Raw genomic sequence first — 91,765 nt, 5'->3', positions numbered from 1 at the left:
TACCGCTCGGTCACCGGAACCGCGCGCCGCCAAGGCCAGTCCGCCTGGACCGCCATCCGCAACCTCATCGACGGCACCTTCGTCGTCGCTTAACGGCTCAGCTGCCGCCAGCCGGGTGAGTAATCACGTCAAAGGGATAATTCCGCACAACGTCCGGAATGACCGGTGCGCAACCACGTGGCCTCGCGGATGCGTGTTCCAGGTAAGCACGGTCCTGGGTCACAAGGATCGCGCCGACTGAAGAATTCCGTCGCGCATGCAAGGCGACAGCCCACGCTCCGTCACCACATCAACGGCAGCGCCGGTCCGTTCCTCCTAAGCGTGCTTCAATTCGATCAAGTTGAACAAACCCCGCCCTGGTTCTAACGCCACGAGAAGGTCCAGGTCGCTGTCGGGCCGCGCCCTCCCCGGGGCACGGGAGCCGAAGACGCGCAGGTTGCCGGCTCCGTACCGGGAAGCCAGAGTCTTGAGGTCCTCGGCTGATACGCCAGCCGACAATTGGAGCGCCGTCGCCATCCTTCCAATATAGCGCCGAAGCGGGGCGCCGTCAGCGCCCCACCGCCCGCCAGCCGATGTCGCGGCGGCAGAAGCCGTCCGGCCAGTCCAGCGCGTCCACGCCCTGGTAGGCGCGCTTCTGCGCCTCGGCCACGGTCGGGGCCTTGGCGGTCACGCCCAGCACGCGCCCGCCGGTGGACAGCACCCGTCCACCGTCCGCCAGCTTCGTGCCGGCGTGGAAGACGGTCACGCCCTCCACCGCGTTGGCGGCGTCGAAGCCCTTGATCTCGGTGTTCTTCACGTAGTCGCCGGGATAGCCGTTCGCCGCCATGACGACGCACAGCGCCGTCTCGTCGTGCCAGCGCAGGTCGATGTTCTTCAGTTGGCCGTCCGCCGCCGCGATCAACGCGGCCAGCGCGTCGGACTTCAGGCGCATCATCAGCGTCTGGCATTCCGGGTCGCCGAAGCGGACGTTGAACTCCAGCGTCTTCGGCACCGGGTTGCCGTCGGCGTCCTTGCCGATCATCAGGCCGGCGAACAGCACGCCCTTGAAGGGACGTCCCTCCGCCGCCATGCCCTTGACCGTCGGCTCGACGATCTCGCGCATCACGCGGGCCTGGAGGTCCGGGGTCAGCGCCGGGGCCGGGGAATAGGCGCCCATGCCGCCGGTGTTCGGGCCGGTGTCGCCGTCGCCCACCGCCTTGTGGTCCTGGGCCGAGGCCAGCGGCAGCGCCGACTCGCCGTCGCACAGCGCGAAGAAGCTGACCTCCTCGCCGTCCAGGAACTCCTCGACCACCACCTCGGCCCCGGCGGCGCCGAAGCGGCCCTCGACCAGGGCCTCGTCGATGGCGGCAAAGGCTTCTTCCTGGGTGCGGGCGACGGTCACGCCCTTGCCGGCGGCCAGCCCGTCGGCCTTGACCACGATGGGGGCGCCGTTCTTGCGGACGAAATCCTTGGCGGCCTCGACGTCCTTGAAGCGGCCATAGGCGGCGGTCGGCACGCCGTACTTGGCCAGGATGTCCTTCATGAAGCCCTTGGAGCCCTCAAGCTCCGCCGCCGCGGCGCTGGGGCCGAAGGCCTTGATGCCGAGGGCGGTCAGCTTGTCGACGAGGCCGAGCACCAGCGGCCCTTCCGGCCCGACGACCACGAAGTCGATGGCCTTGTCCTGGGCGAAGCGGACCAGGGCGTCCACATCCTCCGCGCCGATAGCGACGCATTCGGCCACATCCGCGATGCCGGCGTTGCCCGGTGCGCAGTAGAGCGTGTCGCACAGCGGCGAGTTCTGAATGGCCCAGCACAGCGCATGCTCGCGCCCACCCGACCCGACCACCAGGACTTTCATGGCACCTCGTCCTTCCACGCTTGTTGCCGACACCGCGCCTTGTATCATGGTGCCGCCATGACTCAAGACCTTGATATGACCTCTCCGCTGATCGCCCCCGAGCCGCGCCCCGGCTCGAACCTTCCGGAATTCTCGGTGGGCGACCTCGCCCGGCGCCTGAAGCGCAGCATCGAGGAGGAGTTCGGCTTCGTCCGCGTGCGCGGCGAGATCTCCCAGCCCAAGCGTCACAGCTCCGGCCACTGCTACCTCCGCCTGAAGGACGACACGGCGGTGATCGAGGCGGTGTGCTGGCGCGGCACCGCGTCGAAGCTGGCCGTCCAGCCGGCGGAGGGGCTGGAGGTCATCGTCACCGGGCGCATGACGACCTACCCCGGACGCTCGCAATACCAGCTCATCATCGAGTCGATGGAGCTGGCCGGCGAGGGCGCCCTTCTGAAGATGCTGGAGGAGCGCAAGAAGCGCCTCGCGGCGGAGGGGTTGTTCGACGCGGAGCGCAAGAAGCCCATACCCTTCCTCCCCGACGTGATCGGCGTCGTCACCTCCCCCACCGGGGCGGTCATCCGCGACATCCTGCACCGGCTGCACGACCGTTTCCCGCGCCGGGTCCTGCTCTGGCCGGTCGCCGTGCAGGGGGAGCGGGCGGCGGCGGAGGTCTCCGCGGCGATCGAGGGCTTCAACCGCATCGCCCCCGGCGGCCCGGTGCCGCGCCCGGACCTGCTGATCGTGGCGCGCGGCGGCGGCTCGCTGGAGGACCTGATGGCCTTCAACGAGGAGAACGTCGTCCGCGCGGCGGCGGCCAGCCGCATCCCGCTGATCTCGGCGGTCGGTCACGAGACGGACACCACCCTGATCGACTTCGCGTCCGACCGCCGCGCCCCCACCCCCACGGCGGCAGCGGAGATGGCCGTTCCGGTGCGGGCGGAGCTGCTGGCCCAGGTGTTGGACGACAAGCGGCGCATGGTGGGCGCCGCCACCCGCCTGCTGGCCGAGCGGCGGACGCGGGTGGAGGGGCTGGCCCGTGGCCTTGGCGACCCGCGCGCCCTGCTGGAAAGCCACGCCCAGCGGCTGGACGACCGGGCGGAGCGGCTGGCCCTGGCCGCCGCCGCCCTCCTCGACCGCCGCCGCACCCGCCTGAACGAGCTGGGCGCGGCGCTGCGCCACCCGCGGGAGAAGCTGGCCGAGGCCGGGCAGCGGCTGGTGTCGGAGTCCCGCGCGCTCGACGGCGCGCTGCGCCACGCCGTCGTCGCAGCGCGCGGCCAGTATGAGCGGGTGGCCGGGCGGCTGACGCTCGGCCCGATCCGGGTGAAGTTTGGCGACGGCAGCCGACGGCTGTCCGACCTGACGCCGCGCCTGGACCGCAGCTACGGCAAGGCGGTGGAGGAGCGCGCGGCGAAGCTGGCGGCGGTGGGGCAGCTTCTGGAAAGCTACTCCTACAAGGGCGTGCTGGAGCGCGGCTTCGCCCTGGTGCAGTCCGACGACGGCAAGCCGCTGACCAGCGCCGCCCAGGCCACGCCGGGTCTGGCGGTGTCGCTGGTCTTCGCCGACGGCCGGGCCGCCGCGACGGTGGACGGCGGGCCGCGGGTGGAGGTGCCGCCCACCGCGGCGGAGCCGAAGCCGAAGGCCGTCAAGGCCAAGCCCGAACCGAAGAAGCCGCAGCGCCCGCCGACACAGGGAAGTTTGTTCTGAGTGGGAACCTTGCCCCCACCCCAACCCTCCCCCGCTTTCGCGGGAGAGGGTGCCTTCTGCGGAGCGGCGGCAATCCCCTCCACCTCGAAGAGGGGGAGGGTTAGGGAGGGGGCAGCGCCGGCCTCTCAAGCCGCGCCGGCGAAGGTCCAGCGGGTGGTCTCGCCGCTGCGGAAGGGCAGCACGCCCTCGCCCTCGGCGGTCAGCACGATGTCCGGCGCGGTGGAGGGGGTGCGCTCCAGCACCACCTTGTCCTCGTTGGCCGGCAGGCCGTAGAAGCGCGGGCCGTTCAGGCTGGCGAAGGCCTCCAGCTTGTCCAGGGCGCCCGCCTCCTCGAAGGCCTCGGCGTAGAGTTCCAGGGCGTTGGCGGCGGTGAAGCAGCCGGCGCAGCCGCAGGCGCTCTCCTTGGCGGTCACCGTGTGCGGGGCGGTGTCGGTGCCCAGGAAGAACGGCCCCTCGCCCGAGGTCGCCGCCTCGACCAGGGCCACGCGGTGCGTCTCGCGCTTGGCGATGGGCAGGCAGTAGAGGTGCGGGCGGATGCCGCCGGCGAACAGGTGGCTGCGGTTGATCAGAAGGTGATGCGCCGTGATGGTCGCCCCCACCCGGCCCGAGGCGGCGTGCTCGCGCACGAAGGCCACGGCCTCCGCGGTGGTCGCGTGCTCCAGCACCACGCGCAGCGCCGCGTAGCGCTCCAGCAGCGGGCCGAGGACGCGCTCCAGGAACACCGCCTCGCGGTCGAAGATGTCGACATGGGAGTCGGTCACCTCGCCGTGGATCAGCAGCGGCATGCCGATCTCCGCCATGCGCTCCAGCACCGGGGCGAGCTTGCCGAGGTCGGTCACCCCGTGGGCGCTGTTGGTGGTGGCGTTGGCCGGGTAGAGCTTGGCGGCGGCGAACACGCCGTCCTCGAAGCCCTGGGCCAGATCGTCGGCGTCGGTGCCGTCGGTCAGATAGGCCGTCATCAGCGGAGTGAAGGCATGGCCCTCCGGCAGGGCGGCCAGGATGCGCTCCCGGTAGGCCACGGCGTCGGCCGTGCGGGTCACCGGCGGCTTCAGGTTCGGCATGATGATGGCGCGGCCGAACTGGTGGGCGGTGAAGGGCAGCACCGCCTTCAGCATGGCGCCGTCGCGCAGGTGCACATGCCAGTCGTCGGGACGGCGGAGGACGAGACGGTCGGTGGGCATGGCGGCTCCGGCACGGATGCATGGGGTTTGCCGGAGTTCTAGCCCCTTACGGTCCCCCACTCAACGGTATCCGGCCACTGCAGTGGTGACGGGACCGGCGAAAGCCGCTAGAACCCTAGCCGAATCCCTAGGGACATTCGAAGCCGGACCCGCGCCGATGAGCCTGATCACCCCCCGCACCCCGCCCGGAACGATGGAGCTGCTGCCGCGCCAGCAGGTGGCCTTCCAGCGTCTGCTCGATACCATCCGCCGCGGCTACGAGCGGTTCGGCTTCGTGCCGGTGGAAACACCGGTGTTCGAGACGGTGGACACCCTGCTGACCAAGTCCGGCGGCGAGACCGAGAAGCAGGTCTATTTCGTGCAGTCCACCGGCGCCCTCCAGCAGGGAAACAAGCCGGACATCGCGCTGCGCTTCGACCTGACGGTGCCGCTCGCCCGCTACGTGGCGGAGCATGAGCGCGACCTCGCCTTCCCCTTCCGCCGCTACCAGATCCAGCGGGTCTACCGCGGGGAGCGGGCGCAGCGCGGCCGCTTCCGCGAATTCTACCAGTGCGACATCGACGTGATCGGCAAGGACAGTCTGTCCGCCCATTACGACGCGGAGATCCCGGCGGTCATCTACCACGTCTTCCGTGAACTGGACTTCGGCGGCTTCACCATCAACGTGAACAACCGCAAGGTTCTGCTCGGCCTGCTCGACGGGCTGGGCGTGGACGACGCGGAAAAGCGCGTCCTGGTCCTGCGCGAGATCGACAAGCTGGACAAGATCGGCCGCGACAAGGTGCAGGCCAGCCTGACCGGCCTCGGCATGGCCGCCGACGCCGCGGAAAAGATCCTGTCCCTGATCGACGCCAAGGGCACGAACGAGGAGACGCTCGCCGCCCTCACCGCGCTGGGCATCGAGAACGAGACCTTCCGCCAGGGTGTCTCGGAGCTGACCACGGTCATCGAGGGGCTGAAGGCCCTCCAGGTGCCGGACGGCGTGGTGCGCATCAACCTCGCCATCGCGCGCGGCCTCGACTACTACACCGGCACGGTCTACGAGACCTTCCTGAACGACCATCCCGGCATCGGCAGCGTGTGCTCCGGCGGGCGCTACGACAACCTCGCCAGCCACTACACCAAGTCGAAGCTGCCGGGCGTGGGCATCTCGATCGGCGCGACGCGGCTGTTCTACCAGCTGATGGAAGCCGGCATCATCAAGGACGGCGGTGCCACCGCCCAGGTCCTGGTGACGCAGATGGACCCAGCCCTGTCCGCCGACTACTACGGTCTGGCGACGGCGCTGCGGACGGCGGGCCTCAACACGGAAATCCAGCTCGACGGCGGCAAGCTCGCCAAGCAGATGAAATACGCCGACAAGGCGGGCATCCCGCTGGTCGTCCTGATGGGCTCCGACGAGAAGGCGCGCGGCACGGCGACGCTGAAGCATCTGGTGAAGGGCGAGCAGGTCGAAGTCCCGCTGGCCGACCTCGCCGCCAAGGCGAAGGAACTGCTGGGGGCATAGCTCCCCACCACAGAAGGCCCCGCCCATGGCCAGCGTCGCCGAAGCCCTGAACCTCGCGCTCGACCATCACCTGTCCGGGCGGCTGGATGAGGCGCGGCAGCTCTACGGCCGCATTCTGGACGTGGACCCGGACAACCCCCACGCCCTGCATTTCGGCGGGCTGCTGGCGGCCCAGACCGGCCGCGTGGTGGACGGGGTGGCGATGATCGGCAAGGCGGCGGCCCTCCTGCCGCTCGCCCCCGACATCCACGGCAATCTCGGCAAGGCGCTGATGGCGCTGGGCACGCCGGACGGGGCGGCGCAGGCCGCCGCCGCCTTCCGCCGCGTCCTTGCCCTGCAACCCGACGGCGCCGGTGACTGGTTCGCCCTGGGCGACGCCCTGACCGAGGCCGGCGACGGTCCCGCCGCCCACCGCGCGCTGAGCCGCGCCCTGACGGCCAGCGCCGCCACCGACAGCGAACCGCTGGCCGAGGCCTTCGAGCGGGCCGGCCTGCGGCTCTACGCCGCCGCCGACTGGGCGGGGGCCACCGACGCCTTCCGCAAGGCGCGCACCCTCGCCCCGCAGCGCGCCGAGGCGCACCGCATGCTCGGCGCCGCGCTGGCCCAGACGGGCGACCCGGAGGGCGCCGTGGAAGCGCTGGGCGAGGCGCTGCGGCTCGACCCAACGCTGGCCGACGCGCAGACCAACCTCGTCCATCTCCTGGTCACGCTTGGGCGCTTCGACGAGGCGGAACGGGCCGGGCGCCGGGCGGTGGTTCTGGACCCCGGCAACCCCGACGCCTACGGCAACCGGGTGCCGCTGCTGGAGCAGACCGTCCGCGTCGCGGAGGCGCTGCGCCAGTGCGGGCGGGCGGCGCGTCTCGCCCCGGAGCGGGCCGCCTTCCACCGCAACCGCCTGTCCCTCCTGCTGCACGAGGGCCGCCGCGACGAGGCCGTCGCCGCTGGGCGGGAGGCCATCCGCCTCGCCCCCGCCGACGCCGACGCCCATCTGGCGCTCGCCGTCGCCCTGCTCGCCTCCGGCCAGTTCCGTGAGGGGTGGGAGGAGTTCGAGTGGCGCTGGGAGACCCGGCAGCTCGACCCCGTGCACCGCGGCTTCCCCCAGCCGCAATGGACCGGCGCGGAGGATGTGGCGGGCCGGACCATCCTGCTCTACGCCGAACAGGGGCTTGGCGACACCTTGCAATTCGTCCGCTACGCGCCGCTGCTGGCCGAACGGGGCGCACGGGTGATCGTCGGCTGCTCCCCCGCCCTGGTGCGGCTGATGGAGCGGGTGGACGGCGTGTCCGCCGCCGTCGCCTGGGGTGACGCGCTTCCGGCCTTCGACCGGCACATCCCGATGATGAGCCTGCCCCGCGCCTTCGGGACGGATCTGGACAGCATCCCGGCCACGATGCCCTATCTGCGGGCCGATCCCGCCGACGTTGCGGCGTGGCGCGCGCGGGTGCCGGCGGACGGGCGGACGCGGGTCGGGCTGGTCTGGGCGGGGTCGCCGCGCACAGTGCGCGGGGTGGCGAGCCCGATCGACCGGCGGCGCAGCCTGCCGCTGGCCGCCCTGGCCCCCCTGGCCGAGGTGCCGGGGGTGCGCTTCGTCAGCCTTCAGATGGGGCCGGGCGCGGCGCAACTGGCCGAGGCCCCGGTGGGGATGGACATCGAGCACCCCATGGGCGACGTCCGCGACTTCGCCGACACGGCGGCGCTGGCCCAGACGCTGGACCTCGTCATCACGGTGGACACCTCCGTCTGCCACCTCGCGGGCGGGCTGGGGCGGCCCACCTGGACGCTGTCGCGCGCCGACGCCTGCTGGCGCTGGCTGGGCAACCGAGAGGCGAATCCCTGGTACCCGACCATGCGGGTGTTCGGCCAGGACCGCTCCGGCGACTGGTCCGGCGTGGTCGCCCGCTTGCGCGCGGCGTTAACGGATTTCGTGGCGACGCGCGGTCACGCTTCTTAACCACACAACCGCTGGGCGCATTCGTGGCACCGACGCAACGGTCCGCTACGATTTTGAGTTAAACCAATTTCGGGGCGGACTCGCACACCCGAAGGACAAAGGATTACACCGGTTGTTAACCAAGGCGCCCCTACATTCCGGCCATATCGTTCGGCCAGTTTGCCGAGCATTTTAACCAATTCGCGGGCGTCCCCCGCGGTCATGGCTGGAGCCGGACATGACACGGTTGTGGGTGCGACGCGCGATCTGGGGTGTGACGCTGGCGGCGACGCTGGGCGGCGGCGCCCTTCTGGCGCAGGAAGAGATGCGCACGTCGCGGCTGCAGGCCCGCCTGCTCGCCGGCTATGCCAAGGACATGACCTACACGCTGGGCGAGGGGCCGAACCCCGTCGCGCGTCACCCCACCCAGGGGCCCTACAACGAGCGGATGGGCTATGTCGGGCTGCCCGGCTATCTGCGCTCGCTGACCTCGGACATGTACGCGGTGGAGATGCAGGCGCATCTCTCGCCGACGCTCGACCAGTTCATGGCCGCCGGCGGCTTTCCGATCTACCATGAGAAGACGCGCGCCGGGCTGACCCTGCTGGACCGCAACGGCACCGCGCTGTTCTCCGCCCGCTACCCGGAGCGGGTCTTCGCCAAGTTCGAGGACGTGCCGCCGCTGGTCGCCGCCACACTGCTGTTCATCGAGAACCGTGAGCTGCTGAACACCGACGAACCGCGCCGCAACCCCGCCGTGGAGTGGGACCGTTTCGCCGGCGCCGTGGCGATGCTGCCGGTGCAATGGGTCAAGCCTGGCCAGCGCTCCCCCGGCGGCTCGACCCTGGCGACCCAGATCGAGAAGTACCGCCATTCCCCCGACGGCCAGACCAGCGGCGCCACGGAGAAGCTGCGCCAGATGATCTCGGCCAGCACCCGCGCCTATCTGGACGGCGAGGACACCGGCGCCCACCGCCGCCGCATCCTGATCGACTACCTGAACTCCACCCCGCTGACCGGGCGCCCCGGCTTCGGCGAGGTGAACGGGCTGGGCGACGGGCTGTGGGCCTGGTTCGGCACCGACCTCGCCATGGCCGAGAAGGTGCTGTCGGAGGAGCCCGCCGACGCCCGCGCCCTGCAGCTGAAGGCGCTGGCCTACAAGCAGGTGCTGAGCCTTCTGCTCGCCCAGCGCCGCCCCTCCCATTACCTGATCCAGGACCGGCAAGCGCTGGAGCGGCTGGCCGACAGCCATCTGCGCGTTCTGCACGGCGCGGGCGTGATCGACACCGCGCTGCGAGACGCGGCGCTCGGCCTGACGCTGAAGTTCCGCGAGGACCCGCCGCAGGCCCAGACCGCCAATTTCGTGGAGCAGAAGGCCCCCAACGCCATCCGTGCCCGGCTTCTCTCCATGCTCGGCGTGTCCAGCCTCTACCAGCTCGACCGCATCGACCTGACCGCCGAATCGACGCTCGACGCCCCGGCGCAGCAGCGGGTGGTCGAGGTGCTGGCGAAGCTGGGCGACCCGGCCTTCGCCGCGCAGATGGGGCTGACCGGTGAACGGCTGCTCGACACCAAGGGCAGCGACCTGTCGAAGATCATCTACTCGGTCACGCTGTACGAGCGTGGGCCGGACGCCAACTACCTGCGCGTCCAGGCCGACAACCTCGACCAGCCGCTGGACATCAACGAGGGCGCCAAGCTCGACCTCGGCTCCACGGCGAAGCTGCGCACGCTGGCGACCTATCTGGAGATCGTGGCGGAGCTGCACACCCGCTACGCCCACCTGCCCAAGGACTTCCTCGCCGACGTGGAGGAGGAGGCGTCCGACAACCTGACGCGCTGGGCCGCCAACTGGCTGTCGACCTCCGGCAACCGCGGATTGAGCGCCATGCTCGACGCCGCCATGGAGCGCCGCTATTCGGCCAACCCCGGCGAGGCCTTCTTCACCGGCGGCGGGCTGCACAGCTTCGTGAACTTCAACGCCAGGGACAACGGCAGCATCCTGACCGTGACCGAGTCGCTGCGCAATTCGGTCAACCTGCCCTTCATCCGCATGATGCGCGACGTCGTGCAGTTCTATCTGTCCGAGGGCGGCGACGACAGCACCGACATCCTGCACAACCCCGACCACCCCGCCCGCCAAGCCTACCTCGCCCGCTTCGCCGACAAGGAAGGCAGCGACTTCCTGAACCGCTTCTACAACAGCTACCGGAAGCACACGCCGGACGCGATGCTGAACATGCTGGCCGCCCGGTCGCGCCCGATGCCGCACCGCCTGTCGGTCATCTTCCGCACCGTGCGCCCGCAGGCCGGGGTGAAGGAGTTCGGCGCCTTCCTGCGCGCCCGCCTGCCCGACGCCAAGCTGGACGACGGCGACATCGCGTCGCTCTACGGCAAGTACGGGCCGGACAAGTTCCCGCTCAACGACCTCGGCTATCTGGCGCGCGTCCACCCGCTGGAGCTGTGGCTGGTTTCCTACCTGCAGAAGCGCCCCGACGCCAAGCGGCAGGAGGTGCTGGAGGCCAGCGTGCAGGAGCGCCAGGAGAGCTACCGCTGGCTGTTCAAGAAGGGCCAGTCGGCCCAGAACACCCGCATCCGCATCGGGCTGGAGGAGGAAGCCTTCCAGCGCATCACCGAGCAGTGGCGCAAGCTGGGCTACCCCTTCGAAACGCTCGTCCCGTCCTTCGCCACCGCCATCGGCAGCTCCGCCGACCGCCCGGCGGCCCTGGCCGAGCTGGTCGGCATCATCCAGAACGACGGCGTGCGCCAGCCGACCGTGCGCGTGCGCAAGCTGCACTTCGCCGCCGGCACGCCCTACGAGGCCGTCGTCGGCCTGGGCGAGCTGCGCGGCCAGCGCGTGATGAAGGCGGAGGTCGCGGCCACCCTGCGCAAGGCGCTGATGGACGTGGCGCAGAACGGCACGGCCAAGCGCGTCTGGGGCTCCTTCAAGGACTCGGCGGGAGCGGTCATCCCGATCGGCGGCAAGACCGGCACGGGCGACCACCGGCTGGACCGTTACGGCCCCGGCGGGCACCTGATCGAGTCGCGGGCGGTGAACCGGACGGCGACCTTCGCCTTCTACATCGGCGACCGCTTCTTCGGGACCATGACCGCCTTCGTCCATGGGCCGGAGGCCGACAACTACCGCTTCACCAGCGCCCTGCCCGCCCAGCTGCTGAAGAGCATCGCCCCGGCGCTGCAGCCCCTCATCGATCCCGGCGTGACCAAGACGGCCGACACCGGCAAGCCGCAAACGGGGCTGTGACCGGCGGGCCAGCGGCCGGCACCCGGAATCGAAAAGGCCCGCCCCGGGAAATCGGAGCGGGCCTTTTTCGTGAACCGAACAGAAGACGGCCGGGCGCGCCTTACGCCAGGGCGGGCTCCTGCGCGGTGGAGACGGCGGCCGGCAGGCAGGCCAGCAGCAATTCCAGCTCCGCCGCGGCGACGTTCAGCGGCAGGCCGGGACGGTAACCGCGCAGCGTCTCCAGTGCCCGGTCGAAGGCGCTTTCATGATCGCCCTGATCCAGATCGCTCTCATCCAGCGCCGCCAGATAGGCGTGCGCGACGGTGGCGGTCTCCTCCGGCGTCAGGTCGTCAACCTGCAAGGACGTGATGGGGAGCATGATGGCGGTTCCCGTACAGACTGAAGCGGAAACCCGCAAGCTACGGCCACATGGTTAACAAGGCGTTGCCGATCCCGTCTCACCGACCCGCGCAAAAGGGGGAGGCGTCGGTGGGCGCGGCCCGAAGCCACGCCCCTCCGATCAGTCCCGAGCGGATCAGCTCTCGCCGTAGATCTGCTCCTGCTGGTAGGCGACGATGCCCACGCGCTGGATCAGGTCGAGCTGCGTCTCGATCCAGTCGATGTGCTCTTCGGTGTCGTCCAGCAGCTCGGTGAGCTGCGCGCGGGTCTCGTAGTCGCGGACCTGCTCGCACAGGGTGATGGCGTCGATCAGGTCGGTGCGGGCCTTGTGCTCCACCTTCAGATCGTTGCCGAGCATTTCCGGCACGTCCTCACCGATCATCAGCTTGCCCAGGTCCTGAAGGTTGGGAAGACCTTCCAGGAACAGGATGCGCTCGATCATCTTGTCGGCGTGCTTCATTTCGTCGATGGATTCTTCGTAGATCTTGTGCGCAATGCGCTTCAGGCCCCAGTTCTTCAGCATGCGGGCATGCAGGAAGTACTGGTTGATCGCCGTCAGCTCATTGGTCAGGATCTTGTTCAAATGGGTGATGACCTGCGGATCGCCCTTCACGTCCTGCCTCCATGCGGTTTGTTTGTCGAATCGCGACGTTTCTGGAATGACCATGCCCCATTTGTGGAGCCTTGGCAACCGATTGGAAAGCAACAGCCAGAACAATCACATCAGCTTTTCCTAAACCCTTCAATGACATTGAGAGTGAATCTCACATCGGTTTGTCATTCATGTGGTCATCATGCTTTTCGAGGAGGATTCACGCCGTCAATTCTTGAAGATTTTCTTCTTTGACAAAACCAGCGACGTCACACCCGCAGATCGCCGCCGTTGTGAACAGGCCGCCGACCCGAGCGGGGAAAGGAACATCAGGCTCCTTTCCCCTTCTCCAACCGCAAAGGCTTGACCGGTGCGTTCTCCGCACGGGAAACATCGTAGGTGAAAGACGTCAGCAGCCGTTCCACCAGTTCCCGATCCAACCGGTTGGCACAGGCGTATCCGAACGCTCTGCTCCGATGGCCGGCGAAATAAGCCGCCAAAGGGCCGGCCAACAGGAACGCCGTGCAGGACTTGCCACGCAAGGCAAAGTCCTGCATCTGATAGTCATTCCCGGCGATATTTTCGGTTCTCGGTTCTCCCCAGCCCGAAGCGCCCTTGAACATCTCTCCATGCTGGCGGACAACGTCCTGCACGGTCTGTTGGACGATGTACGTGTTGTGCCCCGTGTCCTGATAAAGGACGTTGGCATAGCCGCCTGGAATTTCGAAGGACCGGGCATGAACGACACTGATGAGGTCTGCGCTTTCCGACGTGGCGCGAAAGCACTTTGTCCGGGTCGGCGTGTAGACGTTGCTCCAACTGGACTGGATCGGCGAACGCTCGCAATCGAGCTGCACCCGCTCCCCCGTGTTGTAACCCGTCGTCTGGCACGACGCCGCAAGCGTCGCCAAGCCGGACACCATCACGCCACGAAGCAAACCCCAACGCACCATCGCCTCCTTCCAAGACAGGGCGCACCCGCGCCACCCCGCACCACCCATGCGAGTATAAGAGCCGGAAGTGGCTGGGCGAATGGGAAATTCAATCTGAGACGGTTTGCCTCACGGCTCTTGCATCGAAGCCGCCGTCGGCGCATGCGCCGCCAAGGCGTGCCATCACTGGGCGTGCCATCACCGGGGTTATGGTGCGGGCGGCGGGACTCGAACCCGCATGCCGTTGGCGAAGGATTTTAAGTCCTTTGCGTCTACCGATTCCGCCACGCCCGCGCACCGTCGCGGATCGGCTCGGAGAACGGGTTGCCCCCGCCCGCCGGAGTTGCATATCATTGTATGCAGCCCACCGTTCCGCTGGATTGACTTAGACAATCAGCGGGCGTTTGGTCAAGGATTGAGCGCGTTTAAAGCGCCCGACACGCAAAAATCCCCGCAACCCTGGCGTTCAAGGGAGATGAGTTTGGAATCGATCAACTGGCTTGGTGTCGTGAGCGTGCTGATGGTCGCCGTGCTGATCGTCCCGGCGGCTTTGCGGCGCAACCGCACCACTTGGCTGCCCTACGCGGCGGTCTGGGTCGCCGCCATCGTGGCGCTGGTCTGGGCGTATGATAGCTTCGGGCCGTTCTGAGCCGCCCTGGCCCGGCCGGCTTTCATCCGGACGGGTGTTCGTCCAGCGCCGGTCAGGGCCGCGTGTCCTCGTTCAGGGTCATGATGCCGATGCCCATCGCCACGCTGCCAAAGGTGAGGATGAGGCTGGCATACAGCATGATCGCGGCAATAATGCCGTGATCGCTGTTTCCCATCAGAGTCGCCAGATTGGCGACGTCAAGAACCAACAGCCCCGTCGCCAGAACAACAGCCCCGGCCACGCCGGATGCCAGATGTTTCAGCAAGAACAGGATCGCCGCTTTTTCGAAGGGTTTCATGGCACGACTTTTCATGAGCGTCACTTCATAACCCTCAACATAGAATTACCCACCGCAGCGACAATATGACCAAGGATGGCTTGGCGTCGTAGGGACCGCTCTAACCTTTCGTCCCCACCGTGACGTTCGGAGTACCGCCCAAGCGCAGGACGATGCCCGCCAGTTCCTCCGTCGCCGTCACCACACGGGCTTCGTCGGTGCCACGCAGCACGAGGCTGACGCCGAAGAAGCCGTTGCGGAAATAGGGATAACTGCCGATCTCCAAGTCCGCGTAGCGATCCTGCAGGGCGCCGAGATCCGCGGCGATCTGCCCCTCGGCCAGTTCGCAGGCGACGGTGCGGGCGTGGAGGTCCGGCCCGCCCTCCAACTGCGGCAGGACGCCGTCGAGCATCGCCTGCATGATGTTGGGCACGCCCGCCATGACGAAGACGTTGCCGATGCGGAAGCCCGGGGCGGCGCTGATCGGGTTGTCGATCAACGACGCCCCCGCCGGGATGTTGGCCATGCGCAGCCGCGCCTCGTTCAGCTTCGACGGGTCGCCGTAATGGCGCTCCAGCCGGGCCACCGCCTCGGCGTTGCGCTCCAGCGGCACGCCGAAGGCCTTGGCAACGCAGGCCGAGGTGATGTCGTCGTGGGTCGGCCCGATGCCGCCCGTGGTGAAGACGTAGCCGTAGCGGCCGCGCAGGGCGTCCACCGCCGCGATGATCTCCTCCTCCACGTCCGGAACGACGCGGGCCTCGCGCAGGCGGACGCCGATGCCGGCCAGCTTCTCCGCGATGTGCGGCAGGTTGGCGTCCTTGGTGCGGCCCGACAGGATCTCGTTGCCGATGACGAGGACGGCGGCGGTCGGGTTCGGCGAGGCAGGGGACGTGGACATGCGGAGTCGGCTCCGTTCTCGGTTGAGGCGGGGATGGCGGGACCGGCGGGCTTGCCGGATGGCGGGGGCGCGCTTTAACCTGGGGCCCAAGATGCGCTTCCCCACCCCCCTCCTGCAAGGCCGCCTCGTCCGCCGCTACAAGCGGTTCCTCGCCGACGTGGACCTCGACGGCGCCCTGGTCACCGCCCATGTGCCGAATTCGGGCAGCATGATCGGGGTGGACGCCCCCGGCTCCGCCGTCTGGCTGTCGCGATCGGACAACCCCAAGCGCAAGCTCGCCCACACGCTGGAGTTGGTCGAGGCGCTGGACGATCCGGACGCGCCCTGCCTCGTCGGCGTCAACACGTCGCATCCCAATGGGCTGGTCGCCGCCGCCATCGCCACCGGCACCATCCCGGAGCTGGCCGGCTACGCCCGGCTGCGCCGCGAGGTGAAGTACGGGCGCAATTCCCGCATCGACATCCTGCTGGAGGACGAGGCCCGGCCGCCCGCCTATGTCGAGGTGAAGAATGTCCATCTGCGCCGCCCCGCGCGGGGCGACGGGCGGGCCGCCGAGTTCCCCGACTGCGTGACCGCCCGCGGCGCCAAGCATCTGGTGGAGATGGCCGAGATGGTCCGCCAGGGCGCGCGGGCGGTCATGGTCTATCTTGTGCAGCGCGCCGACTGCACCCACTTCCGAGTCGCCGCCGACATCGACCCCGCCTACGCCGCAGGATTGCGCCTCGCGCTCGAATCGGGGGTGGAAGCTGTGTGCTGGTCCTGTAGGATCACCCCGCAGGCGATCGAGTTGGAACGGCCTTTGCCGATCCTGCATGGGCCGATCCGCACGGATTGACCGCACTCTCTGTTCGCCGCCGGGCCTGCCGGCGCGTTTTCCTGGGACCTGATCTGTAAGGGACGACTCTCTTGGACCACGACGACCTCGATTCCCATCGCATCCGGATTCATGGGCCGGAGGATTTCGAGGGCATGCGCAAGGCCGGACGGCTGGCCGCGGCCACGCTCGATTTCATCACGCCCTACGTCCAGCCGGGCGTCACCACGGGCGAGCTGGATCGGCTGCTGGAGCAGCACATCCGCGACCATGGCGGCGTCCCGGCCCCGCTCGGCTACCGCGGCTTCCCGAAGGCCAACTGCATTTCCGTCAACCATGTGGTCTGCCACGGCATCCCCGGCGACAAGCGGCTGCAGAACGGCGACATCCTGAACATCGACGTCACCCCGATCCTGGACGGCTGGTACGGCGACAGCAGCCGCATGTATCTGTGCGGCGACGTCGGCGTGAAGGCGAAGAAGCTGGTGGACGTCACCTACGACGCGCTGATGATCGGCATCGCCCAGGTGAAGCCGGGCGCCACGCTGGGCGACATCGGCCACGCCATCCAGACCTTCGCCGAAGGCCACCGCTATTCGGTCGTCCGCGACTTTTGCGGCCACGGGCTGGGCCGCGTCTTCCACGAGCCGCCGTCGGTCCTGCATTTCGGCAACCCCGGCACCGGCGCCGTCCTGCGCGAGGGCATGATCTTCACCATCGAGCCGATGATCAACGCCGGCCGCTACGACGTGAAGATCCTCGGCGACGGCTGGACCGCGGTGACCAAGGACAAGTCGCTGTCCGCCCAGTTCGAGCATTCGATCGGCGTGACCAAGGACGGCTGCGAGATCTTCACCCTGTCCCCCGCCGGCTTCCACAAGCCCCCCTACGCCGTCCCGGCCGAGGAGGCGACCGCGGCCGTATGATGTTCCTGCGGCTGTGATTTTCGCGCGAAAGAGGTATAGTCCCGACGCACACATTCGTATGGTGGCGTCGGGATGGCGGGACGGAAGAGCGCGAAGCGGCCGGGGGATGCGGAGGAGGCTCAGGGGCTTCCCGGGCTGGAGCCGCCCCCTGACGTCTCCGTGGAGGAGGCCCATCACGAGGCCCATCACAAGGGCCACCGCCAGCGTCTCTACACCCGCTTCCTCGACGGTGGGCCGGACGCGCTCCAGGATTACGAACTGCTGGAGATGATCCTCTTCGCGGTAAACCCGCGCCGCGACGTGAAGCCGCTGGCCAAGGCGCTGATCCGTGATTTCGGCGACATCTGGAGCGTCGTCAACGCCCCGCCGCCCCGCCTGCGCGGCTATTGCGTGGGGGAGGTCTCGCTGGCCTCCGACAAGGCCGTCGCGACGCTGCGGGCGGTCGGGGCGGCGGCGCTGCGCGGGATACGGCAGCGGGTGATGGACCGCCCCGTGCTGGCCAACTGGCAATCGCTGCTCGACTACTGCACCGCCGCCATGGCGCACCAGCCGATGGAGCAGTTCCGCCTGCTGTTCCTCGACCGCAAGAACAAGCTGATCGCCGATGAGGTGCAGCAGACCGGCACCGTCGACCACACCCCGGTCTACCCGCGCGAGGTGGTGCGGCGGGCGTTGGAGCTGTCGGCCAGCGCCATCATCCTGGTGCACAACCACCCCTCCGGCGACCCCACCCCCAGCCGCGCCGACATCGAGATGACCAAGGAGATCCTGCGCGCCGCCCACAGCCTGGGCATCGCGGTCCACGACCACGTCATCGTCGGCAAGGGCAAGCATGTCAGCTTCAAAGCCCAAGGGTTGATGTAGCCGCAACCCTGTCCCGCAGTCCCATCTTGTGGACCGGACCGGCGCCCCCATATGTGCGGCGTTCGTGACCACAGAGGTAACACCATGGGCCTTTTCGACATGTTCAAGGGATCGGCGCCGCTGGATCTCACCCCCCGCCGGACGCTCGTCGTCTCGCTGATCTACTGCATGGGCTCGGACGGGGAGCTGGACCCGGAAGAGGTCGGCCACCTGCTGTCGGTGATGGGCCGCAGCGCCACGCGGGAGGAGCTGGACCGCTGCTTCAAATACGCGCGCAGCACCCCGCCCGACGCCTTCCTGGCGGCCGCCACGCCGAACCTGAACGAGCAGCAGCGGCTGTGCATCCTGCTGAACATGCTCGACAGCGCCATGGCCGACGGCGAGGCCGAACAGGGCGAGCGTGACCTGATCGCGCGCTTCCAGCAGGCCTTCGGCCTCGACGACGCCAAGCTCGGCCCCTATTTCCAGGCGCTGGTCGCCAAGAACGACCGCAGCGTGCTGGGCGCGTAAGCCCGACCTCGCGGCGCATCGCCCGTCAGCCGACCACCCCGACCGCTTCCGGGGCGGCGTGACGGGCGATGAAGGCCACGAAATCGTCGTAGGGCATGGGGCGGCCCAGCAGATAGCCCTGGATCTGGTCGCAGCCCAGCCGGGCAAGCCCACCGAACTGCTCCTCCGTCTCCACCCCCTCGGCCAGGGTCTGCATGCGCAGCGAGCGCGCCATGCCGATGATCGCCTCGGCGATGGCCCCGCCGTCGGACCCGTCGGTCAGGCTGGTCACGAAGGAACGGTCGATCTTCAGCTTGTCGACGCGGAAGCGCTTCAGATAGCTGAGGCTGGAATAGCCGGTGCCGAAATCGTCGATGGCCAGCGCCACCCCCATCTCGCGCAGCCGGGCGAAGGTGTTGGTCACCATGTCGGACTCGTCCATCAGGACGCTTTCCGTCACCTCCAGTTCCAGGCAGCGGGCCGGCACCTTGTAGGCGTCCAGCCAGAAGGCCACGCGGTCGGCCAGACCGGGGCGGCGCAGTTGCACCGCCGACAGGTTGATGGCGATGAGAAGCGGATGGCCGCGGGCGAGCAGGTCGGCGGCGCGGCGGCAGGCCTCGCCCAGCACCCAGTCGCCGATCGGCTGGATCAGGCCGGTGTCCTCGGCCACCGGGATGAACTGGCCGGGCGGAATCATCGTGCCGTCGCGGCGCCGCCAGCGCAGCAGGCCCTCCGCCCCCACCAGACGGCGGCCGTCCACCGCGAACTGCGGCTGGAAATGCAGTTCCAGCTCGTTGTCGGCCAGGGCGTGGCGCAGGTTGCTCTCCAGCCACATCCGCTCCGACGCCCGCTTGTTCAGCGCCGGCGTGAAAAACTGGTGGTTGGCGCGCCCCGCCTCCTTGGCGGCGTACATCGCCATGTCCGCGCATTTCAGAAGCGCGTCGATGGTCGTCGCGTCGTCGGGATAGAGCGCGATGCCGATGGACGGGGAAATTTGCAGCTCGTGCCCGTCCACCGGGAAGGACTCGGCCATCGCGCGCAGCACCTTACGGGCCACCGAGCAGGCCGCGTCGGGTCCGTCCAGATCGTTGACGAGGATGACGAACTCGTCGCCACCCTGGCGGCTGACGGTGTCGCTGGCCCGCACCGTCTCCAGGAGCCGCGCCCCCACCGCGCGCAGCAGCCGGTCGCCGACGCCGTGCCCCAGACTGTCGTTGATGGTCTTGAAGCGGTCGAGATCAACGAACAGCAGCCCCACCTTCGTGCCGTGCCGGTCGGCGGCGAGCATCGCGCGCTCCAGCCGGTCGCGCAGCAGGAAGCGGTTGGGCAGGTCGGTCAGGAAGTCGTACTGCGCCAGATGCCGGATGCGCTCCTCCTGGGCGCGCTTCTCGGTGATGTCGGAGAAGGCGGCGATGTAATTGACGGCCTCCCCCGCCTCGTTGCGCACCATCTGGATGCTGAGCCACTCCGGATAGACCTCGCCGGACTTGCGCTTGTTCCAGATCTCGCCGGACCAGTGGCCCTCCTCCTTCAGCTTCACCCACATCGCGGCGTAGAAGGCGCCGTCCTGCCGGCCCGAAGCGAGCATGGCCGGATCGCCGCCGATCACCTCCTCGCGGCTGTAGCCGGTGATGCGGCAGAAGGCGTCGTTGACCGCGACGATGCGGTTCTTCTCGTTGGTGACGACCATGCCTTCGGCGGCGTTGTCGAACACCTTGGCGGACAGCCGCAGCTCCCACTCCGCGCGCTTGCGCTCCGAGATGTCGCGGGCGATCGCGCAGTAATAGGCGTCGCCTTCGTAGGTGACGCGGCTGGCCGTCACCTCCAGCTCCAGCGCCCGCCCGTCGCGGGTGCGGTAGAGCGTCTCGTAATGGGCCGACGCCTCCGTCGCCTCGTCGCGGAAACGTTCCAGAAGGTCGGCGTGGGTGCCGGCCAGCCCGGCCAGCGGCGCGCCCAGCGCGGTGCAGCCGAAGGGATTGACGTAGGCGATGCGCAGCTCCGCATCCGCCAGCACGACGATCTCGGACACATGGTCCACGAAGAAATTGGCGAGGTACAGCTGCCGCGCCCGCTCGCGCAGCATGCTGTCGCTCTCCCGCATGTTGGACTGGTAGCCGCGGACGATGCGGCGGACCCAGCCGGTGACCAGCCAGGACACCCCGGCCGATGCGCCCAACGCCAGCGCCAGCACCGCCAGCGTGGTCAGGATGCGCTTCTTCATGCCGGCGCTGATCTCGGCCCGCCGCTGCGCCATCACGGAGTCGATGTCGTCGGCGTAGAAGCCGGCGACCAGCACCCACCCCCAGACGTCCGGCGCCGAGGCGTAGGACAGTTTCGGCGCCGGGCGCCCGGTCACCGGATGCACCCAGTCGAAGCGCAGCTCCCCGCCGCCCGCCAGCCCGGCCTCCAGCAGGCGGGTGACCAGGCCCCGCTCGGTTTCCCACGGCAGGTCGCGGGCGTTCCTGCCCTCCGCCGCCGGGGAGGTCGGGGAGAGCAGCACCTCGCCATCCTCGCGCAGAACGGCGATGAAGCCCGAATCCCCGAAGCGCCGGGCGCGCAGCCGCTCCAGCGTCTCGCGCTGGAGCTTCTCCTCCACCGCCCCGACATAGTCGCCGGTGCCGATCAGCCAGTTGAACGGCTCGAAGCGGCGGACGTAGGCGAACTTGTCGGACATGCTGTGCGGGTTGCTTGGCGCGTACCAGCGGTAGCGGGTGAAGCCCTGCATCTCCGGATCGTCCACGGCGCGGATCAGGTTGCGCATGATTGGGCGCCCCTGGTCGTCGCGGTTGTCGAGCAGCGAGCTGCCCTCCCGCTGCGGGTCGGTGGGCAGCAGCACGCAGGTGCCCTGCATGTCGTCGATGAAGTAGTAGCCGCGCCCGCCGAAGAAGCGCAGCGGCCGCAGGGTTTCCTTGATCGACTGCCGGATCGACGCCTCGGGCAGATACTCCTTCTCACGCTCGTAGATGGTCCAGGCGATGCCGTAGGCCTCGTCCACCTTGGCGCGCAGCTCGGCGCGCAGCAGCGGTTCGGTGCGCGACCGCATGTAGGCGAGGTAGGAGCGCGCGTTCTCCAGCTCCTCCTGCAGAGTCTGGCGCTGCACTTCAAGGTAGCGGGCTTCGGTCTGCTTCAGGTCGGCGTTGAAATCCAGCCGGTGTTGCCAGATGAAGTAGGCGCCCAAGCCCACCACCACCGCCGCGACCAGAAACAGAGAGGTCAGGAACTGCAGACGGTAAAGGCGCCTCTCGTCCGAAGTCCGGGACGGCTCGCGCATCAACTCGGCGATCGGATCGGACAACGAAAGCCCTCCTGGAACCACGCCCGGCGTTGCCCGTCCGCGGCGCATATGCCACATCATTAGTGCGCGTGGCCGGGGCTCGGCAAGATCAAGGTGAAGCGGCCGGCGCGACCAATTGCCAGTCTTTGCGATTTTTCCGAGAAGACGAGCCCGTCCTTGGAAACCTTATGACGCGCGCCCCGCGTCCATCAAGGCTGCGAAGGGGCTTTGCAGCGCCGTCCGGCGCGGTTATGGTCCCGCGCGCGAGCAACAGGGGGCGGCTTCCGCCACTGCAAAGTCCCGATACGCCCCGCCCGCCCCCAAGCCTTCAGGTCCGCCACCCCCCGGAGAGTCCGATGATCCCCCGCTACACCCGCCCCGAAATGTCCCGCATCTGGGAGCCGGAGAACCGGTTCCGCATCTGGTTCGAGATCGAGGCGCACGCCTGCGACGCGCAGGCGGAGCTGGGGGTCATCCCGAAGGAGGCCGCCGCCGCCGTGTGGGAGCGCGGCAAGTGGGAGATCGACCGCATCGACGAGATCGAGCGGGAGACCCGCCACGATGTCATCGCCTTCCTGACCAACCTCGCCGAACATGTCGGGCCGGAGGCGCGCTTCGTCCACCAAGGCATGACCTCGTCGGACGTGCTGGACACCTGCCTCGCCGTGCAGATGACCCAGGCCGCCGACCTGCTGCTCGACGACATGGACAAGCTGCTGGCCGTGCTGAAGCGCCGCGCCTACGAACACAAGGATACCGTCACCATCGGGCGCAGCCACGGCATCCACGCCGAGCCGACGACCTTCGGCCTGAAGCTGGCCGGCCATTACGCCGCCTTCGCCCGCGGGCGGGAGCGTCTGGTCCAGGCGCGCGCCGACATTGCCACCTGCGCCATCTCGGGCGCGGTCGGCACCTTCGCCAACATCGACCCGCGGGTCGAGCAGCACGTCGCCGCCAAGATGGGGCTGACGCCGGAGCCGGTGTCCACCCAGGTCATTCCGCGCGACCGCCACGCCTTCTACTTCTCGGTTCTGGGCGTCATCGCCTCGTCGATCGAGAATCTGGCCGTGGAGATCCGCCACCTGCAGCGCACCGAGGTGCGCGAGGCGGAGGAGTATTTCCATCCGGGCCAGAAGGGCTCCTCGGCGATGCCGCACAAGCGCAACCCGGTGCTGTCGGAGAACCTGACGGGTCTGGCGCGCATCGTCCGCGCCGCCGTCGTCCCGGCGCTGGAGAACGTCGCCCTGTGGCACGAGCGCGACATCTCCCACAGCTCGGTCGAGCGCATGTTCGGCCCCGACGCCACGGTGACGCTGGACTTCGCGCTGGCCCGCCTGACCGGCATGATGGACAAGCTGGTGGTCTATCCGGAGCGCATGCAGAAGAACCTGGACGACCTGGGCGGCCTGGTCTTCTCGCAGCGCGTCCTGCTGGCCCTGACCCAGGCCGGGATGAGCCGCGAGGACAGCTACAAGGCGGTGCAGCGCAACGCCATGCAGGTGTGGGAAAAGGGCGGCAACTTCCTGGACCTGCTGTCGTCGGACGCCGACGTCGTGAAGCACATCTCCCGCGAGACGCTGGCCCCGATGTTCGACATGACCTACCACACGAAGAACGTCGACACGGTGTTCAAGCGCGTGTTCGGCGAGTGAGGGTTCGGGGGGTTCGATGATCCTCGGGGCCCCCACCCCTCCCGCTTCGCGGGCCCCTTCCCTCCCCCGCTTCGCAGGGGAGGGACTTCAATCCCCTCCCCTGCGAAGCGGGGGAGGGTCAGGGTGGGGGCAAGCCCCTTACTCCGCGTGCACCTGCTGGCGGGCGACGTCCAGAAGCAGGGCCAGCTCCTTCTCCACCCGGTGGTCGGAGATGTCCACGCCCTTGGCGTGCAGGTCGGCGGCCAGACGGTCGCGGATGTCGTGCGGTCCGGTGGCGCCGATGTCGGCGTCGATGATCTGGCGGACGTAGGCGTCGGCCTCGCCCCCGGTCAGGCCCAGCAGGCTTGCCGCCCAGAGTCCCGCCAGCCGGTCGCGGCGCGCGCGAATCCTGAAGAGCAGGTCCTGGTCGTGCTGGAACTTGTTCTCGAAGGCCCTCTCGCGCTCGTCGAAGGTCGTCATGGGACCCGGCTCCTTGGATTGGTTTTGCGCTCCCAGATACAAGACTATATAGCCGGTGGATCGGGCGTCGTCATCGCCCCTACCCACCGGCCAATCGACGAATCCGGCGTGCGGCGACATACCCAAGAGGGAAGCGGAAGGCAAGATTCCCCATGTGCAGCGTGATCCTCCTGCGACGACCGGACGCAACATGGCCCCTCATCCTGGGCGCCAACCGCGACGAAATGGCCGGACGGCCCTGGCAGGCGCCGGCGCGCCATTGGCCCGACCGCCCCAACGTCGTCGCCGGGCTGGACGAGCTGGCCGGCGGCTCCTGGCTGGGCATGAACGACGAGGGTGTCGTTGCCGCCGTGCTGAACCGCATGGGCACGCTGGGGCCGGAGGCCGGCAAGCGCTCCCGCGGCGAACTGGTGCTCGACGCGCTGGATTTCGCCGATGCGGCGGAGGCGGCGGAGGCCATGGCGCAGCTCGACACGCGGGCCTATCGCCCCTTCAACCTGCTGATCGCCGACAACCGCGACGCCCGGCTGCTGGTTCATCGCGGCCCCTCCCCGCGCAACCGTCCGGAGGTGATCGAGATCCCCGACGGCGTGCACATGGTCACCGCCAGCGACCTGGACGACGTGGCGGAGGACCCGCGGCAGGCCCAGTACCTCCCCCTCTTCCAGCACGCAGCACCGCCCGACCCGGAGCGGGGCGAGGCCGGCGACCGGTGGGGCGGCTGGCCGGAATTGCTGGCGAGCCGAATCTGGGACGACGGCGGGCGGGGCGAGCGCGGGGCGATGAACTTCCTGCTGCCGACCGGATTCGGCACGGTGTCGAGCGCGCTGATCGCCCTGCCCTCCGTGGAGCGCCCGGACCTCGACCCGGTCTGGCACTTCGCCCCCGGCCGGCCGCACGAAGCGCCGTGGCAGCCCGTCTCCTTCGGGTAGGGAACGGTGGCGGACCCCGCGCATTGTGTTCCCAGGGCCAGCTTGCTATATCACTCGTGCATATCCCCTGGACCGGTCACCCATCGGCCCGGGCTACACGTTTTTGGACGATCTCTCATGACACGACGTCGGCGCATCTACGAAGGCAAGGCGAAGGTCCTGTTCGAAGGTCCGGAGCCGGGCACGCTGGTGCAGTACTTCAAGGACGACGCGACCGCCTTCAACAACCAGAAGAAGGGCATCATCACCGGCAAGGGGGTGCTGAACAACCGCATCTCCGAATACCTGATGAGCCGTTTGTCGGAAATCGGCGTGCCGACGCACTTCGTGCGCCGCCTGAACATGCGCGAGCAGCTGGTTCGCGAGGTCGAGATCATCCCCATCGAGCTGGTCGTGCGCAACACCGCCGCCGGCTCGCTGTCCAAGCGCTTCGGCATCCCCGAGGGGACCCCGCTGCCGCGCTCGATCATCGAGTATTATTACAAGTCCGACGAGCTGAACAATCCCATGGTCACCGAGGAGCACATCACGGCCTTCGGCTGGGCGGCTCCGCAGGACCTCGACGACATGGTGGCGCTGTCGCTCCGCGTGAACGACTACCTGTCGGGCCTCTTCCTCGGCATCGGCCTGCGGCTGGTGGACTTCAAGCTGGAGTTCGGCCGGCTGTGGGAGAACGAGGAGATGCGCATCGTCCTGGCCGACGAGATCAGCCCCGACAACTGCCGCCTGTGGGACATCAAGACCAACGAGAAGCTGGACAAGGACCGTTTCCGCCAGGATCTCGGTCAGGTCGAGGAGGCCTACCAGGAGGTCGCCCGGCGCCTCGGCATCCTGCCCGAAGGCGGCCCGGTGGACGTCAAGGGTCCCAAGACGGTCCAGTAATCAGTTTTTTCCCCACCCCATCAGCACCATCAAGCGAGCGGACATCCGATGAAGGCGAAGGTTCACGTCACCCTCAAGCGCGGCGTTCTCGACCCCCAGGGCAAGGCCATCGCGCACGCGCTGCACACGCTGGGCTTCGACGGCGTCGAGGACGTCCGCGCCGGCAAGGTCATCGAGCTTCAGCTCAAGAGCACCGACGAGGCCGCCGCCCGCAAGGAGGTCGAGGCCATGTGCACCAAGCTGCTGGCCAACACCGTGATCGAAGACTACGCGATCGAGCTGGTGGCCTGAGGCCGTCCTCGCTCAATCCTGCCTGTCGGAAAATGGGGGATGCGCAACCGCTGCGCATCCCCCATTTTCGTTCGGCCATGTCCATCGACCATCTCTCCGCGCTCGATCCCATCTTCGCCGAGTCCCTGCGCGTCGGCGGCCCGACGGTGCGCGACTTCCGCCGCCCGGACGGCTTTTCCGGCCTGCTCTGCCTGATCATCGAGCAGCAGCTCTCCACCACGGTCGCCGCGGCGCTGTGGGCCAAGCTCCAGGCCATGGTCGGGGCGGTGACGCCCGACGCCATCCTGGCCCTGCCGGACGAGGATCTGCGGGCCTGCGGCCTGTCGCGCCAGAAGATCGGCTACGCCCGCGGGCTGGCCCGGACCGTCGCGGACGGCCAACTCGATTTCGACGCCATTCACCGGATGGACGACGAGGAGGCCATCGCCGCCCTGATCGCGCTGAAGGGCATCGGGCGCTGGACCGCCGAGATCTACCTGATGATGGCGCTCGGCCGGCCGGACATCTGGCCGGTGGGCGATCTGGCCATCCAGCTGGGCGTGCAGCGGCTGAAGGGCTGGGCGGACAAGCCGACCCAGGCGCAGCTTCTGGCCGTCGCCGAGCCCTGGCGCCCGCACCGCAGCCTCGCCGCCCAGCTCGTCTGGCACCATTACGTGGCCCTGCAGGAGCAGGCCAGAGCCTCGAAGCCGCCCAAAGGGAAGAAGACACCGTGACCGAGACCACCATCACCGCCGTTCTCGTCGGCAAGGTCGCCGCCTTCGGCCCGCCGGGGCGGACCAGCGCCATCGCCAAGTCCCCGGTGGACGGCCCGCGCGCGGTCGGCCCCGAAGGCTTCCTGGACGACGAGCAGGCCGACCGCCGCGTCCATGGCGGGCCGGACAAGGCCATCCACCATTACCCGCTGGACCACCACCCGGCGTGGCGGGACGAGCTGGGCGGGGACGTGCCGCTGCTCGGCCAGCCCGGCGCCTTCGGCGAGAACCTCGCCACGCTGGGCCTGACCGAGGCCGACGTCTGCGTCGGCGACCGCTTCCGCGCCGGCACCGCCCTGCTGGAGGTCGCCCAGGCCCGCCAGCCCTGCTGGAAGCTCAACCACCGCTTCGCCGTGCCCGACATGGCCAAGCGCGTCCAGACCACCGGGCGCACCGGCTGGTACTATCGCGTGCCGGAACCCGGCCGGATCGGTCCCGGCGACCGGCTGACCCTGGTCGAGCGGCCCTACCCGCACTGGACGCTCGCCCGGCTGCTGCACGTCCTCTACGTGGACACGCAGAATCGTGACGCCCTGGCGGAGATGGCCGCGCTGCCGGTGCTGGCCCAGACGTGGCGGACGCTGGCCGAACGCCGGCTGACCCAGGGCGTCGAGGACTGGACCAAGCGCCTGAACGGCGGCGACTGACCGACGCCGTTCGAGGATCAGCGGCGGGCGGTCGCCCACAGCACCCCCGCCGCGCCCACCGCCACCAGCGCCAGGACGGCGGACAGCAGAAGCGCCGCCGCCTCCCCCGCCCGCTCGATGATGACCGCGTAGCCCATCGGCGCCAGCGCGGCCGCGTAGAAGCTCGGCACCAGCAGCCGCCCGACCGTCCGGCCGTAGCTCTGCGGATCGAACAGCACCAGCGGCAGCGTGCCGCGCACGATCGTCGCCAGCCCGGCCCCCGCCCCGAACAGCAGGGAGAAGGCGACCCCGGCGGCCAGCGTCTCGCCGCTCCACAAGCCGATCAGGAAGCCGGGCAGCGGCAGGCCGCAGGCGATCAGCGCCAGGGAGGCGGGATGCAGGCGGCCGCCGGACAGCACCTCGCACAGCCGGGCCGAGGACTGGCCGACGCCGCGCACCGTGGAAATCCACACCGCCGCCGCGGGCGCCGCCCCCAGCCCGACCAGGATGCCGATCATGTGCGCCGACATCGCCGAGGTCAGCACCCCGACCGCCGTGGTCATCACCATGTAGAACACAGGCGCCACCCAGCGCCGCCGCCGCGGGTCCGCGGGTCCGGCGGGCTCCGTCCCGGCCGGCACCGGCGGGCGCACGTAGCGGTCGGACGGGATGGCCGCGTGCAGAGGGATCGTCAGAAGCGCGATGACGGCGTAGGCGACCAGGGCGCCGCGCCAGCCCCAGGCGTCGGCCATCGCCTGCCCCACCGGCCACAGCACGGTGGAGGCCAGCCCGCCCAGCAGGGTGATCTGCGAGATCGGCACCCGCGCCAGCGGGCCGCCCAGCCGGGCCAGGGCGGCGAAGGCCGCTTCGTACAGGCTCGCCCGCATCGCCAGCCCGAGCACCAGCCAGGAGGCGTAATAGCTCACCAGCCCGGTGGAGGAGGCCAGCCCCAGGCAGCCCGCCGCCGTCAGCAGCGAGCCGATGACCATCACCGGGCGCCCGCCCCAGCGGTCGATGGCCCGCCCGACGCTGCCCGACACCACCCCCATGACCAGCAGCGCCGCCGTGAAGCCGCCGAAGGCCACCGGCAGGCTGAAGCCCAGGTCGGCGGCCATGGGATTCCCGAAGATGGCGATCAGGTAATAGGAAATCCCCCAGCACAGCAGCTGCGAGACGCCAAGGAACCAGACCAGCCGGCGGGTGATGTGCGACATGACGGACCAGGGGACCACGGAAAGCGGCAGGCACCCTAGCCAGCCGGTCGGACACCGACAAACGACTTGTCTTCCGTCGACCGGTGAGAAAAACTCAACGGATGCCGTCCCGCCTTCCTCCGCTGAACGCCCTGCGGGCCTTCGTCGCCGCCGCCCGCCATTCCAGCTTCCGCCTCGCCGCGGAGGAGTTGAACGTCACCCCCGGCGCGGTCAGCCGGCAGATCCGCAGCCTGGAACTCTTCCTCGGCATCCCTTTGTTCGACCGCAGCCAGCGGCAGGTCCGGCTGACCGAGGCCGGGGCGCGCTACTTCACCCGCATCGCCGACCTGTTCACCGAGATCCAGCAGGCGACCGACACGCTGCTCGACGGCGACGGGCGGCGGACGCTGCGGGTGGACTGCATCCCGACCTTCGCCATGCACTGGCTGCTGCCGCGCCTGCCCTTGTTCCAGCAGCGCTTCCCGGAGCTGGCGGTGTCGCTGTCCACCGCCCCCGGCCCGATCGACATCGGCCGTCCCTTCGACTACGCCATCCGCCGCGACCCCGCCCATTTCGCCGGGCTGAAGCCGCTGCCCCTGATGCGCGAGCATTGCGTGCCGGTGTGCAGCCCGTCCCTGCCGGGGCTGGAGACGCTGCGCAGCCCCGCCGACCTGACCCGGCGGACGGTCATCACCATCCGCGCCCGCGCCGACCTGCTGCCGGCCTGGAGCACGGCCCACGGGCTGGAACTGGACGCCTTCCGCAACCGGATGGAGGTCGACCACACCTACTTCGCCATCCAGGCGGCGGAGGACGGGCTGGGCGTCGCCATCGTGCCGCGGCTGTTCGTGGAACGCCCGCTGGAAACCGGCCGGCTGACCGCCCCGCTGGGGGCCGAGGGAGTGGTGTCCGGCCATTACTACCTGCTGGAAAGCCGCCAGCGCGGCCACACCGAGGCGCCGGCCTTCCCCGACTGGCTGCGCGAACAGGCCATGACGTCCGGCAATCCCTCTCCCGCCCCGGGAGAGGGTGCCCGCGCAGCGGGCGGGTGAGGGTCCTGCGAAGGTCGATGCGCCCGCCCGTTGCCGGACCCTCACCCTCCCGCCGCAAGCGGCGGGCCCCTCCCTCTCCCGGGGCGGGAGAGGGGTTTCCCTTTGCGGAACGGGTCCTCGCCCTTGCTTTGGCGGGGCGGGGCCTTTAGTGTCCGGCCTCGAACCGTTCCCCCCACGACGCCGGATTTTCCAAGCCCCATGAAGGCCGCCGTCATCGTTTTCCCCGGCTCCAACCGCGAACGCGACGCCGTCGCCGCGCTGGAGGCCGCCAGCGGAACCAAGCCGCATCTGGTCTGGCACCGCGACACCGAACTGCCCAAGGTCGATCTCATCCTCGTGCCGGGCGGCTTCTCCTATGGCGACTATCTGCGCTCCGGCGCCATGGCGGCGCACTCGCCGATCATGCGCGAGGTCAAGGCGCGGGCCGATCAGGGCGTGCGGGTGCTCGGCATCTGCAACGGCTTCCAGATCATCACCGAGGCGGGGCTGCTGCCCGGCGCGCTGATGCGCAACGCCAAGCTGAAGTTCATCTGCCGCACCGTGCATCTGCGGGTGGAGAACACGGACAGCCCCTTCACGGCCAAGTACCGCAAGGGCCAGATCGTCCGTTATCCCGTGGCGCACGGCGACGGCAACTACTGGACCGACGCGGAAATGGTGAAGCGGCTGGACGGCGAGGGCCAGGTGGCCTTCCGCTACGTCAGCGACGAGGGCCGCGACGATCCGCTGTGGAATCCGAACGGTTCGCTGGACGGCATCGCCGGCATTTTCAACGCCAAGCGCACCGTGCTCGGCCTGATGCCGCACCCCGAGGACGCGGTGTCCGCCTTCCATGGCAACACCGACGGCAAGCCCATGTTCGATGGTCTGGTGGAGGCCCTGTCGTGACCACCGCGCAGCAGCCCGCAGTCTCCCTGGAAATGGCCCGCGAGTTCGGCCTGTCCGAAGGGGAATACAACAACGCCCTGGAGATCCTGGGGCGCCAGCCGACCTACACGGAGCTGGGCATCATCTCGGTGATGTGGTCGGAGCATTGCTCCTACAAGTCGTCGAAGAAGTGGCTGATGACGCTGCCGACCACCGGCCCGCAGGTCATCTGCGGCCCCGGCGAGAACGCCGGCGTGGTCGATGCCGGCGACGGCGACGCCATCATCTTCAAGATGGAGAGCCACAACCACCCGTCCTACATCGAGCCCTTCCAGGGTGCGGCGACGGGCGTGGGCGGCATCCTGCGCGACGTGTTCACCATGGGCGCCCGGCCCATCGCCAACATGAACGCGCTGCGCTTCGGCGCGCCCGAGCATCCCAAGACCCGCCATCTGGTGTCGGGCGTGGTGGCCGGCATCGCCCATTACGGCAACTGCGTCGGCGTGCCGACGATCGGCGGCGAGACCAACTTCCACCCGGCCTACAACGGCAACATCCTGGTCAACGCGATGACCGTGGGCGTGGCCAAGGCCGACCGGATCTTCTATTCGGCGGCTGCCGGCATCGGCAACCCGGTGGTCTATGTCGGCTCCAAGACGGGCCGCGACGGCATCCACGGCGCCACCATGGCGTCGGCCGAGTTCAGCGAGGATTCGGAGGAGAAGCGCCCGACCGTGCAGGTCGGCGACCCCTTCACCGAGAAGCTGCTGATCGAGGCCTGCCTGGAGCTGATGGAGACGGACGCCATCGTCGCCATCCAGGACATGGGCGCCGCCGGTCTCACCTCCTCGTCGGTCGAGATGGCCGGCAAGGGCGGGCTCGGCATCGAGCTGGTGCTCGACGACGTGCCGATGCGCGAGGAGGGGATGACCCCCTACGAGATCATGCTCTCCGAAAGCCAGGAGCGCATGCTGATCATCCTGAAGCCCGGCCGCGAGGAGGTCGCCAAGGCGATCTTCGACAAGTGGGAGCTGGACTTCGCCGTGATCGGCACGCTGACCGACACCGGCAAGCTGGTCATCAAGATGCACGGCCAGACCTGGTGCGACATGCCGATCGCGCCGGTGTCCAACGCCTCGCCGCTCTACGACCGCCCGTGGGAGCCGACCCCGGCCGCCGCGGAGCTGGAGGACGCCGTGCGCGCCCTGCCGGCCGACAAGTCGCTGGGCGACGTCCTGGAAAAAATCATGTCCTGCCCCGATCAGGCGTCCAAGCGCTGGATCTGGGAGCAGTATGACAGCCTCGTGAACGGCGACACCCGCTTCATGTCCGGTCAGGCCGACGCGGGCGTGGTGCGGCTGCCCGGCCAGAGCAAGGGCATCGCGGTCACCACCGACTGCACCCCGCGCTATTGCCTCGCCGACCCGGTGCGCGGCGGCGCCCAGGCGGTGGCCGAGGCCTACCGCAACCTGTCCGCCGTCGGCGCCCTGCCGCTGGCCGTCACCGACAACATGAACTTCGGCAACCCCGAGAAGCCGCGGATCATGGGTCAGTTCGTCGGCGCCATCCAGGGCATGGCCGACGCCTGCCGCGCGCTGGACTTCCCGGTCGTGTCGGGCAACGTGTCGCTCTACAACGAGACCAACGGCGAGGCGATCCTGCCGACCCCGGCCATCGGCGCCGTCGGCCTGCTGCCGGACGCCATGATCGCCGTCGGCATCGCCTTCAGGAACGAGGGCGACACCATCCTGCTCGTCGGCGAGGGCACCGGCCATCTCGGCCAGTCGCTCTACCTGCGGGAGATCCTGGGCCGCGAGGAGGGTCCGCCGCCGCCGGTCGATCTGGCGGTGGAGCGCCGCAACGGCGAATTCGTCCGCGGCCTGATCGCCGAGGGTCTGGTGGTGTCGAGCCACGACATCCAGGACGGCGGCCTGCTGGTCACCGTGGCCGAGATGGCCATGGCCGGCGGCATCGGCGCCAACCTGTCGGGCCTCGACGGCGCCGACGCCGGCACCCTGTTCGGCGAGGACCAGGGCCGCTATGTCCTGGCCGTCCGCGCCGACAAGGCTGCCGCGGTGCAGGAGAAGGCCAAGGCCGCCGGCGTGCCGGTGAGCGTGCTCGGCAAGACCAACGGCACGGCCCTGACCGGCCGCAGCGGCGAGGCGATCACCATCGCCCGCCTGAAGAAGGCCAACGAGGCCTGGCTGCCCGGCTACATGGCCGCCGCCGAGTAAGCGGACGCGGTTGAGGGCTTGAGGAACGGAAGGCCGGGCCGACGCCCGGCCTTTTCGTTTTAGAGCGTCGGTGTTGCCCCCACCCTTCCCACGGCTCACGCCGCGGGCCCCTTCCCTCCCCCGCTTCGCAGGAGAGGGAATTTGGTCCCCTCCCCTGCGTAAGCGGGGGAGGGCTAGGGAGGGGGCGAGTGCTTCGCACCGCGGAATGTCGTCGCTTCTCCGGTGACAAACCCCGCCGCTCCGCCTAATTATACGGGCAGCGCCCGCATGGGCAGGGTTTGACGGAACAGGATGACGGCCATGGCGATGGAAGCCGCGGTGATCGAGAAGCTCATCAGGGAAGGCATCCCGGACGCGACGGTGGAGATCGCCGACCTGCGCGGCGACGGCGACCATTACGCCGCGCTGGTGACCTCCGCCGCCTTCAAGGGCAAGTCGCGCGTGCAGCAGCACCAGATGGTCTACGCCGCCCTCCAGGGCCGGATGGGCGGGGAGCTGCACGCCCTGGCCCTGACCACCGCCGTGCCGGAAGGCGTGTAGGACGGCGTCCCCGCAAGACACCCCCGCAAGACACGACCACATCGTAAGAAGGCCAAGAGACATGGTTGACCAGAACGTCAAGGATCGCATCGAGCAGGACATCAAGGGCAACGATGTCGTGCTGTACATGAAGGGCACGCCCGTCTTCCCGCAGTGCGGCTTCTCCGCCGCCGTCGTCCAGGTGCTGAGCACCGTCGGCGTGAAGTTCAAGGGCATCAACATCCTGGAGGACCCGGGCCTGCGCCAGGGGCTGAAGGACTACTCGAACTGGCCGACCTTCCCGCAGCTCTACGTCAAGGGCGAGCTGGTCGGCGGCTGCGACATCGTGCGCGAGATGTACGAGTCGGGCGAGCTGCAGTCGCTGCTGGCCGACAAGGGCGTCGCGACGGGCGCCAACGCCTGATCGGCCATCCGCGCCGCAGACGTGTGACAAAGGGCTCCGCCACCGCGGGGCCCTTTTCCTTTGGCGGAACAGGCAGCGGGCCACCCTTGTTTTCCCATCGACGATTCCGCGGAGGTGTCGGCACGGAGAAGACACGGACAAGGAGGCCCGGTCATGGACAGGCGCGTGTTTCCAGCGGCGGCGCTGCTGGCTCTGATGGCTCTTCCCGCTCTGGCGCAGAGCCAGGACGGAACGGTGCCCAAGCAGGAGCGGCTGACCGCCTGCCGGGACGAGGTGTCCCGCTTCTCCGACCTGTTCCTGGGCGACAAGGTGGTGGCCGGCGGGCGCAACCACACCGCCCTGACCGGTGAGCAGAAGGACCGGCTGCGCGGCCTGCTGGGCGAGGCGCGGTCCGCCGCCGGCAAGGGCGACCCGGACGGCTGCGTGGACCGGCTGCGCGAGGCCCGCACCCTGGTCCGCAATGAGGGTGTCGGTACCAACGTCCCGATCGGCCGGGGCTCGTCGGGGTCGTCCGGTGCGATGCCGCGGAGCGGAGCCCCCACCGGCAGCGGAAGCGGAGGCGGCACCGCAGGCGGCGGAGGGGGCTGAGCGGGAAAACCCCCGCGGGAACTGCGGCATTCCCGGCGCGCAGTGCGGGCATGAGGGGGCGTTCCTATCGCCCATTTCTTGGGCATGGTAAAGGGGAGTCATGGCCCAGACTCCCTCCCCCTCCTTGTTGCCGCAGGCCGACGGGCGCAACCCCGCCACCCTGGGCTTCGCCGCCGCCCTGACCGCCTTCCTGATCTGGGGTGGGCTGGCGCCGGTCTTCTTCAAGCAGCTCGGCAACGTCGGGGCGGTGGAGGTCGTCGCCCACCGGGTGCTGTGGACGGTGGTGCTGGTCGGGCTGTGGCTGGTGCCGACGCGCGGCCTGTCCGGCATCGTGCGCGGGGTGGGAAGCTGGCGGCGCCTCGGCATCTTCCTGGTGACGACCGCGCTGATCGGCAGCAACTGGACCATCTTCATCTGGGCCGTGAACAACGGCCATATGGTCCAATCGAGTCTCGGCTATTACATCAACCCCATCATCAACGTCCTGCTGGGCATCGCCTTCCTTCAGGAGCGGCTGTCGAAGCGGCAGGGCATCGCCGTGCTGATCGCGGCGGCGGGCGTCCTGAGCCTCGTCCTGTCCTATGGGGAGGTTCCCTGGGTGGCGCTGTCGCTGGCCTTGAGCTTCGGCGTTTACGCTCTGGTGCGCAAGAAGGCGGCCATCGACCCGCTGATCGGGCTGCTGGTGGAAACGGTGCTGCTGGTGCCGCCGGCCATCGCCTATCTGCTGTGGCTGAACGCCCAGGGGCTGGGGAGTTTCGGCGCGCACGGCCTGGGCACCGACCTGCTGATCATCCTGACCGGCCCGGTGACCGCCATCCCGCTGGTGCTGTTCATGGTCGGCGCCGCCCGGCTGAAGCTGTCGACCATCGGCATCCTGCAATACATCAGCCCGACCGGGCAGCTCCTGCTGGGTGTCGCGGTCTATGGCGAGGCCTTCACCTCCTCGCACCTGGTGGCCTTCGGCTGCATCTGGGTGGCCCTGGCGCTCTATTCGGCGGACGCGCTGTTCACCCACCGGGCCGCCCGCGCCGAGGCCCGCGCTGAACACAGCCGGGCCGAGCAGAACCGGGCCGAGCAGGCCCGCGCCGCCGCCTGCCGCGCCGATTGAGGTGGTTCAGGCCCGCGGCGCGAGACCGTGGGCCATGGTGTGGGCGAGCGTCCGCACCACCTCGTTGACGCGATCCGGGCAGCGCCCGAACACCACCTGATCGAGGAAGCCCAGCCCGAAGCTGAGCGTGGCAATGCCCGCCGCAACATGGGCGAGATCGGCGTCGGCCGTGATGGCCCCGCGCTCGCGGAAGATCTCCAGCCGGCTGAGCAGGCAGGGGATCCGGCTTTCCGACAGGGTGCGCGCCATCTCGTTCGCTATGTCCGGGTCGACCAGCGCGCGAGCCAGCATCACCCGCGTGAAGTCGCGGCACTTCCAGGCGTGGCGGAGCTGGTGCAGCAGGAAGGCCGCCAGATCCTCCTCCAGATCGTCGCCCGGCGGCGGCATGGCGCAGCCGCTCCCCTCCTCGCGCCCGTAGCGTTCCACGACGGCGAGCAGCAGGCCGGCCTTGCCCGAGAAGTAACGCTGGATCAACTGCTCGTTCACGCCGGCGCGGCCGGCGATGTCGCGCGTGGTCGCGGCGTCGAAGCCGCGCTCGGCGAACACCATCTTGGCCGCGTCCAGAAGGACGCCCTTGGTCGCCTCACGGTCGCGCTTGCGCGCGGGCGCGTCGGGTCCAGCGGCGCAACAGCCACCGTCAATCTCTGGGTCAACAGCCGGGGCGGTCGCCGGGGTGTCGGTCTTGTCCACGATGCAGGCCCTCTCACTGGCCGCCGATCCGTGCGGCGGCTGAAATGATAATAGGTATGCGCGTGCATACTTGACAAGCCCGGATGGCGCTGGCAAGTATGTACCCACATACATACCGGGCACCGCCCAACCCGCGGAACCCCGGACCCCAACTTGGGACGCCCCAACTTGGGACGCCCCAAAATGGGACCCGATTTTTGAATCGAGAGGGCAACCGCATCATGACCACCGCCGATCTGTTCACGCCGCTGCGTCTTGGCTCCATGGAGCTGCCGAACCGCGTCATCATGGCGCCGATGACCCGCAGCCGCGCGGGCGAGGGCAACGTTCCCACCCAGCTGATGGCCGACTACTACGGCCAGCGCGCCTCCGCCGGCCTCATCATCACAGAGGCGACTCAGGTCTCGGCCACCGCCCAGGGCTATCCCAGCACGCCGGGCCTCCACACCGACGCGCAGACGCTCGCCTGGCGCCGCATCGCGGAGGAGGTCCACGCCAAGGGCGGGCTGATCGCCGCGCAGCTCTGGCACGTCGGCCGCATCTCCCACACGGAATTCCAGCCGAACGGCGCCCTGCCGGTCGCCCCTTCGGCGATCGCCGCCGCCGGTGAGTCCTACACCAGCAAGGGCCTGCTGCCCTTCCCCACCCCGCGCGCCCTGGAGACCGACGAGATCCCCGGTCTGGTCAAGGCCTTCGCCGACGCCGCCAAGCGCGCGGTGTTCGACGCCGGGCTGGACGGGGTGGAGATCCACGGCGCCAACGGCTATCTGATCGACCAGTTCCTGCGCGACCGCAGCAACAAGCGCACCGACCGCTACGGCGGCGGCGTGGAGAACCGGGCGCGCTTCCTGCTGGAGATCCTGGACGCGGTGACCACCGCCGTCGGCCCCGGCCGGGTCGGCGTCCGGCTGTCGCCGACCGGCACCTTCAACGACATGGCGGACAGCGACCCGCGGGCGCTCTACACCCACGTCACCGAGGCGCTGAACCCCTTCGGCCTCGCCTTCCTGCACGTCATCGAAGGCCAGCCGGGCCACCACATGGCCCCGCCGGAAGGCGCCCCGCACCTCGCGGCGGAACTCCGCCGGATCTTCAAGGGCCCCTTCATCATCAACGGCGGCTACAGCAAGGAGCAAGCCGAGGCGGCCATCGCCGCCGGCGCGGCGGACGCGGTGAGCTTCGGCGAGCCCTTCATCGCCAACCCGGACCTGCCGGAGCGCTTCCGCCGCAACGCGGCGCTGAACACGCCGGACAAGACCAGCTACTACGGCGGCGACGCCCACGGCTACACCGACTATCCGGCGCTTGAAACGGCCGACGCCTGATCCCTCTCCCCCGCGGGGATTGCCCCCGATCCCCGCACCTCAAGGCCGGGACCCGCAAGGGTTCCGGCTTTTTTCTTTCCACCGGGTTTCTTTCCACTGGGCCACCAGCGCGGACGTTGCCCGTTCCGGGAATCGGCTGTTATCCTGAACCGAGCGAAGGAGACGGGCATGAGCGTTATTCTGCCGCGCAACATCGAACAGATGGCTGAACGCCGCGCCAGCGAAGCCGGCTTCCAGGATGTGGCCTCCTATCTTGCCCATCTCATCGCCGCCGATGCCCGCGATGCATCCGACGAAGCGCTGGAAGGCGCCTTGTTGAAAGGGCTTGAAGGAGACGGCGGAGAGTGGGATGCCGAGGCGATGCGGGCCGAATGCCGGGCCGCGCTGGCCGCAACCCGCAAAAACATCTGAACGCCATGCGCATCCTTCCGAGCCCACGCGCGCGGAAGGATATTCTCGACCATTATACGTACATCGGCCTGCGGGATGAGGCGGCCGCCGAACGCTTTTTGACCGCCGTCGAGCGTAGTTTCGCGCGGATCGCCGAGCACCCCGACATTGGATCGACCCGGCTTTGGCGAAATCCGGCGCTTCGCGGCATACGGGCGTGGCCCGTCGGCGGGTATGGCCGTTACCTGATCTACTACCGCCGCCAGGGGCCGGATGCGCTGAGGGTTCTGCGCATTCTCCACGGAGCGGCCCTGTCCGAAGGGGTCTTGCGGACGCCGTATTGAGACACGACCGCCCATCCCAAACGAAAAAGGCCGCGCCCGGAGGCGCGGCCTTTCGCGTGTCGGCTGGGCCGAACGGTCAGCGCGAGTAGAACTCGACGACCAGGTTCGGTTCCATCTGGACCGGGTACGGAATGTCGGCCAGCAGCGGGACGCGGACGAAGCGGCCCTTCAGGGCGCCCGTGTCGACTTCCAGGTAGTCCGGGGTGTCGCGCTCACCCGAGGCGGTGGCCTCGAGGATGAGGGCCATCTGCTTGGACTTGGCGCGCACCTCGATGGTGTCGCCTTCCTTGATCTGGGCCGACGGGATGTTCAGGCGGCGGCCGTTGACCAGGATGTGGCCGTGGTTGACGATCTGGCGCGCGGCGAACGGGGTCGGCGCGAACTTCATGCGGTAGACCACCGCGTCCAGGCGGCGCTCCAGCAGGCCCACCAGGTTCTCGCCGGTGTCGCCCTTGCGGCGCACGGCCTCGGCGTAGATGCGGCGGAACTGCTTCTCGCCGATGTTGCCGTAGTAGCCCTTCAGCTTCTGCTTCGCCATGAGCTGCAGGCCGTAGTCGGACGGCTTCTTGCGGCGCTGGCCGTGCTGGCCGGGGCCATACTCACGCTTGTTGATCGGCGACTTGCCGCGGCCCCAGAGGTTTACGCCGAGGCGGCGGTCGATCTTGTACTTGGACTGTTGACGCTTGGCCATTTTGATCCTCGATGGAACACGAGTTGGTTTTGTCCCGGTAGTTCAGCGGAACAGGCCGCCGACGGGGCGCAAACAAGAGGCACGCCCGCTTTCCCAGGAGTGAAGGCGCGCACTATACGGATTCGGCGCGCCTTGTCAAACCATGAGTCCAAAAACGAAACGTCAGCAGCACTCGTCCTCGAGCTGGCGCAGCATGGCCAGACCTTCCTCGTCCTCATACTCTTCGAACAGGTCGGAGATGTAATAGACGTTGGCGCAGAGCAGGCACAGCCCGTCCGCCTGACGCTTCAATGGGTCGTCGGCCACGGCCAGCTTCGCCCGGAAGCGTTCCCAGAAGGCGTTGGTCTTGGCCGGGTCGTCGATGTGCATGTGCAGGCGCTCGATGATGCGGCGGGAGTTGCCCTCGCAGTCGATGCCCTTGAAGGAGACGTAGCGGTCGGGAGTGTCGGTTGCGTCCACGGTGGTGCTTCCTGCGGAAGAGGGTTGTGTTGACATCCCTCATCGCGGAAGGCGGGGCCAGGGACAAGACCCGCTGCACGAACGGCGGGCGGACGGCATGAATGGCGGGAGTGCTGCGCGAACGGTTCGCGCTCTCACCCCTCAGGCGGCGTGCGACAGCTCTTCCTCGGTGAAGTCCAGCAGCGTGTTCAGCCGCTGCGGGGTCAGCGCTTCGATCCCCTCGTGCCACATCACCTCGCCGAACAGCGCGTGCAGAGCGGCGAGACGCGCCGGCGCGAGCCCGGTCAGGCGGTCGCCGTAATACTCCACCACGAGCTGATCCACATAGGCGTGGTCGTCGTCCAGGAAAGCCATGGCCGTATCTCCTCGTCATCCTGGCGCCCACCCGATGCGGGCGCCGGCCATGGCTTTGTTTTACGCCTGCGGCGGGACGGGACGATTGAGGCGGATCAACCGCCGTCGGAAGTCACAAGGCGGCGGGATCAACCCTGATGCGCGTAAGGAGAAAGGCTAGAGGGCCAGCAGCTTCTTCAACTGCTCGATCCGGCCACGGCTGACCGGCACGCGGGGGGAGCCGGGGGCGGCCATGACGAAGGCGGCCCGCCCGTCGCTGCGGTCGATGGCCTGGGCGTGGCGCAGGTTGACCAGATAACGCCGGTGCGCCCGCACGAACTGCCGCCCGTCCAGCCGCGCTTCCAGCTCCGATAGGGAGAGCGAACAGAAGAAGGCGCCATCCGCCGTGTGGACCCGCGTGTAATGGCCGTCGGCCTGCACATAGACCGCATCGGCAGGGTCGATCAGAACCACGCCCTGGCGCGTCGTGATCGGCAGCTTGACCAGCGGCGTGACGGGTTCGGCCACCGCGTCCGCAGGCGACGGCGGAGCCGGCTCGGGAAGCGCCTTGCCGTTCACCTCGAACAGCATCAGGGCCAGCGCGGCCCCGCCGCCCGGCGGCAGGGCGGTGGCCTTCACCACGATGGTCCGTCCCGGCAGCGCCACCATCATGGAACTGGCCACCGCCGGGGAGTCCGGATCGTGCGCCGCGGCCAGCAGCAGTTCCACCTTGGCCCGGCTGCCCGGCGGATGCAGGTCGTGCAGGCTGGCCCCCAGCAGCGGACGGTCGCGCCCCAGCATCCGCGCCACGGAAGCGTTGACCGACACCACGCGCCGGTCGCCGTCGAGCAGGACGAGGCCAACGTCCATATGCTGCAAGGTGTATTCCATGGGGCAGTATAGGCCGCGATCCGCCCCGGAAGGGAAGAGGGTTACGCTTCGCCCTTGCGCCGCCCGGTCAGCGCGGCGACGACGCCGTGGAAGGTGCGGACCTCCTGCTCGGTCATCTGCATCCGCTCCAAGGCGTTGCGCAGCGTGCGGACCATGGAGGGGCGCTTCTCCGGCGAGGTGAAGAAGCCGGTGCGGTCGAGGTCGCCTTCCAGATGCTCGAAGAAATTCACAAGCTCCGCCTTGGTCGCCGGGCGGGTCTGGCCGGTGTGCAAAACGCGGTCCGGCGGGGTCTCGCCGGTCTGGAACCATTCGTAGCCGATCAGCAGAACCGCCTGCGCCAGATTGAGCGAGGAGAAGGCCGGGTTCAGCGGAACGGTGATCAGCGTTGAAGCCAGCGTCAGGTCGTCGTTGACCAGACCGGTGCGCTCCGGCCCGAACAGCACACCGGTCTTGTGCCCGGAGTCGACATGGGCGCGCAGCTCCGTCGCCGCGACGCGCGGGGTGACAAACTCCTGGATCATCCCGCGGGTGCGGACGGTGGTGGCGAAGACCACGTTCAGGTCGGCCACGGCCTCCGCCGTCGTGTCGTAGAGCTTGGCCCCATCCAGAACCGGATCGGCGCCCGACGCCGCGGCCACCGCCTTCTCGTTCGGCCAGCCGTCGCGCGGCTTCACCAGACGCAGCTCGGTCAGGCCGCAATTCAGCATGGCCCGCGCGCAGGCGCCGATGTTCTCGCCGAGCTGGGGCTGCACGAGGATGATGGTCGGGCCACCCAGGACGGAGGGCCGGTTGGGGTCTTTGCCGGAGGTCATGATCTGAACTTTGGTCTCAGCTTCGCGGTGTTGCGCCGCCTTTAAACAGCTTGAATGTGTAACTGTCCACCAGCGCCTCCATCGACGCCTCGATGATGTTGGTGGAGACGCCCAGCGTGGACCATTCCTGCCCGTCGCCGTTGCGCGAGCGGATCAGCACGCGCGGCATGGCGCCGGTGCCGTCCTTGGCGGCCAGGATGCGCACGCGGTAGTCGGACAGCTTCACCCCGTCGAGCAGCGGGTACAGCGGCTCCAGCGCCTTGCGCATCGCGGTGTCCAGCGCGTTCACCGGGCCGTTGCCCGATGCCACCTCGTGATACTCCTTGCCGCCGATCTTCACGCGCACCACCGCCTCGGACTCGACCACCAGCTCGCCCTTGGCGTTGTAGCGGCGCTCGTCGGTGACGTGGAAGCGCTTCAGCGTGAAATAGTCCGGCACCTCGCCCAGCTCGCGGCGGACCAGCAGCTCGAAGCTGGCCTCGGCGGTGTCGTAGGCGTAACCCTCGGTGTCGCGCTGCTTCACGAGGTCGAGCAGGCGGTTCAGCCGCTCGTCCTTCGGGTCCACGGCCATGCCCATCTCGCGCAGCCGCGCGATGACGTTGGCGCGGCCCGCCTGGTCCGACATGACGATCTGCCGGCGGTTGCCGACCGCCTCCGGCTCGACATGCTCGTAGGAGGACGGGTCCTTCTCCACGGCGGAGACGTGCAGCCCGCCCTTGTGGGCGAAGGCGCTGGCGCCGACATAGGGGGCGTGGCGGTTCGGCGCGCGGTTCAGCCGCTCGTCGAACTTGCGGCTGATCTCGGTCAGCAGCGGCAGGTCGGCGGGCTTGATGCCGACGTCGTAGCCCATCTTCAGCATCAGCGACGGGATCAGCGACACGAGGTTGGCGTTGCCGCAGCGCTCGCCCAGACCGTTGATCGTCCCCTGCACCATCCGCACCCCGGCGCGCACCGCGGCCAGCGAATTGGCGACGGCGTTCTCGGTGTCGTTGTGGCAATGGATGCCCAGCCGGTCGCCGGGGATGCCGTGCTCCTCAATCACCCGACGGACGATCTCGTCGATCTCGTGCGGCAGCGTGCCGCCGTTGGTGTCGCACAGCACGACCCAGCGCGCGCCCGCCTCATAGGCGGCCTTGATGCAGGAGGCGGTGTAGGCCGGGTTGCGCTTGTAGCCGTCGAAGAAATGCTCGGCGTCGAACAGCGCCTCGCCCTTGGCGGCTTTCAGCGCGGCGATGCTGTCGGCGATCAGCTCGATGTTTTCCTCGCGCGGGATGGCCAGCGCCACATCGACATGGAAGTCCCAGGTCTTGCCGACGATGCAGACGGCGCGCGCCTTGGACTGGATCAGGGCGGCGAGCTGCGGGTCGTTCGCGGTGCTGCGGCCGGGACGGCGGGTCATGCCGAAGGCGGTGAAGGTCGAGCGGGCCAGCTCCGGCGCCTCGGCGAAGAACTGGTCGTCGGTCGGGTTGGCGCCGGGCCAGCCGCCTTCCACATAGTCGATTCCCAGCCGGTCGAGGTCGCGGGCGATGGCGATCTTGTCGGCGACGGAGAAATCCACGTCCTGGGTCTGCGCCCCGTCGCGCAGCGTCGTGTCGTACAGATGGATGCGTTCGCCCGTCATTGCCGCCGCCCGAAGATATTGGTCGCCCGAAGGAAGGTCATAGGACTGTCCGGAGGGCCGGAAGAATGGACGATGCGCTCGGTCATCTCAATGCTTTTGATCGAACCCGCCAGGAATGCGGGGCTTTGCCACGCCGGCCATAGGCGCGCAATGGAGGTAATAGGACAAATGTACTGACCGAACAAACCATCGTCTGTGCTACACAGCCGCCCCTCTGCATGGCGCCCATCTCACGGGTGCGGTACTCTTTTCTGGCCGGATGCCGGTTGGACTGTATGATCAACGCCCCTTGTGAACGGATGGATTGGACACGGTGACTCCCGCGGGTGACGACGACCAGGACAAGCTCGTCATGGTGATCGACGACGAGCGGACGGTTCTGCAGGCCCTCAACCTCCTGCTGGAGATGTGGGGGTACCGGGTCGTCACCGCCGAGAGCGAGGGCGAGGCCGTCGACCGTCTGTCCACCGCCGGGGAAACGCCGCACGCCATCCTGGCCGACTACCGGCTGCGCGAAGGGCGCACCGGCGTGCAGGCCATCGACCGCATCCGCGCGGAGGCCGGGGCCGAGGTGCCGGGCGTCATCATCACCGGCGACACCTCCACCGAAGGGCTGCGCGACGCCCGCGCCCGCGGGCTGACCGTCCTGCAGAAGCCGGTGCTGCCGCCCCACCTCCAGGCGGTGCTGACCAAGGTGCTGCGGGAGCAGCCCGCCGGTACGGCGTGACGGGCCGGCATGGACGTTCCCTTACCATCGGCGCCCTCCACGCCGCCCCAGCCGAAGCACGACAAGCCGAAGCGCAAGCGCGCCGCCGCCACCGACGGACGGCTGTTCCGGTCGTGGGAGAGTTGGGTGGTCTTCGGGCTGGGGCTGCTGCTCACCGGCCTCGCCTGGCTGCTGCTGACCGAGCAGACCCACCGGCTGGCCGAGGCGCGCTTCCGCGCGCTGGCCCGCGACCTGTCCGGCGACGTCACGGCGCGGCTCGACACCTATGAACAGATGCTGCAGGGCGCCGTGGCGATGGTGGACGCGGGCGGCGGGCAGGTCAGCCGCACGGAATGGCGGGCCTACGTCACCGGCCTGCATGTGGAGGACCGCTATCCCGGCATCCAGGGCATCGGCTACGCCAAGCGCGTGAAGGCTCCCGACCGGGAGCAGCACGAGGCGGCGCTGCATGCCGCCGGCTTCTACAGCTACCGCGTAACACCGGAAGGGGAGCGGCCCGAATATTTCCCCATCGTCTACATCGAGCCCTTCGCCAGCCGCAACCTGCGGGCCTTCGGCTTCGACATGCACGCTGAGCCGACCCGCCAGGCCGCCATGGAGCGCGCCCGCATCAGCGGCACCGCCGCGGCGACCGCCCGGCTGCGGCTGGTCCAGGAAACCGAAGAGGACGTGCAGCCCGGCTTCCTCATCTATGTGCCCGTCTACGACCAGGCCCTGCCCCTGACCACCGTCGCCGACCGGCGCGAGGCGCTGCTGGGTTTCGTCTACAGCCCCTTCCGCGCGCACGACCTGATGCGCAGCATCATGGACCAGGGCGCCTCGGAGCTGTTGGACATCCGCGTCCATGACGGGACGGAGACCACCGCGGACTCCCTGATGTTCGACTCCGCGGCCGACCGGGACGCCGCTTTCCGGGAGGTTCTCCATGTCGAGGTGTTCGGCCGCCCCTGGACGCTGGTGCTGTCCGGCACCCAGGCCTTCGAGGGGAGCGTGGCCAGCGCCACGCCGCGGGCGGTGCTGTTCGCCGGCCTGATCATCACGCTGCTTTTGGTCGCCACCGTCAACTCCGTGCTCCAGGACCGCGACCGCATGGCGGAGCTGCGCCGCAGCTACGACGCGCTGGCGCGGGCGCGGGCGGAGGCGGAACAGGCCAACGCCGCCAAGTCGCGCTTCCTGGCCGCCGCCAGCCACGACCTGCGCCAGCCGCTCCAGACGCTGGGCATCTATCTGCACATGATCGGCGAACAGGCGGACAGCCCGCGGCTGCGCAAGCTGGTGGACGCCGCGCGCGACGGGTTCGAGGCGACCCAACGCCTGCTGAACTCGCTGATGGACATCGCCACGCTGGAGACCGGCGTGATCAGCCCGCAGCTGTCCGAACTGGACCTGCCCGTCTTCCTGGAGCGCATCTGCGAGGAAGGCCGGCTGGAAGCCGCCGGCAAGGGATTGGGCTTCCGCGTCACCTGCGGCGGCGCCCGGGTGACGACCGACCCGGCGATGCTGGAGCGGATCGTCCGCAACCTGCTGAGCAACGCGCTGAAATACACGCCCAGCGGCACCATCCGCGTGACCTGCCGGCAGGCGCGCGGCTTCACCGCCATCAAGGTGCAGGACACCGGCCCCGGCATCCCGCAGGACCGGCTGCATCTGATCTTCGAGGACTTCTACCAGATCGGCAATCCGGAGCGCGACCGGCGCAAGGGCCTCGGCCTCGGCCTCGCCACCGTGGCGCGGCTCAGCCGCCTGCTCGGCTACCGGGTGCGGGTGCTGTCGCGCCCGGGACGCGGCGCCATCTTCCTGGTCGAGATCCCCGACGAGGCGCCCAGCCCCCGCCAGACCATCGAAACCGTGACCTCGGTGGCCTGACGCCCTCCGGTTCTTTTGGCAATCGCCGACGCCGCGTAGTCCCGCCACGGCTGGGAACAGTCGCGGCGGAACCGGTGGATCACCGAGTCGGCGATTGCCAAATCCGGGACCGGGTCAGGCCGTCGCCAGCCGCGCCGACCGGGCGCGCATCAGCATCCACACCGCCGACACGCCGGCCAGCTTGGACGCGAGGCTGGCCGCCCAGACCGTCGGGTCCCAGATGCCGAGCATGCCGAAGAACAGCGCCGTGTCCACCGGCACCGACAGGGCGGCGCTGATCCACAGGCGGTCGCGCAGCGGGCGGCGGGTGATGGTGAAGACGCCCCAGTCGATCAGTTCCGACACCGCGAAGGCGGTGACGCTGGCCGTCGCGACGAAGGGGTCGGCCAGCAGGAAGGACAGCAGCGTGGCGGCCAGCATGGCGGCCAGCGACCAGTGGCCGTAACGGACCTGGACCATGTCGCGCAGGATGAAGATCAACCCGGCCCAGCAGGACCACACCAGATCCAGATGCGGCGCCAAGCTGAAGGCGTAGTTGATGGCGAGTACGCTGCCGATGTAGGCGGCGAGCCAGAGCATGACGGAATCCTCCAAAAGCCACCCGCGGAAATACGGGCGCGAACGACGGCGCCACCCGCGTGAATGCGAGCGCTCCGCAGCGGTCTTGTAACAGGTTCGCCCCGTCGCCGTGAACCCTCGGCGCGCGCCGGTGCGGACGGAGCGCAACCGGCAAGAACGGCTTACCCCCACGTCGGTTCCCCGAATGAGCCGCCGTCTCTAGCGCATCCGGACGATGCCCGGGCGCGTTCGTTCGGAGAGGTGAAACGAAAGAGACCCCGAAAGGTGAGGGCGATGGCGGCGGCGGGCGTATCAATTGGATTGGGCGGCACACGGGATCATTCGCTGGACGCGGCGCGCAGCCTGCTGATGATCCTCGGCGTGCCCTACCACGCGGCGCTGATCTACTCGCCGGGCTACGACTGGGTGATGAACTCCCCCGACGGCATCGCCTGGATCGGGCTGTTCGCGGACTTCATCCACAGCTTCCGCATGCCCGCCTTCTTCCTGATCTCCGGCCTGCTGATCACCCACAGCCTGCGCCGCCACGGACCGCGGGCGGTGCTGACCTCGCGCGCCTCGCGGCTGCTGGTGCCGCTCGTCGCCATGACGGTGACGCTGAACGTCGCGCAGCTGTGGATGGAAAGCCGCGCCATCGACCCCGGCCTGACCGCCGCGGAGTTCCTCACCCAGACCATCCCCGCCGCCTTCTGGAGCGGCGGGCTCGTCTATCACCTGTGGTTCCTGGTCGAGCTGTTCATCGGCGTGCTGGCGCTCTGCCTCGCCTACCCGCTGCTGGTCGCGCTGCACCGGCGGATGGCGGAGCGCGCGCCGGGGCTGGCCCGCTGGCTGGCCGACCCGCCGGACTGGCTGCCGCCGCTCCTGCTCAGCCTCGTCATGATGGGGGTGCTGGGGTTCGACAACATCTCCGATCGGCTGGTGACGCCGCTGGTGCCGACCAACTCGACGGCGGTGAGCATCGTCACCTCGGCGGGCTTCTTCGCGGTCGGGGTGCTGATCGCCCATTGGCCGGGCGGGGCCGCCCGCTACGCCAAGGCGAGCTGGGGGGTGGCGCTGACCTATCTGGTGTGCTTCGCCATCCACATCGGCATGGTCGGCATCGAGAAGCCCATGCCGGTCCGCTTCCTCGACGAAGTGCTGCGCGCCGTCGCCGCCTGGTCGGCCTTCCGCTTCGTCCTCGGCCTGACGCAGGCCTTCTTCTCGGCGGAGAGCCGCCGGGTGCGGGCGCTGTCGCAGGCCTCCTACACGATCTATCTGCTGCACCATCTGGTGGTCATGGCCGCCGGCTTCGCCCTGCTGGCCGTCACCGCGCCGCCTTTGCTGGAGTTCGCCGCGATCACCGCGGTCGGCCTGTTCGTGCCGCTGGCGGTCCATCACGGGCTGGTGCGCCGCTCGCCGACGCTGCGCTTCCTGATGAACGGCATTCCGCCGGGGGAAGCGAAAAAGCAAAGCGGTTCGGCGCGCGGCCGCGAGGCGATGGCGCGCCGGACCGGTTAGAGCGTTACGCCCGCTTCCAGGTCGTGCCCTGCGGGCCGTCCTCCAGAACGATGCCGAGGTCGGCCAGCTCCTTGCGGATGCGGTCGGCCTCCGCGTAGTTCTTGGCCTTGCGGGCGGCCAGACGGTCGTCGATGCGCTGCTGGATGTCGGCGTCCGACAAGGCCGCGGCCCCCTTCGGCGCCCAGCGGAACCATGCCTCCGGATCCTGCTGGAGCAGGCCCAGCGCCTCGCCGGCGGCGCGCAGTGCGCCCTTGGCGGCGGCCTTTCCCGCCTCGCCCGTCGCCTTGTTCACGGCGGACGCCAATTCGTGCAGATGCGAGATGGCGAGCGGGCTGTTGAGGTCGTCCTCCAGCGCGGCCAACACGTCGAACGGCAGTTCGGCCTGCGCCGGAGCCGGGTCGCCGCGCAGCGCCTGATACCAGCGGTCGAGCGTTGCCTTGGACTGCTTCAGCCCCTCGCGGGTGAAGTCCAGCGGCTGGCGGTAGTGCGCGCTCAGCAGCGTCAGGCGGATGGCCTCGCCGGGGAACTCGTCCAGCAGCTCGTGCACGGTGAAGAAATTGCCCAGCGACTTGGACATCTTCTCGCCCTCGACGGTCACGAAGCCGTTGTGGACCCAGTAGCGGGCCAGCGGCTCGCCGCCGTGGGCGCAGCGGCTCTGGGCGATCTCGTTCTCATGGTGCGGGAAGATCAGGTCCAGCCCCCCGCCGTGGATGTCGAAGGTGACCCCCAGATGCTCCTTCGCCATGGCCGAGCACTCGATGTGCCAGCCCGGCCGGCCGCGGCCCCACGGGCTGTCCCAGCCGGGCTGGTCGGCGGCGCTCGGCTTCCACAGCACGAAGTCGGAGGAGTCGCGCTTGTAGGGGGCGACCTCGACGCGGGCGCCGGCGATCAATTCGTCCAGCGAGCGGCGGGACAGCTGCCCGTATTCCGCCATCGACGGCACGGAGAACAGCACATGCCCTTCCGCGGCATAGGCGTGGCCGCGCTCGATCAGCAGACCGATCAGGGCGACCATGTGCGAGATGTGGTGCGTGGCGCGCGGCTCGATGGTCGGACGCAGCGCGTTCAGCGCGTCCATGTCGGCGTGGTAGAGGTCGGCGGTGCGCTTGGTCAGCGCCTCGATCGGCTCCCCGCTGTCGCGCGAGCGGTCGATGATCTTGTCGTCCACATCGGTGATGTTGCGGACGTAGGTCACCGCCGGATAGAGCCGTTGCAGCAGCCGGAACAGCAGGTCGAACACCACCACCGGGCGGGCGTTGCCGATGTGCGCGGTGTCGTAGACCGTGGGTCCACACACATACATGCCCACCCGGTCCGGAGTCATCGGCTCGAAGCGTTCCTTGCGGCGGGTCAGCGTGTTGTAGAGGTCCAGCGGCACGGCGCCATGTCTCCTGTGAGAGGGTCTTCCAAATCCCCCGCCCGGCGGGGGAGGGCCGGGGTGGGGGAAAGGACTTTAGGCCGTCTCTCCCGCGAGGCGCTTTTGCGCGCGGGTTCGGCCGATCAGGGGTAGCAGGTTCTTCAATTCCGGTCCATGGTCCCGCCCGGTGAGGGCGCGGCGCAGGGGGAGGAACAAATCCTTGCCCTTCCGGCCCGTCTTCGCCTTCACCGCACCCGTCCAGGTGCCCCAGGTGGAGAGGTCCCAGGGCTCCTCCGGCAGCAGGGCCGCCGCCTCGGCCAGGAAGGCGGAGTCGTCCGCCACCGGGGCGACCGGGGCGTGGGTCACCGCCCACCAGTCGCGGGCCTCCGCGACGCGCGACAGGTTGGGGCGCACCGCCTCCCAGAAGGCGGCGTCGGCCTCCGTCAGGCCGAGCGCGGCCAGCTCCCCGGACACCCGCTCGAAGGGCAGCAGATGGAGGATGCGGGCGTTCAGCCGCAGCAACTCCTCCGGGTCGAATTTCGGGGTGGCGCGGGACACCTTGGCGATGTCGAACTCGGCCACCAGCTCGTCCAGCGTCAGCCGCGGCTCGATGGCGTCGGAGGTGCCGAGCTTGGCGAGCAGGCTGGCCAGCGCCATCGCCTCGATCCCCTCCTCCTCGCGCAAGCTGGCCACCGACAGGCTGCCCAGCCGCTTGGACAGGCCCTGCCCCGCCGCGTCGGTCAGCAGCGGCAGATGGGCGAAGACCGGGACGGCCCCGCCAACCGCCTCAAAAATTTGGATCTGCACCGCCGTGTTGGCGACGTGATCCTCGCCGCGGATGACGTGGGTGATGGCGAGGTCGGCGTCGTCCACCACGCTGGTCAGGGTGTAGAGCGGGCGCCCGTCCTCGCGGATCAGCACGGGGTCGCTGAGAGCCGCGCCCTCGAAATGCACCGGGCCGCGCACGAGGTCGGTCCATTCGACCGGCCTGTGCTCCAGCTTGAAGCGCCAGTGCGGCTTGCGGCCTTCCGATTCGAGGCGGGCGCGGTCGGCGTCGCTCAGGCGGAGCGCCGCCCGGTCGTAGATCGGCGGACGGCCCTGCGAGACGAGGCTGGCGCGCTTGAGGTTCAGCTCCTCCGGCGTCTCGTAGCAGGGGTAGAGCCGCCCGCTGGCCTTCAGCGCCGCCGCCACCTCGTCGTAGCGGCCATAGCGGTCGCTCTCCCGCGCGAAACGGTCCCAGGTCAGGCCGAGCCAGGTCAGGTCCCGCTCGATCCCCTCCGCGTATTCAGGCTTGGATCGCTCCTCGTCCGTGTCGTCGAGGCGCAGCAGGAACGTGCCGCCCGCCTTGCGCGCGAACAGCCAGTTGACGAGCGCGAGGCGCACATTGCCGACGTGGAGGAGACCGGTCGGGCTGGGGGCGAAGCGGACGGCGACGGACATGCGGGCATCATTCGAAAGTCGGAACGGTGCGGCAGTCGTAGCACGCCCTGCGCCGCTCCGAAAGACGCCCATCGGACGCCAAGGGGCCTATCGCGTTCGAAGAAATGCCCCTCTCCCGCCCCGGGAGAGGGTGGCGCCGAAGGCGCCGGGTGAGGGTCGTGCGAGGATCAAGACGCCAGTCCTTGGCAGCACCCTCACCCTTCCCACGCTTCGCGTGGGCCCCTTCCCTCTCCCGGGACGGGAGATGGGATGTCAAGCGCCGCCTCCACTCCTCCACAATTTCCGGCGCACATGGATTGTTTCGAATGAAACAATTCTTGCGCGGAGCGGTGGCGGAGGCGATGCTGTTCCCCTGTGCGGGTTTTCGGCCCGCGAAACCAATTGGAACGGGAGAGCGGCCATGAAGCTGGCCGAAGCCCTGCTGCGCGCGCTGAAGGATCGCGGCGCACAGGCCATGTTCGGGATTCCGGGCGATTTCGCCCTGCCCTTCTTCAAGGTGGCGGAGGAAACGCAGATCCTGCCGCTGCACACGCTGAGCCACGAGCCGGCGGTCGGCTTCGCAGCGGACGCGGCGGCGCGCTACAGCGCGACGCTGGGGGTGGCGGCGGTCACTTATGGCGCGGGCGCGTTCAACATGGTGAACGCGGTGGCCGGCGCCTACGCCGAGAAGTCGCCGGTCGTCGTCATCTCCGGTGCGCCGGGCACGACGGAGGGCAACGCCGGCCTGCTGCTGCACCACCAGGGCCGCACGCTGGACACGCAGTTCCAGGTGTTCAAGGAGATCACCGTCGCCCAAGCCCGACTGGACGACCCGGCCAAGGCCCCGGCGGAGATCGCCCGCGTGCTGGGTGCCGCCCGCGCCCTGTCGCGCCCCGTCTATCTGGAAATCCCCCGCAACATGGTCAACGCCGAGGTCGAGCCGGTGGGCGACGACCCCGCTTGGCCGGTGGACCGCGACGCGCTGGCGGCCTGCGCGGACGAGGTGCTGGCGGCCATGCGCTCGGCCATATCGCCGGTGCTGATGGTCTGCGTCGAGGTCCGTCGCTATGGGCTGGAGGTCAAGGTGGCGGAGCTGGCGCAGCGGCTGGGCGTGCCGGTGGTGACCACCTTCATGGGGCGCGGCCTGCTGGCCGACGCGCCGACCCCGCCACTCGGCACCTACATCGGCGTCGCCGGCGACGCGGAGATCACCCGGCTGGTCGAGGAGTCGGACGGGCTGTTCCTGCTCGGCGCCATCCTCAGCGACACCAACTTCGCGGTGTCCCAGCGCAAGATCGACCTGCGCAAGACCATCCACGCCTTCGACCGGGCGGTGACGCTGGGCTATCACACCTACGCCGACATCCCGCTGGACGGGCTGGTGGACGCTCTGCTGGAGCGGCTGCCGCCGTCCGACCGGACGACCCGCGGCAAGGAACCCCACGCCTACCCGACCGGCCTTCAGGCCGACGACGGCCCCATCGCCCCGATGGACATCGCCCGCGCCGTCAACGACCGCGTCCGCGCCGGGCAGGAGCCGCTGCTGATCGCGGCGGACATGGGCGACTGCCTGTTCACCGCCATGGACATGATCGACGCCGGGCTGATGGCGCCGGGCTACTACGCGGGCATGGGCTTCGGCGTGCCGGCGGGCATCGGGGCGCAGTGCGTGTCGGGCGGCAAGCGCATCCTGACGGTGGTCGGCGACGGCGCCTTCCAGATGACCGGGTGGGAGCTTGGCAACTGCCGACGGCTGGGCATCGACCCCATCGTGATCCTGTTCAACAACGCCAGCTGGGAGATGCTGCGCACCTTCCAGCCCGAATCCGCCTTCAACGACCTGGACGACTGGCGCTTCGCCGACATGGCGGCAGGCATGGGCGGTGACGGCGTCCGCGTGCGCACGCGGGCGGAGCTGAAGGCGGCGCTGGACAAGGCCTTCGCCACGCGCGGGCGCTTCCAGCTGATCGAGGCGATGATCCCGCGCGGCGTGCTGTCCGACACGCTGGCCCGCTTCGTCCAGGGGCAGAAGCGCCTGCACGCCGCGCCCCGGGAGTAGGCGGGGGCGCCGCGTCCGCAGGCTGGCGGCCAGCCATCCAACGATCGGGCTTGCCCGCTAAGCCGTTGTCGCGCTTGCGCTTGGAGCGAGGTGCCGAAGCGAAATACCCCCTTCGGCACCGCCGCGGCGCAACAATTCGTTAACCATAAAAGCCCACCCTGTCCCTGCTTTCGGGCGGAATTGATTCAGGGACGAGGACGGCGATGACCTGCATTGTTGGCTTGGTGGACGGCGATCGTGTGTGGATGGGTGGTGACAGCGCGGGCGTGAACGGCCTGGATATCACCGTACGCGCGGACACCAAGGTGTTCCGCAACGCCGACCTGCTGATCGGCTTCACCAGCAGCTTCCGCATGGGCCAGCTTCTGCATTACCGGCTGGAGCCGCCGCACCGCGACCCCGAGGCCGACGTCTTCCGCTACATGGTCGTCGATTTCGTGGACGCCGTGCGCGGCTGCCTGAAGGACGGCGGCTACGCCCACCGCTCCAACGACGTGGAGACCGGCGGCACCTTCATGGTGGGCTACGAAGGGCGGCTCTTCTCGATCCAGTCCGACTATCAGGTGGGCGAGGCGGTGCGCGGGTATCACGCCATCGGCTGCGGGTCCGACTACGCGCTGGGCTCGCTCGCCTCCACGGCCGGCCTGCCGGCGGAGGAGCGGGTGCTGAAGGCGCTGGAATGCGCCGAGCTGTTCAGCGGCGGCGTGCGCGCGCCCTTCACCATCCAGTCGATGGTCCGCCGCCCGCATCTGGCGCTGACCGAAGCGGCGTAAAACCACAATAGAATTCAGGACTTCCCGCGCCGTTTTCGCCATCCGGCAAGACGGCGCGAAGTCGTGCCCGCGCCGCGGCAAACTGTGTTATAGGGACGCCGCTCCGTCCCAAAGAGATGGAGAACAAAAAGACCATAAATACAGTGGGTGCTAGAGAATGGTGGACCAAACTGTTGGTGATGCGGATCGTTTGATTGGCGAAGAGGCGCACAACGTCGCGGGCTTGGTGCATGGCCTGCCGGCTTACTGCAATTCGCCTTACGTCGTGTTTCCGGCTCTGATCCTTCTGCTGATCATGCCGCTATCGATCATTTTCCACCCGTCCTGGATCGTTCCGCTGGCCGAGCTGTACGCGGTCGGCATGATGGTGACGATCATCCGCCTGACGCGCGGGTGAACTGCGGGTCTTGCCCCCACCCTTCCCGCGGCGACGCCGCGGGCCCCTTCCCTCCCCCGCTTCGCAGGAGAGGGACCTTAATCCCCTCCCCTGCGAAGCGGGGGAGGGTTAGGGAGGGGGCAATGCGCTTTACTCCCTCAACACCTCACGCCAGGCTCCCGAACCCGTTGGTGATCGGATAGCGCCGCTCGCGGTTGAACAACCGCGGGGTGATCTTCGGCCCCGGAGGCGCCTGGCGGCGCTTGTATTCAGCCAGATGCAGCATGCGCCAGACCTTGTCCACCACCTCCGGCGCGTGACCGCGGGCGACGATCTCCGCCACGCCCAGATCCTTCTCCACCAGACAGCGCAGGATGTCGTCCAGCGCGTCGTAGGGCGGCAGCGTGTCCTGGTCGGTCTGGTCGGGCTTCAGTTCCGCGGTCGGGGCCTTGACCAGCACCCGCTCCGGCACGACGCGCCCCGCCGGGCCGAGCGCGCCGTCCGGCACATGGCCGTTGCGCCAGCGCGCCAGCGCGTAGACCATCGTCTTGTAGACGTCCTTCAGCACGGCGTAGCCGCCGCACATGTCGCCATAGAGCGTGGCGTAGCCGACCGACATCTCCGACTTGTTGCCGGTGGACAGCACCATGGGGCCGAACTTGTTGGACAGCGCCATCAGCGTGACGCCGCGGGAGCGCGCCTGGATGTTCTCCTCCGTGGCGTCCGGATCGCGCCCCGCGAAGGCCGGCAGGAGCATCCGCTCGAACGCCTCCATCGCCGGGACGATGGGAACGGTGTCCAGCTTGCAGCCCAGCAGCTCCGCCGATTCCGCGGCGTCGTCCAGGCTGTCCTGCACGGTATAAGGCGATGGCATCATCACGCCGTGCACCCGGTCGGCGCCCAAGGCATCCACCGCGATGGCCGCCGACAGCGCCGAATCGATGCCGCCCGACAGGCCCAGGATGACGCCGGGGAAGCCGTTCTTGTTCACGTAGTCGCGCAAGGCCAGCACCAGCGCCGCGTAGATCGACTCCAGACCCTCCGGCGGGGCGACGCACTCCGTGTCGGCGCAACTCCAGACATCGTCCTCGCCGCGCTCCCAGCGGGTGATCAGCAGATGCTCGGTGAAGGCGGGAGCCTGCGCCACCAGCCGGCGATCGGCGCCCAGCGCGAAGCTGGCGCCGTCGAAGACCAGCTCGTCCTGCCCGCCCACCTGATTCACGTAGAGCAGCGGCAGGCCGGACTCGGTGACCCGCCGCACGGCGAGCTGCACGCGCTGGTCGTGCTTGCCCAGCTCGAACGGGCTGCCGTTGGGGACCACCAGGATCTCCGCCCCGCTTTCCGCCAGCGTCTCGATCACGTCGGCGGACCACATGTCCTCGCAGATCGGAACGCCCAGCCGCACGCCGCGGACGTTGATCGGGCCGGGCAGCGGGCCGGGGGTGAAAACGCGCTTCTCGTCGAACACGCCGTAGTTCGGCAGGTCCACCTTGAAGCGGGTCGCCGCGACCGCTCCGCCGTCGAGCAGCAGCGCCGCGTTGAAACATGCGCCGCCGTCGCGCCAGGGCGCGCCGACCAGCAGGGCCGGGCCGCCATCCGCCGTCTCGGCGGCGAGTTCACGCACCGCCCGCTCCACCACGTCCAGGAAGAAGGGTTTCAGCACCAGATCCTCCGGCGGGTAGCCGGTCACCGCCAGCTCCGGGCAGACCATCAGGTCGGCGCCGCGCGCGGCGGCCTCGGCCCGCGCGTCGCGGATGCGGTCGATGTTGGCAGCGATGGCGCCGACGGTCGGATTGATCTGGGCCAGCGCGATGGAAAGGCGGTCGGTCATGGCGGCGTCGTCCGGTGAAGCGGCGGATCGGCCACACCGTAACAGCCGGAGGCGGAGGGCGGAAGCGGCGCACGGCCGCAGCGGAACCGCAACATCGCACGCCGTGTTGCCGGAAGGACAGGACGCCAACAGAAGGATGACCGGTCATGCAAAAGTCCGGGCAAGGTTCCGGGGCCACGACCTCCATCTGGATGGACCGCGGCGGGCCGGCGATGCCCGCCGGGACGGTCGACCCCACCGCCGCGGCGCTGGGCGCCTTGCGCCCTGATGTGATCGTCGTCGGGGCGGGCATCGCCGGGGTCACCACGGCCTACCTGCTCCAGCGCTCCGGCAAGTCGGTTCTGCTGCTGGACGACGGACCGCCGGGCGGCGGCGAGACCGGGCGCACCACGGCGCATCTTTCCAACGTCATCGACGACCGCTTCACCGAAATCGAACGGCTGCACAGCGAGTCTGGCGCCCGCATGGCGGCGGACAGCCACGGCGCCGCCATCGACACCATCGAGCGGATCGCCCGCGAGGAGGCCATCGACTGCGGCTTCGCCCGGCTCGACGGCTATCTGATGCTGGCGCCGGGGCAGGACCCCGCCGGGCTGGACCGCGAGCGCGACGCCGCCCGCCGCGCCGGGCTGGACGATGTGGAGCGGCTGGACGCCCCGCCCATCCGCCATCCCGGCCCCTGCCTGCGCTTCCCCCGGCAGGCGCGCATCCACGCGCTCGATTATCTGGCCGGGCTGACCGGCGCCTTCCTGGCGCGCGGCGGCGCGCTGGCCACCGGGGCGCATGTCTCCACGATCCGGCAGAACGGCGAGCGCGTGCGCATCGAGGCCGGGCCGGACCATGCGATGGTCGAGGCCGCCGCGGTGGTCGTCGCCACCAACTCCCCGATCAGCGACCGCTTCGCCATCCATTCCAAGCAGGCGCCCTACCGCACCTATGCCATCTCCGTCCGGGTGCCGAAGGGCAGCGTACCCGACGCCCTCTATTGGGACACGCTCGACACCTATCACTATGCGCGGCTCCAGCCGGAGGCCGACCACGACCGGCTGATCGTCGGCGGCGAGGACCACAAGACCGGCGAGGCCCGCGACATGACCGAGCGCTGGGCCGCGCTGGAGGCCTGGACGCGCGCGCATTTCCCCCAGGCCGGGGCGGTCGAGCACCGCTGGTCCGGGCAGGTGATGGAGCCCTTCGACGGGCTGGCCTTCATCGGCCCCGACCCGGCCTATGGCGGGCGGGTCTTCGTGGCGACCGGCGACAGCGGCATGGGCATGACCCACGGCACCATCGCCGGGCTGGTCCTGTGCGAGCTGATCCACGGCAGCGGCAGCCCGTGGGCCGCGCTGTACGACCCCGGCCGCAAGATGACCAGCAAGCTCGGCACCTATCTGCGGGAGAACCTGGACGTGGCCCGCCACTTCCTGCCCTACGTCCAGGGGCCGGAACTGGAGGGGGAGGACCGCATCGAACCCGGCCAGGGCGCGGTCCTGAAGTCGGGGGTCTGGCCCGTCGCCGTCTTCCGCGACGAGTCGGGGATGCTGCACCGCCGCTCCGCCATCTGCCCCCATCTGAAATGCGTGGTGCGCTGGAATCCCGGCGAGCGGAGCTGGGACTGCCCCTGCCACGGCTCCCGCTTCGCGGTGGATGGGACGGTTCTGAACGGTCCGGCCACCCAGCCCCTTGCCCCCATCGAGGACTCTGCAAGCAAAAACTGATAAAATCCTTCGAAACCGAAGTGTTTCGACCGGGCGTTGCAGGAGCCCTGCGACGAATTAACCTGTGGTAAAGGACTCCGGTACGATCATACCCTTACGGCGAAACGATCACGCGCGGGAGGCGGCGATGTATTACTCGGAAATGTCCGGACCGACAGGGACGACCAGTACGGTCCTGCAACAGGCGAACAACGCCAAGAAGGCAACCGAGAGCAAGGCCGCGGACGGCACCAAGGCCGCCGCCACGACCACCGCCGACGCCGCGACTCCCGCGAAAAGCGCCAGCCCGGCCTACACGATCAGCCAGTCGATGGAAAACCTGCTCGACAACCTGTCGGGCAAGAAGCCCGCGGCGGGGGGTGCCGACGGTGCCAACGCCGGAGCGGCGGGTGACGCGGCCGCCGGCGGCAAAACCGGCACCCAGGCGATGGCCGACCGGGCCAAGCAGGCCGAGCAGATCATGCAGAAAGCCTTGGAGCAGTCCAAGGGCCTCTCCGGCCTGTTCGAGAAGGCCATCGACAACATGGCCGGCGACCTCGGCAGCCTGCTCGGCGGGCTGGGCATGTCGGACGACGACGTGAAGGGCGCCGTCGGCGATTTCGGCAGCGCCATGAAGGACAAGCTGAAGTCCATGGATTTCAGCCAGATGGGCATGAGCATGGAGGAAGCCCGCTCGCAGTGGTCCATCGAGTCCCGCGGCATGGAGCTGACCATCCAGGACGGCGACAAGTCGGTCCGCATCTCCTTCGCCAAGTCCACCCTCGACTTCACCCGCGAGGACCGCGGGCTGGCGGCCACGCTGAACGCGGACGGCTCGGGAAGCGCCATGTTCTCCGCCGCCACGACCAAGGTGTCCGGCAAGGCCACCGGCATGATCGTCCGCTCCGAGGGCTTCAGCGATGACGAGATCAAGGGCGTCCTGGAAAAGCTGAACGGCATGGCCGCGAAGGGCGGGATGAACGGCCTCGGCGCCCTGACGCCGACCAAGAGCGCCGATGGCGTGATGCACCTGAACCTCGACCTGTCGCAGCCCATCGCCGGTCTGACCGACGGCAGCAGCAGCGCCAAGAGCGGCGCCGCGGCGGACGCGTCCCAGAAGGTGGACATCACGGCGTGAGGAAGAGCGGGCCGCTTTCCCATAAAGGGCGCCCGCAAAAGGGGTGCGATCTGTGATAACGGGGGCCGATGCTTGCCGTCGAGCCGGCTCCCTGTATAGAAGCGGCTTTCGCTGTTTCGGAGATTCGCTTCCCCATGACCGACCGCAACGCCGTGCTGGCCGCGAACCGGGCTTTCTATCAGGCCTTCACCGGGCGTGACTTTCCCGCCATGGACCGGCTGTGGGCCTCCCGCCTGCCCGTGTCCTGCATCCATCCCGGCTGGACCATCCTGTTCGGCCGGGAGGCGGTGGTGTCGAGCTGGCGGGACGTGCTGCGTTCCCCCCGTGGCCCGGCGGTGCAGGCGCGCAACGAACGCGTCAGCCTGTACGGCGACACCGCGGTCGTGCTGTGCGAGGAGATCGTGGGCGACGCCGTCCTGGCCGCGACCAACCTGTTCGCGCGCGAGGACGGCGAATGGCGGCTGGCCCACCACCAGGCCGGACCGGTCGCCGAGCCCGCCTCGCAAATCCTGACGCCGCCCGACCGCCTGCCGCCCGGTGGCCTGCTGCACTGACGGCGGTCCCTTGACGGCGGCCCCTCTTCCCCCTCGCGCGTTCAGCGGCGCTCCGCCGCCCTCTCCAGTTGCCAGATCAGGTCGCCCACCACCCGGTCGGCGGTGATCCGCTCGGGGTCGCTGTTGGTCAAGGCCACCGCGGCCCAGCGGTGGGCGCGTGAAAAGGCGATGTAGGCGTTGAAGCCGCCGGTGGAACCGGAATGCCAGAGGATCGGCGTGCCGTCCGCCGCCCAGGCGACGAACCAGCCCAGCGCCATCGCCCCCTGCCCCAGCGCTCCCGGGTCGCGCAGCGCCCGCCCATCCACCTGCACCGACTGGGCGAGCGCCAGCGTCGCGACGGTCTCGCCGTCGCAGGCGGCCTTCCCCAGGCCGCTGCAGTCGCCCATGTTGGCGCGCAGCCAGCGCAGCAGGTCGTCGGCGGTGGAATAGAGCCCGAAGGAGGGTTGCATGGCCGGCGCCTCCCAATCGGGGACCACCTGCCCACGGGCGTGGCCCACCGCCTTGCGGGCGCGCTGCCCGGCGTTGGGCGCCAGGGTGGTGTCCGTCATCCCGAAGCGGTCGGTGACCACCCGTTTCAGCAGCGTCTCGTAGGGAATGCCGGAGGCGGTGGACAGCGCCTCCCCCAGCACCGCCATGCCGACGTTGGAGTAGCGGAAGCGCGTGCCCGGCGGCACCGTCAGGCTGAAGCCGGACAGCCACGCCCCCACCTCCTCCCGCGTCAATGGCTTGTAGGGGTTGCGCGGGTCTTCCAGCCGGCTCCAGGAGAAGCGCGGAGTCTCCGGCACGTTGGGCAACCCCGCCGTATGGGTGGCGAGGTCGAGGAGGCGGATCGGCGTGCCGTCGAAGTCCGGGGCGTGGACCGGCTTGGGCAGATGGCGGGCCAGCGGGTCGGTCGGGGCGACGCGCCCGGCGCGGATCAGCTCCGCCAGGATGGTGCCGGTGAAGGGCTTGGTCAGCGAGGCGATCTGGAACAGGGTGCGTCCGTCCGGCGGGCCGCCGTCGGGCCGTCCGCTGTCGCCGCGCCCGACGACGAGGCTGCGCCCGTCGCGGATCACCCCGACGACGATGCTGCCCGCCCCCGCCTCCTCGAGACGGCGATCGGCCAACGCCGTCACCGCCTCCCGCAGGCGGTCCGGGGCCACCGCGTCCGCCGGGGCCGGGGCCGTCGCCCAGACGGTGAGCGCAAGAAACGACACGACACCGAGCACCGGCCCCCGCATCCCCACCCTCCGTCGTCGGCGCGCGGAATGGGCGCGCATTGGGAAGAGTGGGATGCGGTTCCGCCCGGCGGTACGCCCGCGGACGGACATCACGCCAACGGAGCAGGCCGTACCGGGCGGGTTAGACCGGTGAGAGGCGTGTCACTCGGCCGAATTCTACTCGGTGGGTATTTCTGCCAGCGGCGGGCGGCGGTCCTTCACGATGGTCAGGGGCACATCGTCGGCGGCGACCTCGATGATCGGCTGGCCGCCCAGCAGGCTGGGGCACTGCTTGACCTGGGTGAAGGCCATGAAGAAATCGGCCTTGCGCCAGTCCAGACCGGTGCCGTTGACCAGTTTCAGCCAGGGCGGCAGCTCGAAGCGTACGGCCAGCGTGTTGCCGCAGACCGACAGAGTGTACTGGCGCGGCGGCGCCTTGCCGCCGTTCTCGCGCTCCACCAGGGCGATCAGCTCGGCCAGCGCCTCGTGCTGGGAGTTGCCCCAGTAATCCAGCTCGAACCGGCCCTCGGCGCCCTTCAGCCCGCCGGCGAACTGGTTGTAGTAGACGTACTGGTTCGGGTGCATGGCGCCGAGCTGCCACGCGTACAGCACGGCCGCCGCGATGGCCGCCGCCCCGTACGCCTGCCCCGTACGCCGGCCCAGCGCCTCGGCCCCGCTCCACAGCCGGTCGAAGGCGATGCCGGCAAGGACCGCCATCGGCGGCGCCACGAACAGGAAATGGCGGATGCCGTTGTAGACGGACGGGCGCATCAGCATGAACAGGATGATCGGCAGGAAGGCCGCCAGCGCCAGCGGCACCCAGCGCACCGCCCCGAAGGCGCCGTCCACGCTCCGCCAGCCGCCGCGCACCACCCACAGGGCGGCCAGCACCACCGCGGCCAGGGTGCCCAGCAGCACCGCCTCCGGCAGCTTCACCCCGAGATAGACCGGCAGGTAGAGCGCCGGCGGGGCGGCGGAGCTGACCATCTGCCCCATGAACAGCGTCTGGATGTCGATGGGAAAGTGCGAGACGACGCGCAGCGCCTCCAGCGGGTTCAGCGGCTTCTGCACCGCCCAGGGCCAGAACAGCGCCATCACCGCATAGGCCAGCGGGATGGCCGGCAGCAGGGGTGGCACGGCCCGCCGCACGACGCCCAGCGCCGGCCGCAGCCCGCCCTGCCACGCCACCAGCACCACATAGAGCGCCAGCGCCACCGCGAGGTAGAAGCCGGCCAGGACCGCGCCCACCCGGATCGACAGGGTCAGGCCCAGCACCAGCCCGAACTTCAGCACGGCGCTGCGGCGCGGGGCCGGCATCTGCCCGATGATGCGGGTGGCGAAATAGAGCGTCCACACCATGCCCGCGGCAAAGGGCACGTCCTTGGTGTTGTTGAACATGGCGCCGTAATAGACGCCGGACAGCGCCAGCAGCGCCGCCGCCAGGAACCCCGCCCGCGGCCCGGCCAGCAGCCGGGCGTAGCGCCAGCAGCCGGCGATGCCCAGCACCCCGACCAGCGCGCAGAGCAGGTGGCGCGTCTCGTACTCCTCGAACGGCGAGATCGGGACCAGCAGCGCGGTCACCAGATCGAACAGCCCGCCATACAGGTACAGGTCCTTGAAATGGAAGGCCGACCGGTCGGTGAAGCCGGACAGGTAGAAGGACAGCAGCTTCTTGCCGTAGATGTGCTGGACCTCCTCGTCGGTGCTGATCCCGTAGTTCCGGAAGGTCAGCGCGGCGAGGATGATCAGGCACAGCAGAAGCGCGCGCGCCATGTCGTCCCACAGGGCGCCGGCGCGGCGCTGGGAGAGGACGCCCGCCGGGGACGTCGCCCCGAGGGGATTCAGGCCGAGCGGCGGCATCAGGCTCATGAAGGGCGGTCCTCGCTTCCGGGCCGGCGCCAAGCGCCTGCGTTGGCCCCCGGATTGGCCGCTGGAGTGGCAGCCTCGTCCTCGAAGCCGTGCGCGGAACGGACGATGTAAAGGGGGCGTCCCTTCACCTCGTTGAACACGCGGCCCAGATAATCGCCAATGACCCCCAGCGTGACGAGCTGGATGCCGCCCATGAACAGCACCGCGGCCAGCAGCGATTCGTAACCGGGCACGTCGATGCCGTAGATCAGGGTGCGCAGCAGGCGCAGCAGGATGTAGACGAAGGCGAAACCGGAGATCGCCATGCCCACCAGGCTCCACACCCGCAAGGGGAAGGTGGAGAAGGCGGTCAGCCCGTCGAAGGACAGGCTGAGCAGCTTCAGGAAGCCCCATTTGGTCTCGCCGCCCGCGCGCTCCCCCTGCTTGTAGGGGATGCTGGCCTGACGGAAGCCGACCCAGGCGAAGATGCCCTTCATGAAGCGCGTGCGTTCGGGCATGCGGTTGATGACGTCGACCACCCGCCGGTCCATCAGCCGGAAGTCACCGACCTCGCGCGGCAGCCGGACCTCCGACAGGTTGTCGAAGATCCAGTAGAAGGCGCGGGCGAACATCCGGTGCTTCAGGCTCTGCCCGACCCGCGCGTGACGCACGGCGACGACGACGTCGTAACCCTCGCGCCATTTGGCGAGGAATTGCGGCAGCAGTTCCGGCGGGTGCTGCAGGTCGGCGTCCATCGGCACCACGGCGTCGCCGGTGGTGTGGCGCAGCCCGGCCGACAGGGCCAGTTCCTTGCCGAAGTTGCGCGACAGGTCGACCACCTTGACCCGCGGGTCGGCATCATGGACGTCCAGGAGACGGTCGAGCGTGTCGTCGCGGCTGCCGTCGTTGACGCAGACCACCTCCCACTCCGCGTCCAGCCGGTCGAGCACGGGCACCAGCCGTTCGAACAGCGCCGCGATGTTGGGGCCTTCGTTGTAGAAGGGAATCACCACCGACAGGCGCCCCCGCTTCGTGCGGGCGGAGCGCGACGGCTTCGGGGTGGAAGCGGCGTCGCCTGGGCTGAGGGTGGTGTTGGGAGCGGTGTTGGCGGAAGCCGCCAGAGTGGGCGCGTCGGTCAGGGACATGGCCGGCCGTTGGGTCAGATGATCACGAGCCGGGTCGGAGGGGTCCAGGCAGGCGTCCCCGGCGGGGCGCTTCGCCCTTTGGCATATAGCACGATACATGTGGATGAGCAAAACGCCTCTATTGTGACCATCCACGGCCTAAGCCGTGACCAGCACACCGCTGGAACCGGCGCCGGAACGGTCCGTCGCTGGTGGGCTAACGCCACGGTCCCGACAAATATTCCAAGGCCCCGCGAAACCGCCAGAACCCGGAAGGATAAGGACATCCCCATGGGTGCGCGAATGGCTCCGCCCGCCCGTTTTCGGGGACCGGAAACCAGTTGGCACACTTAATGAATTGGTAAGCGGACACTGCCATGTTTTGCATCTAAACCATTCAGCCTCATCCGGAGTTTTCCCGACCATGAGCCTGTTCAACCATCTGCGGGTCGGCACCAAGATCACGGCGGCGAACGCCGGGGTTCTCCTCTTCCTGGTCGCCATCGGCGGCGTCGGGGTCTACGCACTGACGGGCGCGAAGGACGGCTTCGCGACCTATCAGACGCTGGCCCGCCAGACCACGGAGGTCGGGCGCATCCAGGCGACGATGCTGGAGGTCCAGCTCCAGGCCAAGACCTTCCTGCTGACCGGCAGCGAGGAGGCCGCCCACACGGTGGACTCGCTGGCCGCCGACCTCGACGGACGGATCGACGAGGCCAAGACGCTGTTCACCGAGCCGACGCTGAACCGCACGGTGACCCAGATGGACGATGAGCTGGGCCGGTACCGCGAGGCCTTCGCCCGCATCATGGAGTTCCAGGCGACCCGCAACGAGGCGTCGGCGGAGCTTCTCGATCTCGGGGTCAAGATGGAGAAGGCGCTCAGCGGCGTCATGGACAGCGCCTACGCCGATGGAGACACCGAAGCCGCCTATCAGGCGGGCATGGCCGCCCGCCATTTCCTGGCCGCCCGCAACACCGCCAACCGCTTCCTGACCGACGGCTCGGCGGAGAGCGCCGACATCTTCCGCAAGGAGCTTCAGAACGCCCGCGAGCGCGGCAACGCGATGCTCGCCAAGCTGACCGAGCTGGAGCGCCGCCGCGGCGCCTCGTCCTTCCTGGCCTACCAGCGCGTCTTCGCCACCCAGTTCGAGAAGGTCGTCGTCGCCACCACCAAGCGGGACGAGCTGGTTTCGCAGGTGCTGGAGACGCTCGGCCCGACCGTCAACGCGCGGGTCGAACAGCTGCGCGACGCCAGCGTCCGCCAGCAGGCGGCGCTCGGCACCACCGCCACGGAGAACATCGACCGCGCCCGGACGATGACCACCGCCGCCGCTGTGGTCGCCGTCCTGCTCGGGCTGATCTCCGCCCTGATGATCGGGCGCGGCCTGTCGCGGCCCATCGTGTCGATGACCGACACCATGACCCGTCTGGCCGGCGGCGACCGCCGGGTGGACGTGCCCGGCCTCGGCCGCGGCGACGAGATCGGCGGCATGGCCAAGGCCGTCGAGGTCTTCAAGCACAGCCTGATCGAGGCCGACCGCATGGCCGCCGAGCAGGCCGCCGAGCATGAGACCCGCCGCGAGCGGTCGGAGCGCATCGACTCCCTGACCCGCGAGTTCGACCGGATGGTGATGGAGGTGCTGTCCCGCGTCTCCTCCGCCGCCACCCAGCTCAACAGCACGGCCCAGGGCATGTCGGCCACCGCGGAGCAGACCACCCGGCAGGCCAGCGCCGTCGCCGTCGCCTCCACCCAGGCGACCGCCAACGTGGAGACCGTCGCCGCCGCCGCGGAGGAGCTGTCCAGCTCGATCCAGGAGATCAGCCGGCAGGTCGCCCAGAGCAACAGCATCGCCGGGCAGGCGGTCAGCACCGCCGAGCGGACCGACGCCACCGTGCGCGGGTTGGTCGACGCCGCCCAGCGCATCGGCGAGGTGGTGCAGCTCATCAACGACATCGCCAGCCAGACCAACCTGCTGGCGCTGAACGCAACCATCGAGGCGGCCCGCGCCGGCGAGGCCGGCAAGGGCTTCGCCGTCGTTGCGTCGGAGGTCAAGAGCCTCGCCAACCAGACCGCCAAGGCGACCGAGGACATTTCCGGCCAGATCGCCGGCATCCAGCAGGTCAGCCGCGAGGCCGCCGGGGCCATCGCCGAGATCGGCCGCGTGATCGGCGAGATCAGCCACATCTCCACCACCATCGCCGCGGCGGTCGAGGAGCAGGGTGCGGCCACCCAGGAGATCAGCCGCAACGTCCAGCAGGCCGCCCGCGGCACCCAGGAGGTGTCCGGCAACATCGCCGGGGTGACCCAGGCGGCGGAAGCCACCGGCGACGCCTCCCGTCAGGTGCTCGACGCCGCCGACGGGCTGAGCGGCGAGGCGGAGGGGCTGCGCGGCTTCGTCTCCCGCTTCCTGACCGATATGCGGGCGGCCTGACGGTTTCGTCTTCACCCCTCCTCCATCCGATTGCGATGAAGGAGGGGTTTTTCTTGCGCCGCGCCGGCCCTGTTGGGCAAATAGGGGTCATTGCGCACCCCGGACTGCTTTTCCCATCATGATCCTGACCCCGATCCCGGCCGAGACGATGCCGGAGGCCCTGGCGACCTTCGAGCGCCTGCTGGCCGGCAAGCCCCTGCCCCTCGCCGCCTTCCGGCGTATCGCCGCCACTTGGCCGGTGCCCGGCGGCGTCGACACGCCGGAGCAGCGCGCCGAAGCGGTGCGGCTGGCCCACGCCCACGGCATCGGCACGCTGGACGAGCCGCCGAACGCCTCCTTCATGTGGGACGGCGACGTCATCCGCACCGACGTGGAATCGACGGTCATCGTGCATGAGGTCGCCCACTGGCTGGTCGCAGCGCCCGAGCGCCGTCCGCTCTACGACTTCGGCCTGGGGCCGGGGCCGGAGACGACGCTGCGCAAGGAGGCGCGCAGCCAGCAGAAGCTGACCTTCGAGGAATGCATGCACGAGGAGCAGCAGACCTCCCTGCTCGGCGTGCTGTGGGAGGCCGAGCTGGGCCAGCCGGCGATCCTCGCCTTCCTGGAGCAGAACTGGATGGAGCGCTGGGAGCGGGAAAGCACCGCCGCCTTCTTCATCCGCCATGTCGAGGAACTCTTCACCCGCGGCCTGATCGACACCGAGGGCCGCCCGTCCACGGCGCGCGCCTGGGCGGACGAGCGGGCGGGCGAACGGATGCGGGCTGCCTGACATTCGCGCTGCCCACAAATCAATCATAATACCCCTGGAGGCTGGACCGTCATGACCCGCAACCTGCTTACGCTGGCCTCCGCGCTGGCCCTGCTCGCCACCCCGGCGGCGGCGGACACGCTGAAGATCGGCATGATCACCACCCTGTCCGGCCCCGGCGCGGGTCTGGGCATCGACATCCGCGACGGCTTTGCGCTGGCGGTGGAGCATGCGGGCGGCAAGCTGGGCGGGCAGGACACCCAGGTCATCGAGGCGGACGACCAGCAGAAGCCGGACGTCGCCGTCGGCCTCGCCAACCGCATGGTCGAGCGCGACCGCGTGCAGATGGTGACCGGCGTGGTCTGGTCGAACCTCGCGCTGGCCATGCTGCCGACGCTGGCCGGCGGGCAGACCTTCTTCATCAGCCCGAACGCCGGCCCGTCGCAGCTGGCGGGCGCGCAGTGCAACCCGTACTTCTTCAACGCCGCCTACCAGAACGACCAGATCCACGAGGCCGTAGGCAAGCATGTCCAGGACGAGGGCTTCAAGAAGGTCTATCTGATGGCCCCCAACTACCCGGCGGGCAAGGACGGTCTGGCCGGCTTCAAGCGCTACTACAAGGGCGCGGTCGCCGGTGAGGTCTACACCCAGGTCGGGCAGCTCGACTACGCGGCGGAACTGGCGCAGCTCAAGGCCGCAGCGCCGGACGCCGTTTACGTCTTCTACCCGGGCGGCATGGGCATCAACTTCATCAAGCAGTATGAGCAGGCCGGGCTGAAGGGCGCCGTGCCGCTGTTCGGCCCCGGCTTCTCCTTCGACCAGGACATCCTGGCGGCGGTCGGCGAGTCCGCGCTGGGCGTCAAGAACTCGGCGCAGTGGAGCCCCGACCTCGACAACGCCGCCAACAAGACGTTCGTCGCCGACTTCAAGGCCAAGTACGGGCGCATCCCGTCCATGTACGCCGCCCAGGGCTACGACACGGCGCTGCTGATCGATACGGCGGTGAAGGCGGTCGGCGGCAACCTGAAGGACAAGGACAAACTGCGCGGGGCGCTGGCGTCGGCCAAGCTGCAGAGCCTGCGCGGCGAGGTGGCCTTCAACACCAACCACTACCCGATCCACAACATCTACCTGCGCGAGGTGGTGAAGGGTGCGGACGGAGCGGTGACCAACAAGACCGTCGCCACGGTCTTCACCAACCACGCCGACGCCTATGTCAAAGACTGCCCGATGAAGTGAGGCGCAGGCAGGACGCCGGAGAATGGACGCGCTCCTCCTCGTCGAACAGGGTCTGAACGGGCTTCAGCTCGGCGTGATGCTGTTCCTGATGGCCGCCGGGCTGACGCTCGTCTTCGGCATCATGGACCTCATCAACCTCGCCCACGGCACCTTCTACATGGTCGGCGCCTACCTGACGGCGGCGCTGGTTCCGGTGCTGGACAGCTTCCCGCTGGCCCTGGCGGCGGCGGTGCTGCTGACGGCGCTGCTCGGGTTGGTGGTGGAGGCGGTGGCGCTGCGCACGCTCTACCGCCGCGACCACCTGGATCAGGTGCTGGCAACCTTCGGGCTGATCCTGTTCTTCAACGAGCTGGTGAAGATCGTCTTCGGCCCGGTCCCCATCTTCCTCAACCCGCCGGCGGCGCTGGCCGGGACGGTGGACCTGTTCGGGCTGAAATACCCGGCCTTCCGGCTGGCCATCCTCGCCGTGGGCATCGCCGTGGCGGTGTTCCTGTGGCTGCTGATCGCCCGCACGCGGGTCGGCATGCTGATCCGCGCCGGGGCCACCAACCGCGAGATGGTGATGGCGCTGGGGGTGGACGTCCGGCGGCTGTTCGGTCTGGTCTTCGCGCTGGGCTGCGGGCTGGCCGGGCTGGCCGGCGCCATGGCCGGGCCGGTGCTGGCCGTTCAGGTCGGCATGGGCGAGCAGATCCTGATCCTGACCTTCGTGGTCATCGTCATCGGCGGCATCGGCTCGATCCGCGGGGCGCTGGCCGGCGCCCTGCTGGTCGGCATGGTGGACACGCTCGGCCGCGCCCTGCTGCCCGCCGCCTTCCGTCTGGTGATGGACGCCGCCAACGCCAGCGCCGCCGGGGCGGCCCTGGCCTCCATGGCGATCTACGTGCTGATGGCGGTGGTCCTGGCGATCAAGCCCAAGGGGCTGTTCCCGGCCCATTGACGGCGTGCGTCACGCCCCGCCATAAGCCACCGGATCGGCCAGCCCGGCCTCCTGGAAGCCTTTCAGCCGCAGCAGGCAGCTGTCGCAGGAGCCGCAGGCGGTGCCGTCCGGCGCCGGGTCGTAGCAGGAGTGGGTCAGGCCGTAATCCACCCCCAGCTCCAGCCCGCGGCGGATGATGCCCGCCTTGTCGAGGGTCATCAGCGGGGCGTGGATCGTGAACCGGCTGGTGCCCTCCACCCCCGCCTTGGTGGCGAGGTTCGCCATGGTCTCGAAGGCGGCGATGTATTCGGGCCGGCAGTCCGGGTAGCCGGAATAATCCAGCGCGTTCACGCCGATGAAGATATCCGACGCCTGCAGCGTCTCCGCCCAGGCCAGCGCGAAGGACAGGAACACCGTGTTGCGCGCCGGGACGTAGGTCACCGGGATGCCCGTCCCCAGATCCGCCGCGCTGGCGTGCTTGGGCACGGCGATGGCGTCGGTCAGGGCGGAGCCGCCGAAGGCCCGCAGGTCGATGTCGGCGATGACGTGGCGGTCCACCGCCATGGCCGCGGCGACGCGCTTGGCCGCCTCCAGCTCCACCGCGTGGCGCTGCCCGTAGCGGAAGCTGAGCGCGTTCAGCCGGTACCCCTGCTCCCGGGCGATCGCCAGCACCGTCGTGGAGTCCAGCCCGCCGCTGACCAGCACCACCGCATTCTTCGCGTTCATGTCCCCACCCTTTCCCCATGCCCACAGGCCGGCCCGGCATAGTCCCGTCCTGCCGGCGGGTCAACGGCCATGGCCGCTTGTGCATGGCCGCTTGTGGCAGACCACCCACGGTGTCCGGAGTGCCTCCGCACCGCACCGCACCGCACCAGAAAACCCACGGCTGTTAACTCTTCGGCAATTTCCCTGTAACATTGTTGTTAAGACGACGAACATTCAGAAGGCAGGAATACACCGACACACAGGTTTGTGCCGGTCGCAAGGGAGCTATTGCCGTGAATGCAATCCATTCGCCCCCCTCCGCCCAGGAGGGGTCCGCCGAATCCTCCTGCTCCGGCCCCACGTCCCATTGCACCGCCGCCACGAAGGCGGCGGAGTGTCGGTCGTCCTGCCAACTGAACGACGCGGCCTTTCGAGACAGGGCCCGGGATATCCTTTCCAGCGGACGGACCGTCACCGCCGGCGCCGTTCATCTGATTGGTCTGGAGGACATCCGGGACCATCTGGGCAAACGGTGGGAGACCGTGAAGGAACGGGTGCAGGACTACACGGGCCGACTGCTCGAAAAGATCCTGTCCCCGCAGGACGTGTGGTTCCGGCACGGCGACGCCCAGTTCATCATCGTGTTCGCCCATGCCGACATAAAGGCCGCCCAACTGATTTGCGGCAAGATCGTCGAAACCCTGCATCAGACGCTGCTCGGCCACAGCGATACCAGCCAGATCACCGTCAAGACCGCCCTGATGGAAATCGACGGCAGCATCGCCATCGGCAGCGCCCGCCTGGACGATCTGCTCCACCAGGCCGCCAGCCAGCCGGAGCGCCCGGCGGATCGCACCGACCCGACGGCCCAGCCAACACACCCTCATCCAACGGCCCAACCGGCCGCCCAGCCGCAGGCCGAGGAGCGGCGGCGGCCTTCGCTTGTCGGTTTCGCCCTGGACAACGGAGAACCGCCGCCACAGCCGAAGGTGCTGTTCCGCCCGGTCTACGATGTAAAGAACAAGGTGATCTCCACCTACACCTGCCGTCCGGATCTTTACACCTGCCGCCATATCAACCAGATCACGCTGGACGACGTCCTGCAGGAAGAAGCCATTTTCGATTACGATATGGAAACCCTGTGCCACGCCATCAGCACCTACAATGAACTGTACAAGAACAAATTCCGTTACGCCCAGACCATTCCGGTCCACTTCGAAACCCTCGCCTCGGCGCGACGGCGGCGGGAGTATCTCCAGTCGTGCCGAATGATCCCCAATTACTTGATCCCTTTCCTGGCCTTCGAACTTGAAGGGCTGCCGCAGGGCATTCCCAACGGGAGGCTGGCCGAGATGGTCACCATGCTGCGCCCCTTCGGCCGCGCCGCCATCGTCATCCTGCGGGAGGACACCACCGACATCGCGGTCTATGCCAACGCCGGCGTCAAAGGGGTTGGGCTGTCCATGGATTTCCGGGACGGCGACCAGCGCTGCATCGACAAGATCAACGCCTTCTGCCCGGCCCCGCGCAAACACGGCCTGTTCGCCTATCTGGACGGCATCCGGAACGTCGAGCAATTCCAGGCGGCGATCGAGGCCGGGGCGGCCTATGTCGGCGGCGCCGTGATCGGCAAGGATTCCGATGTTCCCGAACACATGCGGCGTTGCACCGAAAGGCAAATGCTGATGAGAGCCAGAGTAAAGGCCCGGCGCGAGTCGGCATAGTCCAGTCCGACGAAGACTTTCCCTCTTTCCGCATAGACCGTCTGCCGGGACCGGTGTGACGTTTCCGTTAACGCATTGGCAAGTGCGAAAGGATCATTCTGTTTGTGCAGTCGATCCATTCATGTTCGCACCCATTCCAGGCGGCTGCCCTGTCTTTGGGTTCGCGCTCCCCACAACCGGAAAGGGAAGCTCGGCCATGCTCACACGCGATGTCTCCGGTCCGGACGACGCCCTGCCGGAACAGGACGATGGCCCCGTTCCGGCCCCGCCCCCCATCCCCGCCCAATCGATCGACGAGTCCTTCAAGGAGCGGGCCCGGCAGATCCTGACGCACAGCCAGACGGTCACCGCGGGGTCCGTCCACCTGATCGGCCTGGACGAGATCCGGCAGGAGTTGGGCGACCGCTGGGGCAGTGTGAACGAGCGGGTGCATGTTTACGCCGAGCGCATGCTCAAGAAGGTTCTATCGCCGCGCGACGTCTGGTTCCGCTACGGCGAGAACCACTACATCATCGTCTTCGCCCAGGCCGACCGCAAATCGGCGCAGCTGACCTGCAGCAAGGTGATGGAAAGCCTGCATCAGGCGCTGCTTGGCCACGCCGACACCCGGCGCATCACCGTCAAGACCGCGGTGGTCGACATCGGCGGCGGGATCGCCCTGGACACCGCGCGGCTGGCCGACCTGCTCAAGGACGCCGTCCACAAGCCGGAGGGCACCGCGCCGGACTCCCCCGCAGCGGACGGCGCGGTTCCGGCGGCGGAGGTGCGGCGCCCGCACTGGACCGAGATGCCGGCGGACACCATCACGCCGCAGAGTCGCCCCAAGGTCCTGTTCCGTCCGGTCTTCGACGTGAAGCACAAGGTGGTGTCGACCTACTGCTGCCGCACCGACGCCGACACCGCCCGCTATCTGAATTGCATGGACGCCTTCGACCCGGAGCGCGAGGAGGCCGTCTTCGACCTCGACATGGAAACGCTGAGCCTCGCGGTGAGCACCTACAACGAGCTGTACGCCAACAAATTCCGCTACGCCCAGACCATCCCCGTCCATTTCGGCACGCTCGCCTCCAGCCGGCGGCGGCGGGAATACATCCAGGCCTGCCGGATGATCCCGCGCGTGCTGATGCCCTTCCTGGCCTTCGAGCTGGACGGGCTGCCGGCCGGCGTTCCCTATGGCCGGCTCGCGGAGATCGTGGCGATGCTGCGCCCCTTCGCCCGCGCCGCCATGGTCATCCTGCGCGACGACGCGGGCGACTTGTCGGTCTACGCAACCGCCGGCGTCAAGGGGGTCGGGCTGCGGCTGGACGGTCGGGAGGACGAGCCGCACATCCTGGAGCGGGTGCAGGCCTTCTGCCCCGGCCCGCGCAAGTTCGGCATGTTCGCCTATGTGGACGGCGTCCGCACCCCGATGGAGCTGGAGGCTGCGGAAGCCGCGGGCGCCGCCTATCTGAGCGGCCCCATCGTCGGCGAGGACTCGGAGGTGCCGGAGCACATGAAGCGCTGCACCGAACGCCAGCTCCTCCAGCGGTCGCGGCGGCGCCACCACTCCAACACGCCCTGGGGCTGAGCGGGCGGGGCTGAGCGGGCGGGGCTGAGCGGGCCGGCGCGACCTTTTGTGTTCAAGCCCGCCCATCTGTGCGAAAAGACGGGCCTGCCGATTGGCTTGGCGATTGGCCTGGCGATTGGTTGACCGCCCCTCTTTTCCGGCCCCCCATGCCCCCGACCGCGCCCCGAACCGCCCTGCTCACCCGCCCCCGCATCGCCCTGCTGATCCTCCTGGCCGTCGCGCTGGCGCTCCCCACCGTCGCCGACTGGATGGGGGAGCCCTTCTACGTGCGGTTGGCGACGCGCATCCTGGTCTTCGCCCTGGCGGCGGTCAGCCTCGACCTGATCCTCGGCTTCGGCGGGATGGTCAGCTTCGGCCACGCCGCCTTCGTCGGGATCGGCGGCTATGCCGTCGGCATCCTGTTCGCCCACCAGTCGGACGGATCGACGCTGTTCGGCTTTCCCGGAACGGTGAACGGGCTGATCGTCTGGCCGCTGGCCATGCTGGCCGGGGCGCTGGCGGCGCTGCCGGTGGGGGCGATCTCACTGCGCACCACCGGCGTGCCCTTCATCATGATCACGCTGGCCTTCGCCCAGATGCTCTTCTACCTGATGACCGGGCTGAAGGCCTATGGCGGGGACGACGGCATCGCGCTGTGGAGCCGCTCCACCCTGCCCGCCCCGCTGAACATCGCCGACCACACCACCTTCTATTACGTGGTGCTCGGGCTTCTGGTGGCGGCGCTGGCGCTGGGCTGGCGGCTGGTCAACTCCCGCTTCGGACGGGTGATCCGCGGCGCCAAGGACAACGAGCGGCGCATGGCCGCTCTCGGCTACCCGGTCACCCGCTACAAGCTCGTCGCCTTCGTCATTGCCGGGGCGCTGGCCGGACTGGCCGGGGCGCTGCTCGCCAACGCCACCATGTTCGTCGGGCCGCAATACCTGCATTGGAGCCGCTCCGGCGACCTGATCGTGATGGTCGTGCTGGGCGGCATCGGCACGCTGATCGGCCCGGTGCTGGGCGCCGCCGCGCTGCTGCTGCTGGAGGAGTTCGTGCCGGAGCTGATGGACCTCGCCCACGCCGGGCTGGGCGAGCATTGGAAGATCGTGCTGGGGCCGGTGCTGATCCTTCTGGTTCTCTACGCCCGCAAGGGCCTGTGGGGCGTCGTCGCCGGGAGGCGCCCATGAGCGGCCCGCTGCTGAGCACCGACTCGCTGGTCAAGCGTTTCGGTGGGCTGGCCGCCACCGACGGCCTCTCGCTGTCCGTCGCGGAGGGGGAGCTGCACGCCCTGATCGGCCCGAACGGGGCCGGCAAGACCACCCTGATCGGCCAGTTGTCGGGGGAGCTGACGCCCGATTCCGGGACCATCCGGTTCGACGGGCGCGACGTGACCCGCTTGCCCGTGCACAAGCGGGCGCGGCGCGGGCTGGCGCGCAGCTTCCAGATCACCTCGATCTTCCCCAGCTTCACGGCGCTCGACAACGTGGCGCTGGCGGTGCAGGCCCACGCCGGGCACAACTTCCGCTTCTGGCGCGACGCCGGGCGCGACCGGCGGCTGACCGACCCCGCCCGCGCGGTGCTGGAGCGGGTTGGGCTGGGCGCGCGGGCCGGCACCCGCGCCGACGCGCTGGCTCATGGCGAGAAGCGGCAGCTCGAACTGGCGATGGCCCTGGCGACCGGGCCGCGGCTGCTCCTGCTCGACGAGCCGATGGCCGGCATGGGGCCGGAGGACTCCGCCCGCATGGTCGAGCTTCTGCGGGAGTTGAAGGGCGGCGTGACGATCCTGCTGGTGGAGCATGACATGGACGCCGTCTTCGCCCTGGCCGACCGCATCACCGTTCTGGTGCGCGGCAAGGACCTCGCCAGCGGCACCCCGGAGCAGATCCGCAACGACCCCGCGGTGCGCGAGGCCTATCTCGGCGACGAGTTGGAGGTCGCCTGATGCTGCGCGTCGCCAACCTGACCGCCGCCTACGGCTCCAGCCAGGCGCTGTTCGGCATGGAGCTGTCCGTCGACGCCGGGGAGGCGGTGACCCTGATGGGCCGCAACGGCATGGGCAAGACCACGACCATCAAGGCGATCATGGGCCTCGTGGCGCCGACCGGCGGCTCCATCGCCTTCGAGGGCGCGGAGATCGCCGGGCGCCCGCCGCACCGAATCGCGCGGGCCGGCATCGCCCTGGTGCCGGAGGGGCGGCAGGTCTTCCCCACCCTGACCGTGCGCGAGAACCTGATCGCCACCGCCGCCAACCGCTTCGCGCGGCGCGATCCCTGGACAGTGGAGCGGGTCCACGCCCTGTTCCCCCGGCTGGCCGAGCGCGCCGGCAACCTCGCCCGCAACCTGTCGGGCGGGGAGCAGCAGATGCTCGCCGTCGGGCGCGCCCTGATGACCAACCCGAAGCTGCTGATCCTCGACGAGGCGACGGAGGGGCTGGCCCCGTTGGTCCGCCAGGAGATCTGGGACTGCCTCGCCCGCCTGAAGGACGAGGGGCAGGCGATCCTGGTGGTGGACAAGAACGTGCACGCCCTCGCCGCCCTGGCCGACCGCCATCACGTCATCGAGAAGGGCCGGCTGGTGTGGTCCGGCAGCTCCGCCGCCCTGCTCGCCGACCCCACGTTGAAGGAGCGTTATCTTGGCGTCTGAACCCCTGTATTCCGGCATGACCGCCGCCGAGATCGACCGCCAGTACAATTTCCGCAAGCTGGTGCCCGAGCATCCCGCCTATTTCGCCCGCTGGCAGGCGGAGAGCGAGGCGGTGCGCGCCCGGCTCGGCGGCCGCTATGACATTCCCACCGGCCCTCACCCGCGCCAGCGCGCCGACGTCTTCCCGGCCGGCGTCTTCCACGCCGGAGAGGGCGCGCCGGTGCTGGTCTTCATCCATGGCGGCTACTGGCGGGCCCTGTCGAAGGACCTGCATTCCTTCATCGCAGCGCCCTATGTGGAGCGCGGGGTGGCGGTCGTCCTGCTCGGCTACGGCCTGTGCCCGGACGTGACGATGGACGAACTGTGCGGCCACGCCCAGGCCGGTCTGGACTGGGTGTTCGCCAACGCGACCGGCTTCGGCGGCGATCCGCGGCGGGTGGTGGTGTCCGGCCATTCGGCCGGCGGCCACCTGACGGCCAAGCTGGTTTCGGAGAACCGCGACCGCGTGGCCGGGGGCATCCCGATCAGCGGCCTCTACGACCTGGAGCCGATGCTCGGCTTCGAGGCGAACGAGCAGCTGCGGCTCGATCCCGACTCGGCGCGGCGGTTGAGCCCGATCCACGCCGTTCCCGCTCCGGCCCCGCTCCTGATGCCGGCGCTGGGCGGCCTTGAGACCGACGCGATGCACCGCCAGCAGGCCGACTACGCCCTGGCCTGGGCCGCGCAGGGCAACGCGGTGCGGGAGATCGTGGAGCCGGGCGCCGACCATTTCAGCGTGGTCGACCGCTTCGCCGAACCGGGCAGCGCGCTGTTCGAAGCGGCGCTGGCGATGCTCCGGAGCGCCTGAGCCTGGAAACAAAAAAGCCTTCCCGGTCGGGAAGGCTTTCTTCTTGAGCGTTCGCTCGAATGAGAGTGGCGGATGGGGGGAGATTCGAACTCCCGATACCCTCGCGGGTATGCCGCATTTCGAGTGCGGTGCATTCAACCGCTCTGCCACCCATCCGCTGCCCCGTTTCCGGGGTGGCGCGGAACCTACCCAAAAGCCTGGGGGGATGCAAGCCCTTGTTTGCAGGAAAATGAACGGGAAAATGCCACCATGCCTGTTGACTCCCGGTGGCCCATCGGTTAAATCCCCGCTCTCACGAACGGGCTTGCACCTCAAACGGTGGGCGAGCGGCCCTTCCGTTTGTTTTGAGATAGGCAGTGACGACGATGTTTGCAGTGATCCGCACCGGCGGCAAGCAGTACAAGGTCGCCAATGGCGACGTGATCCGCGTTGAGAAGCTCGAGGCCGAGGCCGGCGCTTCCATCACGCTCAACGACGTGCTGATGGTCAGCGACGGCGGCAGCACCACCCTTGGCACCCCGACGGTTGCCGGCGCTGCCGTGACCGCCGAGATCGTCGCCCAGGATCGCGGTCCGAAGATCATCGTCTTCAAGAAGAAGCGCCGCCAGAACTACCGCCGTAAGAACGGCCACCGCCAGGACCTGACCGTCCTGCGCATCACCGGGATCAACGGCGCCGCCTGAACGGCCGCCGACCAGTCACAGGAGTAACTCCCCATGGCCCATAAAAAAGCAGGCGGCTCCTCGCGCAACGGCCGCGATTCCGCTGGCCGCCGTCTCGGCGTGAAGCGTTTCGGTGGCGAGAACGTCATCGCCGGCAACATCATCGTCCGCCAGCGCGGCACGAAGTTCCACCCCGGTGAGAACGTCGGCATCGGCAAGGACCACACCCTGTTCGCCAAGGCGAACGGCACCGTGGCCTTCAAGCGCAGCGCCCAGGGGCGCACCTACGTCGCCATCCTGGCGGCGGAGGCCCCGGCGGTCGCGGCCGAGTAATCTCGTCCGGCCCGTACGGTGTGATGGGATAAATCGGGGGTTCGGGCAACCGGCCCCCGATTTTCTTTTGTTGATGTGGTGGTCACCGCCCCCTTCCCACGGTTGGAGGACGGTGCGCAAACGGTAGATTGGCCGGCACGGTCCCCGATGAAGTTCCTCGATCAAGCCAAGGTGTATCTGAAGAGCGGTGACGGCGGCCCCGGCGCCATCGCTTTCCGCCGCGAGAAGTTCATCGAGTATGGCGGACCGGACGGCGGCAACGGCGGCCGCGGCGGCGACGTCGTGATCGAGGTCGTGAACGGCCTCAACACGCTGATCGACTACCGCTACAAGCAGCATTTCAAGGCGCAGCGCGGCAACCACGGCATGGGCGCCAACCGCAACGGCGCCAGGGGCGAGGACGTGGTCCTGCGCGTGCCGGTGGGCACTCAGATCCTGGACGAGGATCAGGAGACCGTGCTGGTCGACCTGACGGAGCCTGGCCAGCGCGTCGTCTTCCTGAAGGGCGGCGACGGCGGCTTCGGCAACGCCCATTACAAGACCCCGACCAACCGCGCCCCGCGCAAGTCCCACCCCGGCTGGCCGGGCGAGGAGCGCTGGGTCTGGCTGCGGCTGAAGCTGATCGCCGACACCGGGCTGCTCGGCCTGCCCAACGCCGGCAAGTCCACCTTCCTGGCCGCGACCACCGCGGCGCGCCCGAAGATCGCCGACTACCCCTTCACCACGCTGGCCCCCAACCTGGGCGTCGTCCGCGCGGGTGACGAGGAGTTCGTCATTGCCGACATCCCCGGCCTGATCGAGGGCGCGCACGAGGGGCACGGGCTGGGCGACCGCTTCCTCGGCCATGTGGAGCGCACCCGCGTGCTGCTGCACCTGATCGACGGCACGGCGGAGGATGTGGTCCAGTCCTACACCACCATCCGCAACGAGTTGGTCGCCTATGGCGGCAACCTCGCCGATAAGCTGGAGATCATCGGCCTGAACAAGGCCGACGCCCTGCTCGACGAGGAGGTCGCGGAGAAGAAGGCCGCGCTGGAGGCGGCGTCGGGTGCCGAGGTGATGGTTCTGTCCGGCGCCACCGGCCAGGGCGTCCAGGCGGTGCTTTACCGCTTGCTCACGCTCATCAAACAGTCCAAGGAAGAGGAGCCCGACGTCATCCAGGCTCCGGTCACGCGCTCCATCCCCCGGCCGCCGGTCGGCCAGAAGATGGACGACGAGTATGCGGGCTGGAACGAAGAGACGGGCGAGTACGACGATCTCCCCGAGGAGCCGGACGACGACTCGGACGGGGATGACTGGGACGATGAAGGCGACGATGACGGTGACGACACCGAACACAGCGACGGCCACGACGACAACGCCAAAGGCTGATACCTCCTCCCTGCTCCCCACCCTGCTCGACGCGCGGCGGCTGGTCGTCAAGATCGGCTCCGCCCTGCTCGTCGACAGCGCCACCGGCCGGATGCGCCGCGAGTGGCTGGACGCGCTGGCCGACGATGTGGCCGCCTGCCGCCAGCGCGGGCAGGAGGTGGTGATCGTCACCTCCGGTGCCGTCGCCTGCGGGCGCGAGCATCTCGGCCTCGTCGGGCGCGCCCTGCGGCTGGAGGAGAAGCAGGCCGCCGCCGCCACCGGCCAGATCCGGCTCGCCGCCGCCTATCAGGAGACGCTGGCCCGCCACGGCCTGACCGTCGCCCAGGTGCTGGTGACGCTGGAGGACACCGAGGAGCGCCGCCGCCACCTCAACGGCCGCGCCACCATCGACACGCTGCTGAAGCTGGGCGCCATCCCGGTCATCAACGAGAACGACACGGTCGCCACCGCGGAGATCCGCTTCGGCGACAACGACCGTCTGGCCGCCCGCGTCGCCCAGATGATCAGCGCCGACACGCTGGTCCTGCTGTCGGACATCGACGGCCTCTACACCGCCGACCCGCGCAAGGACCCCGACGCCCGGCACATCCCGGTCGTCCAGGAACTGACCTCCGACATCGAGAACATGGCGGGCGAGCCGCCGCCCGGCTACAGTTCCGGCGGCATGGTGACCAAGATCGTCGCGGCGCGCGTCGCGCTGGCCGCCGGCTGCCGCATGGTCATCGCCAAGGGCAAGCGCATGAACCCGCTGGCCGCGCTGGAGCAGCGGCCCGAGCAGGGCGGCGCGCTGTGCACGTGGTTCCTGCCCGCGGCCTCCCCTTCCTCCGCCCGCAAGGCGTGGATCGGCGGCAACCTGAACGCCCACGGCGCGCTGACCGTGGACGCCGGCGCGCTGTCGGCGCTCGCCCGCGGGGCCAGCCTGCTGCCGGCCGGGGTGCGCGGCGTGGAGGGCGACTTCGAGCGCGGCGACGTGGTGGTGGTCAAGGCGCCGGATGGGCGCGAGGTGGCGCGCGGCCTGACCGCCTACGCCGCCGAGGACGCCCGCCGCATCGCCGGCCGCAAGAGCCACGAGATCGAGGAGATCCTCGGCTACCGGGGCCGCGACGAGATGATCCACCGCGACGATCTGGTGGTGCGGTGAGCGTTCCGATCGTGGGCCGCCCGCCCCTCCAGGCCATCCTGTGGGACATCGACGGCACGCTGCTCGACAGCGAGCCGTGGCACCAGCGGGCCACCATCGCGGTCTGCCGGCTGCACGGCCATGCCCTGTCCGACACGGACTACGCGGCCACGCTGGGCATCGCCTTCCCCGAACTGTACGCCCGGCTGCACGCCGCCCGGCCCATGGCCCTGACCTTCCAGGAATGGGCGGACGCCATCACCGACCTCTATCTGGAACGCATCGCCGAGGTGGAGGCGCGGGCCGGCGCCCTGGCGCTGGTCGACGCCTTTGCGGAGCGGGGGCTGCGGCAGGCCTGCGTGTCGAACAGCGGGCGCCGGGTGGTCGAGGCCAACCTGCGCCACATGGGCAGCCCGCATTTCCTGTTCGGCCTCAGCCGCGACGACGTGAGCAAGGGCAAGCCCGACCCCGAGCCCTACCTGACCGCCGCCGACCGCCTCGGCGTGCCGCCCGCGGCCTGCGCGGTGATCGAGGACAGCCCGACCGGCGCCCGCGCCGCCAAGGCCGCCGGCATGCTGACCATCGCCTGGCCGCAGCACGCCGACCTGCTGTTCGAAGCCGCCGACCATGTGGTGGAAGACCCGGCGGCGCTGGATTGGGACGCGCTCTGCGGCCTTGCGGAGCGCATGGCGGCGGATTGACGCGCCACTGGTCGGCGCGCGATACCACAACCTCAGAGCGGCATAATCCAGATGCACACCATCGCATGTGGATGATTGCCCCATGCAATATCCCGCAAAGCGCGCAATTCCGATGCTTATCCTCGCCTTATGGGTCTCACCGGCGATGGGCAAGGACCCGGATCTGCCGCCCGTGGACCCGCCGAGCCGCTGGCACAAGATGGGACCGACCGACGCCGAGTCGAGCAGCCGGTGCATCGGCCAGTTGATCAGCCCCATCTGCACTCTGGAAACCCTGCTGGCGTGCTTCGACCATGGCATCAACGCCCTCTGCACGCTCGCCACTGGGAGAGAAATACGAGCGACGTACATGGACGGACGAGGCAAAGGCACCACGCTTTACCGGGTCGTCGTGGCGCGGCGGCTCACGCCACGGGACATCCCGCGACGCTGCCTCAACGACGATCTGGAACCGACCTGCAAGGCCGGCGATGTCCAGATCACCCTAAGCAAGCGCTCGTGCTGGAGCTACGGATGCCCACCACCCTACAAGGACCCCGTCAAGATGGGAACGACCTATAAATTGCGGAAGGAAGGCGATGGCCGATGGATTGTCTACGAGTGTTATTCACCACCTTATTGAATTACACCTCATCAACGCGGATTTTTCCTGAAAGAAAAATAGTTTGATCTATCTTCTTCCTTATTTTTCTGGCTACCGAGCTGCTCTATTCTTCTATTAACGAGATAATAAGAAAGCCTCTCGGCCAATTTTCCATCCCCTGCGAGATAAGAATGGGCTGCAAGGGTCCCCGGCCCCATTTGCCCGTCCGTCGGCATTTCAGGATAGCCGTTCTCCCGAAACACCCGGTTCATCGCATCCTGGATGATCTCCGTTCCCCGGCTCCGGCCAAACCGGAACAGAGTGTCGGCGAGGGCCGCCGCCGCTTCGTCGTTTCCGATCTTGTCGAGCGCTCTCCGGCCACCAACGGTCCGCAGCACATCGTCGAAATAATATGGATAAATCGCTGCGCGCTGCCCCACCGTCAGTTGATCCGGCGTCCGGACCTTTTCGAGACCCGGCAGATCCTCCTTCGCCCGATCCAGAATATCCTGCGTGATCCCGCTTGCCGCCCCGGACCCCGGATGCGTCGTCATTCCGCCTTCCATGGCGAAAATCTCCGCGTAGATCAGCCGTTGGTTCGGCGACAGGTCCGGCACCCGTGCGAGAGCCTCGTTGAAACTTTCCCATGCTCCGGGCTGCTTCTTGAAATATTCGACTTTGAAATAGGACAATTCCGGAATGTCCGGATTCTTTTGTTCATCCACGGTCACGGCATCCGTTGCCGTTTTCGGCTTGGAGTTTTCCGCCACTTCGATCCTGCGGCCGCGCAGCCAGCTTTCGATCTCGTCAACACCCTCGGCCCGTGACGACGCACCGGGCCGCTCCGCCGTATCCCACACCGAGAAACCGGATGCCGCGCCCAGTCCATCGGCCTCGCCATCCGTGGCCGAGGACCGGTCCGCGAACGGCTCGAACCGTGAGAAATTGCCATCGACGATCAGGTGTCCGGTTGCGTCGGTTTCCCCGTCGGTGCCGTAGACCCGCTCGAACTGGCGCGTGACGTAATCGGTATACTCCCGGTCCGACCGATAACGCGGGTCCTCGACCAGTTGATTCAGAGCATCCCCGGGATCTGGCCCGGGATCTGTCAGGCCGCCGACGCTGTCGTCGGAAACGGATTTGGTGGCCGGCATCGACGCCGCGTCGAATTCTTCGTCGCTCGCAGCATTCTTCGTGTCGGTGGAAGGCGCAACCTCGTCGGACGGATCCTCGCTGTACTCCGGAGACGGGCCGTCCGACTCCGATCTGCCGGACGGCTGCGAATCCGGTCCCTCGTCGTCCGCAGGAGACGCCGCCGCCCTCGGCGGATCACTGCCGCCGGCATCGCCAACCCCGTCGGCTCCGGCATCCTGCAGCGGCAAATCGGCCTCATCGTCAAGTCCGATCATTTCCTCAATCTTCATCGGGTTGATCGCGCCCATTGCCAAAGCCCTCCATCCTTGTCGAATGCCATGCAAACGGGACAGTGCGATCCGCCAAAGAAAAAGGGCCGGCCCGCTGGCCAGCCCCATTCGGTCGCACGTGTTCCGTGTCCGTCACCGAGCATAAAAGGAATTTATTCCTGCAATCAACCGCGCGACGAAAGGCGCCTCACCCCTTCGTGACGAAGAAATAGACCGTCATCGCCACGCCCACGACGATCACGAACTTGCGCAGGATCGGCGGCGGGATGTGGCGGGCGACCGCGGCCCCGGCATAGCCGCCGGCCACGGCAGCCGCCATCATGATGAGCGCCTCGTTCCAATAGACCGCACCGCCGAAGGCGAAGGCCACCACCGCGACCGCGTTCAGGCAGCCGGACACCAGCGCCTTCAGGCCGTTCATCGCGTGCAGGTCGGTCAGGCCGAAGACCCCCAGCGTCGCCAGGATCAGGATGCCGATCCCTCCGCCGAAATAGCCGCCATAGATCGCGATGAAGAACTGCACGATCAGCACCGTGCTGTGCCCGACCTTGAAGTTGCGGCGGATGGTGGCCGACACCTTCGGGCCGAAGGCGAACAGCACCGTCGCGAACAGCAGCAGCCAGGGGATGATCTCCTCGAACACGCGCTGCGGCGTCCACAGCAGGAGCAGAGCCCCCAGCAGCCCGCCGATCAGGCTGACGCCGAGGAAGGCCGGCAGGCTGACCTCCTTGATCCGCCCCAGCTCCCGCCGGTAACCGTAGGCGCTGGCCAGCGCGCCCGGCGACACCGCAACCGTGCTGGTTGCGTTGGCGTTCAGCGGCGGCACGCCGGCCATGATCAGCGCCGGAAAGGTCAGGAAGCTGCCGCCACCGGCCACGGCGTTGAGCACGCCCGCGAAGAAGGCGGAGACGATCAGCAGCAAAGTCAGCATGGGAGCGCACGATCCGGCGGGGGAAAAAAGCCCGCGGACTATGCCCTCTCGGCAAGGCTTACGGTACTGCGTTTTCGGCGGTGCGGTATTTCACGCAAGGCCGGTGGGGTCTAGCGGGTCGGGGGAAGCGTACGGAGATAGGCGACAAGGGCACCCAGCTCGCCATCGCTCATGGACTTGTAATAGTGATAGCCCATGGGCGGGCTCAGCCGGGTGCCGTCGGGACGTACACCCTCGGTGATCGCCTTGCGGATCTCCGCGTCGGTCCAGCCGCCCAGCCCATGCTCCTTGTCCGGCGTGATGTTGCGCGACACGGCGTTGCCCCACGGTCCGGTGAAGTTGCGCCCGCCGCCCCCTGCACGCGTCATGTCGAGCTGCCCGTCCGGCAGCATCGGCGTGTGGCATTCCATGCAGTGGCCAAGCGGGCCGGCCATGTACGCGCCGTACGTCACCGGGTCCGTACGCGGCACCTCGGCCACCGACCCGACCGGCGGGCCGTAGGCGGCGGGAAGCGCCATGCGGTACTCGGACTTCGGGACAGAATGCCGCACCGGCGGCACGCTGCGCAGATAGGCGACGATGGCGCGCAGGTCGCCGTCCGACAGGCCGCGGTAGAAGCCGAAGGGCATCGGCGGACCGATCAGGCTGCCGTCGGGCCGCTTGCCCTCGCGGATCGCGGTGATCAGTTGCTCGTCGGTCCAGCGCCCGATCCCCGTCTCCGGGTCCGGCGTGATGTTGGAGGCGTAGGCGGTGAAGGGCTCCTCGACGAAGGGCGTCCCGCCGGCCAGTTCCCGCCCCGCGACCGGACCGTTCGGCCCCTGCGGCGTGTGGCAGTTGCCGCAGGCGACGATGCCGTTGACCAGGGCGCGCCCCCGCTCCAATGGTGTTTCCGCCCAGGCCGATCCCCCCAGGCACACCACCCCAACGGCCACGGCGGCGCCGCGGCGGACCAGCCGGTTCATGAAAGGCTCCCTCGCCAATGTTGCATGACGGAACGCTAACCACGCAACAATCCGCGGCCCAGGCTGAATGTTGAGTATTCCACTCAGCTTTTCGGCTTAACCGGCATGGCTTTCGCGGAAACACAGGATCGGCTATGGTTCCGGCCCTTTTCAATTGGCGAACGCCACTGGAGTGAGACCGATGTCCGCCCTGCTTGAGACCACCGACGCCTTGCACGATCAGATGCTCGCCCTTGGCCGCGCCGCCCGCGCCGCCGCGGCGGAGCTGGCGACCGTGCCAAGCCCGTCGAAGGATCAGGCCTTGCGGGCGGCGGCTGCCGCGATCCGCGCCCGCAAGGCGGATATCCAGGCGGCCAACGACGCGGATGTCGCCGCCGCCCGGGAGCGCGGCCTCGCCGGTCCCATGATCGAGCGCCTGGCCCTCAACGACGCCCGCATCGAGGCGATGGCCAAGGGTCTGGAGGACATCGCCGACTTTCCCGACCCCATCGGCGGCGTCATCGCCGAATGGACCCGCCCCAACGGGCTGTCCATCCAGCGCGTGCGCGTGCCGCTGGGGGTGATCGGCATCATCTACGAGAGCCGTCCCAACGTCACCGCCGACGCCGGCGGCCTCTGCCTGAAGTCGGGCAACGCGGCGATCCTGCGCGGCGGCTCGGAGAGCATCCGCTCGTCCGGCGCCATCGCCGCCTGTCTGGCCGACGGCCTGCGCGCCGCGGAGCTGCCGGAAGCGGCGATCCAGCTCGTCCCGACCACGGACCGGGCGGCGGTCGGCCACATGCTGACCATGCGCGACTGCATCGACGTGATCGTCCCGCGCGGCGGCAAGTCGCTGATCCAGCGCATCGCCGAAGAGAGCCGCATCCCGGTCATCAAGCATCTCGACGGCAACAACACCGTCTATGTCGATGCCGGCGCCGACCCGGAGAAGGCGCGCAAGGTGGTGATGAACGCCAAGATGCGCCGCACCTCGATCTGCGGCGCCGCCGAGACGCTGCTGGTCGACCGGGCGATCGCTGACGCCGTCCTGCCGGTGCTGGTGAAGGATCTGCTGGACGCCGGCTGCGCCGTCCGCGGCGACGCCGCCGCCCAGGCCGCCGACCCGCGCGTGACGGCGGTGACGGCGGAGGACTGGGACACCGAGTATCTCGACGCCATCATCGCCTGCGGCGTGGTGGACGGGGTGGACGGCGCGATCGACCACATCAACCGCCACGGCTCCCACCACACCGACGCCATCGTGACCGAGGACCCGGCGGCGGCGGAGCGTTTCCTCCAGCGCATCGACAGCGGCATCGTGCTGTGGAACGCCAGCACCCAGTTCGCCGACGGCGGCGAGTTCGGCATGGGCGCGGAGATCGGCATCTCCACCGACAAGTTCCACGCCCGCGGCCCGGTGGGGGCGGAGCAGCTGACCAGCTACAAGTATGTCGTGCGCGGCGATGGCCAGACGCGGCCGTAAGGACGCTTGCGTTTGCCCCCTCCCCGACCCTCCCCCGCTTTGCGGGAGAGGGGGGGTTGGCGGAGCGTTGCCTGCCCCCTCCCTCGCCACCGGCGGGGGAGGGCTGGGGAGGGGGCATTGAGGTCTCCCCACCGCTACGCCGGCCCGCTCCACGCCGGCCTGCGCATCGGGCTGCTCGGCGGGTCCTTCAACCCGGCCCACGCCGGGCACCGGCACATCAGCCTGTACGCGCTGAAGGCGCTGGGGCTCGACCAGGTGTGGTGGCTGGTCAGCCCGCAGAACCCGCTGAAGCCGGTGAGGGGCATGGCGCCGCTCGCCGAGCGGATGGAGGAGGCCCGGCGCACCGCCCGCCATCCGGCCATCCGGGTCACCGCCATCGAGCGGGAGCTTGGCACCCGCTACACCGCCGACACGCTGGCCAAGCTGACGCTCCGCTTCCCCAAAACACACTTCGTCTGGCTGATGGGGGCGGACAATCTTCGGCAAATCCCCCGCTGGCGGCATTGGACGCGCATCTTCCGGCTGGTGCCGGTTGCAGTTCTCGCCCGACCAACTTATTCTATAGGGGCGCTTGGTGGCATAGCCGCTCAGCGCTATGCCCGTCGCCGGGTGAGCATGCACAAGGCCAAGGGGTTGGCCGGTTCGAAAACACCGGCCTGGATTTTCCTCCGCAACCCGCTGCATCCGGCTTCGGCGACGGCGATCCGCCGGGCACGCGCCAGCGGGTCGTGACCCTGTATCGCGAGGTAGGTACCATCAACACGTTCATCGAACCGGCCGCGCCCGTTGTGCGGCCCGCGCCCGTTCCCGTTCCCCAGCCGGACGAACTGAAGGCGCTCGTCGAGCAGTCCCTGGACGACGATCAGGCCGAAGACGTCGTCGTCATCGACCTTGCCGGCAAGACCAGCTTCGCCGACTACATGATCGTGGCGTCGGGCCGCAACACCCGGCACATCGCCGCCATGGCCGTGAAGCTGGCCGACCGCATGAAGCAGGCCGGTCTGCGCGGCGTCGAGACCGAGGGCCTGAACCAGTGCGACTGGGTTCTGGTCGACGCCGGGGACGTCATCATCCACCTGTTCCGCCCGGAAGTCCGGACCTTCTACAACATCGAGAAGATGTGGGGTCTGGACACGCCGCGGCCCTCCGCCGAGCGCATGAGCGCCTGACGGAGAACGTTCAGGACCGGTGACGAACGGGAGTCGGACCGATGCGTCTGTGGCTTGCCGCGGTTGGGCGGTCACGGACCGGTCCGGCGCGCGACCTTTATGACGAGTATGCCGGCCGCCTGTCCTGGCCGCTGACGCTGCGCGAGGTCGAGGTGAAGAAGCGCCTCGCCTCCGACGAGCTGAAGCGGCAGGAGGCGGAGTTGCTTCTGGCCGCCATTCCGGCCGGGGCCATCGTCGTGGCCCTGGACGAGCGCGGCAAGACCATCACCAGCGAAGCCTTCGCCGCGAAGATTGGCGGTTGGCGGGACCAGGGGGCGGGCGACATCGCCTTCCTGATCGGCGGGGCCGACGGCCACGGCGACGCCGTGCGGGCGCGCGCCGATTTTCTTTTGGCCTTGGGCGCCATGACATGGCCGCATATGCTGGTGCGAGGCATGTTGGCGGAGCAAATCTACCGTGCCCAGCAAATTCTGGCCGGACACCCCTATCACCGTGCATGACTCCCATTGTGCGCGTGCGCAGGCATGCCATTTTCTGATCCGGCCCAAGGCGATAAGAACCCGGCCATAACAAGACTGGCACCAGACCGTTCGACCGAGACCCGCAACCCGACCGTGACAGGCGTATGAGGAGCGTGATGACCGAGACCAATCGTCCCCGACCCGTAGTGCTGTGCATCCTGGATGGCTGGGGCTACCGCGAGGAGCGCGAGGACAACGCCATCGCCCAGGGCAACACCCCCAACTGGGACCGCCTGTGGTCGTCGGAGCCGCGCGCCTTCCTGGAGGCGAGCGAGGAGGAGGTCGGGCTGCCCAAGGGCCAGATGGGCAACTCCGAGGTCGGTCACATGAATCTGGGCGCCGGCCGCGTCGTCCGCCAGGATCTGGTGATGATCGACCACGCCATCGTCGAGGGCGAACTGGAGCGAAACGCCGCGCTGACCGACCTCGCCAAGACGCTGCTGGCCTCGGGCGGGCGCTGCCACATCCTGGGTCTGCTGTCGCCGGGCGGCGTTCATTCGCACCAGGACCACATCGCGGCGCTGGCCGGCGTGCTGGCCCATGAGGGCGTCCCGGTCGAGATCCATGCCTTCACCGACGGCCGCGACGTGCCGCCGCAGAGCGCCAAGGACCAGATGGCCGAGTTCATGGCCGACGTGCACGCCCTGCCCGGCGTCAACGTCGCCACGGTCAGCGGGCGCTACTACGCCATGGACCGCGACAAGCGCTGGGACCGCGTTGCCAAGGCCTACGCCACCCTGGTGAGCGCCCAGGGTGAGACCGCCGCCGACCCGATCCAGGCCATCGAGCAGAGCTACGCCGCCGGCACCCACGACGAGTTCATCCTGCCGACCGTCATCGACGGCTACACCGGCATGAAGGACGGCGACGCCATCCTGATGGCGAACTTCCGCGCCGACCGCGCCCGCGAGATCCTCGCCGCCTTCGTCGACCCGGCCTTCGACGGGTTCGAGCGCGCCTCGGTGCCGAAGCTGGCCGCCGCCGTCGGCATGGTCGAGTACTCGTCCACGCTCGCCAAGCTGATGACGACCATCTTTCCGCCGAAATCCCTGACCAAGGTGCTGGGCGAAGTGGTCAGCGAGGCCGGATTGACCCAGTTGCGCATCGCCGAGACGGAAAAGTACCCGCACGTCACCTTCTTCTTCAACGGTGGCGAGGAGCGCGTGTATCCCGGCGAGGACCGCATCCTGGTGCCGTCACCGAAGGTCGCGACCTACGATCTCCAGCCGGAGATGTCCGCCGCCGAGGTGACCGACAAGGTCGTCGCCGCCGTGGACAGCGGGAAGTACGATCTGGTGGTCATCAACTACGCCAACCCCGACATGGTCGGCCACAGCGGCATCCTGTCCGCCGCCATCAAGGCGGTGGAGGCGGTGGACGTCAGCCTGGGCCGGCTGGAGGCCGCGGTGCGCGCCCAGGGCGGCGTGATGCTGGTCACCGCCGACCACGGCAACTGCGAGCTGATGAAGGACCCGCAGACCAACGGCCCGCACACCGCCCACACGCTGGACAAGGTGCCGCTGGTGCTGGTGAACGGCCCCGCCGGGGTGACGGCGATCCGCAGCGGGCGTCTGGCCGACATCGCCCCGACGCTGCTGGACCTGATGAAGCTGCCGCAGCCGGCGGAGATGACCGGCAAGAGCCTGATCGACCGCGCCAGCGCGCGGGCGGCCGCGGAATAAGGCAGAACCGGGCATGGGCGCAGGGCGCGATCATCCGGCGGGTGTTGCTCTGCTCCCCCTCCCCGTCTCCGTTCCGCAAGGCGCCGGGCGGGGACGGGCGTTTTCCTGGCGCCCGACCCTGCTGACCACCACCCTGCTGACCGCCACCCTTCTCGTCATCTCCACCGCCGCCACGGCGCAGACCGAGTCCCCCGGCCAGACGCTGAAGCGGGTGGAGCAGGACCTCCAGACCGACAAGGCCCTGCAAAAGCAGCTCGACCGCCAGTCCCAGACGCTCCAGAAGGAGCTGGACGAACTGCGCGACCGGCTGATCGGCCTCGCCGATCAGGAGCGGGCCCAGGAGGACGAACTCGTCCATCTCGAAGAGTCCCTGACCGCCCTGGAGACGCAGGAGCGCAACCAGGCCGAAAAGCTGGAGGGCGAGCGGCAGCAGATCGCCGCCCTGCTCGCCGCCCTGCAGCGTGTCGCCCGCATCCCCCCGGAAGCGGCGCTGGCCCGCCCGGACGGGCCGGTGGACACGCTGCGCTCCGCCCTGCTGCTGCGCGACACCGTGCCGGCCCTGCGCGCCCGCGCCGACGCGCTGGCCCAGGCGCTGACCCGGCTGGCCGAGACGCGCGAGACGCTGCAGGCGCAGCGCAGCCGCACCTACGCCGCCCGCCTCACCCTGATCGACCGCCAGAAGGAGATCGGCCAGCTCGTCGCCCGGCGCGAGGAGCTGTCGCGCCAGACCGAGGAGGAGCGGCAGCAGGTCGCCCAGCGCACCGCCCGGCTGACCGGTCAGGCCGCCGACCTGCGCCAGCTGATGGACCGCATCGAGGCCGAACGCCGCGCCGCCGCCGCCATGGCGGCCAAGCGCGAGGCCGAGCGGCTGGAGGCGGAGCGCCGCGAAGCCGAACGCCGGCTTGCCGAGCAAAAGGCTGCCGAGCAGAAGCTGGCGGACCAGAAGGCGGCGGAGCAACGGCAGGCCGAACAGAAACTCGCGGAGCAGCGCGCCTCAGACCAGCGGGCCAGGGCCGAGGCGGAAACCGCCCGCGCCGCGCCCAGCGCCCCTGCGGGAGAGCGTCTGCCGGTGGGTGGGCGGGTGACCGTCCGCTACGGCGAGGCCGACCGCTACGGCGCGACCAGCCGGGGCGTCACCATCCAGGCCCGCGCCGGCTCGACGGTGGTGTCACCGCAGGCCGGAACGATCGTCTTCGCCGGGCCGTTCCGCGGCTATGGCCAAATCTTGATCGTGGAACACAGCCACGGATATCATAGTCTCATCGCTGGATTTGGCCGCATCGACACGGCCGTCGGACGGCGCGTGGCCACGGGGGAACCCATCGGCCTGATGCCCGCCGACGGGTCACCCGATCTTTACTTCGAGCTAAGACGTCACGGACAGCCGATCAATCCACAGCGCGGTTTCGGCGCCCCGGAGGGGAAAGGACAAGGGTAGATGAGGATAGTCAAGCGTGCCGCCACCGCCGCGGCCCTGGTGTTTCTGGGGGCCGGCGTCGCCACCGTCACCGCGCAGGTGAACAGCACCGGCAACAGTTCCGAGACCTACCGCCAGCTCAACCTGTTCGGCGACGTGTTCGAGCGCGTGCGCGCCGAGTATGTCGAGTCGACGACGGACGAGCAGCTGATCGAATCCGCCATCAACGGAATGCTCACCTCGCTCGACCCGCATTCCAGCTATCTGAACCGCAAGAGCTTCCAGGACATGCAGGTTCAGACCCGCGGCGAGTTCGGCGGGCTGGGCATCGAGGTGACGATGGAGAACGGCCTGATCAAGGTCGTGTCCCCCATCGACGAGACGCCGGCCTTCCGCGCCGGGCTGCAGCCGGGCGACCTGATCATCCAGCTCAACGGCGAGGCGGTGATGGGCCTGTCGCTGAACGAGGCGGTGGAGAAGATGCGCGGCCCGGTGGGCAGCGACATCAAGGTCACCGTGCGCCGCGGCGAGGCCGGCGAGCCGTTCGAGGTCACGCTGACCCGCGCCGTCATCAAGGTGCAGTCGGTCCGCTACCGCACCGAGGGCGACATCGGCTACGTCCGCGTCACCAGCTTCAACGAACAGACGCAGCAGGGGCTGGAGAAGGCCATCGCCTCGATCCAGCAGCAGCTGGGCGACAAGCTGAAGGGCTACGTCCTCGACCTGCGCAACAACCCCGGCGGCCTGCTCGACCAGGCGGTCTCGGTCTCCGACACCTTCCTGGAGAAGGGCGAGATCGTCTCCACCCGCGGCCGCAAGGCGGAGGAGGGCACGCGCTACAACGCCAAGCCCGGCGACCTCGCCAAGGGCCTGCCGGTCGTGGTGCTGATCAACGGCGGCTCTGCCTCGGCGTCGGAGATCGTCGCCGGCGCGCTCCAGGACCACAAGCGGGCGCTGGTGCTGGGCACCCAGTCCTTCGGCAAGGGCTCGGTCCAGACGATCATCCCGCTGCCCGGCCACGGCGCCATGCGCCTGACCACGGCGCGCTACTACACGCCGTCGGGCAAGTCGATCCAGGCGCTGGGCATCGCCCCGGACATCGAGGTGCACCCGGCCCGCGTCGAGGAAACCGACCAGGGGCTGATCCGCCGCCGCGAGAGCGACCTGCGCGGCGCGCTGCGCAACCCGGACGCCCCCCGCCCGGCCACCACCCAGCCGGCGCCGGCTCCGGGCGCCAGCAACGCTCCGGCTCCGGGCGCTGCCCCCGGGGCGACGCCGGGGGCGGCCCCTGGGGCAACCCCGGCTCCGGCCAACGGCAACGCCCCGGCGGCGCCGTCAGCGGAGAATGGCGAAGGCGCGCCCAACCAGCCGCCCTTCGACTACCAGCTGGCCCGCGCGCTCGACCTGCTGCGGGGCGTCGCCCTGTTCCAGGCCCGCGCGCACTAAGGGGAGGTAACGGGTCCGTGAACGCTGCCGCCCTGCTGGGCCGCCTGAAGCCCGCGAAACGGGAACGTTCCGGACCCGGCCTGCTGGCCCGCCTCCGGCGCCGGAGGGCCGGCGGCGATTCGGACGACGCTCCCCGCGCGCGCAAGGAACGCCGCCCGCTGTCGCCCCTCGCCAAGAGGCTGCTCGGCGCCTACGCCGTACTGGTCCTTGGGCTGGGCGGGCTGGGCGGCTGGCTGGCGATGAACGGAGAGCACACCACCGAGGCGTGGCAGGCCGCCATTCCCCGTGTCGAGGTGGCGGTGAAGGGCGCGCAGCCCCCAACGCCGCCGGCGGCACCGCCCGCCGCGGCGACGGTTCCCGTCCAACCGGCTCCGCCTGCGGCCTCCCCTCCGGCGGCTCCCCCGCCGCCCGTCGTTGCGGCTCCCCCGCCGCCGCTCGCTGTAGCCCCAACCGCCGTGGTCGTGAACGAGCCGGTCACCCTGACCCCGGCGCCGGTCCCCGGCT

Annotated in this window: 87 protein-coding genes and 2 tRNA genes (1 of these 89 cut by a window edge); 58 read left to right on the top strand and 31 right to left on the bottom strand. The window is 69.0% G+C overall.

Going from position 1 to position 91,765, the window contains the following annotated elements:
- Positions 1 to 315: 315 nt before the first annotated feature.
- Together DS837_RS33285 and purD are read right to left on the bottom strand one after the other, a co-directional pair.
- On the bottom strand, positions 316 to 516 hold the full coding sequence (locus DS837_RS33285) for a nucleotidyltransferase family protein (RefSeq protein ID WP_211102143.1): 201 nt from the start codon (positions 514 to 516) through the stop codon (positions 316 to 318).
- Positions 517 to 547: 31 nt separating this feature from the next.
- Positions 548 to 1,837, bottom strand: a complete 1,290-nt coding sequence (purD, locus tag DS837_RS08510) for a phosphoribosylamine--glycine ligase (RefSeq protein ID WP_149164330.1) — start codon at positions 1,835 to 1,837, stop codon at positions 548 to 550.
- A gap of 75 nt (positions 1,838 to 1,912) precedes the next feature.
- Between purD and xseA the strand changes: the two genes are divergently transcribed.
- Entirely contained in the window at positions 1,913 to 3,523 is a 1,611-nt protein-coding gene (xseA, locus tag DS837_RS08505) for an exodeoxyribonuclease VII large subunit (RefSeq protein ID WP_149164329.1), read from the top strand.
- Positions 3,524 to 3,648: 125 nt separating this feature from the next.
- Here xseA and pyrC read toward each other — a convergent pair whose 3' ends face one another.
- Positions 3,649 to 4,704 carry a dihydroorotase gene (gene pyrC, locus DS837_RS08500; RefSeq protein WP_149164328.1) on the bottom strand — a complete coding sequence of 352 codons (1,056 nt, stop codon included), beginning with the start codon at positions 4,702 to 4,704 and terminating at the stop codon, positions 3,649 to 3,651.
- A gap of 157 nt (positions 4,705 to 4,861) precedes the next feature.
- Between pyrC and hisS the strand changes: the two genes are divergently transcribed.
- From hisS to DS837_RS08485, 3 genes are all read left to right on the top strand, one after another.
- Complete coding sequence (gene hisS, locus DS837_RS08495; RefSeq protein WP_149164327.1) at positions 4,862 to 6,211, top strand: histidine--tRNA ligase; 1,350 nt, start codon at positions 4,862 to 4,864, stop codon at positions 6,209 to 6,211.
- A gap of 25 nt (positions 6,212 to 6,236) precedes the next feature.
- Complete coding sequence (locus DS837_RS08490; RefSeq protein WP_149164326.1) at positions 6,237 to 8,162, top strand: tetratricopeptide repeat protein; 1,926 nt, start codon at positions 6,237 to 6,239, stop codon at positions 8,160 to 8,162.
- 217 nt (positions 8,163 to 8,379) lie between these two features.
- Entirely contained in the window at positions 8,380 to 11,406 is a 3,027-nt protein-coding gene (locus DS837_RS08485) for a transglycosylase domain-containing protein (protein ID WP_149164325.1), read from the top strand.
- Positions 11,407 to 11,506: 100 nt separating this feature from the next.
- On the opposite strand, the gene DS837_RS08480 is transcribed toward DS837_RS08485, so the two are convergent.
- The 4 genes from DS837_RS08480 to DS837_RS08465 all read right to left on the bottom strand — a co-directional run bounded on the left by DS837_RS08480 (position 11,507) and on the right by DS837_RS08465 (position 13,602).
- Positions 11,507 to 11,764 carry a hypothetical protein gene (locus DS837_RS08480; protein ID WP_149164324.1) on the bottom strand — a complete coding sequence of 86 codons (258 nt, stop codon included), beginning with the start codon at positions 11,762 to 11,764 and terminating at the stop codon, positions 11,507 to 11,509.
- 156 nt (positions 11,765 to 11,920) lie between these two features.
- A complete protein-coding gene (bfr, locus tag DS837_RS08475) occupies positions 11,921 to 12,397 on the bottom strand; it encodes a bacterioferritin (RefSeq protein ID WP_035671636.1) in 477 nt (158 codons plus the stop codon).
- 308 nt (positions 12,398 to 12,705) lie between these two features.
- On the bottom strand, positions 12,706 to 13,329 hold the full coding sequence (locus DS837_RS08470; protein WP_149164323.1) for a hypothetical protein: 624 nt from the start codon (positions 13,327 to 13,329) through the stop codon (positions 12,706 to 12,708).
- Between the two features lie 189 nt (positions 13,330 to 13,518).
- Positions 13,519 to 13,602 (bottom strand) — tRNA-Leu (locus DS837_RS08465).
- 187 nt (positions 13,603 to 13,789) lie between these two features.
- Between DS837_RS08465 and DS837_RS32000 the strand changes: the two genes are divergently transcribed.
- Positions 13,790 to 13,957 (top strand): hypothetical protein, encoded by a 168-nt coding sequence (locus DS837_RS32000; RefSeq protein WP_170295781.1) that lies wholly within the window; start codon positions 13,790 to 13,792, stop codon positions 13,955 to 13,957.
- A 52-nt stretch (positions 13,958 to 14,009) separates the two neighbouring features.
- Here DS837_RS32000 and DS837_RS08460 read toward each other — a convergent pair whose 3' ends face one another.
- A complete protein-coding gene (locus tag DS837_RS08460; protein WP_145625590.1) occupies positions 14,010 to 14,255 on the bottom strand; it encodes a hypothetical protein in 246 nt (81 codons plus the stop codon).
- Positions 14,256 to 14,355: 100 nt separating this feature from the next.
- Positions 14,356 to 15,132: a competence/damage-inducible protein A gene (locus tag DS837_RS08455; RefSeq protein WP_149164322.1), complete on the bottom strand. Its 777-nt coding sequence runs from the start codon at positions 15,130 to 15,132 to the stop codon at positions 14,356 to 14,358.
- Between the two features lie 91 nt (positions 15,133 to 15,223).
- Between DS837_RS08455 and sfsA the strand changes: the two genes are divergently transcribed.
- From sfsA to DS837_RS08435, 4 genes are all read left to right on the top strand, one after another.
- The gene (gene sfsA / locus DS837_RS08450) at positions 15,224 to 15,967 is read left to right on the top strand and encodes a DNA/RNA nuclease SfsA (RefSeq protein ID WP_149164321.1); all 744 of its coding nucleotides are present in this window, start codon (positions 15,224 to 15,226) and stop codon (positions 15,965 to 15,967) included.
- Between the two features lie 134 nt (positions 15,968 to 16,101).
- Positions 16,102 to 16,872 (top strand): type I methionyl aminopeptidase, encoded by a 771-nt coding sequence (gene map / locus DS837_RS08445; protein ID WP_425599238.1) that lies wholly within the window; start codon positions 16,102 to 16,104, stop codon positions 16,870 to 16,872.
- A gap of 72 nt (positions 16,873 to 16,944) precedes the next feature.
- Positions 16,945 to 17,736 carry a RadC family protein gene (gene radC, locus DS837_RS08440; RefSeq protein WP_149164320.1) on the top strand — a complete coding sequence of 264 codons (792 nt, stop codon included), beginning with the start codon at positions 16,945 to 16,947 and terminating at the stop codon, positions 17,734 to 17,736.
- An 84-nt stretch (positions 17,737 to 17,820) separates the two neighbouring features.
- Positions 17,821 to 18,246 carry a tellurite resistance TerB family protein gene (locus DS837_RS08435; RefSeq protein ID WP_149164319.1) on the top strand — a complete coding sequence of 142 codons (426 nt, stop codon included), beginning with the start codon at positions 17,821 to 17,823 and terminating at the stop codon, positions 18,244 to 18,246.
- A 25-nt stretch (positions 18,247 to 18,271) separates the two neighbouring features.
- Here DS837_RS08435 and DS837_RS08430 read toward each other — a convergent pair whose 3' ends face one another.
- A complete protein-coding gene (locus tag DS837_RS08430) occupies positions 18,272 to 21,520 on the bottom strand; it encodes a bifunctional diguanylate cyclase/phosphodiesterase (RefSeq protein ID WP_149164318.1) in 3,249 nt (1,082 codons plus the stop codon).
- A 335-nt stretch (positions 21,521 to 21,855) separates the two neighbouring features.
- Between DS837_RS08430 and purB the strand changes: the two genes are divergently transcribed.
- Positions 21,856 to 23,151 (top strand): adenylosuccinate lyase, encoded by a 1,296-nt coding sequence (gene purB / locus DS837_RS08425; RefSeq protein WP_149164317.1) that lies wholly within the window; start codon positions 21,856 to 21,858, stop codon positions 23,149 to 23,151.
- A gap of 138 nt (positions 23,152 to 23,289) precedes the next feature.
- On the opposite strand, the gene DS837_RS08420 is transcribed toward purB, so the two are convergent.
- Complete coding sequence (locus DS837_RS08420) at positions 23,290 to 23,610, bottom strand: DUF1476 domain-containing protein (protein ID WP_149164316.1); 321 nt, start codon at positions 23,608 to 23,610, stop codon at positions 23,290 to 23,292.
- Positions 23,611 to 23,762: 152 nt separating this feature from the next.
- On the opposite strand from DS837_RS08420, the gene DS837_RS08415 reads away from it, so the two are divergent.
- The 5 genes from DS837_RS08415 to DS837_RS08395 all read left to right on the top strand — a co-directional run bounded on the left by DS837_RS08415 (position 23,763) and on the right by DS837_RS08395 (position 27,114).
- Positions 23,763 to 24,542 carry an NRDE family protein gene (locus DS837_RS08415; RefSeq protein WP_149164315.1) on the top strand — a complete coding sequence of 260 codons (780 nt, stop codon included), beginning with the start codon at positions 23,763 to 23,765 and terminating at the stop codon, positions 24,540 to 24,542.
- Positions 24,543 to 24,659: 117 nt separating this feature from the next.
- Complete coding sequence (purC, locus tag DS837_RS08410) at positions 24,660 to 25,424, top strand: phosphoribosylaminoimidazolesuccinocarboxamide synthase (protein ID WP_014239519.1); 765 nt, start codon at positions 24,660 to 24,662, stop codon at positions 25,422 to 25,424.
- Between the two features lie 48 nt (positions 25,425 to 25,472).
- Positions 25,473 to 25,715, top strand: coding sequence for a phosphoribosylformylglycinamidine synthase subunit PurS (gene purS / locus DS837_RS08405; RefSeq protein ID WP_038529315.1), 243 nt, complete (start codon positions 25,473 to 25,475; stop codon positions 25,713 to 25,715).
- A 77-nt stretch (positions 25,716 to 25,792) separates the two neighbouring features.
- Positions 25,793 to 26,428, top strand: a complete 636-nt coding sequence (locus DS837_RS08400) for a DNA-3-methyladenine glycosylase family protein (protein WP_149164314.1) — start codon at positions 25,793 to 25,795, stop codon at positions 26,426 to 26,428.
- A complete protein-coding gene (locus tag DS837_RS08395) occupies positions 26,425 to 27,114 on the top strand; it encodes an MOSC domain-containing protein (protein ID WP_149164313.1) in 690 nt (229 codons plus the stop codon). The genes DS837_RS08400 and DS837_RS08395 overlap by 4 nt, the downstream gene beginning before the upstream one ends.
- 17 nt (positions 27,115 to 27,131) lie before the next feature.
- Here the strand turns inward: DS837_RS08395 and DS837_RS08390 are convergent, their stop codons facing one another.
- Complete coding sequence (locus tag DS837_RS08390; RefSeq protein WP_149164312.1) at positions 27,132 to 28,307, bottom strand: MFS transporter; 1,176 nt, start codon at positions 28,305 to 28,307, stop codon at positions 27,132 to 27,134.
- 101 nt (positions 28,308 to 28,408) lie between these two features.
- Between DS837_RS08390 and DS837_RS08385 the strand changes: the two genes are divergently transcribed.
- From DS837_RS08385 to rarD, 7 genes are all read left to right on the top strand, one after another.
- Positions 28,409 to 29,338 carry a LysR substrate-binding domain-containing protein gene (locus DS837_RS08385; protein ID WP_149164311.1) on the top strand — a complete coding sequence of 310 codons (930 nt, stop codon included), beginning with the start codon at positions 28,409 to 28,411 and terminating at the stop codon, positions 29,336 to 29,338.
- Positions 29,339 to 29,536: 198 nt separating this feature from the next.
- Positions 29,537 to 30,226: a phosphoribosylformylglycinamidine synthase subunit PurQ gene (gene purQ, locus DS837_RS08380; protein WP_149164310.1), complete on the top strand. Its 690-nt coding sequence runs from the start codon at positions 29,537 to 29,539 to the stop codon at positions 30,224 to 30,226.
- Positions 30,227 to 30,258: 32 nt separating this feature from the next.
- Positions 30,259 to 32,439: a phosphoribosylformylglycinamidine synthase subunit PurL gene (gene purL, locus DS837_RS08375; protein WP_149164347.1), complete on the top strand. Its 2,181-nt coding sequence runs from the start codon at positions 30,259 to 30,261 to the stop codon at positions 32,437 to 32,439.
- A gap of 300 nt (positions 32,440 to 32,739) precedes the next feature.
- Positions 32,740 to 32,979 (top strand): BolA family protein, encoded by a 240-nt coding sequence (locus DS837_RS08370; protein ID WP_035671673.1) that lies wholly within the window; start codon positions 32,740 to 32,742, stop codon positions 32,977 to 32,979.
- A gap of 61 nt (positions 32,980 to 33,040) precedes the next feature.
- Positions 33,041 to 33,382: a Grx4 family monothiol glutaredoxin gene (gene grxD / locus DS837_RS08365; protein WP_014239508.1), complete on the top strand. Its 342-nt coding sequence runs from the start codon at positions 33,041 to 33,043 to the stop codon at positions 33,380 to 33,382.
- Positions 33,383 to 33,535: 153 nt separating this feature from the next.
- Positions 33,536 to 33,970, top strand: a complete 435-nt coding sequence (locus DS837_RS08360; RefSeq protein WP_149164309.1) for a hypothetical protein — start codon at positions 33,536 to 33,538, stop codon at positions 33,968 to 33,970.
- Between the two features lie 100 nt (positions 33,971 to 34,070).
- Positions 34,071 to 35,078: an EamA family transporter RarD gene (gene rarD, locus DS837_RS08355; protein ID WP_149164308.1), complete on the top strand. Its 1,008-nt coding sequence runs from the start codon at positions 34,071 to 34,073 to the stop codon at positions 35,076 to 35,078.
- A 6-nt stretch (positions 35,079 to 35,084) separates the two neighbouring features.
- Here rarD and DS837_RS08350 read toward each other — a convergent pair whose 3' ends face one another.
- Complete coding sequence (locus DS837_RS08350) at positions 35,085 to 35,768, bottom strand: TetR/AcrR family transcriptional regulator (RefSeq protein ID WP_149164307.1); 684 nt, start codon at positions 35,766 to 35,768, stop codon at positions 35,085 to 35,087.
- Positions 35,769 to 35,989: 221 nt separating this feature from the next.
- Between DS837_RS08350 and DS837_RS08345 the strand changes: the two genes are divergently transcribed.
- The 3 genes from DS837_RS08345 to DS837_RS08335 all read left to right on the top strand — a co-directional run bounded on the left by DS837_RS08345 (position 35,990) and on the right by DS837_RS08335 (position 37,827).
- Positions 35,990 to 37,093, top strand: coding sequence for an alkene reductase (locus tag DS837_RS08345; RefSeq protein ID WP_149164306.1), 1,104 nt, complete (start codon positions 35,990 to 35,992; stop codon positions 37,091 to 37,093).
- A gap of 168 nt (positions 37,094 to 37,261) precedes the next feature.
- Positions 37,262 to 37,504 carry a hypothetical protein gene (locus DS837_RS08340; RefSeq protein WP_149164305.1) on the top strand — a complete coding sequence of 81 codons (243 nt, stop codon included), beginning with the start codon at positions 37,262 to 37,264 and terminating at the stop codon, positions 37,502 to 37,504.
- Positions 37,465 to 37,827: a type II toxin-antitoxin system RelE/ParE family toxin gene (locus tag DS837_RS08335; RefSeq protein WP_149164304.1), complete on the top strand. Its 363-nt coding sequence runs from the start codon at positions 37,465 to 37,467 to the stop codon at positions 37,825 to 37,827. The genes DS837_RS08340 and DS837_RS08335 overlap by 40 nt, the downstream gene beginning before the upstream one ends.
- Positions 37,828 to 37,903: 76 nt before the next feature.
- Here the strand turns inward: DS837_RS08335 and rpsD are convergent, their stop codons facing one another.
- The 6 genes from rpsD to cimA form a co-directional block, all read right to left on the bottom strand.
- Positions 37,904 to 38,518, bottom strand: a complete 615-nt coding sequence (gene rpsD / locus DS837_RS08330; protein ID WP_149164303.1) for a 30S ribosomal protein S4 — start codon at positions 38,516 to 38,518, stop codon at positions 37,904 to 37,906.
- A gap of 162 nt (positions 38,519 to 38,680) precedes the next feature.
- The gene (cowN, locus tag DS837_RS08325) at positions 38,681 to 38,977 is read right to left on the bottom strand and encodes a N(2)-fixation sustaining protein CowN (protein ID WP_149164302.1); all 297 of its coding nucleotides are present in this window, start codon (positions 38,975 to 38,977) and stop codon (positions 38,681 to 38,683) included.
- Between the two features lie 141 nt (positions 38,978 to 39,118).
- Positions 39,119 to 39,331 (bottom strand): hypothetical protein, encoded by a 213-nt coding sequence (locus tag DS837_RS08320; RefSeq protein ID WP_149164301.1) that lies wholly within the window; start codon positions 39,329 to 39,331, stop codon positions 39,119 to 39,121.
- A gap of 156 nt (positions 39,332 to 39,487) precedes the next feature.
- The gene (locus tag DS837_RS08315; RefSeq protein ID WP_149164300.1) at positions 39,488 to 40,201 is read right to left on the bottom strand and encodes a PAS domain-containing transcriptional regulator; all 714 of its coding nucleotides are present in this window, start codon (positions 40,199 to 40,201) and stop codon (positions 39,488 to 39,490) included.
- 41 nt (positions 40,202 to 40,242) lie between these two features.
- Positions 40,243 to 41,013, bottom strand: a complete 771-nt coding sequence (locus DS837_RS08310) for an RNA methyltransferase (protein ID WP_149164299.1) — start codon at positions 41,011 to 41,013, stop codon at positions 40,243 to 40,245.
- Between the two features lie 16 nt (positions 41,014 to 41,029).
- The gene (gene cimA / locus DS837_RS08305) at positions 41,030 to 42,634 is read right to left on the bottom strand and encodes a citramalate synthase (RefSeq protein ID WP_149164298.1); all 1,605 of its coding nucleotides are present in this window, start codon (positions 42,632 to 42,634) and stop codon (positions 41,030 to 41,032) included.
- Positions 42,635 to 42,947: 313 nt separating this feature from the next.
- On the opposite strand from cimA, the gene DS837_RS08300 reads away from it, so the two are divergent.
- Positions 42,948 to 43,361 carry a response regulator gene (locus DS837_RS08300; protein ID WP_149164297.1) on the top strand — a complete coding sequence of 138 codons (414 nt, stop codon included), beginning with the start codon at positions 42,948 to 42,950 and terminating at the stop codon, positions 43,359 to 43,361.
- 9 nt (positions 43,362 to 43,370) lie between these two features.
- Complete coding sequence (locus tag DS837_RS08295) at positions 43,371 to 45,227, top strand: CHASE domain-containing protein (protein WP_149164296.1); 1,857 nt, start codon at positions 43,371 to 43,373, stop codon at positions 45,225 to 45,227.
- A gap of 114 nt (positions 45,228 to 45,341) precedes the next feature.
- Here DS837_RS08295 and DS837_RS08290 read toward each other — a convergent pair whose 3' ends face one another.
- Positions 45,342 to 45,806, bottom strand: coding sequence for a preQ0 transporter (locus DS837_RS08290; protein ID WP_149164295.1), 465 nt, complete (start codon positions 45,804 to 45,806; stop codon positions 45,342 to 45,344).
- 300 nt (positions 45,807 to 46,106) lie between these two features.
- On the opposite strand from DS837_RS08290, the gene DS837_RS08285 reads away from it, so the two are divergent.
- Positions 46,107 to 47,303 (top strand): acyltransferase family protein, encoded by a 1,197-nt coding sequence (locus DS837_RS08285; RefSeq protein WP_170295780.1) that lies wholly within the window; start codon positions 46,107 to 46,109, stop codon positions 47,301 to 47,303.
- Between the two features lie 4 nt (positions 47,304 to 47,307).
- Here the strand turns inward: DS837_RS08285 and cysS are convergent, their stop codons facing one another.
- Positions 47,308 to 48,681 (bottom strand): cysteine--tRNA ligase, encoded by a 1,374-nt coding sequence (gene cysS / locus DS837_RS08280; protein WP_149164293.1) that lies wholly within the window; start codon positions 48,679 to 48,681, stop codon positions 47,308 to 47,310.
- A 75-nt stretch (positions 48,682 to 48,756) separates the two neighbouring features.
- Positions 48,757 to 50,100, bottom strand: a complete 1,344-nt coding sequence (gltX, locus tag DS837_RS08275; protein WP_149164292.1) for a glutamate--tRNA ligase — start codon at positions 50,098 to 50,100, stop codon at positions 48,757 to 48,759.
- A gap of 400 nt (positions 50,101 to 50,500) precedes the next feature.
- Here gltX and ipdC point away from each other — a divergent pair, with 400 nt between their 5' ends.
- From ipdC to DS837_RS08260, 3 genes are all read left to right on the top strand, one after another.
- Positions 50,501 to 52,138 carry an indolepyruvate/phenylpyruvate decarboxylase gene (gene ipdC, locus DS837_RS08270; RefSeq protein WP_149164291.1) on the top strand — a complete coding sequence of 546 codons (1,638 nt, stop codon included), beginning with the start codon at positions 50,501 to 50,503 and terminating at the stop codon, positions 52,136 to 52,138.
- 203 nt (positions 52,139 to 52,341) lie between these two features.
- The gene (locus tag DS837_RS08265) at positions 52,342 to 52,911 is read left to right on the top strand and encodes a hypothetical protein (RefSeq protein WP_038529345.1); all 570 of its coding nucleotides are present in this window, start codon (positions 52,342 to 52,344) and stop codon (positions 52,909 to 52,911) included.
- A gap of 157 nt (positions 52,912 to 53,068) precedes the next feature.
- Positions 53,069 to 53,308, top strand: coding sequence for a hypothetical protein (locus DS837_RS08260; protein ID WP_149164290.1), 240 nt, complete (start codon positions 53,069 to 53,071; stop codon positions 53,306 to 53,308).
- A 145-nt stretch (positions 53,309 to 53,453) separates the two neighbouring features.
- Here DS837_RS08260 and DS837_RS08255 read toward each other — a convergent pair whose 3' ends face one another.
- Positions 53,454 to 55,118 carry an NAD+ synthase gene (locus tag DS837_RS08255; RefSeq protein WP_149164289.1) on the bottom strand — a complete coding sequence of 555 codons (1,665 nt, stop codon included), beginning with the start codon at positions 55,116 to 55,118 and terminating at the stop codon, positions 53,454 to 53,456.
- 146 nt (positions 55,119 to 55,264) lie between these two features.
- On the opposite strand from DS837_RS08255, the gene DS837_RS08250 reads away from it, so the two are divergent.
- The 3 genes from DS837_RS08250 (at position 55,265) to DS837_RS08240 (ending at position 58,504) form a co-directional block, all read left to right on the top strand.
- Complete coding sequence (locus DS837_RS08250; RefSeq protein ID WP_149164288.1) at positions 55,265 to 56,833, top strand: FAD-dependent oxidoreductase; 1,569 nt, start codon at positions 55,265 to 55,267, stop codon at positions 56,831 to 56,833.
- Between the two features lie 127 nt (positions 56,834 to 56,960).
- Positions 56,961 to 57,950: a hypothetical protein gene (locus DS837_RS08245; protein WP_149164287.1), complete on the top strand. Its 990-nt coding sequence runs from the start codon at positions 56,961 to 56,963 to the stop codon at positions 57,948 to 57,950.
- 134 nt (positions 57,951 to 58,084) lie between these two features.
- Positions 58,085 to 58,504 (top strand): nuclear transport factor 2 family protein, encoded by a 420-nt coding sequence (locus DS837_RS08240; RefSeq protein ID WP_149164286.1) that lies wholly within the window; start codon positions 58,085 to 58,087, stop codon positions 58,502 to 58,504.
- A 41-nt stretch (positions 58,505 to 58,545) separates the two neighbouring features.
- On the opposite strand, the gene DS837_RS08235 is transcribed toward DS837_RS08240, so the two are convergent.
- The 3 genes from DS837_RS08235 to DS837_RS08225 form a co-directional block, all read right to left on the bottom strand.
- Positions 58,546 to 59,700, bottom strand: coding sequence for a serine hydrolase domain-containing protein (locus tag DS837_RS08235; RefSeq protein WP_247889827.1), 1,155 nt, complete (start codon positions 59,698 to 59,700; stop codon positions 58,546 to 58,548).
- A 180-nt stretch (positions 59,701 to 59,880) separates the two neighbouring features.
- Positions 59,881 to 61,572 carry a glycosyltransferase family 39 protein gene (locus tag DS837_RS08230; protein ID WP_149164284.1) on the bottom strand — a complete coding sequence of 564 codons (1,692 nt, stop codon included), beginning with the start codon at positions 61,570 to 61,572 and terminating at the stop codon, positions 59,881 to 59,883.
- On the bottom strand, positions 61,569 to 62,696 hold the full coding sequence (locus tag DS837_RS08225; protein WP_149164283.1) for a glycosyltransferase family 2 protein: 1,128 nt from the start codon (positions 62,694 to 62,696) through the stop codon (positions 61,569 to 61,571). Before DS837_RS08225 ends, DS837_RS08230 begins: the two co-directional genes overlap by 4 nt.
- Before the next feature lie 403 nt (positions 62,697 to 63,099).
- Here DS837_RS08225 and DS837_RS08220 point away from each other — a divergent pair, with 403 nt between their 5' ends.
- The 4 genes from DS837_RS08220 to DS837_RS08205 all read left to right on the top strand — a co-directional run bounded on the left by DS837_RS08220 (position 63,100) and on the right by DS837_RS08205 (position 68,033).
- Positions 63,100 to 65,109 carry a HAMP domain-containing methyl-accepting chemotaxis protein gene (locus DS837_RS08220; RefSeq protein WP_149164282.1) on the top strand — a complete coding sequence of 670 codons (2,010 nt, stop codon included), beginning with the start codon at positions 63,100 to 63,102 and terminating at the stop codon, positions 65,107 to 65,109.
- Between the two features lie 118 nt (positions 65,110 to 65,227).
- On the top strand, positions 65,228 to 65,878 hold the full coding sequence (locus DS837_RS08215; RefSeq protein WP_149164281.1) for an elongation factor P hydroxylase: 651 nt from the start codon (positions 65,228 to 65,230) through the stop codon (positions 65,876 to 65,878).
- 51 nt (positions 65,879 to 65,929) lie between these two features.
- On the top strand, positions 65,930 to 67,096 hold the full coding sequence (locus DS837_RS08210) for an ABC transporter substrate-binding protein (RefSeq protein WP_149164280.1): 1,167 nt from the start codon (positions 65,930 to 65,932) through the stop codon (positions 67,094 to 67,096).
- A 22-nt stretch (positions 67,097 to 67,118) separates the two neighbouring features.
- Entirely contained in the window at positions 67,119 to 68,033 is a 915-nt protein-coding gene (locus tag DS837_RS08205) for a branched-chain amino acid ABC transporter permease (protein WP_145625052.1), read from the top strand.
- Positions 68,034 to 68,042: 9 nt separating this feature from the next.
- Here the strand turns inward: DS837_RS08205 and queC are convergent, their stop codons facing one another.
- Positions 68,043 to 68,738: a 7-cyano-7-deazaguanine synthase QueC gene (gene queC / locus DS837_RS08200; RefSeq protein WP_149164279.1), complete on the bottom strand. Its 696-nt coding sequence runs from the start codon at positions 68,736 to 68,738 to the stop codon at positions 68,043 to 68,045.
- A gap of 521 nt (positions 68,739 to 69,259) precedes the next feature.
- Here queC and DS837_RS08195 point away from each other — a divergent pair.
- The 6 genes from DS837_RS08195 (at position 69,260) to DS837_RS08170 (ending at position 75,477) form a co-directional block, all read left to right on the top strand.
- A complete protein-coding gene (locus tag DS837_RS08195; protein WP_247889826.1) occupies positions 69,260 to 70,441 on the top strand; it encodes a nucleotidyl cyclase domain-containing protein in 1,182 nt (393 codons plus the stop codon).
- A gap of 196 nt (positions 70,442 to 70,637) precedes the next feature.
- A complete protein-coding gene (locus tag DS837_RS08190; protein ID WP_149164277.1) occupies positions 70,638 to 72,008 on the top strand; it encodes a nucleotidyl cyclase domain-containing protein in 1,371 nt (456 codons plus the stop codon).
- Positions 72,009 to 72,154: 146 nt separating this feature from the next.
- Complete coding sequence (locus DS837_RS08185; protein WP_149164276.1) at positions 72,155 to 73,174, top strand: branched-chain amino acid ABC transporter permease; 1,020 nt, start codon at positions 72,155 to 72,157, stop codon at positions 73,172 to 73,174.
- Positions 73,171 to 73,929 carry an ABC transporter ATP-binding protein gene (locus DS837_RS08180; protein WP_149164275.1) on the top strand — a complete coding sequence of 253 codons (759 nt, stop codon included), beginning with the start codon at positions 73,171 to 73,173 and terminating at the stop codon, positions 73,927 to 73,929. The genes DS837_RS08185 and DS837_RS08180 overlap by 4 nt, the downstream gene beginning before the upstream one ends.
- Positions 73,929 to 74,630, top strand: a complete 702-nt coding sequence (locus DS837_RS08175; protein WP_014239461.1) for an ABC transporter ATP-binding protein — start codon at positions 73,929 to 73,931, stop codon at positions 74,628 to 74,630. Before DS837_RS08180 ends, DS837_RS08175 begins: the two co-directional genes overlap by 1 nt.
- Entirely contained in the window at positions 74,620 to 75,477 is an 858-nt protein-coding gene (locus tag DS837_RS08170) for an alpha/beta hydrolase (protein ID WP_149164274.1), read from the top strand. The genes DS837_RS08175 and DS837_RS08170 overlap by 11 nt, the downstream gene beginning before the upstream one ends.
- Positions 75,478 to 75,543: 66 nt before the next feature.
- Here the strand turns inward: DS837_RS08170 and DS837_RS08165 are convergent.
- A tRNA-Ser gene (locus DS837_RS08165) sits at positions 75,544 to 75,633 on the bottom strand.
- A gap of 209 nt (positions 75,634 to 75,842) precedes the next feature.
- Here DS837_RS08165 and rplU point away from each other — a divergent pair.
- From rplU to DS837_RS08135, 6 genes are all read left to right on the top strand, one after another.
- On the top strand, positions 75,843 to 76,160 hold the full coding sequence (gene rplU / locus DS837_RS08160) for a 50S ribosomal protein L21 (protein ID WP_014239459.1): 318 nt from the start codon (positions 75,843 to 75,845) through the stop codon (positions 76,158 to 76,160).
- A gap of 33 nt (positions 76,161 to 76,193) precedes the next feature.
- Positions 76,194 to 76,472 (top strand): 50S ribosomal protein L27, encoded by a 279-nt coding sequence (gene rpmA, locus DS837_RS08155; protein ID WP_149164273.1) that lies wholly within the window; start codon positions 76,194 to 76,196, stop codon positions 76,470 to 76,472.
- Positions 76,473 to 76,619: 147 nt separating this feature from the next.
- Positions 76,620 to 77,843, top strand: coding sequence for a GTPase ObgE (obgE, locus tag DS837_RS08150; RefSeq protein ID WP_149164272.1), 1,224 nt, complete (start codon positions 76,620 to 76,622; stop codon positions 77,841 to 77,843).
- Positions 77,776 to 78,984, top strand: coding sequence for a glutamate 5-kinase (gene proB / locus DS837_RS08145; protein WP_247889825.1), 1,209 nt, complete (start codon positions 77,776 to 77,778; stop codon positions 78,982 to 78,984). The genes obgE and proB overlap by 68 nt, the downstream gene beginning before the upstream one ends.
- A complete protein-coding gene (locus DS837_RS08140) occupies positions 78,981 to 79,664 on the top strand; it encodes an HAD family hydrolase (protein WP_149164271.1) in 684 nt (227 codons plus the stop codon). The genes proB and DS837_RS08140 overlap by 4 nt, the downstream gene beginning before the upstream one ends.
- Before the next feature lie 82 nt (positions 79,665 to 79,746).
- Entirely contained in the window at positions 79,747 to 80,286 is a 540-nt protein-coding gene (locus DS837_RS08135; RefSeq protein WP_149164270.1) for a hypothetical protein, read from the top strand.
- A gap of 11 nt (positions 80,287 to 80,297) precedes the next feature.
- Here DS837_RS08135 and DS837_RS08130 read toward each other — a convergent pair whose 3' ends face one another.
- From DS837_RS08130 to DS837_RS08120, 3 genes are all read right to left on the bottom strand, one after another.
- Positions 80,298 to 81,689: a lysozyme family protein gene (locus DS837_RS08130; protein WP_149164269.1), complete on the bottom strand. Its 1,392-nt coding sequence runs from the start codon at positions 81,687 to 81,689 to the stop codon at positions 80,298 to 80,300.
- Positions 81,690 to 81,858: 169 nt separating this feature from the next.
- On the bottom strand, positions 81,859 to 82,602 hold the full coding sequence (locus DS837_RS08125; protein WP_149164268.1) for a sulfite exporter TauE/SafE family protein: 744 nt from the start codon (positions 82,600 to 82,602) through the stop codon (positions 81,859 to 81,861).
- 110 nt (positions 82,603 to 82,712) lie between these two features.
- A complete protein-coding gene (locus tag DS837_RS08120; RefSeq protein WP_149164267.1) occupies positions 82,713 to 83,564 on the bottom strand; it encodes a c-type cytochrome in 852 nt (283 codons plus the stop codon).
- A 181-nt stretch (positions 83,565 to 83,745) separates the two neighbouring features.
- On the opposite strand from DS837_RS08120, the gene DS837_RS08115 reads away from it, so the two are divergent.
- From DS837_RS08115 to DS837_RS08080, 8 genes are all read left to right on the top strand, one after another.
- Positions 83,746 to 85,026, top strand: a complete 1,281-nt coding sequence (locus DS837_RS08115; RefSeq protein ID WP_149164266.1) for a glutamate-5-semialdehyde dehydrogenase — start codon at positions 83,746 to 83,748, stop codon at positions 85,024 to 85,026.
- 117 nt (positions 85,027 to 85,143) lie between these two features.
- Positions 85,144 to 85,758 carry a nicotinate-nucleotide adenylyltransferase gene (locus DS837_RS08110; RefSeq protein ID WP_149164265.1) on the top strand — a complete coding sequence of 205 codons (615 nt, stop codon included), beginning with the start codon at positions 85,144 to 85,146 and terminating at the stop codon, positions 85,756 to 85,758.
- Positions 85,755 to 86,195, top strand: a complete 441-nt coding sequence (gene rsfS / locus DS837_RS08105; RefSeq protein ID WP_149164264.1) for a ribosome silencing factor — start codon at positions 85,755 to 85,757, stop codon at positions 86,193 to 86,195. Before DS837_RS08110 ends, rsfS begins: the two co-directional genes overlap by 4 nt.
- 41 nt (positions 86,196 to 86,236) lie before the next feature.
- On the top strand, positions 86,237 to 86,695 hold the full coding sequence (gene rlmH, locus DS837_RS08100) for a 23S rRNA (pseudouridine(1915)-N(3))-methyltransferase RlmH (protein WP_014239449.1): 459 nt from the start codon (positions 86,237 to 86,239) through the stop codon (positions 86,693 to 86,695).
- Between the two features lie 137 nt (positions 86,696 to 86,832).
- Positions 86,833 to 88,398 carry a 2,3-bisphosphoglycerate-independent phosphoglycerate mutase gene (gene gpmI, locus DS837_RS08095; protein WP_149164263.1) on the top strand — a complete coding sequence of 522 codons (1,566 nt, stop codon included), beginning with the start codon at positions 86,833 to 86,835 and terminating at the stop codon, positions 88,396 to 88,398.
- Positions 88,399 to 88,411: 13 nt separating this feature from the next.
- Entirely contained in the window at positions 88,412 to 89,836 is a 1,425-nt protein-coding gene (locus tag DS837_RS08090) for a murein hydrolase activator EnvC family protein (protein WP_149164262.1), read from the top strand.
- Positions 89,837 to 91,261 carry a S41 family peptidase gene (locus DS837_RS08085; RefSeq protein ID WP_149164261.1) on the top strand — a complete coding sequence of 475 codons (1,425 nt, stop codon included), beginning with the start codon at positions 89,837 to 89,839 and terminating at the stop codon, positions 91,259 to 91,261. It abuts the gene before it with no gap.
- 17 nt (positions 91,262 to 91,278) lie between these two features.
- On the top strand, positions 91,279 to 91,765 hold the 5' end (the start) of the coding sequence (locus DS837_RS08080; protein ID WP_149164260.1) for a divergent polysaccharide deacetylase family protein. Its footprint extends 776 nt past the window's final position; only the first 487 of its 1,263 coding nucleotides appear in the window; it begins with the start codon at positions 91,279 to 91,281; its stop codon lies beyond the right edge, outside the window.

The organism is Azospirillum brasilense (assembly GCF_008365405.1).
Classification (GTDB): Bacteria; Pseudomonadota; Alphaproteobacteria; order Azospirillales; family Azospirillaceae; genus Azospirillum; species Azospirillum brasilense_D.
This window is presented reverse-complemented; position numbering and strand designations above follow the sequence as displayed.

Bases quoted from the DNA above. Each gene is read 5' to 3' on its own strand.
- DS837_RS08240 (WP_149164286.1), top strand. From the start codon at position 58,085: ATGACCGACCGCAACGCCGTGCTGGCCGCGAACCGGGCTTTCTATCAG.
- DS837_RS08260 (WP_149164290.1), top strand. From the start codon at position 53,069: ATGGTGGACCAAACTGTTGGTGATGCGGATCGTTTGATTGGCGAAGAG.
- DS837_RS08130 (WP_149164269.1), bottom strand. From the start codon at position 81,689: ATGGGCGCGATCAACCCGATGAAGATTGAGGAAATGATCGGACTTGAC.
- DS837_RS08290 (WP_149164295.1), bottom strand. From the start codon at position 45,806: ATGCTCTGGCTCGCCGCCTACATCGGCAGCGTACTCGCCATCAACTAC.
- DS837_RS08220 (WP_149164282.1), top strand. From the start codon at position 63,100: ATGAGCCTGTTCAACCATCTGCGGGTCGGCACCAAGATCACGGCGGCG.
- purL (WP_149164347.1), top strand. From the start codon at position 30,259: ATGGCCCGCGAGTTCGGCCTGTCCGAAGGGGAATACAACAACGCCCTG.
- gpmI (WP_149164263.1), top strand. From the start codon at position 86,833: ATGACCGAGACCAATCGTCCCCGACCCGTAGTGCTGTGCATCCTGGAT.
- DS837_RS08175 (WP_014239461.1), top strand. From the start codon at position 73,929: ATGCTGCGCGTCGCCAACCTGACCGCCGCCTACGGCTCCAGCCAGGCG.
- DS837_RS08490 (WP_149164326.1), top strand. From the start codon at position 6,237: ATGGCCAGCGTCGCCGAAGCCCTGAACCTCGCGCTCGACCATCACCTG.
- purQ (WP_149164310.1), top strand. From the start codon at position 29,537: ATGAAGGCCGCCGTCATCGTTTTCCCCGGCTCCAACCGCGAACGCGAC.
- DS837_RS08085 (WP_149164261.1), top strand. From the start codon at position 89,837: ATGAGGATAGTCAAGCGTGCCGCCACCGCCGCGGCCCTGGTGTTTCTG.
- DS837_RS08295 (WP_149164296.1), top strand. From the start codon at position 43,371: ATGGACGTTCCCTTACCATCGGCGCCCTCCACGCCGCCCCAGCCGAAG.
- map (WP_425599238.1), top strand. From the start codon at position 16,102: ATGCGCAAGGCCGGACGGCTGGCCGCGGCCACGCTCGATTTCATCACG.
- rarD (WP_149164308.1), top strand. From the start codon at position 34,071: ATGGCCCAGACTCCCTCCCCCTCCTTGTTGCCGCAGGCCGACGGGCGC.
- grxD (WP_014239508.1), top strand. From the start codon at position 33,041: ATGGTTGACCAGAACGTCAAGGATCGCATCGAGCAGGACATCAAGGGC.
- DS837_RS08230 (WP_149164284.1), bottom strand. From the start codon at position 61,572: ATGAGCCTGATGCCGCCGCTCGGCCTGAATCCCCTCGGGGCGACGTCC.
- purB (WP_149164317.1), top strand. From the start codon at position 21,856: ATGATCCCCCGCTACACCCGCCCCGAAATGTCCCGCATCTGGGAGCCG.
- DS837_RS08255 (WP_149164289.1), bottom strand. From the start codon at position 55,118: ATGACCGACCGCCTTTCCATCGCGCTGGCCCAGATCAATCCGACCGTC.
- DS837_RS08455 (WP_149164322.1), bottom strand. From the start codon at position 15,132: ATGTCCACGTCCCCTGCCTCGCCGAACCCGACCGCCGCCGTCCTCGTC.
- DS837_RS08485 (WP_149164325.1), top strand. From the start codon at position 8,380: ATGACACGGTTGTGGGTGCGACGCGCGATCTGGGGTGTGACGCTGGCG.
- queC (WP_149164279.1), bottom strand. From the start codon at position 68,738: ATGAACGCGAAGAATGCGGTGGTGCTGGTCAGCGGCGGGCTGGACTCC.
- pyrC (WP_149164328.1), bottom strand. From the start codon at position 4,704: ATGCCCACCGACCGTCTCGTCCTCCGCCGTCCCGACGACTGGCATGTG.
- DS837_RS08315 (WP_149164300.1), bottom strand. From the start codon at position 40,201: ATGGAATACACCTTGCAGCATATGGACGTTGGCCTCGTCCTGCTCGAC.
- DS837_RS08225 (WP_149164283.1), bottom strand. From the start codon at position 62,696: ATGTCCCTGACCGACGCGCCCACTCTGGCGGCTTCCGCCAACACCGCT.
- DS837_RS08115 (WP_149164266.1), top strand. From the start codon at position 83,746: ATGTCCGCCCTGCTTGAGACCACCGACGCCTTGCACGATCAGATGCTC.
- DS837_RS08125 (WP_149164268.1), bottom strand. From the start codon at position 82,602: ATGCTGACTTTGCTGCTGATCGTCTCCGCCTTCTTCGCGGGCGTGCTC.
- gltX (WP_149164292.1), bottom strand. From the start codon at position 50,100: ATGTCCGTCGCCGTCCGCTTCGCCCCCAGCCCGACCGGTCTCCTCCAC.
- DS837_RS08120 (WP_149164267.1), bottom strand. From the start codon at position 83,564: ATGAACCGGCTGGTCCGCCGCGGCGCCGCCGTGGCCGTTGGGGTGGTG.
- DS837_RS08205 (WP_145625052.1), top strand. From the start codon at position 67,119: ATGGACGCGCTCCTCCTCGTCGAACAGGGTCTGAACGGGCTTCAGCTC.
- sfsA (WP_149164321.1), top strand. From the start codon at position 15,224: ATGCGCTTCCCCACCCCCCTCCTGCAAGGCCGCCTCGTCCGCCGCTAC.
- DS837_RS08420 (WP_149164316.1), bottom strand. From the start codon at position 23,610: ATGACGACCTTCGACGAGCGCGAGAGGGCCTTCGAGAACAAGTTCCAG.
- DS837_RS08310 (WP_149164299.1), bottom strand. From the start codon at position 41,013: ATGACCTCCGGCAAAGACCCCAACCGGCCCTCCGTCCTGGGTGGCCCG.
- DS837_RS08480 (WP_149164324.1), bottom strand. From the start codon at position 11,764: ATGCTCCCCATCACGTCCTTGCAGGTTGACGACCTGACGCCGGAGGAG.
- rpsD (WP_149164303.1), bottom strand. From the start codon at position 38,518: ATGGCCAAGCGTCAACAGTCCAAGTACAAGATCGACCGCCGCCTCGGC.
- xseA (WP_149164329.1), top strand. From the start codon at position 1,913: ATGACCTCTCCGCTGATCGCCCCCGAGCCGCGCCCCGGCTCGAACCTT.
- DS837_RS08215 (WP_149164281.1), top strand. From the start codon at position 65,228: ATGATCCTGACCCCGATCCCGGCCGAGACGATGCCGGAGGCCCTGGCG.
- DS837_RS08340 (WP_149164305.1), top strand. From the start codon at position 37,262: ATGAGCGTTATTCTGCCGCGCAACATCGAACAGATGGCTGAACGCCGC.
- DS837_RS08385 (WP_149164311.1), top strand. From the start codon at position 28,409: ATGCCGTCCCGCCTTCCTCCGCTGAACGCCCTGCGGGCCTTCGTCGCC.
- DS837_RS08210 (WP_149164280.1), top strand. From the start codon at position 65,930: ATGACCCGCAACCTGCTTACGCTGGCCTCCGCGCTGGCCCTGCTCGCC.
- cimA (WP_149164298.1), bottom strand. From the start codon at position 42,634: ATGACGGGCGAACGCATCCATCTGTACGACACGACGCTGCGCGACGGG.
- DS837_RS08245 (WP_149164287.1), top strand. From the start codon at position 56,961: ATGTATTACTCGGAAATGTCCGGACCGACAGGGACGACCAGTACGGTC.
- DS837_RS08250 (WP_149164288.1), top strand. From the start codon at position 55,265: ATGCAAAAGTCCGGGCAAGGTTCCGGGGCCACGACCTCCATCTGGATG.
- DS837_RS08185 (WP_149164276.1), top strand. From the start codon at position 72,155: ATGCCCCCGACCGCGCCCCGAACCGCCCTGCTCACCCGCCCCCGCATC.
- DS837_RS08135 (WP_149164270.1), top strand. From the start codon at position 79,747: ATGCAATATCCCGCAAAGCGCGCAATTCCGATGCTTATCCTCGCCTTA.
- DS837_RS08415 (WP_149164315.1), top strand. From the start codon at position 23,763: ATGTGCAGCGTGATCCTCCTGCGACGACCGGACGCAACATGGCCCCTC.
- DS837_RS08180 (WP_149164275.1), top strand. From the start codon at position 73,171: ATGAGCGGCCCGCTGCTGAGCACCGACTCGCTGGTCAAGCGTTTCGGT.
- rplU (WP_014239459.1), top strand. From the start codon at position 75,843: ATGTTTGCAGTGATCCGCACCGGCGGCAAGCAGTACAAGGTCGCCAAT.
- DS837_RS08320 (WP_149164301.1), bottom strand. From the start codon at position 39,331: ATGGCTTTCCTGGACGACGACCACGCCTATGTGGATCAGCTCGTGGTG.
- hisS (WP_149164327.1), top strand. From the start codon at position 4,862: ATGAGCCTGATCACCCCCCGCACCCCGCCCGGAACGATGGAGCTGCTG.
- DS837_RS08090 (WP_149164262.1), top strand. From the start codon at position 88,412: ATGGGCGCAGGGCGCGATCATCCGGCGGGTGTTGCTCTGCTCCCCCTC.
- DS837_RS08335 (WP_149164304.1), top strand. From the start codon at position 37,465: ATGCCGGGCCGCGCTGGCCGCAACCCGCAAAAACATCTGAACGCCATG.
- DS837_RS08360 (WP_149164309.1), top strand. From the start codon at position 33,536: ATGGACAGGCGCGTGTTTCCAGCGGCGGCGCTGCTGGCTCTGATGGCT.
- purC (WP_014239519.1), top strand. From the start codon at position 24,660: ATGACACGACGTCGGCGCATCTACGAAGGCAAGGCGAAGGTCCTGTTC.
- proB (WP_247889825.1), top strand. From the start codon at position 77,776: ATGAAGGCGACGATGACGGTGACGACACCGAACACAGCGACGGCCACG.
- DS837_RS08265 (WP_038529345.1), top strand. From the start codon at position 52,342: ATGACCTGCATTGTTGGCTTGGTGGACGGCGATCGTGTGTGGATGGGT.
- ipdC (WP_149164291.1), top strand. From the start codon at position 50,501: ATGAAGCTGGCCGAAGCCCTGCTGCGCGCGCTGAAGGATCGCGGCGCA.
- DS837_RS08435 (WP_149164319.1), top strand. From the start codon at position 17,821: ATGGGCCTTTTCGACATGTTCAAGGGATCGGCGCCGCTGGATCTCACC.
- DS837_RS08460 (WP_145625590.1), bottom strand. From the start codon at position 14,255: ATGAAACCCTTCGAAAAAGCGGCGATCCTGTTCTTGCTGAAACATCTG.
- DS837_RS08370 (WP_035671673.1), top strand. From the start codon at position 32,740: ATGGCGATGGAAGCCGCGGTGATCGAGAAGCTCATCAGGGAAGGCATC.
- DS837_RS08345 (WP_149164306.1), top strand. From the start codon at position 35,990: ATGACCACCGCCGATCTGTTCACGCCGCTGCGTCTTGGCTCCATGGAG.
- purS (WP_038529315.1), top strand. From the start codon at position 25,473: ATGAAGGCGAAGGTTCACGTCACCCTCAAGCGCGGCGTTCTCGACCCC.
- purD (WP_149164330.1), bottom strand. From the start codon at position 1,837: ATGAAAGTCCTGGTGGTCGGGTCGGGTGGGCGCGAGCATGCGCTGTGC.
- rlmH (WP_014239449.1), top strand. From the start codon at position 86,237: ATGCGTCTGTGGCTTGCCGCGGTTGGGCGGTCACGGACCGGTCCGGCG.
- radC (WP_149164320.1), top strand. From the start codon at position 16,945: ATGGCGGGACGGAAGAGCGCGAAGCGGCCGGGGGATGCGGAGGAGGCT.
- DS837_RS33285 (WP_211102143.1), bottom strand. From the start codon at position 516: ATGGCGACGGCGCTCCAATTGTCGGCTGGCGTATCAGCCGAGGACCTC.
- DS837_RS08400 (WP_149164314.1), top strand. From the start codon at position 25,793: ATGTCCATCGACCATCTCTCCGCGCTCGATCCCATCTTCGCCGAGTCC.
- obgE (WP_149164272.1), top strand. From the start codon at position 76,620: ATGAAGTTCCTCGATCAAGCCAAGGTGTATCTGAAGAGCGGTGACGGC.
- DS837_RS08190 (WP_149164277.1), top strand. From the start codon at position 70,638: ATGCTCACACGCGATGTCTCCGGTCCGGACGACGCCCTGCCGGAACAG.
- DS837_RS08390 (WP_149164312.1), bottom strand. From the start codon at position 28,307: ATGTCGCACATCACCCGCCGGCTGGTCTGGTTCCTTGGCGTCTCGCAG.
- rpmA (WP_149164273.1), top strand. From the start codon at position 76,194: ATGGCCCATAAAAAAGCAGGCGGCTCCTCGCGCAACGGCCGCGATTCC.
- DS837_RS08470 (WP_149164323.1), bottom strand. From the start codon at position 13,329: ATGGTGCGTTGGGGTTTGCTTCGTGGCGTGATGGTGTCCGGCTTGGCG.